Annotated in this window: 108 protein-coding genes, 3 pseudogenes and 2 riboswitches (1 of these 113 cut by a window edge); of the genes and pseudogenes, 82 read left to right on the top strand and 29 right to left on the bottom strand. The window is 66.8% G+C overall.

Going from position 1 to position 96308, the window contains the following annotated elements; all coding sequences use genetic code 11:
• The 32 genes and pseudogenes from tuf to bfr all read left to right on the top strand — a co-directional run.
• A pseudogene (gene tuf, locus ACIGKL_RS08655) lies at positions 1 to 219 on the top strand (elongation factor Tu); the annotation flags it as partial.
• A 156-nt stretch (positions 220 to 375) separates the two neighbouring features.
• Positions 376 to 687: a 30S ribosomal protein S10 gene (rpsJ, locus tag ACIGKL_RS08650; protein ID WP_003243886.1), complete on the top strand. Its 312-nt coding sequence runs from the start codon at positions 376 to 378 to the stop codon at positions 685 to 687.
• An 83-nt stretch (positions 688 to 770) separates the two neighbouring features.
• On the top strand, positions 771 to 1400 hold the full coding sequence (rplC, locus tag ACIGKL_RS08645) for a 50S ribosomal protein L3 (protein WP_013717347.1): 630 nt from the start codon (positions 771 to 773) through the stop codon (positions 1398 to 1400).
• Between the two features lie 14 nt (positions 1401 to 1414).
• On the top strand, positions 1415 to 2017 hold the full coding sequence (gene rplD, locus ACIGKL_RS08640) for a 50S ribosomal protein L4 (RefSeq protein WP_021444332.1): 603 nt from the start codon (positions 1415 to 1417) through the stop codon (positions 2015 to 2017).
• On the top strand, positions 2014 to 2313 hold the full coding sequence (rplW, locus tag ACIGKL_RS08635; RefSeq protein WP_021444331.1) for a 50S ribosomal protein L23: 300 nt from the start codon (positions 2014 to 2016) through the stop codon (positions 2311 to 2313). The genes rplD and rplW overlap by 4 nt, the downstream gene beginning before the upstream one ends.
• Positions 2314 to 2327: 14 nt before the next feature.
• Positions 2328 to 3152 carry a 50S ribosomal protein L2 gene (gene rplB, locus ACIGKL_RS08630; RefSeq protein ID WP_021444330.1) on the top strand — a complete coding sequence of 275 codons (825 nt, stop codon included), beginning with the start codon at positions 2328 to 2330 and terminating at the stop codon, positions 3150 to 3152.
• A gap of 16 nt (positions 3153 to 3168) precedes the next feature.
• Positions 3169 to 3444 carry a 30S ribosomal protein S19 gene (gene rpsS, locus ACIGKL_RS08625; RefSeq protein ID WP_031303186.1) on the top strand — a complete coding sequence of 92 codons (276 nt, stop codon included), beginning with the start codon at positions 3169 to 3171 and terminating at the stop codon, positions 3442 to 3444.
• 11 nt (positions 3445 to 3455) lie between these two features.
• Positions 3456 to 3788, top strand: coding sequence for a 50S ribosomal protein L22 (gene rplV / locus ACIGKL_RS08620; protein WP_003103908.1), 333 nt, complete (start codon positions 3456 to 3458; stop codon positions 3786 to 3788).
• 13 nt (positions 3789 to 3801) lie between these two features.
• A complete protein-coding gene (rpsC, locus tag ACIGKL_RS08615) occupies positions 3802 to 4488 on the top strand; it encodes a 30S ribosomal protein S3 (protein WP_397486221.1) in 687 nt (228 codons plus the stop codon).
• A 12-nt stretch (positions 4489 to 4500) separates the two neighbouring features.
• Positions 4501 to 4914, top strand: coding sequence for a 50S ribosomal protein L16 (gene rplP, locus ACIGKL_RS08610; RefSeq protein ID WP_003243901.1), 414 nt, complete (start codon positions 4501 to 4503; stop codon positions 4912 to 4914).
• On the top strand, positions 4914 to 5105 hold the full coding sequence (gene rpmC / locus ACIGKL_RS08605; protein ID WP_003463299.1) for a 50S ribosomal protein L29: 192 nt from the start codon (positions 4914 to 4916) through the stop codon (positions 5103 to 5105). The genes rplP and rpmC overlap by 1 nt, the downstream gene beginning before the upstream one ends.
• A 2-nt stretch (positions 5106 to 5107) precedes the next feature.
• Positions 5108 to 5374, top strand: coding sequence for a 30S ribosomal protein S17 (gene rpsQ / locus ACIGKL_RS08600; RefSeq protein ID WP_031303185.1), 267 nt, complete (start codon positions 5108 to 5110; stop codon positions 5372 to 5374).
• Between the two features lie 23 nt (positions 5375 to 5397).
• Positions 5398 to 5766 carry a 50S ribosomal protein L14 gene (rplN, locus tag ACIGKL_RS08595; protein ID WP_003243907.1) on the top strand — a complete coding sequence of 123 codons (369 nt, stop codon included), beginning with the start codon at positions 5398 to 5400 and terminating at the stop codon, positions 5764 to 5766.
• 11 nt (positions 5767 to 5777) lie between these two features.
• A complete protein-coding gene (gene rplX, locus ACIGKL_RS08590; RefSeq protein WP_003243909.1) occupies positions 5778 to 6092 on the top strand; it encodes a 50S ribosomal protein L24 in 315 nt (104 codons plus the stop codon).
• Positions 6093 to 6111: 19 nt separating this feature from the next.
• Positions 6112 to 6651, top strand: a complete 540-nt coding sequence (gene rplE / locus ACIGKL_RS08585) for a 50S ribosomal protein L5 (protein ID WP_003243911.1) — start codon at positions 6112 to 6114, stop codon at positions 6649 to 6651.
• 14 nt (positions 6652 to 6665) lie between these two features.
• Entirely contained in the window at positions 6666 to 6971 is a 306-nt protein-coding gene (gene rpsN / locus ACIGKL_RS08580) for a 30S ribosomal protein S14 (protein ID WP_003463288.1), read from the top strand.
• A gap of 185 nt (positions 6972 to 7156) precedes the next feature.
• Entirely contained in the window at positions 7157 to 7549 is a 393-nt protein-coding gene (gene rpsH, locus ACIGKL_RS08575; RefSeq protein ID WP_013789766.1) for a 30S ribosomal protein S8, read from the top strand.
• A 12-nt stretch (positions 7550 to 7561) separates the two neighbouring features.
• Positions 7562 to 8095, top strand: coding sequence for a 50S ribosomal protein L6 (gene rplF, locus ACIGKL_RS08570; RefSeq protein ID WP_197855601.1), 534 nt, complete (start codon positions 7562 to 7564; stop codon positions 8093 to 8095).
• Between the two features lie 11 nt (positions 8096 to 8106).
• Entirely contained in the window at positions 8107 to 8457 is a 351-nt protein-coding gene (gene rplR / locus ACIGKL_RS08565; RefSeq protein ID WP_003243919.1) for a 50S ribosomal protein L18, read from the top strand.
• Positions 8458 to 8460: 3 nt separating this feature from the next.
• Positions 8461 to 8961, top strand: coding sequence for a 30S ribosomal protein S5 (gene rpsE, locus ACIGKL_RS08560; RefSeq protein WP_003243920.1), 501 nt, complete (start codon positions 8461 to 8463; stop codon positions 8959 to 8961).
• A gap of 2 nt (positions 8962 to 8963) precedes the next feature.
• On the top strand, positions 8964 to 9143 hold the full coding sequence (rpmD, locus tag ACIGKL_RS08555) for a 50S ribosomal protein L30 (protein ID WP_003243922.1): 180 nt from the start codon (positions 8964 to 8966) through the stop codon (positions 9141 to 9143).
• A 2-nt stretch (positions 9144 to 9145) separates the two neighbouring features.
• Positions 9146 to 9577, top strand: coding sequence for a 50S ribosomal protein L15 (gene rplO, locus ACIGKL_RS08550; RefSeq protein WP_013717341.1), 432 nt, complete (start codon positions 9146 to 9148; stop codon positions 9575 to 9577).
• Positions 9578 to 10906: a preprotein translocase subunit SecY gene (gene secY / locus ACIGKL_RS08545; RefSeq protein WP_031303184.1), complete on the top strand. Its 1329-nt coding sequence runs from the start codon at positions 9578 to 9580 to the stop codon at positions 10904 to 10906.
• 28 nt (positions 10907 to 10934) lie between these two features.
• The gene (gene rpmJ, locus ACIGKL_RS08540) at positions 10935 to 11051 is read left to right on the top strand and encodes a 50S ribosomal protein L36 (protein ID WP_002555468.1); all 117 of its coding nucleotides are present in this window, start codon (positions 10935 to 10937) and stop codon (positions 11049 to 11051) included.
• A 133-nt stretch (positions 11052 to 11184) separates the two neighbouring features.
• Positions 11185 to 11541 (top strand): 30S ribosomal protein S13, encoded by a 357-nt coding sequence (gene rpsM / locus ACIGKL_RS08535; protein WP_003463275.1) that lies wholly within the window; start codon positions 11185 to 11187, stop codon positions 11539 to 11541.
• A 30-nt stretch (positions 11542 to 11571) separates the two neighbouring features.
• The gene (gene rpsK / locus ACIGKL_RS08530; RefSeq protein WP_003243933.1) at positions 11572 to 11961 is read left to right on the top strand and encodes a 30S ribosomal protein S11; all 390 of its coding nucleotides are present in this window, start codon (positions 11572 to 11574) and stop codon (positions 11959 to 11961) included.
• Positions 11962 to 11978: 17 nt separating this feature from the next.
• A complete protein-coding gene (gene rpsD / locus ACIGKL_RS08525; protein ID WP_021444322.1) occupies positions 11979 to 12599 on the top strand; it encodes a 30S ribosomal protein S4 in 621 nt (206 codons plus the stop codon).
• A 22-nt stretch (positions 12600 to 12621) separates the two neighbouring features.
• Positions 12622 to 13623, top strand: a complete 1002-nt coding sequence (locus ACIGKL_RS08520) for a DNA-directed RNA polymerase subunit alpha (RefSeq protein WP_021444321.1) — start codon at positions 12622 to 12624, stop codon at positions 13621 to 13623.
• 44 nt (positions 13624 to 13667) lie between these two features.
• Positions 13668 to 14054: a 50S ribosomal protein L17 gene (gene rplQ, locus ACIGKL_RS08515; RefSeq protein ID WP_003243945.1), complete on the top strand. Its 387-nt coding sequence runs from the start codon at positions 13668 to 13670 to the stop codon at positions 14052 to 14054.
• 200 nt (positions 14055 to 14254) lie between these two features.
• Positions 14255 to 15634 (top strand): Na+/H+ antiporter NhaC family protein, encoded by a 1380-nt coding sequence (locus ACIGKL_RS08510; protein ID WP_397486220.1) that lies wholly within the window; start codon positions 14255 to 14257, stop codon positions 15632 to 15634.
• Positions 15635 to 15814: 180 nt separating this feature from the next.
• The gene (gene katG, locus ACIGKL_RS08505; protein WP_397486219.1) at positions 15815 to 17965 is read left to right on the top strand and encodes a catalase/peroxidase HPI; all 2151 of its coding nucleotides are present in this window, start codon (positions 15815 to 15817) and stop codon (positions 17963 to 17965) included.
• A gap of 144 nt (positions 17966 to 18109) precedes the next feature.
• Complete coding sequence (bfr, locus tag ACIGKL_RS08500; protein ID WP_397486218.1) at positions 18110 to 18574, top strand: bacterioferritin; 465 nt, start codon at positions 18110 to 18112, stop codon at positions 18572 to 18574.
• A gap of 187 nt (positions 18575 to 18761) precedes the next feature.
• Here the strand turns inward: bfr and uvrA are convergent, their stop codons facing one another.
• Positions 18762 to 21596: an excinuclease ABC subunit UvrA gene (gene uvrA, locus ACIGKL_RS08495; RefSeq protein WP_397486217.1), complete on the bottom strand. Its 2835-nt coding sequence runs from the start codon at positions 21594 to 21596 to the stop codon at positions 18762 to 18764.
• Between the two features lie 389 nt (positions 21597 to 21985).
• On the opposite strand from uvrA, the gene ACIGKL_RS08490 reads away from it, so the two are divergent.
• From ACIGKL_RS08490 to ACIGKL_RS08475, 4 genes are read left to right on the top strand one after another with little or no spacing between them, the layout of a single operon-like run.
• Complete coding sequence (locus ACIGKL_RS08490; protein ID WP_397486216.1) at positions 21986 to 23380, top strand: MFS transporter; 1395 nt, start codon at positions 21986 to 21988, stop codon at positions 23378 to 23380.
• A gap of 9 nt (positions 23381 to 23389) precedes the next feature.
• On the top strand, positions 23390 to 23884 hold the full coding sequence (locus ACIGKL_RS08485) for a single-stranded DNA-binding protein (RefSeq protein WP_397486215.1): 495 nt from the start codon (positions 23390 to 23392) through the stop codon (positions 23882 to 23884).
• A 19-nt stretch (positions 23885 to 23903) separates the two neighbouring features.
• Positions 23904 to 24788 (top strand): sugar nucleotide-binding protein, encoded by an 885-nt coding sequence (locus ACIGKL_RS08480; protein ID WP_397486214.1) that lies wholly within the window; start codon positions 23904 to 23906, stop codon positions 24786 to 24788.
• On the top strand, positions 24781 to 25704 hold the full coding sequence (locus ACIGKL_RS08475) for an NAD-dependent epimerase/dehydratase family protein (RefSeq protein WP_397486213.1): 924 nt from the start codon (positions 24781 to 24783) through the stop codon (positions 25702 to 25704). Before ACIGKL_RS08480 ends, ACIGKL_RS08475 begins: the two co-directional genes overlap by 8 nt.
• 195 nt (positions 25705 to 25899) lie before the next feature.
• Here the strand turns inward: ACIGKL_RS08475 and ACIGKL_RS08470 are convergent, their stop codons facing one another.
• Positions 25900 to 26586, bottom strand: coding sequence for an OmpW family protein (locus tag ACIGKL_RS08470; RefSeq protein WP_397486212.1), 687 nt, complete (start codon positions 26584 to 26586; stop codon positions 25900 to 25902).
• Between the two features lie 192 nt (positions 26587 to 26778).
• Here ACIGKL_RS08470 and ACIGKL_RS08465 point away from each other — a divergent pair, with 192 nt between their 5' ends.
• The 6 genes from ACIGKL_RS08465 to ACIGKL_RS08440 are packed head-to-tail and all read left to right on the top strand — an operon-like array spanning position 26779 to position 31644.
• Positions 26779 to 27552 carry a DUF3450 domain-containing protein gene (locus ACIGKL_RS08465; RefSeq protein ID WP_397486211.1) on the top strand — a complete coding sequence of 258 codons (774 nt, stop codon included), beginning with the start codon at positions 26779 to 26781 and terminating at the stop codon, positions 27550 to 27552.
• Positions 27549 to 28898, top strand: a complete 1350-nt coding sequence (locus ACIGKL_RS08460) for a MotA/TolQ/ExbB proton channel family protein (protein WP_397486210.1) — start codon at positions 27549 to 27551, stop codon at positions 28896 to 28898. The genes ACIGKL_RS08465 and ACIGKL_RS08460 overlap by 4 nt, the downstream gene beginning before the upstream one ends.
• On the top strand, positions 28891 to 29439 hold the full coding sequence (locus ACIGKL_RS08455) for a MotA/TolQ/ExbB proton channel family protein (protein WP_397486209.1): 549 nt from the start codon (positions 28891 to 28893) through the stop codon (positions 29437 to 29439). Before ACIGKL_RS08460 ends, ACIGKL_RS08455 begins: the two co-directional genes overlap by 8 nt.
• A gap of 11 nt (positions 29440 to 29450) precedes the next feature.
• Positions 29451 to 29861, top strand: a complete 411-nt coding sequence (locus ACIGKL_RS08450) for an ExbD/TolR family protein (RefSeq protein ID WP_397486208.1) — start codon at positions 29451 to 29453, stop codon at positions 29859 to 29861.
• Complete coding sequence (locus ACIGKL_RS08445) at positions 29861 to 30544, top strand: TonB family protein (RefSeq protein ID WP_397486207.1); 684 nt, start codon at positions 29861 to 29863, stop codon at positions 30542 to 30544. The genes ACIGKL_RS08450 and ACIGKL_RS08445 overlap by 1 nt, the downstream gene beginning before the upstream one ends.
• A 2-nt stretch (positions 30545 to 30546) precedes the next feature.
• Positions 30547 to 31644 carry a tetratricopeptide repeat protein gene (locus ACIGKL_RS08440; protein ID WP_397486206.1) on the top strand — a complete coding sequence of 366 codons (1098 nt, stop codon included), beginning with the start codon at positions 30547 to 30549 and terminating at the stop codon, positions 31642 to 31644.
• A gap of 115 nt (positions 31645 to 31759) precedes the next feature.
• On the opposite strand, the gene ACIGKL_RS08435 is transcribed toward ACIGKL_RS08440, so the two are convergent.
• The 4 genes from ACIGKL_RS08435 to ACIGKL_RS08420 form a co-directional block, all read right to left on the bottom strand.
• Positions 31760 to 32281, bottom strand: coding sequence for a DUF3299 domain-containing protein (locus ACIGKL_RS08435; RefSeq protein ID WP_397486205.1), 522 nt, complete (start codon positions 32279 to 32281; stop codon positions 31760 to 31762).
• A gap of 58 nt (positions 32282 to 32339) precedes the next feature.
• Positions 32340 to 33605 carry an ABC transporter permease gene (locus tag ACIGKL_RS08430; RefSeq protein ID WP_397486204.1) on the bottom strand — a complete coding sequence of 422 codons (1266 nt, stop codon included), beginning with the start codon at positions 33603 to 33605 and terminating at the stop codon, positions 32340 to 32342.
• A 1-nt stretch (position 33606) separates the two neighbouring features.
• A complete protein-coding gene (locus ACIGKL_RS08425) occupies positions 33607 to 34311 on the bottom strand; it encodes an ABC transporter ATP-binding protein (RefSeq protein ID WP_397486203.1) in 705 nt (234 codons plus the stop codon).
• 146 nt (positions 34312 to 34457) lie between these two features.
• The gene (locus tag ACIGKL_RS08420) at positions 34458 to 35051 is read right to left on the bottom strand and encodes a DUF2796 domain-containing protein (protein ID WP_397486202.1); all 594 of its coding nucleotides are present in this window, start codon (positions 35049 to 35051) and stop codon (positions 34458 to 34460) included.
• A gap of 110 nt (positions 35052 to 35161) precedes the next feature.
• On the opposite strand from ACIGKL_RS08420, the gene ACIGKL_RS08415 reads away from it, so the two are divergent.
• A complete protein-coding gene (locus ACIGKL_RS08415; protein ID WP_397486201.1) occupies positions 35162 to 35506 on the top strand; it encodes a hypothetical protein in 345 nt (114 codons plus the stop codon).
• 134 nt (positions 35507 to 35640) lie between these two features.
• Here the strand turns inward: ACIGKL_RS08415 and trxA are convergent, their stop codons facing one another.
• The 3 genes from trxA to ACIGKL_RS08400 all read right to left on the bottom strand — a co-directional run bounded on the left by trxA (position 35641) and on the right by ACIGKL_RS08400 (position 37735).
• Positions 35641 to 36513, bottom strand: coding sequence for a thioredoxin (trxA, locus tag ACIGKL_RS08410; RefSeq protein WP_397486200.1), 873 nt, complete (start codon positions 36511 to 36513; stop codon positions 35641 to 35643).
• A gap of 128 nt (positions 36514 to 36641) precedes the next feature.
• Positions 36642 to 37298 (bottom strand): class I SAM-dependent methyltransferase, encoded by a 657-nt coding sequence (locus ACIGKL_RS08405; protein WP_397486199.1) that lies wholly within the window; start codon positions 37296 to 37298, stop codon positions 36642 to 36644.
• A complete protein-coding gene (locus tag ACIGKL_RS08400) occupies positions 37295 to 37735 on the bottom strand; it encodes a YbaY family lipoprotein (RefSeq protein ID WP_397486198.1) in 441 nt (146 codons plus the stop codon). The genes ACIGKL_RS08405 and ACIGKL_RS08400 overlap by 4 nt, the downstream gene beginning before the upstream one ends.
• A 110-nt stretch (positions 37736 to 37845) precedes the next feature.
• On the opposite strand from ACIGKL_RS08400, the gene nrdR reads away from it, so the two are divergent.
• The 13 genes from nrdR to ACIGKL_RS08335 all read left to right on the top strand — a co-directional run bounded on the left by nrdR (position 37846) and on the right by ACIGKL_RS08335 (position 47943).
• Positions 37846 to 38313 (top strand): transcriptional regulator NrdR, encoded by a 468-nt coding sequence (gene nrdR, locus ACIGKL_RS08395; RefSeq protein ID WP_397486197.1) that lies wholly within the window; start codon positions 37846 to 37848, stop codon positions 38311 to 38313.
• Positions 38310 to 39416 carry a bifunctional diaminohydroxyphosphoribosylaminopyrimidine deaminase/5-amino-6-(5-phosphoribosylamino)uracil reductase RibD gene (gene ribD / locus ACIGKL_RS08390; protein WP_397486196.1) on the top strand — a complete coding sequence of 369 codons (1107 nt, stop codon included), beginning with the start codon at positions 38310 to 38312 and terminating at the stop codon, positions 39414 to 39416. Before nrdR ends, ribD begins: the two co-directional genes overlap by 4 nt.
• A gap of 453 nt (positions 39417 to 39869) precedes the next feature.
• Positions 39870 to 40012: riboswitch (FMN riboswitch) on the top strand.
• A gap of 123 nt (positions 40013 to 40135) precedes the next feature.
• Positions 40136 to 40798, top strand: coding sequence for a riboflavin synthase (locus ACIGKL_RS08385; RefSeq protein ID WP_397486195.1), 663 nt, complete (start codon positions 40136 to 40138; stop codon positions 40796 to 40798).
• Between the two features lie 12 nt (positions 40799 to 40810).
• A complete protein-coding gene (gene ribBA, locus ACIGKL_RS08380; protein ID WP_397486194.1) occupies positions 40811 to 41890 on the top strand; it encodes a bifunctional 3,4-dihydroxy-2-butanone-4-phosphate synthase/GTP cyclohydrolase II in 1080 nt (359 codons plus the stop codon).
• 193 nt (positions 41891 to 42083) lie between these two features.
• Positions 42084 to 42560, top strand: a complete 477-nt coding sequence (gene ribE / locus ACIGKL_RS08375; RefSeq protein ID WP_397486193.1) for a 6,7-dimethyl-8-ribityllumazine synthase — start codon at positions 42084 to 42086, stop codon at positions 42558 to 42560.
• A complete protein-coding gene (gene nusB, locus ACIGKL_RS08370; protein WP_397486192.1) occupies positions 42557 to 43036 on the top strand; it encodes a transcription antitermination factor NusB in 480 nt (159 codons plus the stop codon). Before ribE ends, nusB begins: the two co-directional genes overlap by 4 nt.
• A gap of 66 nt (positions 43037 to 43102) precedes the next feature.
• A complete protein-coding gene (gene thiL, locus ACIGKL_RS08365) occupies positions 43103 to 44056 on the top strand; it encodes a thiamine-phosphate kinase (protein WP_397486191.1) in 954 nt (317 codons plus the stop codon).
• Positions 44057 to 44071: 15 nt separating this feature from the next.
• The gene (locus ACIGKL_RS08360; RefSeq protein ID WP_397486190.1) at positions 44072 to 44599 is read left to right on the top strand and encodes a phosphatidylglycerophosphatase A; all 528 of its coding nucleotides are present in this window, start codon (positions 44072 to 44074) and stop codon (positions 44597 to 44599) included.
• An 11-nt stretch (positions 44600 to 44610) separates the two neighbouring features.
• Entirely contained in the window at positions 44611 to 45345 is a 735-nt protein-coding gene (locus ACIGKL_RS08355) for a substrate-binding periplasmic protein (RefSeq protein WP_397486189.1), read from the top strand.
• Positions 45346 to 45362: 17 nt separating this feature from the next.
• Positions 45363 to 46007: a TIGR02281 family clan AA aspartic protease gene (locus ACIGKL_RS08350; RefSeq protein WP_397486188.1), complete on the top strand. Its 645-nt coding sequence runs from the start codon at positions 45363 to 45365 to the stop codon at positions 46005 to 46007.
• Positions 46008 to 46118: 111 nt separating this feature from the next.
• On the top strand, positions 46119 to 46739 hold the full coding sequence (gene ribA / locus ACIGKL_RS08345) for a GTP cyclohydrolase II (protein WP_397486187.1): 621 nt from the start codon (positions 46119 to 46121) through the stop codon (positions 46737 to 46739).
• A complete protein-coding gene (locus ACIGKL_RS08340; protein WP_397486186.1) occupies positions 46736 to 47149 on the top strand; it encodes an MFS transporter in 414 nt (137 codons plus the stop codon). The genes ribA and ACIGKL_RS08340 overlap by 4 nt, the downstream gene beginning before the upstream one ends.
• A complete protein-coding gene (locus ACIGKL_RS08335; RefSeq protein ID WP_397486185.1) occupies positions 47149 to 47943 on the top strand; it encodes a cobalamin-binding protein in 795 nt (264 codons plus the stop codon). The genes ACIGKL_RS08340 and ACIGKL_RS08335 overlap by 1 nt, the downstream gene beginning before the upstream one ends.
• Positions 47944 to 48186: 243 nt before the next feature.
• Here ACIGKL_RS08335 and ACIGKL_RS08330 read toward each other — a convergent pair whose 3' ends face one another.
• The 6 genes from ACIGKL_RS08330 to ACIGKL_RS08305 all read right to left on the bottom strand — a co-directional run bounded on the left by ACIGKL_RS08330 (position 48187) and on the right by ACIGKL_RS08305 (position 57915).
• Entirely contained in the window at positions 48187 to 50052 is a 1866-nt protein-coding gene (locus tag ACIGKL_RS08330) for a TonB-dependent receptor domain-containing protein (RefSeq protein ID WP_397486184.1), read from the bottom strand.
• Positions 50053 to 50141: 89 nt separating this feature from the next.
• Positions 50142 to 50344, bottom strand: a riboswitch (cobalamin riboswitch).
• A gap of 73 nt (positions 50345 to 50417) precedes the next feature.
• The gene (dxs, locus tag ACIGKL_RS08325) at positions 50418 to 52319 is read right to left on the bottom strand and encodes a 1-deoxy-D-xylulose-5-phosphate synthase (protein WP_397486183.1); all 1902 of its coding nucleotides are present in this window, start codon (positions 52317 to 52319) and stop codon (positions 50418 to 50420) included.
• A 104-nt stretch (positions 52320 to 52423) separates the two neighbouring features.
• A complete protein-coding gene (locus ACIGKL_RS08320) occupies positions 52424 to 55696 on the bottom strand; it encodes a carboxyl transferase domain-containing protein (RefSeq protein WP_397486182.1) in 3273 nt (1090 codons plus the stop codon).
• A gap of 149 nt (positions 55697 to 55845) precedes the next feature.
• Positions 55846 to 56733: a polyprenyl synthetase family protein gene (locus ACIGKL_RS08315; RefSeq protein WP_397486181.1), complete on the bottom strand. Its 888-nt coding sequence runs from the start codon at positions 56731 to 56733 to the stop codon at positions 55846 to 55848.
• The gene (locus ACIGKL_RS08310) at positions 56730 to 56972 is read right to left on the bottom strand and encodes an exodeoxyribonuclease VII small subunit (protein ID WP_196460623.1); all 243 of its coding nucleotides are present in this window, start codon (positions 56970 to 56972) and stop codon (positions 56730 to 56732) included. The genes ACIGKL_RS08315 and ACIGKL_RS08310 overlap by 4 nt, the downstream gene beginning before the upstream one ends.
• 175 nt (positions 56973 to 57147) lie before the next feature.
• On the bottom strand, positions 57148 to 57915 hold the full coding sequence (locus tag ACIGKL_RS08305; RefSeq protein WP_397486180.1) for a sulfite exporter TauE/SafE family protein: 768 nt from the start codon (positions 57913 to 57915) through the stop codon (positions 57148 to 57150).
• Between the two features lie 135 nt (positions 57916 to 58050).
• Here ACIGKL_RS08305 and pcaQ point away from each other — a divergent pair, with 135 nt between their 5' ends.
• The 6 genes and pseudogenes from pcaQ to ACIGKL_RS08275 all read left to right on the top strand — a co-directional run bounded on the left by pcaQ (position 58051) and on the right by ACIGKL_RS08275 (position 63646).
• The gene (gene pcaQ, locus ACIGKL_RS08300) at positions 58051 to 58983 is read left to right on the top strand and encodes a pca operon transcription factor PcaQ (protein WP_397486179.1); all 933 of its coding nucleotides are present in this window, start codon (positions 58051 to 58053) and stop codon (positions 58981 to 58983) included.
• A gap of 102 nt (positions 58984 to 59085) precedes the next feature.
• On the top strand, positions 59086 to 59805 hold the full coding sequence (gene pcaH, locus ACIGKL_RS08295) for a protocatechuate 3,4-dioxygenase subunit beta (RefSeq protein WP_397486178.1): 720 nt from the start codon (positions 59086 to 59088) through the stop codon (positions 59803 to 59805).
• A 12-nt stretch (positions 59806 to 59817) separates the two neighbouring features.
• The gene (gene pcaG / locus ACIGKL_RS08290) at positions 59818 to 60426 is read left to right on the top strand and encodes a protocatechuate 3,4-dioxygenase subunit alpha (RefSeq protein ID WP_397486177.1); all 609 of its coding nucleotides are present in this window, start codon (positions 59818 to 59820) and stop codon (positions 60424 to 60426) included.
• A complete protein-coding gene (gene zapE / locus ACIGKL_RS08285) occupies positions 60416 to 61438 on the top strand; it encodes a cell division protein ZapE (protein WP_397486176.1) in 1023 nt (340 codons plus the stop codon). The genes pcaG and zapE overlap by 11 nt, the downstream gene beginning before the upstream one ends.
• Before the next feature lie 276 nt (positions 61439 to 61714).
• Positions 61715 to 62782 (top strand): annotated as a pseudogene (locus ACIGKL_RS08280) (cache domain-containing protein); the annotation flags it as partial.
• Positions 62783 to 62908: 126 nt separating this feature from the next.
• Positions 62909 to 63646: a methyl-accepting chemotaxis protein gene (locus ACIGKL_RS08275; RefSeq protein ID WP_397486271.1), complete on the top strand. Its 738-nt coding sequence runs from the start codon at positions 62909 to 62911 to the stop codon at positions 63644 to 63646.
• Positions 63647 to 63654: 8 nt separating this feature from the next.
• Here the strand turns inward: ACIGKL_RS08275 and ACIGKL_RS08270 are convergent, their stop codons facing one another.
• Both ACIGKL_RS08270 and ACIGKL_RS08265 read right to left on the bottom strand, forming a co-directional pair.
• On the bottom strand, positions 63655 to 64971 hold the full coding sequence (locus tag ACIGKL_RS08270; RefSeq protein ID WP_397486175.1) for a bifunctional DedA family/phosphatase PAP2 family protein: 1317 nt from the start codon (positions 64969 to 64971) through the stop codon (positions 63655 to 63657).
• Entirely contained in the window at positions 64968 to 65684 is a 717-nt protein-coding gene (locus tag ACIGKL_RS08265; RefSeq protein WP_397486174.1) for a DNA-3-methyladenine glycosylase, read from the bottom strand. The genes ACIGKL_RS08270 and ACIGKL_RS08265 overlap by 4 nt, the downstream gene beginning before the upstream one ends.
• Positions 65685 to 65749: 65 nt before the next feature.
• Here ACIGKL_RS08265 and ACIGKL_RS08260 point away from each other — a divergent pair, with 65 nt between their 5' ends.
• Complete coding sequence (locus ACIGKL_RS08260; protein ID WP_397486173.1) at positions 65750 to 66604, top strand: class I SAM-dependent methyltransferase; 855 nt, start codon at positions 65750 to 65752, stop codon at positions 66602 to 66604.
• A 75-nt stretch (positions 66605 to 66679) separates the two neighbouring features.
• Here ACIGKL_RS08260 and ACIGKL_RS08255 read toward each other — a convergent pair whose 3' ends face one another.
• Positions 66680 to 67909: an alpha/beta fold hydrolase gene (locus ACIGKL_RS08255; protein WP_397486172.1), complete on the bottom strand. Its 1230-nt coding sequence runs from the start codon at positions 67907 to 67909 to the stop codon at positions 66680 to 66682.
• A gap of 428 nt (positions 67910 to 68337) precedes the next feature.
• Between ACIGKL_RS08255 and ACIGKL_RS08250 the strand changes: the two genes are divergently transcribed.
• The 11 genes from ACIGKL_RS08250 (at position 68338) to lipB (ending at position 78600) form a co-directional block, all read left to right on the top strand.
• Complete coding sequence (locus tag ACIGKL_RS08250; protein ID WP_397486171.1) at positions 68338 to 69606, top strand: glutamate-5-semialdehyde dehydrogenase; 1269 nt, start codon at positions 68338 to 68340, stop codon at positions 69604 to 69606.
• Positions 69599 to 70261 carry a nicotinate-nucleotide adenylyltransferase gene (nadD, locus tag ACIGKL_RS08245; RefSeq protein WP_397486170.1) on the top strand — a complete coding sequence of 221 codons (663 nt, stop codon included), beginning with the start codon at positions 69599 to 69601 and terminating at the stop codon, positions 70259 to 70261. The genes ACIGKL_RS08250 and nadD overlap by 8 nt, the downstream gene beginning before the upstream one ends.
• A 67-nt stretch (positions 70262 to 70328) precedes the next feature.
• Positions 70329 to 70682, top strand: coding sequence for a ribosome silencing factor (rsfS, locus tag ACIGKL_RS08240; protein WP_031302530.1), 354 nt, complete (start codon positions 70329 to 70331; stop codon positions 70680 to 70682).
• Between the two features lie 9 nt (positions 70683 to 70691).
• Complete coding sequence (gene rlmH, locus ACIGKL_RS08235; RefSeq protein ID WP_021441823.1) at positions 70692 to 71159, top strand: 23S rRNA (pseudouridine(1915)-N(3))-methyltransferase RlmH; 468 nt, start codon at positions 70692 to 70694, stop codon at positions 71157 to 71159.
• 13 nt (positions 71160 to 71172) lie between these two features.
• Positions 71173 to 73062 carry a penicillin-binding protein 2 gene (mrdA, locus tag ACIGKL_RS08230; protein WP_397486169.1) on the top strand — a complete coding sequence of 630 codons (1890 nt, stop codon included), beginning with the start codon at positions 71173 to 71175 and terminating at the stop codon, positions 73060 to 73062.
• 38 nt (positions 73063 to 73100) lie between these two features.
• A complete protein-coding gene (gene rodA, locus ACIGKL_RS08225; RefSeq protein WP_397486270.1) occupies positions 73101 to 74204 on the top strand; it encodes a rod shape-determining protein RodA in 1104 nt (367 codons plus the stop codon).
• A gap of 17 nt (positions 74205 to 74221) precedes the next feature.
• Positions 74222 to 75226: a lytic murein transglycosylase B gene (gene mltB / locus ACIGKL_RS08220; RefSeq protein WP_397486269.1), complete on the top strand. Its 1005-nt coding sequence runs from the start codon at positions 74222 to 74224 to the stop codon at positions 75224 to 75226.
• Positions 75223 to 76236: a septal ring lytic transglycosylase RlpA family protein gene (locus ACIGKL_RS08215; protein ID WP_397486168.1), complete on the top strand. Its 1014-nt coding sequence runs from the start codon at positions 75223 to 75225 to the stop codon at positions 76234 to 76236. The genes mltB and ACIGKL_RS08215 overlap by 4 nt, the downstream gene beginning before the upstream one ends.
• A 111-nt stretch (positions 76237 to 76347) precedes the next feature.
• Complete coding sequence (locus ACIGKL_RS08210) at positions 76348 to 77508, top strand: D-alanyl-D-alanine carboxypeptidase family protein (RefSeq protein ID WP_397486167.1); 1161 nt, start codon at positions 76348 to 76350, stop codon at positions 77506 to 77508.
• Positions 77509 to 77698: 190 nt separating this feature from the next.
• The gene (locus tag ACIGKL_RS08205) at positions 77699 to 77977 is read left to right on the top strand and encodes a DUF493 domain-containing protein (RefSeq protein ID WP_397486166.1); all 279 of its coding nucleotides are present in this window, start codon (positions 77699 to 77701) and stop codon (positions 77975 to 77977) included.
• Between the two features lie 5 nt (positions 77978 to 77982).
• Positions 77983 to 78600 (top strand): lipoyl(octanoyl) transferase LipB, encoded by a 618-nt coding sequence (gene lipB / locus ACIGKL_RS08200; protein ID WP_397486165.1) that lies wholly within the window; start codon positions 77983 to 77985, stop codon positions 78598 to 78600.
• Between the two features lie 141 nt (positions 78601 to 78741).
• Here lipB and lipA read toward each other — a convergent pair whose 3' ends face one another.
• The 6 genes and pseudogenes from lipA to leuS all read right to left on the bottom strand — a co-directional run bounded on the left by lipA (position 78742) and on the right by leuS (position 86072).
• Positions 78742 to 79794, bottom strand: coding sequence for a lipoyl synthase (gene lipA / locus ACIGKL_RS08195; RefSeq protein WP_397486164.1), 1053 nt, complete (start codon positions 79792 to 79794; stop codon positions 78742 to 78744).
• Positions 79795 to 79932: 138 nt separating this feature from the next.
• Entirely contained in the window at positions 79933 to 81216 is a 1284-nt protein-coding gene (locus ACIGKL_RS08190; RefSeq protein WP_397486163.1) for a lytic murein transglycosylase, read from the bottom strand.
• 80 nt (positions 81217 to 81296) lie between these two features.
• A pseudogene (gene arfA, locus ACIGKL_RS08185) lies at positions 81297 to 81446 on the bottom strand (alternative ribosome rescue factor ArfA); the annotation flags it as partial.
• 210 nt (positions 81447 to 81656) lie between these two features.
• Positions 81657 to 82685 (bottom strand): DNA polymerase III subunit delta, encoded by a 1029-nt coding sequence (gene holA, locus ACIGKL_RS08180; protein WP_397486162.1) that lies wholly within the window; start codon positions 82683 to 82685, stop codon positions 81657 to 81659.
• Positions 82686 to 82742: 57 nt separating this feature from the next.
• A complete protein-coding gene (gene lptE / locus ACIGKL_RS08175; protein WP_397486161.1) occupies positions 82743 to 83354 on the bottom strand; it encodes an LPS assembly lipoprotein LptE in 612 nt (203 codons plus the stop codon).
• A 54-nt stretch (positions 83355 to 83408) separates the two neighbouring features.
• Complete coding sequence (leuS, locus tag ACIGKL_RS08170; protein ID WP_397486160.1) at positions 83409 to 86072, bottom strand: leucine--tRNA ligase; 2664 nt, start codon at positions 86070 to 86072, stop codon at positions 83409 to 83411.
• 177 nt (positions 86073 to 86249) lie between these two features.
• Here leuS and ACIGKL_RS08165 point away from each other — a divergent pair, with 177 nt between their 5' ends.
• Together ACIGKL_RS08165 and ACIGKL_RS08160 are read left to right on the top strand one after the other, a co-directional pair.
• The gene (locus tag ACIGKL_RS08165; protein WP_397486159.1) at positions 86250 to 86678 is read left to right on the top strand and encodes a hypothetical protein; all 429 of its coding nucleotides are present in this window, start codon (positions 86250 to 86252) and stop codon (positions 86676 to 86678) included.
• Positions 86679 to 86701: 23 nt separating this feature from the next.
• The gene (locus tag ACIGKL_RS08160) at positions 86702 to 87472 is read left to right on the top strand and encodes a YdcF family protein (RefSeq protein ID WP_397486158.1); all 771 of its coding nucleotides are present in this window, start codon (positions 86702 to 86704) and stop codon (positions 87470 to 87472) included.
• An 8-nt stretch (positions 87473 to 87480) separates the two neighbouring features.
• Here the strand turns inward: ACIGKL_RS08160 and ACIGKL_RS08155 are convergent, their stop codons facing one another.
• Positions 87481 to 88605 carry a methyltransferase gene (locus ACIGKL_RS08155; protein WP_397486157.1) on the bottom strand — a complete coding sequence of 375 codons (1125 nt, stop codon included), beginning with the start codon at positions 88603 to 88605 and terminating at the stop codon, positions 87481 to 87483.
• Positions 88606 to 88674: 69 nt separating this feature from the next.
• On the opposite strand from ACIGKL_RS08155, the gene ACIGKL_RS08150 reads away from it, so the two are divergent.
• Positions 88675 to 89451, top strand: coding sequence for a ferredoxin--NADP reductase (locus ACIGKL_RS08150; protein WP_397486156.1), 777 nt, complete (start codon positions 88675 to 88677; stop codon positions 89449 to 89451).
• Position 89452: 1 nt separating this feature from the next.
• Here ACIGKL_RS08150 and ACIGKL_RS08145 read toward each other — a convergent pair whose 3' ends face one another.
• Positions 89453 to 90478, bottom strand: a complete 1026-nt coding sequence (locus tag ACIGKL_RS08145) for a CNNM domain-containing protein (RefSeq protein ID WP_397486155.1) — start codon at positions 90476 to 90478, stop codon at positions 89453 to 89455.
• Positions 90479 to 90605: 127 nt separating this feature from the next.
• Positions 90606 to 91016, bottom strand: a complete 411-nt coding sequence (gene mscL / locus ACIGKL_RS08140; protein WP_397486154.1) for a large-conductance mechanosensitive channel protein MscL — start codon at positions 91014 to 91016, stop codon at positions 90606 to 90608.
• 228 nt (positions 91017 to 91244) lie between these two features.
• Between mscL and ACIGKL_RS08135 the strand changes: the two genes are divergently transcribed.
• Positions 91245 to 91490 carry a YdcH family protein gene (locus tag ACIGKL_RS08135; protein ID WP_021445303.1) on the top strand — a complete coding sequence of 82 codons (246 nt, stop codon included), beginning with the start codon at positions 91245 to 91247 and terminating at the stop codon, positions 91488 to 91490.
• Between the two features lie 79 nt (positions 91491 to 91569).
• Positions 91570 to 91848 (top strand): YdcH family protein, encoded by a 279-nt coding sequence (locus ACIGKL_RS08130; RefSeq protein ID WP_397486153.1) that lies wholly within the window; start codon positions 91570 to 91572, stop codon positions 91846 to 91848.
• 72 nt (positions 91849 to 91920) lie between these two features.
• On the opposite strand, the gene ACIGKL_RS08125 is transcribed toward ACIGKL_RS08130, so the two are convergent.
• The gene (locus ACIGKL_RS08125; protein ID WP_397486152.1) at positions 91921 to 92415 is read right to left on the bottom strand and encodes a GNAT family N-acetyltransferase; all 495 of its coding nucleotides are present in this window, start codon (positions 92413 to 92415) and stop codon (positions 91921 to 91923) included.
• Positions 92416 to 92490: 75 nt separating this feature from the next.
• On the opposite strand from ACIGKL_RS08125, the gene ACIGKL_RS08120 reads away from it, so the two are divergent.
• Both ACIGKL_RS08120 and radA read left to right on the top strand, forming a co-directional pair.
• A complete protein-coding gene (locus ACIGKL_RS08120; RefSeq protein WP_397486151.1) occupies positions 92491 to 93981 on the top strand; it encodes a transglycosylase SLT domain-containing protein in 1491 nt (496 codons plus the stop codon).
• Between the two features lie 48 nt (positions 93982 to 94029).
• Positions 94030 to 95391, top strand: coding sequence for a DNA repair protein RadA (gene radA, locus ACIGKL_RS08115; protein ID WP_397486150.1), 1362 nt, complete (start codon positions 94030 to 94032; stop codon positions 95389 to 95391).
• Positions 95392 to 95472: 81 nt separating this feature from the next.
• Here the strand turns inward: radA and ACIGKL_RS08110 are convergent, their stop codons facing one another.
• A complete protein-coding gene (locus ACIGKL_RS08110) occupies positions 95473 to 95850 on the bottom strand; it encodes a PilZ domain-containing protein (protein ID WP_021445299.1) in 378 nt (125 codons plus the stop codon).
• A gap of 164 nt (positions 95851 to 96014) precedes the next feature.
• On the opposite strand from ACIGKL_RS08110, the gene ACIGKL_RS08105 reads away from it, so the two are divergent.
• On the top strand, positions 96015 to 96308 hold the 5' portion of the coding sequence (locus ACIGKL_RS08105) for a DUF3015 domain-containing protein (RefSeq protein WP_397486149.1). The gene runs 222 nt beyond the window's last position; 294 of the gene's 516 nt are visible here — the first part of the coding sequence; it begins with the start codon at positions 96015 to 96017; the stop codon falls past the right edge of the window.

Raw genomic sequence — 96308 nt, 5'->3', positions numbered from 1 at the left:
TTCTTCAAGGGCTACCGTCCGCAGTTCTACTTCCGTACCACCGACGTGACCGGTTCGTGCGAACTGCCGGAAGGCGTTGAGATGGTAATGCCGGGTGACAACATCAAGATGGTTGTCACCCTGATCAAGCCGATCGCCATGGAAGACGGCCTGCGCTTCGCGATCCGCGAAGGCGGTCGTACCGTAGGCGCCGGCGTGGTTGCCAAGATCGTCGAGTAATCGACCGATCCGTTAAAGAGAAAAGGGCCCTTCGGGGCCCTTTTCTTTTGAACTGGTTAAAAGTTGACACCCCCTGGGGCCATCCGTACAATTGCGCCTCCTTTCGGCGGGCGTAGTCCGTCCGCAGGGATTAGCAGCTTGGAATCTGAGGTCAAAATGCAAAACCAACAAATCCGTATTCGGTTGAAGGCTTTTGACCATCGCCTGATCGATCAATCTACCCAGGAAATCGTGGAAACCGCGAAACGTACTGGTGCTCAGGTGCGTGGTCCGATTCCTCTGCCTACTCGTAAGGAGCGGTACACCGTTCTGATTTCTCCGCACGTCAACAAAGACGCGCGCGATCAGTACGAAATCCGCACTCATAAGCGTGTTCTGGACATCGTCCAGCCGACGGACAAAACCGTCGACGCGCTGATGAAGCTCGACCTTGCGGCAGGCGTGGAAGTGCAGATCAGCCTCGGCTAAAACCTGGCGGTTTTAGTCGTGTAACGCTCTGAAATGGGCGGCCATAGCGGGTGAAAGCCCCGTACACTCATGAGGTTTACAACATGACTATTGGTGTAGTCGGTCGTAAGTGCGGCATGACCCGCATTTTCACCGAAGAAGGTGTCTCCATTCCGGTCACGGTCATCGAGATCGAGCCGAATCGCGTCACCCAGTTCAAAAACGAGGAGTCCGATGGCTACCGTGCAGTGCAGGTCACTGTCGGCGAGCGTCGCGCCTCGCGCGTCAGCAAGGCTCAGGCCGGTCACTTCGCCAAGGCGAACGTCGCGGCGGGTCGTACCGTTCTGGAATTCCGTCTTGAAGAAGGCGACTACCAGGCCGGCGACCTGATCAACGCTGAAATTTTCCAAGCTGGTCAGCTGGTGGATGTCACCGGTCAGTCCAAAGGTAAAGGCTTCGCCGGTACCATCAAGCGTTGGAACTTCCGCGGCCAGGACAACACTCACGGTAACTCCGTTTCTCACCGTGTACCGGGTTCCATCGGCCAGTGCCAGACCCCGGGTCGTGTATTCAAGGGCAAAAAGATGTCCGGTCATATGGGCGCCGAGCGCGTGACCGTGCAGTCCCTGGAAGTCGTTCGCGTAGACGCCGAGCGTAACCTGTTGCTGGTCAAGGGTGCCGTTCCGGGCGCTACTGGCGGCGACGTTATCGTTCGTCCGGCTGTCAAGGCGTAAGGGGAGAATCTGAGATGCAATTGAATGTAAATGGCGCTCAGGCGATCGAAGTGTCCGATGCGACCTTCGGTGGCGAGTTCAACGAGACCCTGGTTCACCAAGCAGTCGTGGCCTACATGGCCGGCGGCCGTCAGGGCACCAAAGGCCAGAAGTCCCGTTCCGACGTTTCCGGTGGCGGCAAGCGCCCCTGGCGTCAGAAGGGCACCGGTCGTGCCCGTGCCGGTACCACTCGTGGTCCGATCTGGCGTGGCGGTGGTGTGACCTTCGCAGCGTCCACCCGCAACCATGAACAAAAGCTGAACAAGAAGATGTACCGCGCAGCCCTGCGCTCCATCCTTGCTGAGCTGGTGCGTACCGACCGTCTGGTCGTGGTCGAAGACTTCGCCGTTGATGCGCCGAAGACCAAGACCCTGTTGGCCAAGCTGAACGGCATGGGTCTGAACGATGTTCTGATCGTGTCCGATGCTGTTGATCAGAATCTGTACCTGGCTGCCCGCAACCTGCCGCACGTCGACGTTCGCGACGTTCAGGGTTCCGATCCGGTCAGCCTGATCGCGTACGAAAAGGTGCTGGTCACCGTTTCGGCCGTGAAGAAATTCGAGGAGCTGCTGGGATGAACCAGGAACGCGTATTCAAAGTGCTGCTTGGCCCGCACATCTCCGAGAAGGCCACGGTTCTGGCTGACAAACAAGGTCAGTTCGTTTTCAAGGTCGCTACCGATGCGACCAAGCTGGAAATCAAGAAGGCCGTCGAAAGCCTGTTCAGCGTGAAGGTTGAGCGCGTGACTACCCAGAACGTTCTGGGCAAGAGCAAGCGCACCGCTCGCGGTCTGGGCAAGCGTAACGACTGGAAGAAGGCAGTTATCTCCCTTCAGCCGGGCCAAGATCTCGATTTCACCAGCAGTGCTGAGTAAGGAAGGGGTGCATCATGGCAATCGTTAAGTGCAAACCGACTTCCGCTGGCCGCCGTTTTGTGGTCAAGGTGGTCAACCAGGAGCTGCACAAAGGCGCTCCGTACGCTCCGCTGCTCGAGAAGAAGTCGAAGTCCGGCGGTCGTAACAACAACGGCCGTATCACCACGCGTCACGTTGGTGGTGGTCACAAGCAGCATTACCGTCTGGTCGACTTCCGTCGCAACGACAAGGATGGCATTCCGGCCACCGTCGAGCGCGTGGAATACGATCCGAACCGTACTGCTCACATCGCTCTGCTGAAGTACGCCGACGGCGAACGTCGCTACATCATCGCGCCGAAGGGCGTGAGCGCTGGCGACCAGCTGGTAGCCGGCAACATGGCGCCGATCAAGCCGGGCAACAGCCTGCAGCTGCGCAACATTCCGGTGGGTTCGACCGTTCACGGTATCGAGCTGAAGCCGGGTAAAGGCGCACAGATCGCGCGTTCCGCTGGCGCTTCCGCGCAGCTGATCGCCCGTGAAGGTGCCTATGTGACTCTGCGTCTGCGCTCCGGCGAGATGCGCAAAGTCCTGGCCGAGTGCCGTGCGACCCTGGGCGAAGTCTCGAACTCCGAGCACAGCCTGCGTTCGCTGGGTAAGGCCGGTGCCAAGCGCTGGCGCGGTGTTCGTCCGACCGTTCGTGGTGTTGCCATGAACCCGGTTGATCACCCGCACGGTGGTGGTGAGGGTCGTACCTCCGGTGGTCGTCATCCGGTGTCGCCATGGGGCTTCCCGACCAAGGGCGCGAAGACCCGTGCTAACAAGCGCACCGACAACATGATCGTCCGTCGTCGCAAGTAAATAGAGGGATACGACAGTGCCACGTTCTCTGAAAAAAGGTCCTTTTATCGATCTTCACCTACTGAAGAAGGTCGAAGCGGCGGTGGAAAAGAACGATCGCAAGCCGGTTAAAACCTGGTCGCGCCGTTCCATGATCCTGCCGCAGATGGTCGGTCTGACCATCGCTGTGCATAACGGTCGTCAACATGTTCCGGTCCTCGTGAACGAAGACATGGTCGGCCACAAACTGGGCGAATTTGCCGGCACCCGTACCTATCGTGGTCACGTGGCCGACAAGAAAGCCAAGCGTTAAGGGGTAAGGAAATGGAAGTAGCCGCTAAGTTGTCGGGCGCTCGCATCTCCGCCCAGAAAGCCCGCTTGGTCGCCGACCAGATCCGCGGGAAGAAGGTGGGCGAAGCGCTCAACCTCCTGGCTTTCAGCAGCAAGAAAGCCGCCGAGATCATGAAGAAAGTGCTGGAGTCGGCCGTTGCCAACGCCGAGCACAACGAAGGCGCAGACGTTGACGACCTGAAGGTCAGCACCGTTTTCGTCAACGAAGGGCGTTCGCTTAAGCGCATCATGCCGCGTGCCAAGGGCCGTGCTGATCGCATCGTCAAGCGGTCTTGCCATATCACTGTCAAGGTTGCGGACAAGTAACGGAGTCGATCAGATGGGTCAGAAAGTACATCCCGTTGGCATCCGCCTGGGAATCGTCAAGGATCACACCTCGGTCTGGTACGCAGATGGTCGCAATTACGCCGACTACCTGAACGCCGACCTGAAGGTTCGTGCATACCTGCAAGACAAACTAAAAAGCGCGTCCGTAAGCCGTATCGACATCGCTCGTCCGGCACAAACCGCACGCATCACCATCCACACCGCTCGTCCCGGCATCGTGATCGGCAAGAAAGGTGAAGATGTTGAGAAGCTGCGTCAGGACCTGACCAAGCAAATGGGTGTGCCGGTGCACATCAACATCGAAGAGATCCGCAAGCCGGAGCTCGACGGTATGCTGGTTGCGCAGAGCGTAGCTCAGCAGCTGGAGCGTCGCGTGATGTTCCGTCGCGCCATGAAGCGCGCTGTACAGAACGCCATGCGCATTGGTGCCAAGGGCATCAAGATCCAGGTGAGTGGTCGTCTCGGCGGCGCTGAAATCGCCCGTACCGAGTGGTATCGCGAAGGTCGTGTGCCGCTGCACACCCTGCGTGCCGATATCGATTACGCCACCTACGAAGCGCACACCACCTACGGTGTGATCGGTGTCAAGGTTTGGATCTTCAAAGGCGAAGTAATTGGTGGTCGCCAGGAAGAGCTGAAGCCGCAAGCACCCGCTCCTCGTAAAGCTGCTAAGAAATAAGGAGTACGCATCATGTTGCAACCAAAGCGTACGAAGTTCCGCAAGCAGATGACCGGCCACAACCGTGGTCTGGCTCAGCGCGGTAGCAAGGTCAGCTTCGGCGAGTTCGCGCTGAAGTCTGTCGCCCGCGGTCGTCTCACCGCCCGTCAGATCGAGTCCGCTCGTCGTGCTCTGACCCGTCACGTCAAGCGTGGCGGCAAGATCTGGATTCGCGTGTTCCCGGACAAGCCGGTTACCAAGAAGCCTCTCGAAGTGCGGATGGGTAAAGGTAAGGGTGGCGTCGAATACTGGGTAGCCCAGATCCAGCCAGGCAAGGTCCTGTACGAGATCGAAGGCGTATCCGAAGAGCTGGCGCGTGAGGCTTTCGCCCTGGCTGCTGCAAAGCTGCCGCTCGCCACCACCTTTGTTAAGCGGACGGTGATGTGATGAAAGCGACCGAACTTCGTGAAAAAACCGCACAGCAGCTGAACGAGCAACTGCTCGGCCTGCTGCGCGACCAGTTCAATCTGCGTATGCAGAAGGCAACTGGCCAGTTGGGGCAGTCTCACCTGCTCTCGCAAGTTAAGCGCGACATCGCTCGTGTGAAAACTGTGCTCAACCAGCAGGCAGGTAAGTGATCATGGCTGAAGCCGAAAAAACAGTCCGTACGCTGACCGGCCGTGTTGTCAGCGACAAGATGGACAAGACCATCACCGTTCTGATCGAGCGTCGCGTCAAGCACCCGATCTACGGTAAATACGTCAAGCGTTCGACCAAGCTGCACGCGCACGACGAGAACAACCAGTGCCACATCGGCGACAAGGTTTCCATCCGTGAAACCCGTCCGCTGGCCAAGACCAAGTCTTGGGCCCTGGTTGAAGTCCTCGAACGCGCAGTCGAAGTCTAAGGGCTAGGGGTCGGAGAAATTTTATGATTCAGACTCAATCCATGCTCGATGTGGCTGACAACAGCGGTGCACGTCGCGTCATGTGCATCAAGGTGCTGGGCGGCTCGCATCGTCGCTACGCCGGCATCGGCGACATCATCAAGGTCACCGTCAAGGAAGCAATTCCGCGCGGCAAAGTGAAGAAAGGTCAGGTCATGACCGCAGTGGTCGTTCGTACCCGTCACGGCGTTCGCCGTGCCGACGGTTCGATCATCCGCTTTGACGGCAACGCTGCTGTTCTGCTGAACAACAAGCAGGAGCCGATCGGTACCCGTATCTTCGGGCCCGTGACCCGTGAACTGCGTTCCGAGAAGTTCATGAAGATCGTCTCGCTCGCCCCTGAAGTGCTTTAAGGAGATCCGACATGCAAAAGATTCGTCGTGACGACGAGATCATCGTGATCGCCGGCAAAGACAAAGGTAAGCGTGGCAAGGTGCTCAAGGTTCTCGCTGACGACCGTCTGGTCGTTGGCGGCATCAACCTGGTGAAGCGCCACACGAAGCCGAACCCGATGTCGGGCGTTCAAGGCGGTATCGTCGAGAAAGAAGCGCCGCTGCACGCTTCCAACGTTGCCATCTTCAACTCTGAGACCAACAAGGCTGACCGCGTTGGCTTCAAGATCGAAGACGGCAAGAAAATTCGTGTCTTCAAGTCCACCCAGAAGCCGGTTGGCGCTTGAGAATCATAGGTAAAACACCATGGCACGACTGAAAGAGATTTACCGGAAGGAAATCGCGCCCAAGCTGAAGGAAGAACTGAAGCTGGCGAACGTGATGGAAGTTCCGCGCATCACCAAGATCACCCTGAACATGGGCCTGGGCGAAGCGATCGGTGACAAGAAAGTCATCGAGAACGCGGTTGCCGACCTCGAGAAGATCACCGGTCAGAAAGTCGTTGTGACTCATGCCCGTAAGTCGATCGCAGGTTTCAAGGTTCGTGAAGGTTGGCCGATTGGCGTCAAGGTCACTCTGCGTCGCGAGCGTATGTACGAGTTCCTGGATCGTCTGCTGTCCATCTCCCTGCCGCGCGTGCGTGACTTCCGCGGCCTGAATGCCAAGTCCTTCGACGGCCGCGGCAACTACAGCATGGGCGTGAAAGAGCAGATCATCTTCCCGGAAATCGATTACGACAAAATCGATGCGCTGCGTGGTCTGGACATCACCCTGACTACCACTGCCCGTAACGATGATGAAGGCCGCGCCCTGCTGCGTGCTTTCAACTTCCCGTTCCGCAACTGATCGGAGTCTGGAACATGGCCAAGACAAGCATGAAGAACCGCGAGCTGAAGCGTCAGCAAACGGTTGCCAAGTACGCCAAGAAGCGTGCCGAGCTGAAAGCCACCATCGCCAATCCGAACACCAGTCCGGAAGCGCGTTGGGAAGCCCAGGTCGCTCTGCAGAAGCAGCCGCGTGACGCCAGCGCCTCGCGCCTGCGTAACCGCTGCCGCATCACCGGCCGTCCGCACGGCGTTTACCGCAAGTTCGGTCTGTCGCGTAACAAGCTGCGCGAAGCCGCCATGCGCGGCGACGTACCGGGCCTGGTGAAAGCCAGCTGGTAAGTCGAAACGGAGCCGGCCTCGCGCCGGCTTTGTTTTATCCGAATCAAGCCCCTTTTGGGGCTTGATTCATTTTTGATCGGTCTCTAGAATGTCCGGCTCTCCTGAGCCTGGCATTTTGCATGCCGAGCTTTTGGATGATCCCACAGCCCTCGGGCTGTTCTTTTTGTATCAGGAGCGTCTAGCCCATGAGTATGCAGGACCCGTTAGCGGACATGCTAACTCGTATCCGTAATGCCCAGATGGCTGAAAAGTCCGTCGTAAGCATGCCGTCTTCCACGCTGAAGGTGGCTGTAGCCAAAGTTCTGAAGGACGAAGGTTATATTGCGGGTTATCAGATCAGCGGCGAAGCCAAGCCGCAGCTGTCCATCGAGCTGAAGTACTTCGAAGGCCGTCCGGTCATCGAGGAAGTCAAGCGCGTGAGCCGTCCCGGCCTTCGCCAGTACAAATCCGTCGACGATCTGCCGAAAGTTCGCGGCGGTCTCGGTGTCTCCATCGTCTCCACCAACAAGGGTGTGATGACGGATCGCGCTGCGCGCGCTGCCGGTGTCGGCGGCGAAGTGCTCTGCACCGTGTTCTAAGGGGGGATAAGCATGTCTCGCGTTGCTAAGAACCCCGTAGTGCTGCCTGCCGGTGTCGAGGTCAAACTCGCCGGTCAGCAGCTCTCGGTGAAGGGCGCCAAGGGCGCTCTGGAACTGAACGTACACTCGTCCGTGGAAGTGATCCAGGAAGGCAGCGAGCTGCGTTTCGCCGCTCGTAATGGCGATCAGCAGAACCGCGCCATGGCCGGCACCACTCGTGCTCTGGTCAACAACATGGTCATCGGCGTCAGCCAAGGCTTCGAGCGCAAGCTGCAGCTGGTCGGCGTGGGCTACAAGGCCCAGGCCAAAGGCCAGGTGCTGAACCTCGCGCTGGGCTTCTCCCACCCGATCGACTACGAACTGCCGGAAGGCGTCGTGGCCGAAACCCCCAACCAGACCGAAATCCTGATCAAGGGTATCGACAAGCAACTGGTGGGTCAGGTGGCTGCGGAGATCCGTGACTTCCGTCGTCCTGAGCCTTACAAGGGCAAAGGCGTTCGTTACGCGGATGAAGTCGTCCGTCGTAAAGAAGCCAAGAAGAAGTAAGGGGCTGAGATATGACCGACAAAAAAGTTACTCGTCTGCGTCGCGCTCGCAAAGCACGCCTGAAAATGCACGAGCTCGAAGCCGTGCGTCTGTGCGTGTACCGCTCTTCGCAGCACATCTACGCCCAGGTCATTTCGGCCGACGGCAGCAAGGTTCTGGCCAGCGCCTCGACCTTGGACAAAGCACTGCGTGATGGCGCCACTGGCAACGTCGACGCCGCCAAGAAAGTAGGTCAACTGGTTGCCGAGCGCGCGAAAGCCGCTGGCGTGACTCAGGTTGCATTCGACCGTTCTGGCTTCAAGTACCACGGTCGCGTCAAGGCGCTGGCCGATGCTGCTCGTGAAGGCGGGCTGGAGTTCTAAGTTATGGCAAATAACGACCAAAAGCGCGACGAAGGCTATATCGAGAAGCTGGTCCAGGTTAACCGCGTTGCCAAGACCGTAAAGGGTGGCCGTATCTTCACCTTCACCGCGCTGACCGTGGTGGGTGATGGCAAGGGTCGCGTCGGTTTCGGCCGTGGCAAGTCCCGCGAAGTGCCGGCTGCCATCCAGAAGGCGATGGAAGCTGCGCGTCGCAACATGATCCAGGTGGATCTGAACGGCACCACTCTGCAGTACCCGATCAAGTCCGCTCATGGCGCCTCCAAGGTGTACATGCAGCCGGCTTCGGAAGGTACCGGCATCATCGCCGGCGGCGCCATGCGTGCCGTGCTGGAAGTGGCGGGTGTGCAGAACGTTCTGGCCAAGTGCTACGGCTCGACCAACCCGGTGAACGTGGTTCACGCCACCTTCAAGGGTCTGAAGACCATGCAGTCTCCGGAATCCGTTGCAGCCAAGCGTGGCAAGAGCGTCGAGGAGATTCTCTAACCATGGCTAATACCGTCAAAGTGACTCTGATCAAGAGCACCAATGGCCGCCTGGCCAATCACAAAGCTTGCGTCAAGGGCCTCGGCCTGCGTCGCATCGGTCACACCGTAGAGGTTCTGGATACTCCGGAAAACCGCGGCATGATCAACAAGGCTTACTACCTGCTGAAGGTGGAGGGTTAATCATGCAACTGAACGATCTGCGTTCCGCGCCGGGTGCCCGTCGCGAGAAGCACCGTCCGGGCCGTGGTATCGGCAGCGGTCTGGGCAAGACCGGTGGCCGCGGCCACAAGGGTCAAACCTCCCGCTCCGGTGGCTCCATCGCTCCGGGCTTCGAGGGTGGTCAGCAGCCGCTGCACCGCCGTCTGCCGAAGTTCGGCTTCGTCTCCCTGAAGGCTATGGATCGCGCCGAAGTGCGTACCTCCGAGCTGAACAAGGTGGAAGGCGTTGTCACTCTGCAGGCGCTGAAGGATGCCAACCTGGTCGGCCAACACGTACAGCGCGTTAAAGTCATGCTGTCCGGTGAGGTCACCCGTGCGGTCACCCTGAAAGGTATCGCCGCCACCAAGGGTGCGCGCGCGGCTATCGAAGCAGCTGGCGGTAAGTTCGAGGACTAAATGGCTAAGCAAGGTGCTCTCTCAGCGCTGGCAGGTGGCGGGTTGTCCGAACTCTGGGCTCGTCTGCGTTTCCTGTTCATGGCGATCATCGTCTACCGGATAGGTGCGCACATCCCGGTTCCTGGCATCAACCCAGACCGACTGGCGGATCTGTTCCGGCAGAATGAGGGGACCATTCTTAGCTTGTTCAACATGTTTTCCGGCGGCGCGCTGGAGCGGATGAGCATCTTTGCACTGGGGATCATGCCGTACATCTCGGCCTCGATCATCATGCAGCTGATGACCGCCGTCAGCCCGCAGCTGGAGCAGTTGAAGAAGGAAGGTGAAGCTGGCCGTCGCAAGATCAGCCAGTACACCCGCTACGGCACTCTCGTCCTGGCGTTCGTCCAGGCCATCGGCATGTCCGTTGGTCTGGCCAGTCAGGGCGTGGCGTTCTCGGTCGATTTCGGCTTCCACTTCGTTGCGGTCACCACCTTCGTGGCGGGCGCGATGTTCATGATGTGGTTGGGCGAGCAGATCACCGAGCGCGGTGTCGGCAACGGTATCTCGATGCTGATTTTTGCAGGCATCGTAGCCGGTCTGCCGTCGGCAATCGGGCAGTCTTTCGAGTCTGCGCGCCAGGGCGATATCAACATCTTCGCCCTGATTGCCATCGGCCTGCTGGCAGTAGCGATCATCGGTTTCGTGGTGTTCATCGAGCGTGGTCAGCGTCGCATTGCGGTGCACTACGCCAAGCGTCAGCAGGGCCGCAAGGTCTTCGCCGCGCAGACCAGCCACCTGCCGTTGAAGGTGAACATGGCGGGGGTCATCCCGGCCATTTTCGCCAGCAGCCTTCTGCTGTTCCCGGCCTCGCTGGGTGCCTGGTTCGGTCAGTCCGAGGGTCTGGGCTGGCTGCAGGACATTTCGCAGGCGATCGCTCCTGGTCAGCCGTTGAACATTCTGCTGTTTAGTGCAGGGATCATTTTCTTCTGCTTCTTCTACACGGCGCTGATGTTCAACCCGAAAGACGTAGCGGAAAACCTGAAGAAGTCCGGTGCCTTTATTCCGGGCATCCGTCCGGGTGAGCAGTCGGCGCGCTATATCGATGGCGTTCTGACCCGCTTGACCATGTTCGGTGCTCTGTACATGACGGCCGTGTGCCTGCTGCCCCAGTTCCTGGTGGTGGCGGCCAACGTTCCGTTCTACCTTGGCGGGACCTCGTTGCTGATCGTGGTCGTGGTTGTCATGGACTTCATGTCCCAAGTGCAATCGCACCTCGTGTCTCACCAGTACGATTCCCTGATGAAGAAAGCCAACCTGAAGGGCTATGGCAGCGGCATGCTCCGCTGATCCACCCGTAAGGTTCGAGGAGTTGGTAATGAAAGTTCGTGCATCGGTGAAAAAGCTGTGCCGTAACTGCAAAATTATCCGTCGCGAAGGTGTCGTGCGGGTGATCTGCAGCGCAGAGCCGCGTCACAAGCAGCGCCAAGGCTGAGTGTGAACCACGCGTGATAAGCCCGGCAGCTAGTGCGCTGCCGGGTTGATTAATCGTTTCTACAGCGTTAATATCTCGCGCCCTATTTCTTGGCTTCCGGGGCGTAGGTAGCTGTCAATTGGAGTTCCACTGAATGGCCCGTATTGCAGGCGTTAACATTCCGGATAACAAGCACACTGTTATCTCGCTGACCTACATCTTCGGTGTCGGTCGCACCACTGCACAGAAAATCTGTGCCGCTACCGGTGTCAATCCGGCAGCAAAAATCAAGGATCTGACTGACGAGCAGATCGAGCAACTGCGTGGCGAAGTAGCCAAGGTGAATACCGAAGGCGACCTGCGTCGTGAAGTGAATATGAAAATCAAGCGCTTGATGGATCTGGGTTGCTACCGTGGCCTGCGCCACCGTAAAGGCCTGCCGGTTCGCGGTCAGCGTACCAAGACCAACGCTCGCACCCGTAAGGGCCCGCGTAAGCCGATCCGCAAGTAATCGCATTCGCGAATCGACAGGAATTTAGTCATGGCAAAACCTGCTGCTCGTACTCGTAAGAAAGTCAAAAAGACGGTGGTCGATGGCATCGCCCACATCCACGCGTCTTTCAACAACACCATCGTGACCATCACCGACCGTCAGGGCAACGCCCTGTCCTGGGCTACCTCGGGTGGTTCGGGTTTCCGCGGCTCGCGTAAGTCCACTCCGTTCGCTGCCCAGATCGCCGCCGAGCGCGCTGGTCAGGCTGCACTGGAGTACGGCCTGAAGAACCTCGACGTGAATGTCAAGGGCCCGGGTCCGGGTCGCGAATCCGCTGTGCGTGCTCTGAACGCCTGCGGCTACAAAATCGCCAGCATCACCGACGTGACGCCTATCCCGCACAACGGGTGCCGTCCGCCGAAGAAGCGTCGCGTGTAAACAGGAGACAGTGAGAAATGGCTCGTTACATTGGTCCCAAGTGCAAACTGTCTCGCCGTGAAGGCACCGATCTCTTCCTGAAGAGCGGTGTTCGCGCGCTTGAATCTAAGTGCAACATCGAAGCAGCTCCCGGTATTCACGGTCAGCGTCGCGGTCGCCAGTCCGACTACGGCACCCAGCTGCGTGAGAAGCAGAAAGTCCGTCGTATCTACGGCGTGCTGGAGCGTCAGTTCAGCGGTTACTACAAGCAAGCTGCCAGCCAGAAGGGCGCCACCGGCGAAAACCTGCTGCAGCTGCTGGAATGCCGTCTGGATAACGTGGTTTACCGTATGGGCTTTGGCGCTACCCGTGCCGAGTCCCGTCAGCTGGTTTCGCACAAAGCAATCAGCGTCAACGGTCAGACCGTAAACGTACCGTCCTATCAGGTTAAAGCTGGCGACGTCGTTGCTGTTCGCGAGAAATCGAAGAACCAGCTGCGCATCGTTCAGGCTCTTGAGCTCTGCGCCCAGCGTGGCCGCGTTGAGTGGGTCGAAGTAGACGCCGAGAAGAAGTCTGGTGTGTTCAAGAACGTACCGGCTCGTGGCGATCTGTCCGCTGACATCAACGAGAGCCTGATTGTCGAGCTCTACTCCAAGTAAGGGCTAGAAAATAGGTGCATCCATGCAGATTTCGGTAAATGAGTTCCTGACCCCCCGTCACATCGATGTGCAGGAGGTCAGTTCGACCCGCGCCAAGATCACCCTCGAGCCTCTCGAGCGTGGTTTCGGCCATACCCTGGGCAACGCGCTGCGTCGCATCCTGTTGTCCTCCATGCCTGGCTGTGCAGTAGTCGAGGCCGAGATCGACGGCGTACTCCACGAGTACTCCGCGATCGAAGGTGTGCAGGAAGATGTCATCGAGATCCTGCTCAACCTGAAAGGTCTGGCTATCAAGCTGCACGGCCGTGACGAAGTGACCCTGACTCTGGCTAAGAAGGGCCCGGGCGTCGTTACCGCTGCCGATATTCAGCTGGATCACGATGTCGAAATCGTCAATGGCGACCACGTCATCGCTAACCTGGCCGCCAATGGCGCGCTGAACATGAAGCTCACCGTGGCTCGTGGTCGCGGCTATGAGCCGGCTGACGCGCGTCAGAGCGACGAGGACGAAAGCCGCAGCATCGGTCGCTTGCAGCTGGATGCTTCGTTCAGCCCTGTGCGTCGGGTTGCTTACGTGGTGGAAAACGCCCGTGTCGAGCAGCGCACCAACCTGGACAAACTGGTCATCGACCTGGAAACCAACGGTACCCTGGACCCTGAAGAGGCTATCCGTCGTGCCGCGACCATCCTGCAGCAGCAGCTGGCCGCGTTCGTCGACCTCAAGGGCGACAGCGAGCCGGTGGTGGTCGAGCAGGAAGACGAGATCGATCCGATCCTGCTGCGTCCCGTCGACGACCTGGAACTGACCGTACGTTCGGCCAACTGCCTCAAGGCAGAGAACATCTACTACATCGGCGACCTGATTCAGCGCACCGAAGTAGAGCTGCTCAAAACCCCGAACCTGGGCAAGAAATCCCTGACCGAAATCAAGGATGTTCTGGCCTCTCGCGGTCTGTCCCTCGGTATGCGCCTCGACAACTGGCCGCCGGCAAGTCTGAAGAAAGACGATAAGGCCACTGCCTGATCGTCATCATCACCGAACGAACAAGTTTGGTAAGGAATTGAACCATGCGTCATCGTAAAAGTGGCCGTCACCTCAGCCGCACCAGCGCTCACCGCAAGGCCATGTTCCAGAACATGGCGGTCTCGCTGTTCGAGCACGAGCTGATCAAAACTACCCTGCCGAAAGCCAAGGAACTGCGCCGCGTTGCCGAGCCGCTGATCACCCTGGCCAAGGAAGACAGCGTTGCCAACCGTCGTCTGGCCTTCGACCGTACCCGTTCGAAAGCCATCGTCGGCAAGCTGTTCAACGACCTGGGCAAGCGCTACGCCACCCGTAACGGCGGCTACCTGCGCATCCTCAAGTGCGGCTTCCGCGCCGGCGACAACGCTCCGATGGCCTACGTTGAACTGGTCGACCGTCCGGTCGGCGGTTCGGTAGAAGCTGCCGAGTAAGTTGCTGGTTGTACAAGAAACCGGGCCTTGCGCCCGGTTTTTTGTTGCCCGCGATTCGTCGAGTCGGCGATGGGCGCCTTAGGTGTGTGAATATTTTTCCGCACGTCGTGTTTGATATTGTGTACGTCGTTGGGCTCGGGTAAGGTTCGGCGGTCTTCGTTTCGCCGGCTCGCCGGCCCCAATAAGAACAACTGTCGATCATGTCCGAACCTACCGCTCTGAGTCTTATCCCGCCTGCCGTCGTCCTGACCCTGGCCATCTGGCTGCGTCGCCCCATCCTCGCCCTGCTGATCGGCGCCTGCAGCGGCCTGCTGTTGCTCTCGCCGCAAGACGCCATGGGCAACTTCGCCGATATTTCGCTGAAGGTGATGCAGGACGAAACCATTGGCTGGCTGATCCTGGTCTGCGGCAGCTTCGGCGCGCTGATCGCCCTGCTGGTGCGCACCGGCGGCGCCCTGGCGTTCGGCCGCAGCGCACTGAAGCTGGCCAAGGGCCGGCGTTCCTCGCTGCTGATGACCTTCGTCCTCGGCGTGGTGATCTTCGTCGACGATTACCTCAATGCCCTGACCGTGGGCGAGACCATGAAGCGCGTCACCGACCGCTTCAAGGTTTCTCGCGAGAAGCTGGCCTACGTGGTGGACTCCACCGCCGCGCCGATCTGCGTGCTGGTGCCGCTGTCGACCTGGGCGGTGTTCTTCGGCGGCCTGTTGGAGAACAACGGCATCGCCGAGACCGGCCAGGGCATCGGCGTGTACGTCCAGGCCATTCCCTACATGCTCTACGCCTGGGCCGCGGTGCTGCTGGTGCTGCTGGTGGCCGCCGGGCTGTTCCCCGATATCGGCCCGATGCGCAGGGTCGAGCTGCAGGCGCGCCACGGTTCGGCCGGGGCCATGCACGTGGGCGAGTTGAGCGCCGAGCACAACTACGCGATACAGTCGCTGGAGGCGGAGTTCGAAGGCGCCGACAAGGAGGGCGGCAAGCTGCACAACTTCCTGGTGCCGCTGGCCATGCTGGTGGGCTTCACCGTCTACTTCGACATCGACGTGTGGATGGGCATGATCGCCACCATGCTGCTGACCCTGCCGTTCTACCTGCTGCAGCGCCTGATGCCGCTGGCCGAGATGCTCGATCAGATGGTCGACGGCTTCAAGACCATGCTGCCGGCCATCGGCATCTGCGTCGCCGCCTTCGTCTTCAAGGACGTCTGCGACCAGCTGATGCTGCCGCAGTACGTGGTCGAGAGCCTCAAGCCCTACATGACCCCGCAGATGCTGCCGGCCATGGTGTTCCTGTGCATGGCGGTGCTGAGCTTCGCCACCGGCTCGTCCTGGGGCATCTTCGCCGTGACCATCCCCATCGTCATGCCGCTGGCCTACGCGCTGGGCGCGGACATTCCGCTGGTGATCGGCGCGTTGATGTCGGCCTCGGCCTTCGGCAGTCAGGCCTGCTTCTACAGCGATTCCACGGTGCTGGCGGCGCAGGGTTCCGGCTGCGACCTGATCAGCCATGCCGTCACCCAGCTGCCCTACACCCTGATCGCGGCCGGCGTGGCCTTCGTCGGCTTTATCCTCGTGGCCTGAGCCTGCTGCAGATATGGAAGAACGGGCCCCAGCGGCCCGTTTTTTATGCGGCTCTTGAAAGAAAATAACTATCGAGTCGTTACGCTCCATGCATTGGTTCGCCTGGCGAAGCGGGTCTAGGCTTGTTCCATCGTCGGCCGCAGTCGCTGGGACCGACCCGATGAGGAAAAGGAGAGAAGCATGTCGAACCAAGGTAAATGTCCGTTCAACCACGTCGCTGGCGGCGGCACGACCAACCGGGATTGGTGGCCGAACCAGTTGCGTGTGGATCTGCTCAATCAACATTCGGAGAAGTCCAACCCGCTGGGGGCGAAGTTCAACTACGCCGAAGAATTCAAGAAGCTCGACTACAAGGCGCTGAAGGCCGACCTGGTCAAGCTGATGACCGACAGTCAGGACTGGTGGCCGGCCGACTTCGGCCACTACGGCCCGCAAATGATCCGCATGGCCTGGCACGCCACCGGCACCTATCGCATCACCGACGGCCGCGGCGGCGGCGGTCGTGGTCAGCAGCGCTTCGCCCCGCTGAACTCCTGGCCGGACAACGTCAACATCGACAAGACCCGCCGCCTGCTGTGGCCGATCAAGCAGAAGTACGGCCAGCAGATCTCCTGGGCCGACCTGCTGGTGCTCGCCGGTAACGTCGCGCTGGAGTCCATGGGCTTTCGCACCTTCGGTTTCGGCGCCGGCCGCGAGGACGTGTGGGAACCGGATCTGGACGTCAACTGGGGCGCCGAGATCGCCTGGCTGGGCGTCGACCCGGAGCGGGTCACGGACGATCGCGAACTGACGGCGCCGTTCGGCGCCACCCACATGGGCCTGATCTACGTCAACCCGGAAGGGCCTAACGCCAGCGGCGATTACATGCTGGCGGCCAAGGACATTCGCGCCACCTTCAACCGCATGGCCATGGACGACGAGGAAATCGTCGCCCTGATCGCCGGCGGCCACACCTTCGGCAAGGCCCACGGCGCCGCGCCGGAATCGCACAAGGGGCCGGAGCCGGAGGCGGCGCCGATCGAGGCGCAGGGCCTGGGCTGGATGAGCGATTTCGGTAGCGGTCACGGCAAGGACACCATCTCCAGCGGCATCGAGGTCACCTGGACCAAGACCCCGGCGCTGTGGAGCAACAACTTCTTCGAGAACCTGTTCAAGTACGAGTGGGAACTGACCAAGTCGCCGGCCGGCGCCAAGCAGTGGGTGGCCAAGGACGCCCCGGAAATCATTCCGGACGCTCATGTGCCGGGCAAATTCCACAAGCCGACCATGCTCACCACCGACCTGACCCTGCGTTTCGACCCTGAGTTCGGCAAGATTTCCCAGCGTTTCCTCAATGACCCGCAAGCCTTCGCCGAGGCCTTCGCCCGCGCCTGGTACAAGTTGACCCACCGCGACATGGGGCCGAAGGCCCGCTACCTCGGCCCGGAAGTGCCGAAAGAGGACATGATCTGGCAGGACCCGCTGCCGGCCGCCACGCACAACCCCAGCGCCGCCGACATCGCCGATCTCAAGGCGAAGATCGCCGCCTCCGGGCTGTCGGTGGGCGACCTGGTGTCGGTGGCCTGGGCCTCGGCCTCGACCTTCCGCGGCGGCGACAAGCGCGGCGGTGCCAACGGTGCGCGTCTGGCCCTGGCGCCGCAGAAGGATTGGCCGGTCAACCAGCGTGCGATCAAGGCGCTGGCCAAGCTGGTGGAGATCCAGAAAGCCTCGGGCAAGGCGTCGCTGGCCGATGTCATAGTGCTGGCCGGTAACGTCGGCGTCGAGCTGGGCGCCAAGGCGGCCGGGGTGGCGGTCGACGTGCCCTTCGCCCCCGGACGGGTCGATGCGCGCCAGGATCAGACCGACGTCGAGTCCTTCGCGGTGCTCGAGCCCGTTGCCGACGGCTTCCGCAACTACAGCCAGGGCAAGCTGGGCGTGCCGACCGAGGCCATGCTGATCGACAAGGCGCAGCTGCTGACCCTGACCGCGCCGGAGCTGACCGCGCTGGTCGGCGGCCTGCGCGTGCTCGGCGCCAACCACGACGGCGGCGCCCATGGCGTGTTCACCGACCAGGTCGGCGTGCTGTCCAACGACTTCTTCGTCAACCTGCTGGACATGGGCATCGAGTGGAAGCCGGTGGATGGCGGCGCGGAAGTGTTCGAGGGCAAGTGCAGCAAGAGCGGTCAGGTGAAATATACCGGCACCCGCAACGACCTGATCTTCGGCTCTAACTCGGTGCTGCGCGCCTACGCCGAGGTCTATGCCAGTGCCGACGGCAAGGCGAAGCTGGTCAAGGACTTCGTCGCCGCCTGGACCAAGGTGATGAACCTGGATCGTTTCGATCTGGCCTGAGCCGTTGCCGGCGGCGTGCCGCCGGCGACATCCGCACCACCCGGCGGCGCCTCCCTCGTGGGGGCGCCGTGCTTTTCGCTTGACCGCGACAGGCGGCCGGCGGAGCATTCGCCCATTTTCACGGCTGCAACAAGGATCACCGGCATGAAGGGCCATATCGAAGTCATCGACTACCTCAAGCAACTGCTCAAGGGCGAGCTGGCCGCGCGCGACCAGTACTTCATCCACTCGCGCCTGTACGAGGACTGGGGCTTCGCCAAGCTCTACGAGCGCATCAACCACGAGATGGAGGAGGAGACCCAGCACGCCGACGCGCTGCTCAAGCGCATCATCTTCCTCGAAGGCGTGCCGGACATGGTGCCGAATGCCTTCAGCTACGGGCAGACCGTGCCCGAGGCGCTGAAGCTGGACCTGGCCCTGGAGTACGAGGTGCGCGCGGCGCTGAGCAAGGGCATCGCGCTGTGCGAGAAGCACCGGGACTACCAGAGCCGCGACATCCTCCTGACCCAGCTCAAGGACACCGAGGAAGACCACGCTTACTGGCTGGAGATCCAACTGCAGTTGATCGACAAGCTGGGCCTGGAGAAGTACCTGCAGAGTCAGATGTGAGCTGCAAGCGGCAAGTAAAGGCAATAGCAAAAAGCCAGAGCGGGGGGAACCCGCTCTGGCTTTTTCTTGTGGCTTGCTACTTGAGGCTTGCGGCTGCCCTCAATGCGTAGGGTGGGCATGCCGAAGGCTTGTCCACCACGTCGCCGGCAATGCTGGACAAGGCTGGCGCCATGTCCACCCTACGGCCTCAGGCGCGTTCGCGTTCCAGCAGAGGCCCCAGGAAGTGCCCGGTGTGCGATGCCGGGTTGGCCGCCACTTCTTCCGGGGTGCCGGTGGCGATGATCATGCCGCCCTTGGAGCCGCCCTCGGGGCCAAGATCCACCAGCCAGTCGGCGGTCTTGATCACGTCCAGGTTGTGCTCGATCACCACCACGGTGTTGCCGTGGTCGCGCAGGCGGTGCAGCACGTCGAGCAGTTGCTGGATATCGGCGAAGTGCAGCCCCGTGGTCGGCTCGTCGAGGATGTACAGGGTCTTGCCGGTGTCGCGCTTGCTCAATTCGCGCGACAGCTTGACCCGCTGCGCCTCGCCGCCGGACAGGGTGGTCGCGCTCTGCCCCAGCTTGATATAGGACAGGCCGACGTCCATCAGCGTCTGCAGCTTGCGGGCGATGGCCGGCACGGCGTCGAAGAAGGCGCGCGCCTCCTCGATGGTCATGTCGAGCACCTCGGTGATGCTCTTGCCCTTGTACTTCACCTCCAGGGTTTCGCGGTTGTAGCGCTTGCCCTTGCACACGTCGCAGGGCACGTAGATGTCCGGCAAAAAGTGCATCTCCACCTTGATCACGCCGTCGCCCTGGCAGGCCTCGCAGCGCCCGCCCTTGACGTTGAAGGAGAAGCGGCCCGGGCCGTAGCCGCGCGAGCGCGATTCCGGCACGCCGGCGAACAGTTCGCGGATCGGGGTGAACAGCCCGGTGTAGGTCGCAGGATTGGAGCGCGGCGTGCGGCCGATCGGGCTCTGGTCGATGTCGACCACCTTGTCGAGGTGCTGCAGGCCGTCGAACGAGTCGTGGGCGGCGGCTTCCAGGGTGGTGGCGCCGTTCAGCGCGGTGGCGGTGAGCGGGAACAGGGTGTTGTTGATCAGCGTCGACTTGCCCGAGCCGGACACCCCGGTGACGCAGGTGAGCAGGCCGACCGGGATCTCCAGGTCGACGCCCCGCAGGTTGTTGCCGCGGGCGCCCTTGAGCTTGAGCTGCTTCTTCTTGTCGCGCGGCGTGCGCGTGGCCGGGTAGCGGATCCTCTCGCGGCCGGAGAGGTACTTGCCGGTCAGCGAGTCGGCATGCGCCATGACCTGGTCCGGGGTGCCCTCGGCGACGATGCGCCCGCCATGCACGCCGGCGCCGGGGCCGATGTCCACCACGTAGTCGGCCAGGCGGATGGCGTCTTCGTCGTGCTCGACCACTATCACCGTGTTGCCCAGGTTACGCAGGTGGGTGAGGGTGCCGAGCAGGCGCTCGTTGTCGCGCTGGTGCAGACCGATGCTGGGTTCGTCGAGGATGTACATGACGCCGACCAGACCGGCGCCGATCTGGCTGGCCAGGCGGATGCGCTGCGCCTCGCCGCCGGACAGGGTGTCGGCGCTGCGGTCCAGGGTCAGGTAGTCGAGGCCGACGTTGACCAGGAACTGCAGGCGCTCGCGGATTTCCTTGAGGATCTTCTCGGCGATCTCGCCGCGCCGGCCGGTTAGGTGCAGGCTGCCGAAGTAGTCGCAGGCGTCGCCTACCGGCAGGCCGCTGACCGCCGGCAGGGTCTTCTCGCCGACCCAGACATGCCGCGCCTCGCGGCGCAGGCGGGTGCCGCGGCAGTCCGGGCAGGGCTGGGTGCTGAGGAACTTGGCCAGCTCCTCGCGCACGCTGGCCGACTCGGTTTCGCGGTAGCGCCGCTCCAGGTTGGGGATGATGCCCTCGAACGGGTGCGAGCGTTTGACGATGTCGCCGCGGTCGTTGAGGTACTTGAAGTCGACGTTCTGCGCGGCGCTGCCGAACAGGATGACCTTCTGGTGTTCGGCGGCCAGGTCGTCGAATGGTTGCTCCAGGCTGAAGCCATAGTGCGCAGCCAGCGAGCCGAGCATCTGGAAGTAATAGACGTTGCGCCGGTCCCAGCCGCGGATCGCACCCTCGGCCAGGGTCAGTTCGCCGTTGACCAGGCGCTTGGCGTCGAAGAACTGCTTCACCCCCAGGCCGTCGCAGGTCGGGCAGGCGCCGGCCGGGTTGTTGAAGGAGAACAGCTTGGGTTCCAGCTCGCTGATCGAGTGGCCGCAGTGCGGGCAGGCGAAGCGCGCGGAGAAGATAATCTCGTCGCCTTCTTCGTCGTCCATGGGGGCGACCAGGGCGATGCCGTCGGCCAGGCCGAGGGCGGTCTCGAAGGACTCGGCCAGGCGCTGCTGCAGGTCTTCGCGCACCTTGAAGCGGTCCACCACCACGTCGATGCTGTGCTTCTTCTGCTTGTCCAGTTTGGGCAGCTCGTCCAGCTCATGCAGCTTGCCGTTGACCCGGGCGCGAACGAAGCCCTGTGCACGCAGCTCCTCGAACACCGACAGGTGTTCGCCCTTGCGCTCGCGCACCACCGGCGCCAGCAGCATCAGCTTGCGCCCTTCCGGCAGGGCCAGCACCTGGTCGACCATCTGGCTGACGGTCTGCGCCTCCAGTGGCACGTCGTGGTCCGGGCAGCGCGGGATGCCGACGCGGGCGTAGAGCAGGCGCAGGTAGTCGTAGATCTCGGTGATGGTGCCGACGGTCGAGCGCGGGTTGTGCGAAGTGGACTTCTGCTCGATGGAGATGGCCGGGGAGAGGCCCTCGATGGTGTCGACGTCGGGCTTCTCCATCATCGACAGGAACTGCCGGGCGTAGGCCGACAACGACTCCACGTAGCGGCGCTGGCCCTCGGCGTAGAGGGTGTCGAAGGCCAGCGACGACTTGCCCGAGCCGGACAGGCCGGTGATCACGATCAGCTTGTCGCGCGGCAGGGTCAGGTCGATGTTCTTCAGGTTGTGGGTGCGCGCACCACGAATCAGAATCTTGTCCACTTAGGGAACCTCTAAAAGCTGTCTGCGTTGCCATCGCTGCGTTAAAAACAGGCTCAGAAGGCTCATTTACTACTCGTAAACTGCGCTTCTTCGCCTGCTTGACTCGCTTGCGCTCGCCCTGCGGGCCGGCCTGCGGCCGTTACTCCCGTTGGTCGTTGCGCCTTGCGCTGGCTGCCTCGCCAACGCTTTTAGAGGCTCCTTACAGCGGCCTCGCGTGGCGGGCAGAAACCGGCGAGTATAGGGCCTGTTGCGGTCTGGCCGCGACCCGCATCGCCGCTCGCCGAGCGACCGGCGCGTGCAGCCGGGTGCGCCCTGCGGCAATTCGCGTGCCTGTGCCGCCTGCGCCTTCGCTGCTAGAATCGCCGGCTGATTTTCACGGGACTTTTTCCATGCACGATCCGCACAGCGAGCGCATGAGTGGCGGCGAAGCCCGCGCGGCCGGTGGCCTGGCGCTGGTGTTCGCGTTCCGCATGCTGGGCATGTTCATGGTCCTGCCGGTGCTGGCCACCTACGGCATGGACCTGGCCGGCAGCACCCCGGCGCTGATCGGCCTGGCCATCGGCGCCTACGGCCTGACCCAGGCGCTGCTGCAGATTCCCTTCGGCATGCTCAGCGACCGCATCGGCCGCCGCCCGGTGATCTATGCCGGGCTGCTGATCTTCGCCGCCGGCAGTATGCTGGCGGCTAACGCCGATTCCATCTGGGGGGTGATCGCCGGCCGCGTGCTGCAGGGCGCCGGGGCCATCTCGGCGGCGGTGATGGCGCTGCTCTCGGACCTGACCCGCGAGCAGCACCGGACCAAGGCCATGGCCATGATCGGCATGAGCATCGGCCTGTCGTTCGCCGTGGCCATGGTGCTCGGCCCGCTGCTGACCCGTGCCTTCGGCCTGGCCGGGCTGTTCTGGGCCACCGCGGCGATGGCGCTGCTGGGCATCCTGATCGTCGCCGGCCTGGTGCCGAGGAACGCCGGGCCGCTGCAGCACCGCGAATCCGGGGTGGCGACGCAGGCGCTGTGGCCGACCCTCAAGCACGCCGACCTGCTGCGCCTGGACTTCGCCATCCTGGCCCTGCACGCGGTGCTGATGGCCAGCTTCGTCGCCCTGCCGCTGGCGCTGGTGGAGCAGGGCGGGCTGGCCAAGGAAGAACACTGGTGGGTCTACCTCACCGCGCTGCTGATCGGTTTCTTCGGCATGGTGCCGTTCATCATCTACGCCGAGAAGAAGCGCCAGATGAAGCGCGTGCTGCTCGGTGCGGTGGCGGTGCTGCTGCTCTGCGAGTTGTATTTCGCCCTGCTGGGCAGCAGCCTGCGCGCGCTGGTGCTGGGCACCGTGCTGTTCTTCACCGCGTTCAACCTGCTGGAGGCCTCGCTGCCGTCGCTGGTGAGCAAGGTGGCGCCGGCCGGCGGCAAGGGCACGGCGATGGGCGTGTACTCCACCAGCCAGTTCCTCGGCGCCGCTATCGGCGGCATTCTCGGCGGCTGGCTTTACCAGCAGCATGGTCTGGAGGGCGTGTTTATCGGCTGTGCGGCGCTCTGTGCAATTTGGCTGGCCATTGCTGTTACTATGCGCGAACCGCCGTATGTGACCAGCCTGCGCCTGCCGCTCGACGCCGCGGCACTGGCCGATGTCGGACTGGTCGAACGCCTGAAGGCTACGCCGGGAGTGGCGGATGCCGTGGTGGTGGTCGACGAAGCGGCCATCTATATCAAAGTGGACACCCAACAAGTGGATCGCACGTCCCTGGAACGCCTGATTGCAGCGGCGCCAGCGGCGTGCCGAGCCTAGGAGAACGTTATGGCCCGTGGGGTTAACAAAGTCATTCTGGTCGGCACCTGCGGCCAGGACCCGGAAACGCGCTACCTGCCCAGCGGCAACGCGGTCACCAACCTGAGCCTGGCCACCAGCGAGCAGTGGACCGACAAGCAGACCGGGCAGAAGGTCGAGAAGACCGAGTGGCACCGCGTCGCCCTGTTCGGCAAGGTCGCCGAGATCGCCGGCGAGTACCTGCGCAAGGGTTCGCAGGTGTACATCGAAGGCAAGCTGCAGACCCGCGAGTGGGAAAAGGACGGCATCAAGCGCTACACCACCGAGATCATCGTCGACATGCAGGGCACCATGCAGCTGCTCGGCGGCCGCCCGAGCGGCGACGACAGCGGTGCGCCGCGCCAGTCGCGCCCGGCCCCGCAGCGCGAGCCGCAGCAGGCGCCGCGTCAGGAGCGCGCCGCGCCGCAACAGCAGGCCCAGCCAGCGCCGGACTACGACAGCTTCGACGACGACATCCCGTTCTAAGCGGAGCGGGCTCTAGCCTATGCGAATGCGCCTGATGCTGCTGGGCGGCGGTAGTGCCCTGGGGCAAGCGCTGATCCGTCTCGGCGCCGAGGAAGACATCGGCTTCCTCGCGCCCAGACCGCCCGACGCGGGCTGGGATGCAGCCAGCCTGACCCAGTTGCTCGACGACACCCGCCCGGATGCCCTGGTCAATCTGGCCTACTACTTCGACTGGTTTCAGGCCGAAGCGGTGGCCGAGGCGCGCCTGGCCACCCAGGAGCGCGCGGTCGAGCGGCTCGCCGAACTCTGCCAGCACCACGCCATCGTCCTGCTGCAACCTTCCAGCTACCGGGTGTTCGACGGCTCGCGGGCGACGGCCTACAGCGAGAAGGAGGAACCTATTCCGCTGGGGTTGCGCGGCCAGGCGCTGTGGCGGCTGGAGCAGAGCGTGCGGGCGATCTGTCCGCGGCATGTGCTGCTGCGCTTCGGCTGGCTGCTCGACGACAGCCGCGAAGGTCTGCTCGGGCGCTTTCTGCAGCGCGCCGAGCGCGACGACGCGCTGTATTTGGCCGACGACCGGCGTGGCAACCCGACGCCGGTGGACGATGCCGCACGGGTGATCCTCGCCGTGCTCAAGCAGCTCGACTGCGAATCGCCCTTGTGGGGCACCTACCACTACGGTGGTCACGAGGCGAGCACCTCGCTGAGCCTGGGCCAGGCGGTGCTGAGCGAGGCGCGCCATTACCGCGGCAACCTGGTCGAGGACATCGCCGCGCAGGCCCACGCCGCCCGCCCGGACGCCGCCGACGAGCCGCAGCACGCGGTGCTGGCCTGCAAGAAAATCCTTCACACCTTCGGCATCAAGCCGCGCGCCTGGCGTGCCGGTCTGCCGAGCCTGCTGGACCGCTATTACCGTCATGGCTGAAATTCTCGTAACCGGCGGTGCCGGCTTTATCGGCTCGCACCTGGTCGATGCGTTGCTGGCCGAAGGCCACGGCGTGCGCGTGCTGGACAACCTGTCCATGGGCAAGCGCAGCAACCTGCCGCTGGACAATCCGCGTCTGCAGTTTATCGAGGGCGACGTCGCCGATGCCGAGGTCGTTGCCCAGGCGCTGGCCGGCTGCGCGGCGGTGGCGCACCTGGCCGCGGTGGCCTCGGTGCAGGCCTCGGTGGACGACCCGGCGGCCACCCACCAGAGCAACTTCGTCGGCACCCTCAACGTCTGCGAGGCCATGCGCCGGCACGGCGTGCGCCGCGTGCTCTATGCCTCCAGCGCGGCGATCTACGGCAACAACGGCGAAGGCCAGGCCGTCGACGAGGACACCGCCAAGGCGCCGCTGACCCCCTACGCGGTGGACAAGCTGGCCAGCGAGCAGTACCTGGATTTCTACCGCCGCCAGCATGGTCTGGAACCGGCGATCTTCCGCTTCTTCAATATCTACGGCCCGCGCCAGGACCCCTCTTCGCCCTATTCCGGGGTGATCAGCATCTTCACCCAGCGCGCGCTGCAGCATCAGCCGATCAGCCTGTTCGGCGACGGCGAGCAGACCCGCGACTTCTTCTACGTCGGCGACCTGATCGCGCTGCTGGTCCAGGGCCTGACCGGCGCCCAGGTCGATGCGCAGCCGGCCAACGTCGGCTGGAACCAGGCGATCAGCCTCAACCAGTTGCTGGCGGAGATCGGCGCGCTGTGTGGCGGCCTGCCGCCGGTGAGCCATCTGCCGGCGCGCGCCGGCGATATCCGTCATTCCCGTGCCGACAACCGTCGCCTGCAGGCGCAGTACCGTCTGCCGCAGCAGACGCCGCTGAGCGAGGGGCTCAGGCGTCTGCTCGGCCTGTAAGCCCGCCGCAGCGAGAAAAGCGCCATCTACCCGTGTAGGGTGCGCTGTGCGCACCGACAGCTGCGACCTCCCAGGTGCGCACGGCGCACCCTACGCATAGCCCGGCCGCAGGCTGCGCAGCAACGACCGCTCGGGCGCTGAGTCGGGCGAAACGAAAAAGCCGGCATCTGCCGGCTTTTTCGTTGCAGGCAAGGCTTAGAACTTGTAGCCCAGGCCGACCATATAGACGAAGGGATCGACATCCACATCGACCTTGACCTTGTCGCCGGCCAGGTGGGTGGTGCCGGTGGTGTCGATGTCGATATAGCGCACCTGGGCGTTGAGCATCAGGTTGTCGCTCAGCATGTAGTCCATGCCCACCTGGCCGGCCAGGCCCCAGGAGTCTTTCATGTCCAGGCCGCTGAAGCCTTTGGCCTCGGCCTCGCTGCTCAGCTCGGTATCGAAGAACCAGGTGTAGTTGATGCCGACGCCAACGTAGGGCTGGAACGCCGAGGCCTTGTCCAGCGGGTAATAGACGGCGCTGAGGGTCGGCGGCAGGTGCTTGAGGCTGCCCAGCTTGCCGTTCAGGCCGGCGAACGGGCCGGGCATGCCCTTGACGCCGACGTCGTGGCTGAACGGGGTGGCCGCCAGCAGTTCGATGCCGAAGTGGTCGGTGAGCATATAGGCGAAGTTCAGGCCCAGCTGGGTGTCGCTGTCCAGAGTCGCCTGGGTGCCGGGCACGCTCATGCCCAGGGCGCCGACATAGATGTCGCCGCTGTCCTCTCGCGGGTCGACGGTGGCGGCGCCGGCGCGCACGATGATGTCGCCGGCCTGGTGGGCCTGCGCCAGGGGCGCGGCGATGGCCAGGGCCAGCAGGGAGGCGGTGAACAGCGACTTGTGCATAGTGAACTCCAATCGAGTCGGCGGATGTCAGGGTTGGAATAAATGCTAAGCCATGCATCGATTGGCTTTTTGATCCCGCTCAATGGATAAGCGGGCTCCGCGCGCGGCGATTTGTCCATTGCTTCGAATGCGCTTGAAGATGATAATGTTTCTCTTTTTGCAGCAAGCCCGTCTGTCGAGGACCCTCTCCGCATGAATCGCTTCCCCCTCCGCTCCCTGGCCGCCGCCCTGATGCTGGCCAGTGGTTCGCTGGCTGCCGCGCCGCTGGACGCCGCGCTGGACGAAAGCCAGCGCCTGGCCGCCGAGGCCAAGGCCTCCCAGGGCCGCGTCGAACAGCTCGACGATGCCAGCCGCGAAATGCTCACCGAGTATCGCAACGCCTTGCAGCAGGCCGAGGCATTGAAAGGTTATAACAGTCAGCTGCGTGACCTGGTCGCCGCCCAGCGCGAGGAGTTGGCCAGCTACCAGCAGCAACTGGACGGCATCGAACGCACCCAGGAGGCGGTCAGTCCGCAGATGGTCAAGATGGTCGAGGTGCTCGGCCAGTTCATCGCCGCCGACCTGCCGTTCCTCCCCGAGGAGCGTGAGGATCGCCTGGCTCAGCTGCAGGATCTGCTGCCGCGCGCCGACGTCAGCCTAGCCGACAAATACCGCCGCATCCTCGAGGCCTACCAGATAGAGAGCGACTACGGTCGTACCCTGGAAGCCTGGCGTGGCGAGCTGAACCAGGCCGATGGCGGCTCGCGTAGCGTCGAGTTCCTCCGCCTGGGGCGCAGCATGCTCTATTACCAGACCCTCGATGCCCACGAGAGCGGCTGGTGGAACCCGCAGACCCAGGCCTGGCAGGTGCTCGACGGCGGCGCGCGGCGTCCGCTGACCCAGGCCATCGCCATCGCCCGTCAGCAGCAGGCACCCGCCGTGCTGTCCCTGCCGATCAAGACCCTGGCCGAGGAGGCCGCGCAATGAGTCGTCGTGTTGTCGCCATCCTGGCGCTCGGTCTGCTGCCGGCGCTGACCGCCGTGGCCGAAACCCTCAGCCCCGATCAACTGCTGCAGCGCATCCGCAGCGAGCGCGCCGCCGAGGTCAGTGCCATGCAGGAGCGTGAGCAGGCCTTCGTCGCCAAGCGCGGCGAGCAGGCGCAGTTGCTGGCCGGCGCGCGTGCCGCCCTGAATGCCCAGAAGGCCGAGGCCGAACGGCTGAAGGCGGAGTTCGACCGTCAGGAAGCCGAACTGGCCGAGCAGGAGAAACTGCTGGCGCAGCGCGTCGGCCACCTCGGCGAGCTGTTCGGCGTGGTCCGCCAGAGCGCCAGCGACGTCGCCGGGCAGTGGCAGGACAGCCTGCTCAACGCCCAGTATCCCGAGCGCCTGAAGCGTCTCAAGGCGCTGGCCGAGAGCCGTTCGCTGCCGTCCGCCGAAGACCTCGACGGCTACTGGATGCTGCTGCTCGAAGACCTGGCCGCCAGCGGCCGCATCGAGCGCGTGCAGCTGCCGGTGGTCAGTGCCGATGGTTCGCGCCAGCAGCAGCAGGTGCTGCGCGTCGGCACTTTCGCGGTCTACGGCGAGGACGCCTTCCTGCGCTACGACGCCGATGCCGGCGAGCTGGTGGCGCCGCCGCGTCAGCCTTCGGGTTTCGCTCAGGTCGAAGACTATCTTGAGAGCCGCGACGCCCTCGCCACCCTGCCCATCGACCCCAGCCGTGGCAGCCTGCTGGCGCAGCTGCAGCAGCAGCCGACCCTGTGGGATCGCCTGCAGCAGGGCGGCCTGGTCGGTTGGGTGATCGTCGTGCTGGGTGCCTGCGGTCTACTCCTGGCGGGCTGGCGCATGGTCTACCTGGGCCGCGTCGGCAGTGGCGTCAAGGCGCAGATGCACGACCTCAGCGCGCCGCGTGACGACAACCCGCTGGGCCGGGTGATCGGTGTGCTGGGGCCGAAGCCGCAGCTGGCCGATCTGGAAACCCTGGAGCTGAAGCTCGACGAGGCGATCCTGCAGGAGACCCCGCCGCTGGAGAAGGGCCAGGGCCTGCTCAAGCTGCTCGCCGCGGTGGCGCCGCTGCTCGGCCTGCTGGGCACCGTGACCGGCATGATCGTTACCTTCCAGGCCATCACCCAGAGCGGTGGCGGCGATTCGCGGCTGATGGCCGACGGCATCTCCCAGGCGCTGGTGACCACCGTGCTCGGCCTGGTGGTGGCGATTCCGCTGCTGTTCCTGCACAGCCTGCTGGCCAGCCGCAGCAAGGGCCTGATCCAGGTGCTGGAGCAGCAGAGCGCCGGCCTGATCGCCCTGCACCTGTCGGGAGCGCCGCGCCGTGACTGATCTGTTCGCCTTCTGGCTGCACCTGGTCGACAGCGCCTATGCGCTGCTCGACTTCATGGGCGCCGGCGGCGTGGTGATGTGGGCGCTGGCCGCGCTTTGCGTGGTGTTCTGGACCCTGGTGTTCGAGCGCTTCTGGTACATGCGCCGGGTCTTTCCGCGCTGGGTGCAGGAGCGCCGCGAGGCCTGGCAGCAGGTGCTGGCCGACGACAACGGCAACTGGCAGCGCGCCGTGCGCCTGGCCTGGCTGGCGCAGGCGCGCCAGCAGCTGGCCGCGCCGCTGCGCCTGAGCAAGACCCTGGTGGCGCTGTATCCGCTGCTCGGTCTGCTCGGCACCGTCACCGGCATGATCGCGGTGTTCGACGTGCTCGCCCTCAACGGTACCGGCAACCCGCGCGGCATGGCTGCCGGCGTCTGGCAGGCGACCCTGCCGACCATGGCCGGCATGGTTCTGGCCATTCCCGGATTGTTCAGCCTGGCGCGCCTCGAGCGCGAAGCCAGCCAGGCCATCGAGCGGCTGGCCGACCAGCTGCGTCACGACTGAGATCGCCCAACATGAGAATGCGTCGTCACCACCAGCAGGACGAAGACACCGGTATCGACCTCACGCCGATGCTCGACGTGGTCTTCATCATGCTGATCTTCTTCATCGTCACCAGCTCCTTTATCCGCGAGTCCGGGGTCGAAGTGCAACGGCCGCAGGCGGAAACCGCCAGCCCGCAGGACAAGGGCAACATCCTCATCGCCGTCACCGCCGATGGGCAGATCTGGATGGACAAGCAGCCGGTGGACATCCGCAGCGTGCGCGCCCATGTCGAGCGCATGCGCGTCGATCAGCCGGAAGGCGCCGTGGTGGTGCAGGCCGACCAGGAAGCGCGCACCGGCCTGGTGGTGCAGGTCATGGACCAGGCGCGCCTGGCCGGCGTGCCGGATGTCGCCCTGGCCGCCGGTAGCGGAGTCAACTGATGCGCCTGCCGCTGTCCTTCCTCGGCGCCTGCCTGATGGCGCTGGGTCTGTTCGCCCTGATGCTGTACATGGTCGCCCCGCCCCGCGCCAAGCCGAGCCAGGAGCCGGTCAGCGTGGCCAACTTCGTGCGCATGGACGGCAACGCCAGCGAGACGTCCAGCCGCACCCGCCAGCAGGCGCCACAACCGCCGCAGCCGCAGACCCCGCAACCGCCGACACCGCCCACCCCGCAGACGGCGACGCCGAACGCCAACCTGCCGGCCCTGGATATTCAGCTGCCCAGCCTGGCCAGCGGCATCGCCGTCAACAGCGCGCCGGCGCCGAGCCTGTCCGGCCTGGCCCCGGGCGCTCCGGCGCCGACCCCGCCGAGTCCCGCGGCCGAGTCCGGCGGGCAGATGGGCGGCATGGAAAGCGAAGTGATGCCGCTCAACGACGTGCGCCCGGACTACCCGCGCTACGCCCTGCAGCGCGGCATCGAAGGCTTCGTCAAGCTGGCCTTCACCATCAACCGCAACGGCAGCGTGGAGAACATCCGCGTGATGGAGGCCAACCCGCGCAACGTGTTCGAGCGCGAGGCGCGCCGCGCCGCCGCGCGCTGGCGCTTCGCGCCGCGTACCGAAGGCGGTCTGGCGGTGGACCGCGAGGCGGTGAAAACCCTCTACTTCCGTCTGCAAAGGAGCTGACCATGTACCGTTGGTTGTTGCTCGTGATGCTCAGCGCTGCGGTCGTGCCCGGCATGGCCCAACAGACCATCGATCCGGCCGTGTTCCGCGCGCTCAACGCGGCGCAGACGGCGCAGCAGAAGGGTGATCACGCCGCCGCACGGCGGGCGCTCGATGGCATTCAGGCCAAGAGCGGCACTCTCGAGGAGGCACTGATCTGGCGTAGCAAGGCCTATGTGGCCTGGTCGGCCGGCAGCAACGGCCAGGCCATCGACTGGCTGGACAAGGCCGTACGCAGCGGCCAGTTGGACGAGCAGATGCTCGCCGGCGAGCGCCTCAACCTGGCCAAGCTCAATCTCGGCGAGCGGCGTTTCGCCAAGGTAGTGGAGCTGCTGGCGCCGGAGCAGGGCAAGGCCTCCGAAGAGGTGTTGCAGATGCTGGTGCAGGCCTATCAGGGCCTGAATCAGCCGGCCAAGGCGCTGCCGCTGGCCGAGCGCTACGTGCAGGCCAACCCCAATGCCGGGGACATCTGGCTGCAGTTTCTGGTGGGCGCCAACGCCGATCTCAAGCGCTATGCCCAGGCCGAGCGCTGGCAGCGCCAGCTGCTGGCGCGCCAGCCGAACGAAGCCAAGGGCTGGCGCCAACTGGCCGGGCTGCAGCAGATGGCCGGCAGCCACGACAAGGCGCTGGCGACCCTGCGTGCGGCGCACAGCAAGGGCCTGCGCTTCAGCGAGGCGGAGCTGGACAACCTGGTGCTGCTCGCCGGCGCTGCCGATCAACCCTGGCAGGGCGCCAAGCTGCTCGCCGGGATGCTCGACAACGGCCTGCTGGCCAACACCGCGGCGCGCCAGGAGCGTCTGGGCCTGTTCTGGTGGCAGGCGCGCGATCGCGCCGCGGCGGTACGTGTGCTGCGCCCGCTGGCCGAACGCAGCGGTAGCGGCAAGCACTGGCTGTACGTCGCCCAGTTGGAGCTGGAACAGTCGCGCTGGCAGGCCGGCCTCGAGGCGCTGGCCCGTGCCGAGCGTAGCGGCGCCGAACGCAGCAAGGTGCGCTCCTGGCGCCAGTGGGCGGAAAGCGAGCTGCGCTTCGAACGAGAGAACCGGGTCGCCAGCCGCTCGTAGGGTGCGCCGTGCGCACCATCGCCCGTCGCGATACACGGGGCTGGTCGCAGCCTATGCAAACGAAAAAGCCAGACCCTGGGGTCTGGCTTTTCTATGTGCGCATGGCGTGCCTCGCTCAGCTCTCGGGCAGCTCGTAGGCGTAGATCTTGTCCGCCGCCATCTGGTAGCCCACCTCGGCCAGCTCGCTGCTGACGTGCTCGACCTTCAACGGCCCCTCGACCCAGAACGGCTGGTACAGCGCATCGAGCAGCACGCCCAGCTCGCTGGTGACATGGACGATCTGGTTCGACGGTGGCGGCGGCACATGGATGCAGGCGCCGAAGTAGGGCACCAGGAGGAACTCCACTACCCGGCCTTCGTCGGTCACGTCCAGCGGCACTATATAGCCGGGCAGCTTGATGGCCTGCCCGTCCAACTCCTTCACCACCGGCGCAGCGGGCGATTGCTGCATGGCCGCCGGGCCGGACTCGGCCAGGGCATCGGCCAGCTGCGAGAGGTCGTGGATAGGGGCGGCGTCCATCTGCTGCGGCGGCGCATCGGCCGGCACCAGTTCGGACCAGGTGAGTTCGCGCACCTCGGCGGCGGTCAGCGGCAGGGCCAGCGAGAGCAGCAGGGTGGCGAGCAGGGGGCGGGACATGGAAAACCTCGTTGTGGGAGCGCCCGCGCAGTGTACGCCAGGCGCTGCCCACTTTGTCTCAGAGCCTGATCGACAGGCCGTCCGCCAGCGACTGCCGGTAGGCGCGCCAGGCCGGCACGCTGCCCATCAGCAGGGCGGCGCCGAGAATCCCGCCCAGCAGTTTCCATTCATAGGAACTGGGCGTGCTCAGGGCCAGATACAGGCCGTAGTTGGCCTGCACATGGCCCTGGCTGGCGGCGATGCCCAGGTACAGCAGCGCCAGGCCGAGCAGCACGCCGGCCAGGGCCAGGGCGAAGGCCTCCAGCACCAGCAAACTGGCGATATGCCAGGGTCGCGCGCCCACCGAACGGAGGATGGCCATCTCCCGTCGGCGCTCGTTGAGGCTGGTGAGGATCGCCGTGAGCATGCCGATCAGGCCGGTCAGCACGACGAACAGCGAGACCACGAACAGCGCCTGCTCGGCGGTGCCCATCAGGCTCCACAGCTCCTGTAGCGCCACCCCGGGGAGGATCGCCAGCAGCGGCTCGCCGCGGAACTCGTTGATCTCGCGCTGCAGGCTGAAGGTGGCGATCTTGCTGTTCAGGCCGAGCAGGAAGGCGGTGATCTGCTTCGGTTGCAGGTCCATGGTGCGCGCCTGCTCGGCGCTGACCTGCGCCGCACCGCGCGCCGGCATGCCGTTCTGCCAGTCGATGTGCAGCGCCTCCATGCCGGCCAGGGAGATATGCAGGGTGCGGTCCACCGGGGTGCCGGTGCGGGCGAGGATGCCGACCACGGTAAAGGGCTTGTCGTCGTGCTTGACCAGGCTGATCGTGGCCACGCCATGAGCCAGGACGATCTGCTCGCCGAGGGCGTAGCCCAGCGCCTGGGCCACTTCGGCGCCGAGCACCACCTCGAAGGGATCCTCGGCGAAGGCGCGGCCCTCGGCCAGCTGCAACGGCTGGCTGCGGGCGTAGCGGTAGTGCTCGAAGTAGGCGCCGCTGGTGCCCATCACCCGATAGCCGCGGTGCGAGTCGCCGAGCGAGATGGGAATGGCCCACTTCACCTGGCGGTGCTCGGCGAAGCGCTCGAAGCTGTCCCAGCGGATGTTGTTGGTGGCGTTGCCGATGCGGAACACCGAGTACAGCAGCAGGTTGACGCTGCCCGAGCGCGCGCCGACGATCAGGTCGGTGCCGCTGATGGTGTTGGCGAAGCTGGCGCGGGCTTCGCTGCGCACCCGTTCCACCGCCAGCAGCAGGCAGACGGACAGGGCGATGGCGAACACCGTGAGCAGGGCGGTGAAGCGGCGGTTGGCCAGGCTGGCCAGGGCGATGCGGATCAGGTGCATCTCAGGCCTCGACGAGCTGGGCGGCGCGGTTCAGTTCGGCCAGCGACAGGCTGCGGTCGAACAGCGGCGCCAGGCTCTGGTCGTGGCTGACGAACAGCAGGCTGGCGCCGGCCTCGCGGCATTCGGCGAACAGCAGCCGGAGGAAGGCCTCGCGGGCGTCCTGATCCAGCGCCGAGGTGGGTTCGTCGGCGATCACCAGCTCCGGCTGGCCGATCAGCGCGCGGGCGGCGGCGACGCGCTGCTGCTGGCCGATCGACAAGGTATCGGCGCGACGATCGAGCAGTTCGGCGCGCAGGCCGAGGTGATCGAGCAGTGCGGCGGCGGCGTCGACGCTGCCGTGGCGCTGGCGCGCGCGCTCGGCACGCAGGTGCGAGAAGCGGCAGGGCAGTTCGACGTTGTCGCGCACCGAGAGAAACGGCAGCAGGTTGAACTGCTGGAAGATGTAGCCGGTGTGATCGACGCGGAAATGGTCGCGGGCGCCGGCGGAGAGCAGGCCGAGGTCCTGGCCGAGCAGGCGGATGTGCCCGCGCTGGGCCTTCTGCACGCCGCCGAGCAGGCCGAGCAAGGTGGTCTTGCCGCTGCCGCTGGGGCCCTTGAGAAACAGGGTCTCGCCGCGCTCGAGGGTGAAGCGGGGGATGTCCAGCAAGGGCGCCTGGCCGGGCCAGGCGAAGCCGAGGTCGGCGAGGTCGATCAGGGATTGAGTCATGGTCCGGCTATCGGGTGGTTGAGGGGGCCGCGCGGGTGGATGATGCGCTAAACCAGTCGATTGAACGTAGGGAGGACAGGGCAACGCCTTGTCCACCGTTGCCTGCGAGATGGTGGACAAGCCTTCGGCATGTCCACCCTACGGCTTCAGAAATTCAGGCGCGGCTGCGCGGGGGTCAGTTCCACGCCCTGCTGGCCGCTCGGGCCGATCAGTTGTACCTGAATCTTCTCGGTGGCGGGGAAGCGTTTGAACAGCTCGGCCAGGTCCAACTGTTTCAAGTCGTTGGCGCGGGCGCAGTCGAAGCGGTAGTGGGCGTGGATCTCGCTGTGCTCGCCCTCATGCTCGTGGTGGTCGTGGTCATCGTGACCTGCGTCGCCGAACAGCGGGCTTTCCAGCTCTACCTGGGTCGCCTTGCAGTCGCCGGCGGCCAGGGCGAACAGGCTCAGCGGCTGTTCCAGTTCGGCCTTGGCGGCGGCCACCTTGGCCTGGTCGGCAGCGCTCTTGGCGGCATGCTCGAAACCCACCAGGTTCATCGCCGGGCTTTCCAGCTGCAGCTCCAGGGTCTGGCCGTCGAGCGCCACGTTGAGGCTGGCGACGCCGTGCTCGTGAGCGCCGAGGCTGTCGTGGGCATGATCGTGCTCATGCTGGTGGCCATGCTCGTGATCGTGTTGGTGTTCATGCGCCTGGGCGACGGCCAGGGGCAGCAGGGCGAAGGGCAGGGCGAGCAGCAGTCGGCGCATGGGGCGTCTCCGGTACGGGTTTTAATCGTTACGTTATAACAACTTTTGTGCCGGCCTGGCCAGCGCGCAGGCGTCATGGGAGCATGAGCACCTTGAATGGGAGAACGATCATGCTGCGCATACGCGGACGCATCGGCGACTGGCCGGTGGACCTGACGGTGGAGCTGGAGGCCGAGGATTGGGCGCGCCTGACGGCTGGCTTGAGTGTCGCGCCAGCGACCGAGGCGCCAGCGCCGGCCGTCTCGGCCGGCAACAACGACGCGCTCTGGCAGACCGCGCTGCAACTGGTGCGCGACGCCGGGCAGGTGGAGGGGCCGCAGCTGCTCGGCCAACTGGCCGCCCTGGCCGGCGGCGAGGCGGCCGGCAAGCGCCTGCTGGTGCGCCTGCGCCACTGCGCGCAGATCCGCATAGAGACTGGCGCCGATGCGCCGATCTATCGCTGGGCGACTGAGTAGGGCATACCGGGCGGCGATCCGCTTGTAGGGTGCGCCGTGCGCACCGAGCAATGCCTGTTCGACCTGGCGAGTCCCCGGTGCGCATGGCGCACCCTTCTATGGCGAGCGCGATGTGAACCCCGGGGCGGCTGCGGTCAGTAGATCGCCTGATACAGCTTGCGGCGGTAGGTGGTGACCAGCGGGTGGTCGCCGCCGAGCAGGTCGAACACCTGCAGCAGGGTCTTGTGCGGCAGGCCGTCCTGGTAGCCGCGGTTGCGCACGAACAGCCTGAGCAGGGCATCCAGCGCCGGCTCGTATTGCTGGCGGGCCAGTTGCTGCACGGCCAGTTGATAGGCCGCCTCGTCGTCGCCGGCATCCTGCGCCAGGCGGCTCTTCAGGGTGGCGACTTCCGGCAGGTCGACGGCCTGGCGCAGGAAGGTCAGCTGCGCCTTGGCGCCGGCCAGGGCCTGCTTGTGCTCGTCGCCTTTCACCGCATTCAGCACCGCCTCGGCTTCGCCCAACTCGCCGCGCTCGGCCAGGCAGCGGGCGTAGAGAATCAGCGCCGCGGCGTGCTCGTTGTTCTCCGTCAGCAGCTGCTTGAGCAGCGCTTCGGCGTCGGTGAAGCGGCCGTCGGCGAACAGCGCCTGGGCGGCCTCCAGCGGGTCGGCCGCGGCCGGCGCCGGCTCGGCGACATGGGGGGCGAGCATCTGGCGAATCGCCGCTTCCGGCTGGGCGCCGGCGAAGCCGTCCACCGGCTGGCCGTCCTTGAACAGCACCACGGTGGGCAGGCTGCGGATGCCGAAGCGCTGGACGATGTCCTGCTCGACGTCGCAGTCGACCTTGGCCAGCAGCAGTTCGCCCGAATACTCCTCGGTGATCTTCGCCAGCAGCGGCATCAGCGCCTTGCACGGCGCGCACCACTCGGCCCAGAAGTCCACCAGCACCGGCTTGTGGAAGGAGTTCTCGATCACCAGCTGTTCGAAGCTGGCGGCGCCGGATACGTCGAAGATGTAGGGGGAATCGCTCATGGTCGGTCTCGAAGGGCAGGGCAATGGTCTATTAATGCGGGCAGCGAGCTTGCGATACAAGCCCGTAGCCCGGATGCAATCCGGGAATGGTAGGCAGGTGACGTCCCGGATCGCATCCGGGCGAGGTGTCAGGGGCGCTGCGCATGATACAGGCTGACCTCGCGGAACTCGGCCGGCTCGGCCAGGTCCGGCCAGGTGCAACCGTCGAGCAGCGCCAGGCGGCGGTACAGCGGGTGGCGGAAGTCCTTGACCCGCGAGTCGGCCACCAGCGCCTGGCGACCGCGGCTGAGGAAATGATCGAGCAGCGGCAGGTTGGCGCGGTCGTAGAGCACGTCGGCCACCAGGATCAGGTCGTAGCGGTCGGCCTCGGCGAAGAAGTCCGCCGAATAACTCAGCTCGACGCCATTGAGCGCGGCGTTGGCGCGGCAGGCGGCCAGCGCCAGCGGGTCGAGGTCGCAGGCCACCACCTCGGCGGCGCCGGCCTTGGCCGCGGCGATGGCGGCCACGCCACTGCCTGCGCCGAAATCCAGCACGCGCTGGCCGCGCACCCACTCGGGGCGCGCGGCCAGCCAGCGCGCCAGCACCAGGCCGCTGGCCCAGCAGAAGCACCAGTAGGGCGGCTCCTCGAGAATGCGCCGGGTTTCCTCGGGGCTGAAGGCGCGATCCATATTGCCGGCGTCGATCAGCCACAGGGCGATATCGGTGTTCGGTAGCGTCTCGGCCACCAGGCGGGCGTCGCCGAGCAGTTCGCTCAGTGCGCCTTGCAGGGCTGCCGGGGCGTTCATGGCGCCGGCACCAGGCGCAGCGGGCCGAGGTCGCGGCTCTGCGGGGCGGCGATGGTTTGCGCCGGCAGGCGTTGCACCAGGCGTCCGGACTGGGTGACGCGGCCGCGCAGTTCGACGCGCTGGTCGCCGGGAAAACTGGCCGGCTCGAAGTGCAGGGCGAAGGGCAGCGGGTTGCCGTCGCCGCGCAGCAGCAGGTGGCCGAGCAGGGTGGCAGGGCGCCCGCGCGCGTCGACCGCCAGCAGCGCCAGATCCACCTCGGCGCCGGCGGCCACGCCGAGCAACTGACCGCGCAGGCTGGGCAGCAGGCTGCGCGGCTCGGCCACGGGCGCGGCGCTCGGCGGGCCCGGCGGCGGCGCGGGCGGGGCGGCGGGTTCGCTGGCGCAGGCGCCGAGCAGGCCGGCGAGGATCAGGGCAAGCAGCGGCAGGTATAGGTTCATGGCGTCTTCTGCGGTTCGGGCGGGCGTCTATATAGCCTAAAGCACCTGGCTTGTCTTGCCGCTTCGATGCGCTACCATGGCGCCTTTGCCGCCACCTGCCAGCGCCTGCCATGCATTGTCCGTTCTGCGCCGCCAACGACACCAAGGTCATCGATTCGCGTCTGGTCGCCGAGGGCGATCAGGTGCGCCGTCGCCGCGAATGCGTGGCCTGCGGCGAACGCTTCACCACCTTCGAGACCGCCGAACTGGTGATGCCGCGCCTGATCAAGCAGGACGGCAGCCGCCAGCCGTTCGACGAGGACAAGCTGCGTGCCGGCATGCAGCGCGCGCTGGAGAAGCGCCCGGTGAGCGTCGAGCGTCTCGAGGAAGCCATCGCCCGCATCAAGCAGCAACTGCGCGCCACCGGCGAGCGCGAGGTGAAGTCGCTGGTGCTCGGCGAACTGGTGATGAGCGAGCTGCGCAAGCTCGACGAGGTCGCCTATATCCGTTTCGCCTCGGTGTACCGGCGTTTCCAGGATCTCAACGAGTTCCGCGAGGAGATCGAACGTCTCTCTCGCGAACCGTCGAAAGCCCGATGAGCACGCACGACCACGCCTTTATGGCGCGCGCCCTGCAGCTGGCGCGCAAGGGCCTGTATTCCACCCATCCCAATCCGCGGGTCGGCTGCGTCATAGTGCGCGATGGGCGCATCGTCGGCGAAGGCTGGCATGCCCGCGCCGGCGAGCCGCACGCCGAGGTGCACGCGCTGCGCCAGGCCGGCGAGCTGGCACGCGGCGCCACCGCCTACGTCACCCTGGAGCCCTGCAGCCATTTCGGCCGCACCCCGCCCTGCGCCGACGGCCTGATCGGCGCTGGAGTGGCGCGGGTGGTGGCGGCCATGCAGGACCCCAATCCGCAGGTGGCCGGCAACGGCCTCAAGCGCCTGGCCGAGGCCGGGATCGAGGTGCGCAGCGGCGTGCTGGAAAGCGAGGCGCGAGCGCTCAATGCCGGCTTTATCAAACGCATGGAGAGCGGCCTGCCGCTGGTGCGGGTCAAGCTGGCGATGAGCCTGGACGGGCGTACCGCCATGGCCAGCGGCGAGAGCCAGTGGATCACCGGCCCGGCGGCGCGCGCCGAGGTGCAGCGCCTGCGCGCCCAGGCCAGCGTGGTGCTGAGTGGCGCCGATACCGTGCTGGCCGACGACGCGCGGCTGACCGTGCGCCCCGACGAACTAGGCCTGGGCGCCGAGCTGACCGCCCTGGCGCAGCGCCGCCCGCCGCTGCGCGTGCTGGTCGACGGCCGCCTGCGGGTGCCGTTGGACAAGGCCTTCTTCCAGGTCGGCCCGGCGCTGGTGGCGACCTGCGCCGCCGCGCTGGCGCGCGAGCGTTACCAGCAGGAGGGCCACGAGCTGCTCGCCGTGCCCGGCAGCAACGGTCACGTCAACCTGCGCAAGCTGCTCGAAGAACTGGCCGCGCGCGGTGCCAACGAGGTGCTGGTGGAGGCCGGGCCGCGCCTGGCCGGCGCCTTCGCCCGCGCCGGGCTGGTGGATGAATACCGCATCTTCATGGCGGCCAAGCTGCTTGGCTCCAGCGCCCGGCCGCTGCTTGAGCTGCCGCTCAACCGCATGGCCGAGGCGCCCGAGCTGCAGATTGTGGATATCCGCGCCATCGGCGACGACTGGCAGATCACCGCACGGCCGTAGGTTGGGCCGGGCGGCGTGCCGTTGAGCGCAGCGAAGCCCAACAGGGAGCGCGTAGCGCTCCGCCCGGCGATTCCTGCGATCCCGGCGATCCCCACGTCCCGACGATCTCCGCGCCCCTGTTGGGCTTCGTCGCCTGCTCCTCAGCCCAACCTACGACGGCAGCTTGCTCCGGCGGCCAAGCGGGTGCGTCCGAACGGCGGGGGCTGTCCACGCGTAGGTTGGCGCTGAGCGCAGCGAAGCCCAACAGGGAGCGCGTAGCGCTCCGCCCGGCTATCTCGGCATTCCCCGCGATCCCGGCGATCCCCACGTCCCGACGATCTCCGCGCCCCTGTTGGGCTTCGTCGCCGGCTCCTCAGCCCAACCTACCGATGACGGGGCGCCGCGGCGTCCCCCAGGGGTCATGCGCCGCGGTGATAAATATGGTAAAACGCCACTCGGCCGGGCGACTGGCCGCAACGTTCTCAGGGCGGGGTGTGATTCCCCACCGGCGGTAATGGCAGCTTCTGCCTAGCCCGCGAGCGCTCGCTTCGGCGAGGTCAGCAGACCCGGTGCGATTCCGGGGCCGACGGTATAGTCCGGATAAAGAGAGAGCGGGATTCCCTCCTCGGGCGCCGCGTGCGCGTCCGTGAAATCCCTATCGATCGGCATTGCCCTGTTTTTGACCAAAACAGGAGTTCATCCATGCTGTGCATCATCTTCAAGCCAGGTTCGGAGGGCGCATGTTCACCGGCATAATCGAAGCCATTGGCAGCATCCGTGCCATGACCCCCAAGGGCGGCGACGTGCGCGTCTACGTCGCCACCGGCAAGCTCGACCTGGGCGACGTCAAGCTCGGCGACAGCATCGCCGTCAGCGGCGTGTGCCTGACCGCGGTGGAACTGCCCGGCGACGGCTTCTGGGCCGACGTCAGCCGCGAGACGCTGGCGCGCACCGCCTTCGTCGACCTCAAGCCCGGCAGCGCGGTCAACCTGGAGAAAGCCCTGACCCCCACCAGTCGCCTCGGCGGGCACCTGGTCAGCGGCCACGTCGACGGCGTCGGCGAGATCGTCTCGCGGGCCGATAACGCCCGCGCCGTGCAGTTCAAGGTGCGCGCCCCGCGTGAGCTGGCCAAGTACATCGCGCATAAGGGCTCGATCACCGTCGACGGCACCAGCCTGACCGTCAACGCGGTGGATGGCGCCGAGTTCGAGCTGACCATAGTGCCGCACACCCTGGCCGAGACCATCATGGTCGACTACCAGGCCGGGCGTAAGGTCAACCTCGAGGTCGACCTGCTGGCGCGCTACCTGGAGCGCCTGCTGCTCGGCGACAAGGCCGCCGAACCCAAGGCCTCGGGCCTGACCGAAAGCTTTCTCGCCGAACACGGCTACCTGAAGAATTGAGGAGACGCCCCGATGGCGCTCAACACCGCTGAAGAACTGATCGAAGACATCCGCGCCGGCAAGATGGTCATCCTCATGGATGACGAGGACCGCGAGAACGAAGGCGATATCATCATCGCCTCCGAATGCGTGACGGCCGAACATATCAACTTTATGGCCCGCTTCGCCCGTGGCCTGATCTGCATGCCGATGACCCGCGAGCGCTGCGAGCTGCTCAAGCTGCCGCTGATGGCGCCGCGCAACGGTTCCGGCTTCGGCACCAAGTTCACCGTCTCCATCGAGGCCGCCGAGGGCGTGACCACCGGCATCTCCGCCGCCGACCGCGCGCGCACCGTGCAGGCCGCGGTGGCGAAGGGCGCGGTGGCCGAGGATATCGTCAGCCCCGGCCATATCTTCCCGCTGATGGCCCAGCCCGGCGGCGTGCTGGCGCGTGCCGGCCACACCGAGGCGGCCTGCGACCTGGCGCGCATGGGCGGTTTCGAACCGAGCGGAGTGATCTGCGAGATCATGAACGACGACGGCACCATGGCCCGTCGCCCGGAGCTGGAGGCCTTCGCCGAGCAGCACGGCCTGAAGATCGGCACCATCGCCGACCTGATCCACTACCGCCTGATCCACGAACGCACCGTCGAGCGGATCAGCGAGCAGCCGCTGGATACCGAGCTGGGCCAGTTCAACCTGGTGACCTACCGCGACGCGGTGGAAGACACCGCGCATATGGCGCTGACCCTGGGCAAGCTGTGCGCCGAGGAGCCGACCCTGGTGCGGGTGCACAACATGGACCCGCTGCGCGACCTGTTCCTGGTCAACCAGCCGGGGCGCTGGAGCCTGCGCGCGGCTATGGCCGAGGTGGCCAAGGCCGGCAGCGGCGTGGTGCTGCTGCTGGGCAACCCGCTGACCGGCCCGGAGCTGCTGGCCCACCTCGGCCGCCAGCAGCCGGCGACTCCGGCCACCTACAGCACGGTGGGCGCCGGCTCGCAGATCCTGCGCGACCTGGGTGTGCGCAAGATGCGTTTGCTGAGCTCGCCGATGAAGTTCAACGCGATATCCGGCTTCGATCTCGAGGTTGTAGAATACTTGCCGGCTGATTAACAGGCGGCCCGCAGGGCCGCATCTGATGTCCCTCTCCCATAAATGGGAGAGGGGAGCTTAAACCTGTAGCCCGGATGAAATCCGGGAGCGTCGGCACAATGGCCCCGGATTGCATCCGGGCTACGCTGACAAACGAATTTATTTTCGGGGCGAACAACCACGCCCCGGCTCTTTAACCCTAGTGAGACCCGTCATGACCCTGAAGACCATCGAAGGTACCTTTATCGCCCCGAAGGGCAAATACGCCCTGGTGGTAGGCCGTTTCAACAGCTTCGTCGTCGAGAGCCTGGTCAGCGGCGCCATCGACGCCCTGGTTCGCCACGGCGTGAGCGAGAGCGACATCTGCATCATCCGCGCGCCGGGCGCCTTCGAGATTCCGCTGGTCACCCAGAAGGTCGCCCAGCGCGGCGAGTACGCGGCGATCATCGCCCTCGGCGCGGTCATCCGTGGCGGCACTCCGCACTTCGAATACGTCGCCGGCGAGTGCACCAAGGGCCTGGCTCAGGTGTCCATGGAGTACGGCGTACCGGTGTCCTTCGGCGTGCTGACCGTCGATTCCATCGAACAAGCCATCGAACGTTCCGGCACCAAGGCGGGTAACAAGGGTGCCGAAGCTGCGCTGTCTGCCCTGGAAATGGTCAGCCTGCTGGCGCAGTTGGAGGCCAAGTGAGCAACTCCGCTAACGGCCAGCCGGCCAAGAAGGGCCCCAGCGGCAAGATTCTCGCCCGCCGCGAGGCCCGTACCCTGGCCATGCAGGCCCTGTACTCCTGGCATATCGCCGGGCAGCCGCTGAACGAGATCGAAGCGCAGTTCCGCGTCGACAACGATTTCAGCAAGGTCGACGGCGCCTACTTCCACGAGATCCTGCACGGCGTACCGCGGCAGAAGACCGAACTGGACGAGGCTTTCACGCCGCTGCTCGATCGCCCGCTGGAAGAGATCGATCCGGTCGAGCTGGCCATCCTGCGCCTGTCCACCTACGAGCTGAAGAACCGCGTCGATGTGCCCTACAAGGTGGTGATCAACGAGGGCATCGAGCTGGCCAAGGTGTTCGGCGCCACCGACGGGCACAAGTTCGTCAACGGCATCCTCGACAAGCTGGCGCCCAAGCTGCGTGCGGCCGAAGTGGGCGCCAACAAACGTTGAGCATGGATCGCTTTGTCTGTGCACCCTCACCCCCAACCCCTCTCCCAAAGGGAGAGGGGAGGCTCCATGGGTGAGTTCGAGCTGATCCGCCACTACTTCGCCGCCGCCCCCTGCGCGCAGGGCGGCGACGGCGTGGTTCGCGGCATCGGCGACGACTGCGCGCTGCTGGCGCTACCCGCCGGCGAGCAGCTGGCAGTGTCCACCGATACCCTGGTCGCCGGGGTGCATTTCCCCGATTCCTGCGATGCCTTCCTGCTCGGCCAGCGCGCGCTGGCGGTGTCCGCCAGCGACCTGGCCGCCATGGGCGCCACGCCGCTGGCCTTTACCCTGGCCCTGACCCTGCCCGCCGCCGAAGAAGCCTGGCTGGCCGAGTTCGCTCGTGGCCTGCAGCTGATGGCGCAGCACTGCTCGCTGGCGCTGGTCGGCGGCGACACCACGCGCGGCCCGCTGAGTCTGACCCTGAGCGTGTTCGGCCGGGTGCCGGCTGGCCAGGCGCTGACTCGCTGCGGCGCGCAAGTGGGCGATCTGCTTTGCGTCGGCGGCAGTCTCGGCGACGGCGCCGGCGCCTTGCCGCTGGTGCTGGGGCAGCAGACGGCCGCGGCCGAACTCGCCGAGCCCCTGCTGGCGCGCTACTGGTCGCCGCAGCCGCAGCTGGCCCTGGGCCAGGCCCTGCGCGGGCGGGCCACGGCGGCGCTGGATATCTCCGACGGCCTGCTCGCCGACTGCGGGCATATCGCCAAGGCCTCGGGCGTCGCCCTGCAGGTCGAACAGGCGCGGCTGCCGCTATCGCCGGCATTGCTGGCGTTCGCCGGCGAGCGTCAGGCGCTGGCCTGTGCGCTAAGCGGTGGCGACGACTACCGACTGGCCTTTACCCTACCGCCCGCCTGGCTCGCCGACCTGCAGACCGAGTGGCCCGAGGTGCGCGCCATCGGCCGGGTGCTGGCCGGCAGCGGCGTGCAGCTGCTGGATGGCGCGGGGCGACTGGTCGCGCCGCCGCGCAGCGGTTACCAACATTTCTGACAGGATGAATGCCGCGTGACCGATCACCCCAACCAGGTTCCCGCCGAGTACGTCCCGCCTTCGGTGTGGCGCAATCCCTGGCACTTCATCGCCTTCGGCTTCGGCTCCGGCACCCTGCCCAAGGCGCCGGGCACCTGGGGCTCGCTGGTGGCGCTGCCGTTCGTGCCGCTGTGGCAGATGCTGCCGGACTGGGGCTACTGGCTGATGCTGGGGGTGACCATGCTGTTCGGCTTCTGGCTGTGCGGCAAGGTCGCCGATGACCTCAAGGTGCACGACCACGAAGGCATCGTCTGGGACGAGATGGTCGGCATGTGGATCACCCTGTGGCTGGTGCCCGAGGGCTGGGGCTGGCTGCTGCTAGGCTTTCTCATGTTCCGCCTGTTCGACATCGTCAAGCCCTGGCCGATCCGCTGGATCGACCGCCATGTGCACGGCGGCGTCGGCATCATGCTCGACGACGTGATCGCCGGGGTGTTCGCCTGGCTGGCCATGCAGGGCCTGGTCTGGGGCTGGGACAACTACGCGGCATCGTTGGGCTTCTAGAGGGCAAGGGCATGGCGCTGACGGGCTGGCTGCTGGCCGGCGTGTTGCTGCTGATCGGGGCGAGCGGGGCGCAGGCGCAGGACGCCCCGCCCGGCGAGATCCGCCTGGCCAGCGAGGTGTGGAACGGGCACACCCATGCCGATGGCACCGGGCTGGCCTGGGACGTGCTGCGCCGGGTGTTCGAGCCGGCCGGCGTGGCCTTGCGCATTCACAGCGTGCCCTATACCCGTTCCATCGGCCTGGTGCAGCGCGGCGAGGCCGATGCCTGGGTCGGCTCCTACCGCGACGAGGTCGGCGAGGGGGTGTTCTACCCGCGCTGGCACTACGACGCCGACCAGATCGCCGCGCTCGGCCTACGCGACAAGCCGCAACTGACCCTGGACAAGCTCGCCGACTACCGCCTGGCCTGGATGCGTGGCTACGGCTACCAGGCCTATCTGCCGAATGTGCGCGACTACCGGGAAATTCACCGGCGTAGCGGTATCCTCGGCATGCTCGAGCTGGGCCACGCGGATTTCTATATCGACGCCCGCACCGAGGTCGACGACGTGCTGAGCGAGGCGCCGGACGCCGGGCGCTACCGCATCAGCGAACTGACCCGCCTGCCGCTGTACCTCGGCTTCGCCGACACCCCGCGTGGCCGCCGCCTGGCCGAGGTCTACGACCGGCGCCTGGGCGAGCTGATGGCCAGCGGCGAGTTGCGCCCGCTGTTCGAGCGCTGGCAGCAACCCTATCCCTTCGACTGAGCCGGGAGGCCGTCCCCATGCAATTGCGCCACTGCCTCGTTGTTCTCGGCCTGCTGTTCGGCCCGCTGTGCTGGGCCGCCTCGCAGGTGCAGGTGGTCGGCCTGTTCCCCGGCGCGGCGGTGCTCAACGTCGACGGCCAGCGCAAGCTGGTGCGGGTCGGCCAGAGCGGGCCGGGCGGGGTGCAGGTGGTCAGCGTCGACAAGCAGGGCGCGGTGCTGCGGGTCGACGGCGTCGAGCGCAGCTATCCGCTGAGCCGCGAATACAGCGCCGGCTTCGCCGAGCCGGCGAAGAAACGTCTGAGCATCGCCAAGGGCATCGGCGGCCACTACTGGGTGGCCGGCTCGGTCAACGGTCAGACCGTGCAGTTCCTGGTGGACACCGGCGCCACCTCGGTGGCGCTCAATGACGCCCATGCCAAACGCTTGGGCATCGATTACCGGGTCAGCGGCCGGCCGCTGCAGGTCAACACCGCCAGCGGCGTCACCCGTGGCTGGCGGGTGATGCTTGACCGGGTGAAGATCGGCGACCTGGAGGTGCTCGGCGTCGAGGCCGTGGTGCTGGAGGGTGGCGCGCCGCACGAGGCGCTGCTGGGCATGAGTTTTCTCGGCCGGGTCGGCTGGCGCGAGGAACAGGGCATGCTGGTGCTCGAATCCAAGCTCTGAGACCGGCATTGAGCGTTTCGATACTGATGATCGGCAATTCAGGCTGACCCGGCGGCGGGGCCTGCTGATACAATGCCGCCCCTGTTTCGTACTCATTGCTAGGAGTATCCGGTGTCCGTCGTGTTCGTCGCCGCCTCCCAACTGCCCACGCCCTTCGGTGTGTTCACCATGCACGGTTTCCTCGACCAGGCCACCGGCAAGGAACACGTCGCCCTGACCTTCGGTAACGTGGCCGACGGTGCGCCGGTGCTGGGCCGTCTGCACTCCGAGTGCCTGACCGGCGACGCCCTGTTCAGCCTGCGCTGCGACTGCGGCGCGCAGCTGCAGGCGGCGCTGCAGGCGATCGCCCAGGAAGGCCGCGGCGTGCTGCTGTACCTGCGTCAGGAAGGTCGTGGCATCGGCCTGCTGAACAAGATCCGCGCCTACGAGCTGCAGGACGGCGGCGCCGACACAGTCGAGGCCAACGAGCGCCTGGGCTTCGGCGCCGACCAGCGCGACTACGCGATCTGCCAGCCGATGCTCGCCCACCTGGGCATCCAGAGCCTCAAGCTGATGACCAACAACCCGCGCAAGGTCAAGGCGCTGGGCGACATGGGCATCAATGTGGATCACCGCGTGCCGCTGCAGATCGAGCACAACCCCTACAACAAGCGCTACCTCGCGACCAAGGCCGGCAAGCTCGGTCATATGCTGGGCAACCAGCACCAGGGCGAGGCCGAGGACAGCCTGTGACCCGCGGCCAGGTCAAGCGGCGCCTGGCACTGGCCTGGTGGCGCCAGCTGGGCGTGGCCCTGGCGCCGTTGTTCGTCTTCAACCTGCTGTTCGGCGGCGGCGGCGCCCAGGTGCTGAGCCTGCCGCTGTTCGTCGCCGGCCTGGCCTCGATGTTCGTCAGTCTGCCGCTGTTCGCCGCCTACAAGCGTGCGCTGATCGCCACCGACCAGGCCCTGGACAGCGACTCCGAGCCGGCCGCCTGGCTGGAGCTGGATCGTGTGCGTTTGCGCGCCCTGCTCGGTGCGGCGCTGCCGGCCTGGATCGCCGCCCTGGCGGTGCTGGCCGGGCTGGAGGCGATACCGCTGATGCTGCTGGCGCTGTCGAGCATCGTCCTGCACTGCCTCTACCGCATTCCCCGCCAACTCGGCTGATGCGCGCGCTGCTGCTCGCCCTGTGGCTGCTGGCCCTGCCGCTGGCGGCCGCGCCGCGGGTGGTCAGCCTGGCGCCGTCGCTCAGCGAGATCATGCTCGAGCTGGATGCCGCCGACCTGCTGGTCGGCGTGCTCGCAGGCGACGAGCAGCCCGCCGCGCTGGCCCAGCTGCCCACCGTCGGCCGCTACGGCCAGCTGGAGTTCGAGCGCCTGCTGCAGCTGGCGCCCGACTTGATCCTGATCGCCCCGGGCAGCGTGCCGGCGGCGCAGCAGGCGCAGTTGCAGCGTTTCGGCATTGCCCAGCTGGTGGTCGAGCCGGCGCGCCTCGAGCAGTTGGCCGAGGCCTTTATCCTCGTCGCCGAGCGTATCGGTCGCGCCGAACGGGGCGAGCGGCTGGCGGCGGAGTTTCGCGACGAGCTGGCCGGGTTGCGCCAGCGTTACCGGCGCGAGCGGCCACTGGCGGTGTTCTATCAGGTCTGGCATCAGCCGCTCTATACCATCGGCGGCGAGCAGCTGATCGGCGATGCGCTGGCGGTGTGTGGTGCGCGCAACCTGTTCGCCGACCTGAGCCAGCCGGCGCCGCAGGTCGGCATCGAGGCGGTGCTGGCGCGCGACCCCGAGGTGATTCTCGGCGGCAGCAACGCCGAACTGGCGAACTGGCAGGCCTGGCCGCAGCTGCGCGCGGTGCGCCGCGGCCAGGTCTGGGCGGTGCCGGACAGGGGCCTGGAACGGCCCAGTCGGCAGATGCTCGGGGCCCTGGAACAACTCTGTGAGTTGTTGGCTGGGGCGCGGTGAGGGGCGGATTTACCCACGAGTCGTTGGATGCTTCGCGTAGGGTGGACATGGCGTCAGCCTTGTCCACCGTTGTCGGCCGGGCGGTGGACAAGCCTTCGGCATGTCCACCCTACGCGCTTGATGCGGCGTAACCCACCATGGGCGCAACGCGATCCATCGCCCGGTGGGTTACGCGGCGCGCCATAACCGCTGGCGTCCAGGCGTCAGTGTCCGGCGCCGCTAACCCACCCTACGAGTTGGTCGTCAGAGTTGCGGCGTCCAGGTGAGCGCGAACAGCGCGGTGCGGCCGGCGTTGTTGTAGCCGAAGCGGCTATTGGGCGTGCTGTAGGTGGCTTCGGCGTAATCCTTGTCCAGCAGGTTATCCAGTTTCAGGCTGAGCCCCACCTCCTGTGTGGCCTGCCAGGCAGCGCGCAGGCTGAGCAGACCGTAGCCGCCCAGTTCGATGTCGTTGTCGGCATCGTCGTAGCGACCGCTGACCGCGCGCCAGCCGGCGCCGAGCGAGACATCACCGAAGCGGCGGTCGAGATCCAGGCTCAGCGTGCGTTTGGCGCGGCGTTGCAAGGTATGGCCGCTGTCGCGGTCGCGCGGGTCGATCAAGGCCAGGGCCAGGTTGCCTTGCCAGCCGAACAGCTCCTGCTGCACGGCGACTTCGAAGCCATTGACCCGTGCAGTCTGGACGTTCTGCGGGATGAAGTTCTCGTCGAGGACGATGGCGTCCTCGATCTCGGTACGGTACAGCGACGCCTGCAGCGAGCCGCTGTCGCTGTAGTGGCTGCGCCACTGCAGTTCGTAGCTCTTGGAGCGTTCCGGATCGAGATCGGGGTTGGCGCTGGGGAAGCACAGGCCGCCGAAGCAGAAGTCGGGGAAGTACAGGTCGTTGAAGGTCGGTGCGCGGAAGCCTTCGCTGTAGGACAGGATCAGCTCGTTGGCCGCGTTCAGCGGCAGGGTCAGCGCCGCATTCCAGGTGTTCTCGCTGCCGAACTGCTGGTTGTCGTCGTGGCGCAGGCCCAGTTCGGTGGAGAAGGCCTCGCCGCTGTAGCGGTGCTGGATGAAGGCCGCGCGGTTCCAGCGCGAATCCTCGACGAAATCGGTGCTGCCCTGGGCGCGATCCTCGTACCAGTCGAGCCCCAGCAGCACTTGCTGGCTGTCGTTCAGGGTCAGGCGGTTGAGCCAGTTGGCCGAGTCGCGGTAGGTATTGAACTGGCTGAGCGAGCCGCCGGGTTGGTCGTTGCCGCTGTCGCGCTTGTCTTCGCTGTGGCCGATCTCCAGGCGACTGCTCCAGGTGTCGTTGATACGGCCGTCGAGGAAGGCCGAGACGCTGCTGAGGAGGAAGTCGGTGGTCGGCAGCGAACCGGTGAAGGTGTCGTCGTACTCCACCTGGCCGCGCTGGTCGAGGACGCTGAAGCCGGCCTGCAGGTCGTCGCTGAAACGGTGCGCCAGGTTCAGGCTGAGCGAGCGGTTGCGGTAGGCGTCGTCGTCGCCGTTGGCGCCGAAGCCGTCGCGGGTGGCGTCGATGCCGGCGGTCTCGTCCAGCGCTGCGCCGAGGTGAAAGCGCGTGCGCTCATCGCCACCGGACAGGCCGAGGCTGCGCTGGTAAGTGCTGTCGCTGCCGGCGGCCAGCCGTGCATGGGGCTTGAGGCCCTGGCCGTCACCCTGGCGAGTGAAGATCTGGATCACCCCGCCGATGGCGTCGGAGCCATACAGGGCCGAGCGCGGGCCGCGCACCACCTCGATCCGCTCGATCTGCTCGGGGGCGAGAAACTCCAGGCTGCTGGTGCCGCTGCTGGCCGAGGCGATGCGCTGGCCGTCCACCAGCACCAGGGTCTGCGCGCTGCTGGTGCCGCGCAGAAATATGCCGGTCTGGCTACCTGCGCCACCGGTGCGCACGACGCTGAGACCGGGGACGCGCTCGAGCAGTTCGGCAACGCTGCCGGCCTGCAGGCGCTCGATATCCGCCCGCTCGAACACCGTGGTGGCGGCGGTGGCCTGGGCTTGCGGTTCGGCCAGGCGCCCGGAGGTGATCACCAGCGGTTCGGCGGCGTAGGGTTCGGCGGCCAGGCTGAGGCCGGGCAGCACGGCGATGGCCAGGGCCAGGTGGGACAGTTTCATGATGGTTATTCCTCAAAGGTCGGCAGACGTTCGAGGAGGGCAGGGGCAAGCGCGCGCAGGGCGGCGCTTGACGGTGCGGCCCTCCGCAACACCAGTCGCACCGCCGGGGCCGGTCTCCGGGCTCACGACCCCGGTCCGCCTTCCCGGGAACACCCAGTGGCCTTGGACAAGGTGCAGGTTTGCGGCCTGCCGTCGATTACCGTTGCGGGGGCAGCGTCGGGATTGCCTGGATGGCGCACCGACTTCCCGTTTCACGCCGTGTTAGCGGCGCACCCTGGCGGAACATGCAATGCCGCGCACCCTAGTGCGCGGCGGGATGAATGACAAGCAAGGCCCGCTCATTCGGCGATGAGCGAGCCTCATGTTCAGAGCAGGGCCAGGCGCGCGCGCACCGCCGCTTCGATGCCGGCCTGGTCGAGGCCGCATTCTTTGAGCATCTGCGCCGGCTTGGCGTGTTCCACGTAGTAGTCGGGCAGGCCCAGCTGCAGCAGCGGCTTGACGATGTTCTCGGCGGCGAGGAACTCGCCGACCGCGCTGCCGGCGCCGCCCATCAGCGCGTTTTCCTCGATGCTCACCAGCAGCTCATGGCTGGCCGCCAGCTCGCGCAGCAGGGCGGTGTCCAGCGGTTTGACGAAGCGCATGTCGACCACCGTGGCGTCCAGCGTCTCGCCGACCTGCAGCGCCTCGGCCAGTTGCACGCCGAAGGCCAGCAGGGCGACGCGGCGCCCCTGGCGACGGACCAGGCCCTTGCCGATCTGCAGCGGCGCCAGGCCCGGCTCGATGACGGCGTTGGGGCCGCTGCCGCGCGGGTAGCGTACCGCCGCCGGGCCGTCGAACAGGTAGCCGGTGGTGAGCATGCGACGCAGCTCGTTCTCGTCGCTGGGGGTCATCACCAGCATGCCGGGGATGCAGCGCAGGTAGGAGATGTCGAAGCTGCCGGCGTGGGTCGGGCCGTCCTCGCCGACCAGGCCGGCGCGGTCGATGGCGAACAGCACGTCGAGGTTCTGCACCGCGACGTCGTGGATCAGCTGGTCGTAGCCGCGCTGGAGGAAGGTGGAGTAGATCGCCACCACCGGCTTGACCCCGTCGCAGGCCATGCCGGCGGCCAGGGTCACGGCGTGCTGCTCGGCGATGGCGACGTCGAAGTAGCGCGCCGGGAAGCGCTCGGCGAAGGCCACCAGGTCCGAGCCTTCCTTCATCGCCGGGGTGATGCCGACCAGGCGGTTGTCCTGCTCGGCCATGTCGCACAGCCACTGGCCGAATACGTTGGAGTATTTCGGGCCGGACGGCCGTTTCTGGCTGGAGAGCGGCGCGGCATCGGGTTTGACCGGCTCCAGTTTGGTGATGGCGTGGTAGCCGATCGGGTCGGCCTCGGCCGGGGCGAAACCCTTGCCCTTCTTGGTCACCACATGGAGGAACTGCGGGCCCTCCAGGTCGCGCATATTGCGCAGGGTGGCGAGCAGGGTGGGCAGGTCGTGGCCGTCGATGGGGCCGATATAGTTCCAGCCCAGTTCCTCGAACAGGGTGCCGGGCACCAGCATGCCCTTGGCGTGTTCCTCGGTCTTGCGTGCGATCTCCCAGGCGCCGGGCAGGCGCGAGAGGATCTTCTTGCTGCCCTCGCGCATGCTGGCGTAGGTGCGGCTGGAGAGGATCTTGGCCAGGTAGTTGGACAGCCCGCCGACATTCTTGGAGATCGACATGTCGTTGTCGTTGAGCACCACCAGCATGTTGGCGCCGACCTCGCTGGCGTGGTTGAGCGCCTCGAAGGCCATGCCGGCGGTCAGTGCGCCGTCGCCGATCACCGCCACGCTCTTGCGCTTCTCGCCCTGCAGGCGGGCGGCGATGGCCATGCCCAGTGCGGCGCTGACGCTGGTGCTGGAGTGGCCGACGCCGAAGGTGTCGTACTCGCTCTCGCTGCGGCGCGGGAAGGCGGCCAGGCCGTCCTTCTGGCGCAGCGTGGCCATGCGCTCGCGACGGCCGGTGAGGATCTTGTGCGGGTAGGCCTGGTGGCCGACGTCCCACACCAGGCGGTCGTCGGGGGTGTCGAAGACGTAGTGCAGGGCGATGGTCAGCTCGATCACGCCGAGGCCGGCGCCGAAATGGCCACCGCTCTGGCCGACGCTGTAGAGCAGGTACTGGCGCAGTTCGTCGGCGAGGGTTTCCAGGTCCGCTTCGGCCAGCCGGCGCAGCTCGTCCGGCGTGTTGGCGCGGTCCAGCAGGGGCGTCAGCGGGCGCTCGCGGGGGATCTCGTGGAAAGTGGTCGGCATCAGGCGAATCGTTATAGGGGTAAAAAGATGCGGCAGTTTACCCGAAAACCACCGCCGCAAGCTTCAAGCCCTGCGCGACAGGCCGGCGCGCCTGTGCCAGGCCTCTACCAGGTATCGACGAACGGCCGTTTCTTGCCCTCGCGCGCGGCGGCTTTGGGCGCGGCGGCCAGCCCGCGCAGCAGCCAGGCGCGGCTGTCGGCCGGGTCGATCACCGCGTCGATTTCCAGGTAGCTGGCCATGTTCAGCGCCTTACCGTTTTCGTAGGCCTTGGCCACCAGCTTGTCGAACAGCGCCTGGCGCGCGGCGTCGTCCGCCTGGGCCGCCAGCTCCTTGGCGAAACCCAGGCGCACCGCGCCCTCCAGGCCCATGGCGCCGAACTCGGCGCTGGGCCAGGCGGCGGTGAACAAGGGCGCGTGGAAGCTGCCGGCGGCCATGGCCTGGGCGCCGAGGCCGTAGCCCTTGCGCAGCACCAGGGTGAAGAAGGGCACCGTGAGGCTGGCAGCGGTGACGAACAGGCGCGACACGTGGCGCACCGTGGCCTGCTTCTCCGCCTCCGGCCCGACCATAAAGCCTGGGGTATCGCACAGCGAGACGATGGGCAGGTCGTGCGCCTCGCACAGTTGCAGGAAGCGCGCTGCCTTGTCGCCGGCCGCGGCGTCGATGGCGCCGCCCAGGTGCGCGGGGTTGTTGGCGAGCAAGCCGAACGGCCTGCCCTCGATGCGGATCAGCGCGGTGATCAGGCCGGGGGCGAACGCGCGACGCAGCTCCAGCACGCTGCCCTCGTCGGCCAGCAGTTCGATGACCTTGCGCATGTCGTAGACGCGCAGGCGGTTTTCCGGGATCACCTGGCGCAGCTCGCGGGGATCGCTGCATAGCCAGTCGCTCACCGGGCCCTGGAAATAGCCCAGGTACTGCTTGGCCACGACGACCGCCTCGGCCTCGTCGGCCACCAGCACATCGATCACCCCGTTGGGACCCTGCACGCTGGTCGGGCCGACCTGCTCGGGGGTGAAACTGCCGAGGCCGCCGCCCTCGATCATCGCCGGGCCGGCCATGCCGATGGTCGCATTCTGCGTGGCGATGATCAGGTCGCAGCAGCCGAGCAGGGCGGCGTTGCCGGCGAAGCAGCGGCCGGAGACCACGCCCACGGTCGGCACCAGGCCGGAGAGCCTGGCCATGGCGGCGAAGGTGTGGCAGTCCAGCCCGGCCACGCCGACGAAATCGCTGTCGCCGGGGCGGCCGCCGCCGCCCTCGGCGAACAGCACCACGGGCAGGCGCCACTGCGCCGCGAGGCCGAGCAGGCGGTCGGTCTTCTTGTGGTTCATCACCCCCTGGGTGCCGGCGAACACCGTGTAGTCGTAGGCGATGGCCAGGCAGCGCGCCGCCTCGGCGCCGAAGCGCTCGGCATTCACCGTGCCGGTGCCGCCGATCAGGCCGTCGGCCGGGCTCAGCACCAGCAGTTCCTCGGCCGAACGCCGGCGGCGCTGGGCGGCCAGGGCCAGGGCGCCGTATTCGTTGAAACTGCCGGCGTCGAGCAGGTCGGCGAGGTTTTCCCGCGCGGTGCGCTGGCCGCTCTTGCGCCGCTTGGCCACGGCTTCGGGGCGGCGCGCATCGGTGAGGCGGGCATGGCGTTCGAGCACTTCGGCCAGGTCGGCGCGGATATGCGCCAGGTCGACCGCCTGCTCGCCGTGCTCGGCGAGGCCATCCACCTCGGCCGGCTGCAGGAACGCCATCGCCTGGCCCTCACCGATGGCGTCACCGGGGGCCACGGCCAGCGCGCGGACGATACCGCTGTGCTCGGCCTTGACCTCGAACTCCATCTTCATCGCCTCCAGCACGGCGATGCGCTGGCCCGCGGCCACGGCGTCGCCTTCGGCCACCGCCAGGCTGACCAGCACGCCGGCGCTGGGCGCGCTCAGTGCCAGGGTGCCGGGCGGGGCGTCGAGGCTGGATCTGGCGCCTTGCGCAGATGCGTCGCCGGCAAAGTAGCGGTGCGGATGCGCCTGTTCGCGGGCGGCCAGCAGCTCGCTCAGGTGACGCTCGACGTAGGTGGTATCGACCCGGTTGGCCAGCACCTCGTCGCGCTGCAGCAGGTTCTGCAGCAGATGCAGGTTGCTCGCTACGCCTTCGAGGCGGAACTCGCACAGCCCGCGGTAGGCGCGGCGCAGGGCGCCGGGGTAGTCGCTGGCGATGGCGATCAGTTTGGCGATCAGCGAATCGTAGGCCGGGCTGACGGCGTAGCCGGCATAGCCGCAGCCATCCACGCGCAGGCCGGGGCCGCAGGGCGGCTGGTAGGCGCCCAGCACGCCGCTGGCCGGGCGCGCCGTACCGTCGGCGTGCAGGGTTTCCAGGTTCAGGCGCAGCTGTACGGCATAGCCTTTCGCTGGCGGCGGAGTGAGCAGGCCCAGCTCGGCCAGGCTGCTGCCGGCGGCCAGGTGCAGTTGCGTATGCAGCAGATCGACGCCGGTGACCTGCTCGGTGACGGTGTGCTCCACCTGCACGCGCGGGTTGGCTTCCATGAAGTAGAAGCGCCCGGGCTGGTCGAGGTCGAGCAGGAATTCGAAGGTGCCGATGCCGCGATACCGCACCTCGGCGGCCAGGCGCAGGGCGCTGGCGATGATGGCCTCGCGGGTGGCGGCGTCCAGATCGGGGCTGGGGGCGATTTCCACCAGTTTCTGGTGACGGCGCTGCAGGCTGCAGTCGCGCTCCCACAGGTGGCTGACTGCGCCGCTGCCATCGCCGAGCACCTGCACTTCGATATGCCGGGCGCGGCGCACGCGCTTCTCCACGTACAGCGCGCCGCTGCCGAAGGCGCCCTGGGCCTCGGAGGTGCAGCGGGCGAAAGCCTCGGCCAGCTGCGCGGCATCCTCCACCGCGCGCATGCCGCGCCCGCCGCCGCCGGCCAGGGCCTTGAGCATCACGCTGCCGTGTTCGGCGAGAAAGTCCGCGGCCTGCTCCGGCGTCACCGCCTGGTTGATCCCCGGTACCAGCGGTACGTCGCAGCGTTCGGCCAGGGCGCGGGCGGCGGCCTTGTCGCCGAACAGTTGCAGGGTTTCCGGCGTAGGGCCGACGAAGCACAGCCCGGCCTCCTGGCAGCGGCGGGCGAACTCGGCGTTCTCGGCGAGAAAGCCGTAGCCGGGATGGATGGCGCTGCAACCCTGCTCGCGGGCGATGGCGATCAGCTGATCCATATCCAGATAGGCCGTCGGGCCGCGCCCGACCAGCGCCACGGCGAGGTCGGCCTTGCGTATGTGCAGACAGCTGCCGTCGTCCTCGGCATACACCGCCACGCTGCGGATACCGAGGTCGGCGCAGGCCTGGGCGATGCGGATGGCGATCTCGCCGCGGTTGGCGATCAGCAGGGCGGAAAAGGGCATGGCGGCTCCGGACGTCTTGTCGTTATGGAGCCATCTTAGGAGGCTGGTCGCGGGGGTAAAGCAAGCCTTATGTGGCGATCATGCCAACATAGATGCAAATGATGATGGCGCGCGGCTTTCGCGGCTTAAGCCGCTCCCACGAGAGCGGCCTAGCTGCGCCGCTCGACTATATAACGCGCCAGCTCGCGCAGCGGCTCGGCCTGGCTGCCGAAGGGGCGCAGCAGGTGCAGGGCCTGGTCGCGCAGTTCCAGGGCGTAGGCCTTGGCGGCGTCGAGGCCGAGCAGGGCGGGGTAGGTGGGCTTGTGGTTGGCCTCATCCTTGCCTTGGGTCTTGCCCAGGGTGGCGGTGTCGCTCTCCACGTCGAGGATGTCGTCCTGCACCTGGAAGGCCAGGCCGATGGCGCGGGCGTACTGCTGCAGCGCCTTGAGACCGAGCTCGTCGGCGTTGCCGCTGGCCAGGGCGCCGAGCTGCACGCTGGCCTCGATCAGCGCGCCGGTCTTGTGCCGGTGCATGGTTTCCAGGGCGCTCTGGTCGAGCGGCAGGCCCACCGCGCCGAGGTCGATGGCCTGGCCGCCGACCATGCCGGCCGGCCCGGCGGCGGCACTCAGGGCCGCGATCATCTGCAGGCGGGTCTCGGCGTCCTGCGGGTTGCGCCGGCGGTCGGCGAGCACCTCGAAGGCCAGGCTCTGCAGGCCATCGCCGGCGAGGATGGCGCAGGCTTCGTCGAAGGCCTTGTGGGTGGTGGGCTGGCCGCGGCGCAGGTCGTCGTCGTCCATCGCCGGCAGGTCGTCGTGCACCAGCGAGTAGGCGTGGATCAGCTCCACCGCGCAGGCGGCGCCATCGGCGCGGTCCAGCTTGCCGCCCAATGCCTCGCAGGCGGCGTAGACCAGCAGCGGGCGCACGCGCTTGCCGCCGTTCATCACGCTGTAGCGCATGGCCTGGTAGAGGCGTTCGAGCTCCGCGCGCGGGGCCTGGAACAGCGGCTCGAGGGCGGCGTCGACGCGGGCCTGGCAGCTCGTCTGGTAGGCCTTGATCATGCCGCCGGGTCCGCGTCGAACGGCGCCGGCTCCAACTCGCCGTCGCGTTCCAGCAGAATTTGCACCTTCTGCTCGGCCTGGGCCAGGGCGGCCTGGCATTCGCGGGTCAGGCCGATGCCCTGCTCGAAGGCGGTCAGCGAGTCTTCCAGCGACAGCTCGCCGCTCTCCAGGCGCTCGACCAGCGCCTGCAGCTCGGCGAGGGAATGTTCGAAGTCGGGGGCGGCTTTCTTGCGGGCCATGGCGGCGGGTCTCGGGCAGCGTAGAAACGGGCGCGACACTAGCAGAGCCGCGCCCCTCGGGCAAATCAGCGGGCAGCGGGTGGGTTAGCCGAGGGCGTAGCCCGCGATTGGGCCGCGCGTAGGGTGCGCTGTGCGCACCAACGAGGCCGCGGTGTACCGGTGCGCACGGCGCACCCTACGCCAGATAGGTGACCCAGAAGTAATACAGCGTCATCCCGCTACCCACCAGAATGACCAAGGCGCGCAGCAGCGCCGGCGGCAGCTTCTCGCCCAGTGCGCCGCCGGCGTAGCCGCCAAGGGTGGCGCCGGTGAGCAGGATGGCCAGCTCGTACCAGCTGACCCGCCCGGCGATGACGAAGGTGAGGGTGGCGATGCTGTAGATCACCGCCGAGATCAGGTTCTTCAGCGCGTTGGCGCGGGCCAGGGCGTGGCCCTCGATGGAGAAGGCGGCCAGCTGCAGGATGCCCATGCCGGCGCCGAAGTAGCCGCCGTAGATCGACACGCCGATATGCGCACCGAGCGACAGCGGCGTGTGTGGCGGATGCTCGGCGGGCTTGCGCCGCGCCGCCAGCCAGCGACCCAGCCAGGGACTGGCGGCGAACAGCGCGGTAGCCGCCAGCAGCAGCCAGGGGATCAGCACGCGGAACACCTCGTCGCCGCCGCCCAGCAGCAACAGGCCGCCGAGCAGACCGCCGGCCAGCCCGGCCAGCAGCAGCGGCAGCAGATAGCGACCCAGCGGCCGCAGCGAGGCGCGCGCGGCCCAGGCACCGGCCAGGCTGGCCGGCCACAGCGCCACGGCGTTGGTGGCACCCGCCGTCACCGGCGGCAGGCCGGCGGCGAGCAGGGCCGGGAAGGAGAAGAAGGTGCCGCCGCCGGCCAGGGCATTCATGCCGCCGGCGGCGAAACCGGCGAGGACCAACAGCAGCAGATCGGGCAGGGACATGGCGCAGGCTCGCACAAAAAGAGGGCAGCATAGAGCTGACGCATCGGTCAGCCAAGTGCGACCAAGGTGCAGTGGGCCGCTGGGCTGGCCCGGCGCTTTGCGGCATGATCGACGCGTCCTTCTCCGGTGCCCGCGATGAACATCGACACCCGAATCAAATTCCGCCACCTGCTGTGCTTTCTCGAGATCGCCCGTCAGCGCAGCTTCGCCAAGGCCGCCGATGCCCTGGCGGTGAGCCAGCCGGCGATCTCCAAGACGCTCAAGGAGCTGGAGGAAATCCTCGCCGCCAGCCTGTTCGAACGCGGCAAGAGCGGCGTGACCCTGACTCCGGCCGGGGTGGCTTTCATGCGCTACGCCGGGCCTTGCGTGCAGGCGCTGCGCGACGGGGTCAACAGCCTGCGCGGCGGCGAGCACGAGGCCGGGCAGGTGCGCGTCGGCGTGCTGTCCACCGTCGAGAGCCTGCTGATTCCCGAGGTGGTGCGGCGCCTGCACCAGCGCCATGCGGCGCTGGTGGTCAGCGTCGCCACCGGGCCGGGCGCCTACCTGCTCGGTCAGTTGCGGGTCGGCGAGCTGGACCTGGTGGTCGGGCGCATGACCGACAGCCCGGACATCCAGGGCCTGACCTTCGAGCACCTGTACAGCGAATCGATGAGCCTGGTGGTGCGCCCCGGTCACCCGCTGCTGGCCGCAGGCGCCGCGGCCCTGGGGCGGCTTGGCGATTACCCGTTGGTGCTGCCGACGGCCGGCACCACCATCCGCAAGCACGCCGACAGCCTGTTCGTGCAGTGCGGGGTGACGCCCTCGCGGCAGCGCCTGGAGACCCTGTCGCCGGCGCTCAGTCGGCGCTACGTGCTGTCCGGCGATGCGCTGTGGGTGGCGCCGCAGGATGCGGTGTGCCTGGACGTGCAGCGCGGCGAGCTGGTCGAGCTGCAGCTGGGCGTGCAGGAGCCGGGCGGCTCGGTGGGCATCTGCCGCAACGGCGCGCTGGCCCTGCCGCTGGCCGCCGAGCAGTTCTGCGCGGCGCTGCGCGAGGTGGCCGAGGCCTACCGCGAGGGGCTGTTTTCATAACCATTCGGTTATGGATTGGCGGCGTCTTTTCAATATGCCCCGCGCGCGCTTTGCCGGACACTGTGGCCACTGACTCCACGATAGCCACAACAGGAGCGCACCATGCCTGCCGAGGACAATCGCCGTTTCGTCATCCGCGACCGCAACTGGCACCCGAAAGCCTTCACCCCCGACTACAAGACCTCCATCGCCCGCTCGCCGCGCCAGGCGCTGGTGAGCATTCCGCAGTCGATCTCGGAGACCAGCGGGCCGGACTTCTCGCACCTGAAGATGGGCGAGCAGGACAACGACCTGCTGCTCAACTTCAACCAAGGTGGCCTGCCCATCGGCGAGCGCATCATCGTTTCCGGCCGGGTGATGGATCAGTACGGCAAGCCGATCCCGCACACCCTGGTGGAAATGTGGCAGGCCAACGCCGGTGGCCGCTACCGGCACAAGAACGATCGCTACCTGGCGCCGCTCGACCCCAACTTTGGCGGCGTCGGCCGCGCGCTGACCGACAGCGAAGGGCGCTACATCTTCCGCACCATCAAGCCCGGCCCCTACCCGTGGCGCAATGGCCCCAACGACTGGCGCCCGGCGCATATCCATTTCTCGCTCAATGGCCCGTCGATTTCCACGCGGCTGATCACCCAACTGTATTTCGAGGGCGACCCGCTGATCCCGCTGTGCCCGATCGTCAAGTCCATCGCCAACCCCGACGCGGTGCAGACGCTGATCGCCAAGCTCGACATGAGCACGGCCAACCCCATGGATTGCCTGGCCTACCGCTTCGATATCGTGCTGCGCGGGCAGCGCAAGACCCATTTCGAGAATCGTTAAGGAGGGATGACCATGCCTGTTGAATTGCTGCCGGAAACCCCCTCGCAGACCGCCGGCCCCTACGTGCATATCGGCCTGGCCCTGGCCGCGGCCGGCAACCCGACCCGCGAGCAGGAAATCTGGAACCAGATGGCGGGGCCCGACGCGCCGGGCGAACACATCCTGCTGCTTGGCCATGTCTACGACGGCAACGGCCACCTGGTGCGCGACGCCTTCCTCGAACTGTGGCAGGCCGACCACCAGGGCCGCTACGACGAGGCTTACGACCAGTCCAAAGCGTTCAACGGTTTCGGCCGCACCGCCACCACCTTCGATGCCGGCAGCGAGTGGACCGCCTACACAATCAAGCCCGGCGTGGTGCACAACGCCGCCGGCGTGCCGATGGCGCCGCACGTCAACGTCGCGCTGTTCGCCCGCGGCATCAATATCCACCTCAACACCCGGCTGTATTTCGAGGACGAGGCCGAGGCCAACGCCAAGGACCCGGTGCTCAACCTGATCGAGCAGCCGCAGCGCCGCGAGACGCTGATCGCCAAGCGCTGCGAGGTGGACGGCAAGCCGGCCTACCGCTTCGACATCCGTATCCAGGGGGACGGCGAGACCGTGTTCTTTGACTTCTGAGTTGGCCGCGCAGGCCGTTCGCCTGATCGAGGCGCGCGGCCTGCAACCGGATGAGGCCCAGGCGCGCATGCTGGCGCGCCTGGGCGACTGGCTGCAGGCGCGCCTGCGGCCGTCTGCCTGGCGGCGCCGGCCCGCCGCCGGCGCCTACCTGTGGGGCGGCGTCGGCCGCGGCAAGAGCCTGCTGCTCGACGCCCTGTTTCAGGCCGCGCCGCTCGCAGCCAAGCGTCGCATGCATGTGCATGCGTTGCTGCAGGAGCTGCAGCGGCGTGCGCTGACCCACGGCGGCCAGGCCGATCCGCTGGTGCGGGTGGCCGAGGCGCTGGCGAGCGAGACGCAGCTGTTCTACCTCGACGAGTTCCACGTGCACGACATCGGCGATGCGATCCTGCTCGGGCGCCTGCTCCAGCACCTGCTGAGCCTGGATTGCATCCTGCTGCTGAGTTCCAACTACGCGCCCGCCGGGCTCTGCCCCAATCCGCTCTACCACGGCCGTTTCCAGCCCTTCGCCGAGCTGCTGCAGCGCCGTTGCCTGGTGCTGCGCCTGGACGACGGCGCCGACTACCGGGCGCTGAGCACGCGGCATTGGGGGCGTTACCTGCAGGGGCCGGCCGGCCTGCTCGGCGAGCACCTGGGCGCCCGCGCGGGGCCGCAGCAGGTGGCGCTGGGGCGGCGTAGCCTGACGGCCTGGGCGGCGCACGAGCGCGGCCTGTGGCTGGACTTCGCCGCGCTGTGCCGCCAGCCGCTGGCCAGCGCCGACTACCTGGAGCTGTGCCGGCGTTTCGCCCGTATCGCCGTCGGCCAATTGCCGCCGCTCGGGCGCTGCTCGGCGGACGAGCAGCAGCGCCTGGTCAACTTCGTCGATATCGCCTACGACGCCGGCGTCGAGCTCTGGCTGCAGGGCGAGGCCGGCCTGGAGGCGCTGTGTGCCGGCGTCGGCATCCTCGACTTCGCCCGCACCCGTTCACGCCTGGCGCAGTTGCGAGTGGACAGCCCGCAGCGCCTGGCGTGCTGACGCTGCTGGCCTTCTTCAGCAGCAGCGCTCTACTGGCGCTGCTGCGCTGGAAGGGCCTGCTGGCCACCTAGCGCGCCTTTGCCGCCGCTCTCCGCGGCGCCTGCTCGAATCCATTGCCCCCGCCAAGGCTGGCTCTGCCGAGGATGGCCGCCAAGCGGCGATCAAGCTTGGCGCGACGCCGCCGATAGACCGGTCAGCGGTCATGGATTTACAAATTGTGAACAATTCTGTATCCAGTCGCTCGTCCTGATTCCAACAATAAGCGGGAGACTCCCCATGCGCCTCTGGCAACGCAGCATTCAGTGGCAGTTGATCCTCAGCATGGGCGCCGCCCTGCTGGCCAGCATCCTCATCGTGGTCGGCATCTACTCGGCGGTGGTCGATCGCCTGACCGAACGCTACCTGGTGGAGGAGGCCTTGCCGGCGCGGGTGCTGGCGATCCGCAACGATCTGGAGCGGGTGCTCACCGCGCCGATCACCGCCAACGCCTCGATCGCCGAGAACAGTCTGGTGCAGGACTGGCTGGCGGCCGGCGAGGACGAGGCGCGGCGCGACGAGTTCGCCCGCTACCTGGAGGGCGTGCGCGCCCAGCAGAACGCCATGACCACCTCCATCGTCGGCCTGGCCAGCGGCAACTACACCACCGGCGAGGGGCTGATGCGCACCCTCGACCGCAGCCAGGCGGAGAACCAGTGGTTCTATCGCCTGGTCGACGGCGATCGCGACCGGGTGCTGGAAATCGACATCGACAAGGGTACGCGTCAGCCGACCCTGTTCATCAACCAGCGCATCAAGCAGGGCGGCAAGACCCTCGGCGTGTCCGGCCTGGGCTACGACCTGGCGGACATGTCGAAGATGATCAGCGAGTTCCGCTTCGGGCAGCAGGGCCAGGTGTTCCTGGTCGACGGCCAGGGCGGGGTCAAGGTGCATCCGCGCTCCGAGCTCAGCGGCAGCGGCCAGCTGGAGCAGCTGTTCGGTGCCGAGGCGGCGCGCCAGGTGCTGCTCGGCGACGGCCGCGCGGTGCGTTTCGAGCGCGACGGCGAGGCCTTCCTGGCGGTAGCGCAGAAGTTCGCCAGCCTCGACTGGCTGCTGGTCAGCGAGGTGCCGGAGGCGGAAATCTATGCCGAGGCGCGCCAGGCGCTGCTGCTGACCAGCCTGATCGGCGTCGCCGTGGCGCTGCTGTTCCTCGGCCTGGTGGTGCTGCTGGCGCGCGGCCTGGTGCGGCCGATCCGCCAGGTGACCCAGGCGCTGGTGGAAATCGGTGGCGGCGGCGGCGACCTGACCCGCCGTCTCGACGAGTCGCGTGGCGACGAGCTGGGCGACCTGGCGCGTGGCTTCAACCGCTTCCTGGCCAGCCAGCGCGAGCTGATCGGCGAGGTGCTGGCCACCAGCGAGCGCCTGCGCGGCGCGGTCGGCCAGGTCGCCCAGGTGGTGGAGAACACCGCCGGGCGCGCCGGCCAGCAGCAGGAAATGACCGACATGGTGGCCACCGCGGTGCACGAGATGGGCCTGACCGTGCAGGAGATCGCGCGCAACGCCAGCAGCGCCGCGCAGTCCTCGCACAGCGCCCGCGACGAGGCGCAGCAGGCGCGCCAGGTGGTGCGCCAATCCATCGGCCATATCGAGCAGATGTCCGCCGATATCGGCACCGCCGCCGGCGCGGTGGCCGAGCTGGCCGAGCAGGTGGCCTCGATCGACCAGGTGTTGGCGGTGATCCGCGGCATCTCCGAGCAGACCAACCTGCTGGCGCTCAACGCCGCCATCGAGGCGGCGCGCGCCGGCGAGATGGGCCGCGGCTTCGCCGTGGTGGCCGACGAGGTGCGCACCCTGGCCAGCCGCACCCAGGCCTCCACCGACGAGATCCAGCAGATGATCCAGCGCCTCAAGCACGGCGCCGAGGCCGCGGTCAGCTCGATGCACGCCGGCCAGGCGGCCACCGGCACCGGCGTCGAGGCCAGCCAGCGCACCGGTCAGTCGCTCGGCGCCATCACCGCGCAGGTGGAGGCGATCAGCGACATGAACACCCAGGTGGCGGCGGCCACCGAGGAGCAGAGCTCGGTGACCGAGGAGATCAACCGCAACGTGCAGGGCATCGCCGACCTGGCCCACGCCACCGCCGGCGAGGTGCGCGCCTGCCGCGAGGACTGCCAGACCCTCAGTCGCCTGGCCGACGACCTGGCCGGGCAGATGGGCAAGTTCCGCCTGTAGCGGCGTCTCTAGTAGCTGTAGCGCAGCACGGCGGCGGACAGGTGCCAGGTTGCCATGCCGCCGAGCAGCGCCAGGCAGGCCGGCAGCAGCAGCCACCAGAGCCGTGCCGGTAGCGCCGTCAGCGTCTGCCGGCGCTGGCTGGCGGCCAGGCTCAGGCCGCACACGGCGCAGGCCAGCAGGGCGCCGGCGATGATGTCGCTGGGCCAGTGCACGCCGAGGTAGACCCGCGACAGGGCGATGGCCAGCGCCGGCAGGCTGGCCAGCAGCAGCCAGGCCAGGCGCAGCCGCGCGCCCTGGCCGCGGCCGGCCAACACGCCGAGCACCAGGAAGAAGGCGAAGGCCGCCGAGCTGTGCCCGCTGGGGAAGCTGAAGCTGGTCAGCGGTTCGCTGAGGATGTCCGGGCGGACGCGGGCGAAGCCGTTCTTCAGCGCGCCGTTGGCCAGTGCGGTGCATAGCAGGGTGGTGCCGGCGAACAGCGCCGGCCGCCACTGCCGGGCGAGCAGCAGCAGGCCGCACAGCAGAATGGCGGCGGCCAGCTGGGTACGCAGGTCGCCGAGCCGGGTGAGCAGCACCATGGGCGCGTCCAGATGGGCCTGGCGCTGCTCCTGCACCAGGGTCATCAGGCCCTGGTCGAGGGCGTCCAGGTGCGGCCAGCCGAGCATCAGGGCCAGCAGCAACAGCAGGCTCAGGCCGCCGCCGAGCAGGCAGGCGTAGCGCTTCTCGGCCAGGCTGGCCTGCACCGTCAGCAGCAGGATCAGGCCGATGCCGGCCAGCAGAATCGCCGCCTCGCCCCAGAAACCCTCGGCCATCGGCAGGCGCAGCGCAGCGCCGGTGGCCCAGCCGGGCAGCAGGTAGGCCACCGCCCAGCCGGCGGCGGCCAGCAGGCTGATGGCGATAAAGCGCGGCAGCGGCATGCCGAGCATGCCGGCGGCCAGCGGCAGCATCGGCCGCAACGGGCCGATAAAACGCCCCACCAGCAGGCTGGCCATGCCGTAGCGCTGGAAATACAGCTCGGCGCGCAGCACCCATTCGGGGTGGCGGCGCAGCAGCGGCAGGCGCGGGATGTCCTGCTTGAAGCGGCGGCCGAGGCCGTACGACAGCAGGTCGCCGCACAGGCCGCCGGCATAGGCCAGCAGCAGGGTCTGCCACAGCGTCAGCACGCCGCTGCCGGCCAGCAGGGCGACGCTGAACAGCAGCAGCACGCCGGGCAGGAGGATGCCGACCAGGGCCAGGCACTCGAACAGGGCGATGAGGAAGATGGCCAGTCCCAGCCACTCGGGGTTGCCGCCGAGCCAGTCGGTGAGGTGTTCCAGCCAGGCGCTCATGGCGCGTCTCCTGCGCTTGGCAACAGGCGGTAATCCTGGCCTTCGACCTGGCCGCGGCGCAGCGGGTTGCGCGTGCAGTGGCGGGCGAAGGCGGCATCGACGAAGCGGTAGGGCAGGTGTTCGTCGCGGCCCTTGGGGATGCCCAGGCGCGCGCACTGCACGATGTGCTGCGGGCGTTCCTCGACATCCTCGACGAACAGGCGCTGTGGATCGAAGCGGCGCGCGTCCCAGTCCGCCACCTTGAGGCCCAGTGCCTTGCACAGCAGGGTCTGGCCGGCGCACAGGCGCTGCGGCGGGCGCGGCGAACCGTCGCTGGCCGGGTTGTTGCGCTGCATCGCCGCCAGCGCCGCCGCGTCGCTGACGGCATCCAGCCAGGGGTGGGCGGATTTGATCAGCACGGCGTTGCCCGGGCCATGGGCGCTGAAGTTCAGCGAGTCGCCGCCACGCGCGTAATACATGTAGATGTGCCCGCCATCTGCGAACAGCGCCTTGCGCTTCTCGGTGTAGCCGAGCGAGGCATGGCTGCCCTTGTCGACCAGGTAATAGGCCTCGGTCTCGATGATCCGTGCGCTGAGCCAGAGTGCGCCGACGCGGTGGCGGATCACCTTGCCGAGCAGCTCGCGCGCCACCAGCTGGGCATCGCGGTCGAAGAAGGCGTCGGCCAGCGGGCGGGCCTGCGGCCAGGGCAAACTAAGGGTGGGTTCGGCGGGCATGGGCTGTCGTAGGGGCTCGCGGCGGCTTAGGCTGGGCCGCGAGCATAACAATAAGAGCCTTAAAAATGCCTGAACGCAGCCGTGCCAGCAGCGCCCATATCAGCCCGTCCGCGCACTACACCGGTTACGTCTGGTACCGCCACCGTCTGGCCGAGCCGGCCTTCGTCACCGCCTTCGGCCGTTTCGTGCACAAGCTGCTGTGGCCCGTCACCTGGGGCGCGCGGGTCGGCTTCGGCCTGGATATCGAGGCCTTCCTGCTGCAGCGCCACCTGCAGATCGATGCGCAGCTGACCGCCGCCATCGAGCAGGGCGGCGTGCGCCAGGTGGTGGAAATCGCCTGCGGCCTGTCGCCGCGCGGCCGGCGCTTCTGCGCGCGTTACCCGCAGTTGCGCTATGTCGAGGCGGACCTGCCGGCCATGGCCGCGCGCAAGCGCCTGCTGCTGCACGGCGAGGGCTGGCTGGGCGGCGAGCACCAGGTGCGCGCGGTGGATATCCTCGCCGAGCAGGGCCGTCACAGCCTGGCCGCGCTGTTCGCCGAGCTGGATCGCCGGCAGCCGGTGCTGGTGATCACCGAGGGGCTGGTCAACTACTTCCCGCTGGCGCTGATCGAGGGCTTCTGGAGCCGCCTGGCCATCGAGCTGCGCGGCTTCGCCGGCGGCACCTACCTGACCGAGCTGTATCCGGATTTGCGCGAGCATCCGCGCTACCGCCAGCTGCGCTGGGGCGTCGAGCTGATCGGCCGGCTGACCCGCGGCAGCTATCCGCTGCATTACCGCGATCACGGCGAGATAGTGGCGGGCTTCCAGCGTTGCGGGTTCGCCAGGGTGCAGGTCTTCGACCCCAGCGCCGATGCGCCCGGCCTCGGCCTGCCGCCGGCGCGGCTGCCGGGGCTGGTGCGGGTGATTGAGGCGCAGGTGTAGGGCAGCCCGACGGTCTTATGTAGCCCGGATGAAATCCGGGGGCTCTTTGCACTCATGTCCCGGATTGCATCCGGGCTACGCGCAGGCCGCTGCCGGCAGCGGTGCCGGGTGGATCAGCGCGGCCAGCGCCTGGCTGGCGGCGACGTCGGTGTGCGGGAAGACGAAGGCCAGGCCCTGGGCGTCGCGGCGCAGCGGCAACAGCGGCTGCGCCGGCAGTTCGCCGGCCAGCAGCTGCCAGCCGCGGCCGGGCAGTTCGCTCGGCAGGTCGGCCTGCAGCAGGCCGCCGAAGAAGCCCAGCTCGTTGAGCTCCACCGGCCAGTGCTGGCCGTCGGCATGGCGCAGTACGGCCTGGCGCTGGCGCGGCGCCCGGCGCGGTTCGCAGCGCTTGTCCAGGCTCAGCAGTCGCTCGCGCGGCAACCGTGTGCTGCCCGGGCCGCGGGCCGGCAGCGGGCGTTCGCCGAGGAAGGGGCGATAGAGCGCGGCGCAGGCCTCGCGCCGCTCGAACTGGGCGAGGTGGTCGGCCTGGTGCACCAGGGCGCATTCGCCCTCGACGCAGGCCGCGGCGAAGTGGGCGTGCTCCCAGGGTTGGGTGAAATGGTCGTGTTCGCCGGCCAGTACCAGGGTCGGGCACTGCGGGTGGCGGGCAAAGCCCGAGAAGGCCAGCAGGCGCCGGCTGTTCTGCCGGTAGCGCTCGACCTCGGCCGGGCTCAGGCGCTGGATCTGCCGCAGCAGGGCCTTGCGAAATACCGGCGCGATGCCGGTGTCGTCCAGGTGCAGCGGGTTGAGCAGGCCGGTCAGCGCGCCCTGGGCGAATTCGCCGGTGCGGCCCTCGTCGAGCAGGGCCAGGCCCTCTTCCAGCAGCAGCCGTGCGCCGGGCCGGCCGAAGGCGGTGATGCCGGCCAGCAGCAGGCGCGCGCAGCGCTGCGGATGGCGCGCGGCGAACAGTGCGGCCAGCGCCGAGCCGTAGGACAGGCCGATGGGCATCAGCGGCGGCAGCTGCAGCTGTTCGGCGAAGGCGGCGATCAGGTCGGCCAGTTGCTCCAGGCCCAGTTCCGGCGCCAGCTGCAGGTTGCCGCCCTGGCTGGGCAGGTCGAGCAGGATCACCGGGTGGGCGGCGAGCAGCTCGTCGACCTCGGCGGCGAAGGAGCGAAAACTCTGGAAGGCGCCGCCGAGCAGCAGCACCGGTGCGCGTCCGTCTTGCTCGCGGCTCGAATAGGCCTGGTAGTGCAGGCGCCAGTCGCCGATGGCCAGGATCGCGGGCGGGCTGGCGAGCAGGGCGGCGCTGTAGTCGGTGCGGTAACGCATGCTATGCACTCCGGCGTTGTTGTTCTTATGAGTGGGGCGGCACACTGCGCCGGCGCGATCTTGTCGGACAAAAGCTGAGCTTGAAGGTAAACATTGCGCCGGTTTTTGTTTACCCAACCTTCGGGCGGCCTGCGCCGGCGGGTGTCACCGTCGCAGCGCCAGGCCCGCTGTGATGGGCCTGGCGGCGTTACCGACGAGCGCTGGCGAACGCGCCGTCTACCGCCGCTGCAGGCCTCGCGGACGTCAGACGGCCACTTGTGGGAGGCGCTTTAGCGGCGACCCGCGGTAGCGAGGCGGCATGGGGCTGGCGTCGCGGCTAAAGCCCCTCCCGCGACCATGACCCCGACCGCTTACCGGACGCCGCTGGGCGCGGCCTCGCGAGCCCGCTATAATCAGCCCCTTTTTTCAATTGCCAGACCTCCGCCGCCATGACCGAGTCCGTGCACGCTTACATGACCCGCCTGGGCCAGGCCGCCCGCCAGGCTTCGCGGGTGCTCGCCCGGGCCAGCACCGCGCAGAAGAACCGCGCCCTGCAGGCCGCCGCCGCCGCCCTCGACGCCGCCCGCGCCGAGCTTTCCGCCGCCAACGAACTGGACCTGGCCGCCGGCCGCGCCAATGGCCTGGAACCGGCCCTGCTCGACCGCCTGGCGCTGACCCCGGCACGCATCGACGGGATGATCGAGGGCCTGCGCCAGGTCGCCAGCCTGCCCGACCCGGTCGGCGCCATCCGCGACATGAGCTACCGTCCGTCCGGTATCCAGGTCGGCAAGATGCGCGTGCCGCTGGGGGTGATCGGCATCATCTACGAGTCGCGGCCCAACGTGACCATCGATGCCGCCAGCCTGTGCCTGAAGTCGGGCAACGCCACCATCCTGCGCGGCGGCTCGGAGGCGATCCACTCCAACCGCGCCATCGCCGCCTGCATCCAGCAGGGCCTGGCCGAGTCCGGTCTGCCGGCCGCCTGCGTGCAGGTGGTGGCAACCACCGACCGCGCCGCGGTGGGCGAGCTGATCGCCATGCCGGAGTTCGTCGACGTGATCGTGCCGCGCGGCGGCAAGGGCCTGATCGAGCGCATCAGCAAGGATGCGCGGGTGCCGGTGATCAAGCACCTGGACGGCATCTGCCACGTCTATGTCGATGCCCAGGCCGACCTGGCCAAGGCCGGCGACATCGCCTTCAACGCCAAGACCTATCGCTACGGCATCTGCGGCGCCATGGAGACGCTGCTGGTGGATCAGGCGGTGGCCGCCGCGTTTCTGCCGGGCATGGCCGAGCGTTTCCGCGCCAAGGGCGTCGAGCTGCGCGGCTGCGAGCGCACGCGCGCGCTGATCGCGGCGCTGCCGGCCACGGAAGAAGACTGGGGCACCGAGTACCTGGCGGCGATCCTGTCGATCCGCGTGGTCGACGGCCTGGATGCGGCGATCGAGCACATCAATCAGTACGGTTCGCAGCATACCGACGCCATCGTCACCGAACACCAGGGCCATGCCCGACGCTTTCTCGCCGAGGTGGACTCCGCCTCGGTGATGCTCAATGCGCCGACCTGCTTCGCCGACGGTTTCGAGTACGGCCTGGGCGCGGAGATCGGCATTTCCACCGACAAGCTGCACGCCCGCGGCCCGGTCGGCCTGGAGGGGCTGACCTGCGAGAAGTACGTGGTCATCGGCGATGGCCAGTTGCGCGGGCAGAATGGCTAAACCCAGCGCTCCCCGACGCATCGGCCTGCTCGGCGGCACCTTCAATCCGGTGCATATCGGCCACCTGCGCGCGGCGCTGGAGGTGACCGAGTTCATGGCCCTGGACGAGTTGCGCCTGGTGCCCAGCGCGCGCCCGCCGCATCGCCAGGCGCCGCAGGTGAGCGCCGAGCAGCGTCTGGCCATGGTCGAGCTGGCGGTGGTCGGCGAGCCGCGGCTCAAGGTCGACGACCGCGAGCTGAAGCGCGACAAGCCGTCGTACACGCTGGACACCCTGGAGTCGCTGCGTGGCGAGCTGGCGGCGCACGACCAGCTGTTTCTCCTGCTCGGCTGGGACGCCTTCTGCGGCCTGCCGAGCTGGCACCGTTGGCAGGAGTTGCTCGAGCACTGCCACCTGCTGGTGCTGCAGCGGCCGGATGCCGACAGCGAGGCGCCGGAGGCGCTGCGCGACCTGCTGGCGGCACGCAGCGTCAGCGACCCGCTGAGCCTGCAGGGGCCGGGCGGGCAGATCAGTTTCATCTGGCAGACCCCGCTGGCGGTGTCGGCCACACAGATTCGCCAGTTGCTGGCGGCCGGCCAATCGGCGCGTTTTCTGCTGCCGGATGCGGTACTGGCCTATATCCAGGCGCAGGGTTTGTATTCTGCGCCGCATGCTTGAAGCGTCGCGCATGTGCGCAGGCGTCCCATTACACGAGGCAAACGAGTCATTTATGAAGAAGCACAGCATGCCCAGCGACGAGCTGGTCAAGATCGCCGTCGCGGCGCTGGAAGAGATCAAGGCGAGCGACATCACCGTGATCGACGTCAAGGACAAGACCAGCATCACCGATTTCATGGTGATCGCCAGCGGTAGCTCCAGCCGTCAGGTCAAGGCGCTGGTGGACAACGTCCTGGAGAAGGTCAAGGAGCGCGGCGTGCGCCCGATCGGCAGCGAAGGCCTGGACAGCGGCGAATGGGCCCTGCTCGACCTGGGCGACATCGTCGTCCACGTGATGCTGCCCACCGCGCGCCAGTTCTACGACCTCGAGCGCCTGTGGCAGGGCGCCGAGCAGAGCCGCGCCCAGCACTCGGCCGAGTAAGCGCGAACCGTGCGGATCAAGCTGATCGCCGTCGGCTCGCGCATGCCGCGCTGGGTCGAGGAGGGCTGGCAGGAGTACGTCAAGCGCCTGCCGGCCGAGTTGCCGCTGGAGCTGGTGGAAATCCCGCTGAACACGCGCGGCAAGAACGCCGACGTCGCCCGCCTGATCCGTCAGGAGGGCGAGGCGATGCTGAGCAAGGTGCAGCCGGGCGAACGCATCGTCACCCTCGAGGTCCATGGCAAGCCGTGGAGCACCGAGCAGTTGGCCGCCGAGCTGGACCGCTGGCGTCTGGATGCGCGCACCGTCAACCTCATGGTCGGCGGCCCGGAAGGGCTGGCGCCTGAGGTCTGCGCGCGCAGCGAGCAGCGCTGGTCGTTGTCGCCGCTGACCCTGCCGCACCCGCTGGTGAGAATCCTGCTCGGCGAACAGATCTACCGGGCCTGGACCGTCTTGTCCGGCCATCCCTATCACAAATAGTCAGCAGTAGCCGATGCCGCAGCCGATTCGCCTCAAGGATCACGAAAAGGACGCCCGCCAGGTGCGCCGGCGCGTGCTGGTCGGCGGCGTCGCGATCCTGCTGCTGAGCGCCGTGCTGGTGGCGCGCATGTACTACCTGCAGGTGGTGCAGTACGAGCATCACACCACCCTGGCGGAGAACAACCGCATCCACGTGCAGCCGATTCCGCCGACCCGCGGGCTGATCTTCGACCGCAACGGCGTGATCATCGCCGATAACCGCCCCAGCTTCAGCCTCACCGTGACCCGCGAGCGCGCCGGCGACTGGCAGCAGGTGCTGGACGTGGTGGTCGAGGTGCTGGAGCTGTCGGCGGACGAACGCGCCCTCTTCGACAAGCGCGTGCGCCAGGGGTGGCGGCCGTTCGAGCCGGTGCCGATCCTGTTCGAGCTGTCCGAGGAGCAGATCGCCCGCATCGCGGTCAACCAGTTCCGCCTGCCCGGCGTCGAGGTGGCGGCGCAGCTGGTGCGCCACTACCCGCAGCGCGAGCATTTCGCCCATTCGGTGGGCTATGTCGGGCGGATCAACGAGCAGGAGCTCAAGCGCCTCGACCCCACCGACTATGCCGGCACCCACCATATCGGCAAGACCGGCATCGAACGCTTCTACGAGGACGAGCTGCACGGCGAGGTGGGTTACGAGGAAGTCGAGACCAACGCCCGCGGGCGGGTGCTGCGGGTGCTCAACCGCATCGACCCGAAGCCGGGCAAGGACATTGTGCTGAGCCTCGACGTGCGCCTGCAGGAGGCGGCCGAGCAGGCCCTGGGCGGGCGCCGCGGCGCGGTGGTGGCGATCCAGCCGCAGACCGGCGAGGTGCTGGCGATGGTCAGCCAGCCCAGCTTCGACCCCAACCCCTTCGTCACCGGCATCAGCTTCAAGGCCTATGGCGAGCTGCGCGACTCCATCGACCAGCCGCTGTACAACCGCGTGCTGCGCGGCCTCTACCCGCCGGGCTCGACCATCAAGCCGATGGTGGCGGTGGCCGGCCTCGATGCCGGGGTGGTCACGCCCACCTCGCGGGTGTTCGACCCGGGCTTCTACCAGTTGCCCAATCACAGCCACAAGTACCGCAACTGGAACCGCAGCGGCGACGGCTGGGTCGACCTGGAACTGGCCATCGCCCGCTCCAACGACACCTACTTCTACGACCTGGCGCACAAGATGGGCGTCGACCGCATGCACGCCTATATGAGCCGCTTCGGCCTGGGCCAGCGCGTGGCGCTGGACATGTTCGAGGAGACCGCCGGGCTGATGCCGTCGCGCGACTGGAAGCGCGCGCGCTACCGCCAGCCCTGGTACCCGGGCGAGACGCTGATCCTCGGCATCGGTCAGGGCTACATGCAGACCACGCCGCTGCAGCTGGCCCAGGCCACCGCGCTGATGGCCACCCGCGGCAAGTGGATTCGCCCGCACCTGGCCAAGAGCATCGACGGCGCGCTGCCGGTCGATTCCAACCCGCTGCCGGACATCGTCCTGCGCGATGCGAAGTTCTGGGACTATGGCATCCGCGGCATGGAGCAGGTGCTGCACGGCGCCCGCGGCACCGCGCGCAAGGTCGGCGACAGCTCGGTCTACCGCATCGCCGGCAAGAGTGGCACGGCCCAGGTGGTGGCGATCAAGCAGGGCGAGAAGTACGACCGCGAGAAACTCCAGGAACGTCACCGCGACCACGCCCTGTTCGTCGCCTTCGCCCCGGCGCAGAACCCGCAGATCGCCGTGGCGGTGATGGTGGAGAACGGCGAGTCCGGTTCCGGCGTGGCCGCGCCGGTGGTCAAGCAGGTGATGGACGCCTGGCTGCTGGACGACGGCGGCCAGCTCAAGGCCGAATACGCACCGGCGCAGAGCGCCGAGGTCAGTCAACGATGATGAGCAATTTCGACCGTACCCTGTCCGACGAGGACGTGCTGCGCCGCCGTGCCGGCCTGTTGCAGCGTCTGCATATCGACGGCTGGCTGCTGCTGCTGTTGCTGATCCTCGGCGCCGGCAGCCTGTTCATCCTCTATTCGGCCAGCGGCAAGAACCTCGACCTGCTGCTCAAGCAGGCCACCTCGTTCGGCATCGGCCTGACCGGCATGCTGGTGATCGCCCAGTTCGATCCGCGCTTCATGGCGCGCTGGGTGCCGCTGGCCTACCTGGGCGGCGTCGGCCTGCTGCTGGTGGTCGAGGTGATGGGCCACACCGCCATGGGCGCCACGCGCTGGATCAACATTCCCGGGGTGATCCGCTTCCAGCCCTCGGAAATCCTCAAGATCATCATGCCCATGACGGTCGCCTGGTACCTGGCCAAGCGCAGCCTGCCGCCGCGACCCAAGCACGTGCTCGTCTGCCTGGCGATGATCGGCGTGCCCTTCGTGCTGATCCTCAAGCAGCCGGACCTGGGCACCTCGCTGCTGATCCTCGCCTCGGGCGCCTTCGTGGTGTTCATGGCCGGCCTGCAGTGGCGCTGGATCGTCGGCGCGGTGGCGGCGGTGGTGCCGATCGCGGTGGGCATGTGGTACTTCGTCATGCATGACTACCAGAAGCGCCGCGTGCTGACCTTCCTCAACCCGGAGAGCGATCCGCTCGGCTCGGGCTGGAACATCATCCAGTCCAAGGCGGCCATCGGTTCCGGCGGCGTGCTGGGCAAGGGCTGGCTGCTGGGCACCCAGTCGCACCTGGATTTTTTGCCGGAAAGCCATACGGACTTTATCATTGCCGTGCTCGCCGAAGAGTTCGGCCTGGTCGGCGTCTGCCTGCTGCTGCTGCTGTACCTGCTGCTGATCGCGCGCGGCCTGGTGATCACCGCCCAGGCGCAGACGCTGTTCGGCAAGCTGCTGGCGGGCGCGCTGACCATGACCTTCTTCGTCTATGTGTTCGTCAACATCGGCATGGTCAGCGGCCTGTTGCCGGTGGTGGGGGTGCCGCTGCCGTTCATTAGTTACGGCGGAACCCATCTGGTGACGCTACTGTCAGGTTTTGGGGTCTTGATGGCGATCCACACCCATAGAAAGTGGATCGCACAGGTTTGATTGGGGTAATGAATTCAATGCATCTACTGCGCGGCTGGGCAGCTCGAACGCTTTTGGGGATCGGCCTGGCGGGGGTATCCGCCGCCCAGGCACTGGCCGCCGACTACGACGGCTCGCCGCAGGTGGCCGAGTTCGTCGAGGAAATGACCCGCGACTACGGCTTCGCCAGCGAGCAGCTGCTCGGCCTGTTCGCCGAGGTGGAGCGCAAGCAGGCGATTCTCGACGCCATCTCGCGCCCGGCGGAGAAGGTCAAGCCGTGGAAGGACTACCGGCCGATCTTCATCACCGATGCGCGCATCGCCCGCGGCGTCGACTTCTGGCGCCAGCACCAGGCCGCGCTGGACAAGGCCGAGGCCGAGTACGGCGTGCCGGCGCAGTTCATCGTCGCCATCATCGGTGTGGAGACCTTCTACGGTGGCAACACCGGCAGCTGGCGGGTGATGGACGCGCTGTCTACCCTGGCCTTCGACTATCCGCCGCGCGCGCCCTTCTTCCGCAAGGAGCTGCGCGAGTTCCTCATGCTGACTCGCGAGGAGCAGGTCGACCCGATCAGCCTCAAGGGCTCCTACGCCGGCGCCATGGGCCTGCCGCAGTTCATGCCGAGCAGCTTCCGCGCCTACGCGGTGGATTTCGACGGCGACGGCCATATCAATATCTGGAACAACCCGACCGATGCCATCGGCAGCGTCGCCAGCTACTTCAAGCGCCACGGCTGGCAGGCCGGTGGCCAGGTGGCCAGTCGCGTCCAGGCCGGCGGCGCGCGTATCGACGAGGGCCTGACCCAGGGCCTCGACCCGGTGAAGACGGTCGCCGAGCTGCGCGAGCTGGGCTGGCAGGCTGAGGACGCGCTGGCCGACGAGCTGCCGGTGACCGCCTTTCGCCTGGAAGGCGCCGAGGGCGACGAATATTGGTTCGGCCTGCCCAACTTCTACACCATTACCCGCTACAACCGCAGCGTGATGTACGCCATGGCGGTCAACCAGCTTGCCGAACTGTTGGTCGACGCGCGGGGGCAACGATGAACGCCGCCAAACTGCTGCCGCTGGCCGTCTGCGTCGCCGCCGCCCTGGCACTGGCGAGCTGCTCGTCGAAGCGGGCACCGCAAAGCGTGGCGACGCCCAGCGCGCCGGCGGGGATTTCCGGGCCGAGCGACTTCAACCGCCCGCACAAGGACGGCGCGCCCTGGTGGGACGTCGACGTATCGCGGATTCCCGATGCCATCCCCATGCCCCATTACGGGCCGGTCAAGGCCAGCCCCTATGTGGTGTTCGGCAAACAGTACTACCCGATTCAGGACGCCCGTCGCTACCAGGCGGTCGGTCCGGCTTCCTGGTATGGCACCAAGTTTCATGGTCAGGCCACTGCCAACGGCGAGACCTACGACCTGTACGGCATGACCGCAGCACACAAGACGCTGCCGCTGCCCAGTTACGTGCGGGTGACCAACCTGGAGAACGGCAAGGTGGTGATCCTGCGGGTCAACGACCGTGGGCCGTTCTACTCCGACCGCATCATCGACCTGTCCTTCGCTGCGGCGAAGAAGCTCGGCTATGCCGAGAAAGGTACCGCACGGGTCAAGGTCGAAGGTATCGATCCGCATGAGTGGTGGGCGCAGCAGGGCCGTCCGGTGCCGCTGGTGCTGGCCAACAATCAGCCGGCCAAGGCTGCCGTTGCCCAGCCCGTCGCGCAGCCTGTGTCGCAGCCTGTCGAGCACTATTCGCCGCCGCCGACGCAGCACGCCGCTGCGGTGGTGCCGGTGCAGATCGACGCAAAAAAAAACGATTCACTCGGAGCCTCTGGCCTGTATCTCCAGGTGGGAGCCTTCGCCAATCCGGACGCTGCGGAGCTGCTCAAGTCCAAGCTGAGCCAGACCAGCAGTGTGCCGGTGTTCATCAGCTCAGTGGTGCGCGACCAGCAGATTCTGCATCGGGTGCGCATGGGGCCGATCAGCAACCAGGGCGAGGCTGAGCAACTGCAGAGCAGCGTGCGCCTGGCCAATCTGGGGCAGCCCACGCTGGTACGTGCCGACTGATGGCAACTTAACCGGCGTTTGCCGGACTAAATCCGAGGCTCGCCTTTCGCGGCGAGCTGTCCGATGACCCACCTGGGTCGCTAAACCCAAGCAAGAAATCTCGAGAGACGGATGAACATCACCAGCTTCGCGCAACGTGCCTTCCTTTTCCTGGGCCTGCTGAGCGCTCCGCTCGCCTGGTCCAGCCAGCAAGTGGTCCCCGCGCCCCCGCAATTGGCGGCGACTTCCTATGTCCTGATGGATGCCGCCAGCGGCCAGGTCCTGGTGGAGAGCAACGGCGATCAGCGTCTGCCGCCGGCCAGCCTGACCAAGCTGATGACCGCCTATATCGCGACTCTGGAGATCAACCGGGGCCAGATCAAGGAAAGCGACATGGTCCGCGTCAGCGAAAAGGCCTGGCGCAAGGGCGGCTCGAAGATGTTCATCGAGGTGGGCAAGGAAGTCTCGGTGGATGACCTGCTGCACGGCATCATCATTCAGTCCGGCAACGATGCCAGTATTGCCATCGCCGAGCACATCGCCGGTAGTGAAGATGCCTTCGCCGACATGATGAACACCCATGCCCAGCGTCTTGGCATGAGCAATTCGCACTTCATGAACTCCACCGGCTGGCCGGACCCGGAGCACTACTCCTCGGCCCATGACATGGCCAAACTGGCCCGCGCGATCATCTACGAAGATCAGGCCCACTACGATATCTACAAGCAGAAGGAATTCTTCTGGAACGGCATCAAGCAGCCCAACCGCAATCTGCTGTTGTGGCGCGACAATACGGTCGATGGCCTGAAAACCGGTCACACCGAGGAAGCGGGCTACTGCCTGGTGGCTTCCGCCGTGCGTGACGGCCAGCGTCTGATTGCGGCGGTGTTCGGTACCGTCAGTGAACAGGCCCGTGCTGCCGAAGTGCAGAAGCTGCTGACCTATGGTTTCCGTTTCTTCGAAAGCCGCACCTTCTATCAGAAAGGCGCCGAGCTGGCTCAGGCCACCGTCTGGAAAGGCACTGCGCATCAGGTCAAGGCCGGCCTGGCCGAAGACCTGACCCTGACCATGCCCAAGGGCCAACTGGAAAAACTGCAGGCCAGCATGACCCTCGACCCGCAGCTGATCGCACCGATCCAGCAGGGCGATGTGATCGGCAAGGTCGAAGTCAAATTGGGTGACGAGGTGGTGCGCAGCACTGACCTGGTAGCGCTGGAATCGGTTGAAGAGGGCGGCTTGCTGCGTCGTCTGTGGGATAGCATTCGGATGTTCTTCTTCGGCCTGTTCAACTGACAGCCGCCTCTGAGAGCGACCGGCGTTGTCGTCATGGCGTTGAAACAGGCTGCAGCAATGCCCATTTACATGCTGTAAGCCGCGCTTCTTCGCCTGACTGCTCCGTCTGTGCTTTAGAGGCTCACCGATTTAGCCAGCCGCTCCAACCCGGGGCGGCCCTTTCTGGACGGGCCACAAGCCCGCTGATGCCATGACCGATAGCGACGTTCAACCGCCAAAAATCGAATTCCCCTGCGAGCGTTACCCGATCAAGGTGATCGGCACCGCTGGTGAGGGTTTCTCCGACCTGGTGATCGAAGTGATCCAGCGCCACGCGCCGAATCTGGATACCTCCACGCTGGTGATGCGTGACAGTCGCAACGGTAACTTTCTTTCCGTTCAGGTGCTGATCACTGCCACTGGTGTCGAGCAATTGCAGGCGATTCACGTCGACCTGCGTGCCACCGGTCGCGTGCATATGGTGCTGTGATAGCCATGCCCGAGCTTGTCGTCCGTCATCTCGGGCTGGTCGACTACCAGCCTACGCTGGAGGCCATGCGCGAGTTGACCCGTGAGCGCGATGCGCAGACCCCGGACGAAATCTGGTTGCTGCAGCATCCCAAGGTGTTCACTCAGGGCCAGGCTGGCAAGGCCGAGCATGTGCTCGCTGCCGGCGATATTCCGGTGATTCAGGTCGAGCGCGGCGGGCAGGTGACCTATCACGGCCCCGGTCAGCTGGTGGCCTATCTGATGCTCGATCTGCGTCGCCTTGACCTTGGTGTGCGTGAACTGGTCACCGCCATGGAGCAAAGCCTGGTGGAGCTGTTGGCCAGCTATGGCATCGAGGCTGCGCCCAAGGCGGATGCGCCCGGTGTATACGTGGCAGGTGACAAGATCGCCTCGCTGGGGCTGCGCGTCAGCCGTGGCTGCTCCTTCCATGGCCTGGCGCTGAACGTCGATATGGACATGTCGCCTTTCCTGCGCATCAACCCATGTGGCTACGCGGGGCTGAAGATGGTGCAGATGCGTGACCTGCTCGCCGCGCCGCCTGCGCTCGACGAGGTGGCGCAGCGCCTGGAGCAGGCGCTGCGTAACAGGTTGGGTTACCCGTAGGGTGCGCTGTGCGCACCAACAACGCCGCGGTGCTTCGGTGCGCACGGCGCACCCTACGGGACGGTCGTGCGGCGATCCCTCTACGCCTGCAACGAAAAAGGGACGCCTTGGCGTCCCTTTCGTTTGTCGTGAAGATCCGGCTCAGTTCAGATTCAGCGCCGGAATCAGGCTGGCGTCGACTTCCTGGCCGGGCACCGGTACCGGCGCGGCCAGGCCCAGGTTGTTCTTCTCGAACACCCGGTCGGCGCGGTAGCTGGAGCGCACCAGCGGGCCGGCGGCGACTTCCATGAAGCCTTTCGCCAGGCCGATATCGCGGAACCGATTGAACTCTTCCGGGCTGACCCAGCGCTGCACCTTCAGGTGGTTGCGCGTCGGCTGCAGGTACTGGCCGAGGGTGAGGATGTCCACGCCGATGGCGCGCAGGTCGTCCATGGTCTGGATGACTTCTTCGTCGCTCTCGCCCAGGCCGAGCATCAGGCTGGTCTTGGTCAGCACGTCCGGGCGGTGGCGCTTGGCGTGGGCCAGCACGCCCAGGGTCTTCTCGTAGCCGGCGCGCGGGTCGCGCACCACGTGGGTCAGGCGCTTGACCGTCTCGACGTTCTGCGCGAAGACCTCGAGGCCGGAGTCCACCACCTTCTCGATGGCCGACAGGTCGCCGTCGAAATCGGGGGTCAGGGCTTCCACCACCACCTGCGGGGTGTTGTCCTTGATCGCCCGCACGCAGGCGGCGTAGTGGCTGGCGCCGCCGTCGTCGAGGTCGTCGCGGTCCACCGAGGTGAGCACGATATAGCGCAGCGCCATCAGCTCCACCGACTTGGCGGTGTTCTGCGGCTCTTCCAGGTCCAGCCAGCCGTTCGGGTTGCCGGTGTCCACCGCGCAGAAGCGGCAGGCGCGGGTGCATACCGAGCCCATCAGCATGATGGTGGCGGTACCGTTGGACCAGCACTCGCCCATGTTCGGGCAGTGCGATTCCTGGCACACGGTGCTCAGGCGATGTTCGCCGACGTTGCGCTTGACCGCCTCGAAGCGGCTGCCGCCGGGCGCCTTGACCCGCAGCCACTTGGGCTTGGGCTCGAACACCTGGGGCTCGGCCGAGGCGCGGCGCTTCTGGCCATCCTTGATCGCGGTGATGCCCTGAGCGGTGCGGAATTTGTCGCCGCTGGCAACGGTTTTGGGCGAGGATGTGTCTGACATCGGAAATCTGGACTCCGGTAGAGGCTCCGTAGGCGGGGGCTTGTGGCCGCCGCGCAGTCTACCACAGATGGCCCTGGTCAAACCCTGACCGGCGATCCGCGGATCGCCTGGGGGTGTGCGCCTGGCGCGAATCTCGGCTTAGCGGCCGCGCAACTGCTTGAGCAGTTCCTCGTTGGGGTAGCCGTCGGCCGGCCAGTTCAGCTGCAGCTGCAGGGCGCGGATCGCCTTGCGCGTATTGGCGCCGATGATGCCGTCGGCCGGGCCCGGGTCGAAACCGTTCATCGCCAGCAGCTCCTGCAGCTCGATGCGCTCGCTGCGGCCGAGCTGGCGTTCGCCGCGCGGCCAATTGCCCTGGACTTCGGTGGGGCGCAGCAGGTTGTCGGCGAGCAGGCCGATGGCCAGGGCGTAGGAGGTGGAATTGTTGTACTTGAGGATGCTGCGGAAGTTGTCCAGCAGCAGGAAGGCCGGGCCGCGATGGCCGGCGGGTAGCAGCAGGTTGGCGCGGGCGCTGGCGGCGGCGCCGGTCGGGGCGATCGGGCGGACGCCGAGTTCGGCCCATTCGGCCAGGCTGCGGCGCTGCTCCGGGTCGGCCAGGGCGTAGTCGAAGCCGGCCGGCAGGCGCACCTCGAAGCCCCAGGGCTGACCGCGCTGCCAGCCCGAGGTCTGCAGGTAGTGGGCGGCGGAGGCCAGGGCGTCGCTCGAGGAATTCCACAGGTCGCGCTTGCCGTCGCCGTCGAAGTCCACCGCGTGCTGGTTGTAGGTGGTGGGCATGAACTGGGTCTGGCCCATGGCGCCGGCCCAGGAGCCGATCATGCGCTCGCTGGCGATGTCGCCGTGCTGCAGGATCTGCAGGGCGGCCAGCAGCTGGCTGCGCCAGAAGCCCTGGCGGCGCCCCTCGAAGGCCAGGGTGGCGAGGGAGCGGATCACGCTGTGGCTGCCGATATTGCTGCCGAAGTTGCTCTCCAGGCCCCAGATCGCCACCAGCACCTGGGCTTCGACGCCGTACTGCCGCTCGATGCGTTGCAGCACGGCGTTGTGCTGGGCCAGCAGCACGCGGCCGCGGCCGATGCGGCTGGCGGACACCGCGCCGTCGAGGTACTCCCACACCGGGCGGGTGAACTCCGGCTGGCTGCTGTCGGCCTTGAGCACGGCCGGGTCGGGGCTGATGGCGGCGAATAGGCTATCGAACAGGGCGGCGTCGATGCCGGCGGCCAGCGCTTCGTCGCGCAGGGCCTGGCGCCATTCGGCGAAGCTCGGCGCGGGCTGTGCGATCGGCTCGGCCAGGACCGGGGCGAGCATGGCGCTGGCGTTGCTCGCGGTGGGCAGGTTCTCGGCCGGTGCCTGGGCGCAGGCGGTCAGCAGGAGCAGGGGCAGCAGGTGCAGGGCCGTGGTCAGAGTACGGCGCGGGAAATGGGACGACATGTCTATCTCGAAGCGTTTTGCAGGCGGCTACCTTAGCATGCCGACGCCGCGAACAGGGCCACCGACGCATTTTCCCGGCCCATAAAGCAAGGAGCCTCCCAGTTGTGCTGGGAGGCTTCGCGGCGGTAGCTGCCTTTGCCTTTCTGCGGTCGTTCCTGGCGGGAACGGAACAGGGGCTGGGCGACGGTGGATTTGGCCTGGTTGGGCCGCTTTGCGGCTTTCTTGCTCATGCGGGTTCCTCTGCAGACCTGCGTGGATGCAGGCGGGGCGGACTATGCGCCGCTGTACGGAAAATGTCCAGGCAGGGTGCTAGTCGAGGCGCAGGCGCTGGCCGGCCAGTTGCAGCTCGTAGGGTGGGCTTTAGCCCACCAACGCTGGTCGACGTGGGCTGAAGCGGATCGCCGCCCGGCCCACCCTACAAGGAAGCAGACCAGCAGGAATTACAGGCGCAGGCGCTGGCCGGCCAGTTGCAGGGTCAGCAGCGCCAGGTTGCTCCACGGATCGCCGGCGGCCTGGCCCTTGATCTGTGCATCGATCTGCTGGGCTTGCTGCAGCAACTGGCCCCAGCGTTTGCTGCTGTGTCGCTGCAGCGCCTTGGAAACCAGCGGGCGGCGCTTGTCCCACACCGGCGGGCGGGCGCTGGCGAAGGCTTTGTCGAGCGGGATGCCCTGGCTCTGCTGGTGGGCGATGCCGGCCAGCAGGCGGATTTCGCGGGCCAGCGCCCAGAGGATCACCGGGGTTTCCACGCCTTCGCCGCGCAGCCCTTCGAGCATGCGCAGGGCGTGCGCGGCATCGCCAGCCAGGGCGCAGTCGATCAGGCCGAAGACGTCGAAGCGGGCGCTATCGGCCACCGCCGCCTGCACGGTCTCGGCGTCGACCTGATTGCCTTCGGCGAGCAGCTTGAGTTTTTCCACTTCCTGGGCGGCGGCCAGCAGGTTGCCTTCCACCCGGGCGGCGATCATCTCCACCGCATCGGCGCTGGCGCTGAGGCCGGCCTGGGCCAGGCGCTGGCGAATCCATTGCGGCAGCTGGTTGGCGTCCACCGGCCAGATCTGCACGAACTGGCTCGCCTGGCCGTCGATCAGCGCCTTGGCCCACTTGGATTTCTGCGTGCTGCCGTCGAGCTTGGGCAGGGTCAGCAGCAGCACGGTGTCTTCCGGCGGCCGGGCGAGGTATTCGAGCAGGGCGCTGGCGCCCTTGTCGCCAGGCTTGCCGGACGGCAGGCGCAGTTCCAGCAGGCGCTTTTCGGCGAACAGCGACAGGCTGGCGCCGGCCTGCAGCAGGTTGCCCCAGTCGAAGTTGGCTTCGGCGTTGAACACCTGGCGTTCGGCGAAGCCCTGCTGGCGGCAGGCGTTGCGGATGGCGTCGGCGGCTTCCTGGCACAGCAGCGGCTCGTCGCCGCTGACCGCGTAGACGGGCGCGAGCGAACCTTGCAGGTGTTTGCCGAGTTGCGCGGGGGCAAGCTTCATCGCGGTGCTGTCATCGGAGGCGGGAGGGCGTCGGGCCGCGGCGGCGGCCCGGGGGCCTTACTGGATCGGCAGTTCGATCGGCGACTGCTGCGGGGCGACCTCGGCCTCGCGGGCCTGGCGCGCGGCTTCCAGCGCTTCGGCCTCGGCCTTGGCGCGCGCCTCGGCGGTCTGCTGCAGCTGATCGAGCTGGGCCGGGGTGATCTGCTGCAGGTTCTGCGCCAGTTGCTCGATCAGCTCGCGGCGCAACTCGTTGCGCAGCTGGGCGGCTTCCTGGTCCGAACCGGTCAGGTTGTTGTCGTCCTGCTGGTAGTAGTTCTGCACCTCGACGCGGTTGCTGGTCAGCAGCAGGTTCTGCGCGCCGCGGATCTGGTATTCCAGGCCCATGACCAGCTCGTACTCGGCGGTGCGGGCGCCGCTGTTGTAGCTGGCGCTGCGGCGGTTCTCGCTCTCGTTGCTCAGCACCAGGGTGTAGGGCGCACCGGCGTAGACCTTGACGTCGTTGCTCTCGAGTACGTCGCGCAGTTGCTGCACGGTTTCGCCGTAGGCGTTGCGCGCGGTGACGTTGAGCTCCTTGAGGGCGAACTGTACGTCGCCGGTGCCACGCAGCTGGAAGCCGCACGCGCTGAGCAGGGCGGCCAGGCCGACGATCAGCAGATTCCGTTTCTTCATTATCAAATCCCCTTGGCGGTTCCCGGCGCCGTGCCGCAATGGCGCCGAGCTTAATCAGTTGGCGACTATGTTGACCAGCTTGCCCGGCACGACTATGACCTTGCGAATCGCCAGGCCTTCGGTGAAGCGCAGCACGTTGTCGTTGCCACGGGCGGCGGCCTCGACTTCCTCGCGGGAGGCCGAGGCCGGCACTTCGATCTGGCCGCGCAGCTTGCCGTTGACCTGCACCACCAGGGTCAGGCTGTCCTGCACCAGGGCGGACTCATCGACCTGCGGCCACTGCGCGTCGATCACCGCATCGGCGTGGCCCAGGCGCTGCCACAGCTCGTGGCTGATATGCGGGGTGATCGGTGCCAGCAGCAGGACGACGGTCTGCAGGCCTTCGTGCAGCAGCGCGCGATCCTGTTCGCTCGCCGTGGCGGCTTTTTCCAGCACGTTCATCAGGGTCATCACCTGGGCGACGGCGGTGTTGAACTTGTGGTGCTGGCCGATATCGTTGCTGGCCTGCTTGATCGCCAGGTGGATGGCGCGGCGCACGGCCTTCTGCTCGTCGCTCAGGCTGGCGACATCTGCTATGCCCGGCAGGCCGGCGCTGACGTGGCTGTGGGCCAGGCGCCAGACGCGGCGCAGGAAGCGGTTGGCGCCTTCGATGCCGGCGTCCGACCATTCGCAGCTCATGTCGGGCGGCGAGGCGAACATCATAAACAGGCGGCAGGTATCGGCGCCGTACTGGTCGATCATGGCCTGCGGGTCGACGCCGTTGTTCTTCGACTTGGACATCTTCTCGGTGCCGCCGATTTCCACCGGCAGGCCGTCGGACTTGAGGCGCGCACCGATGACCTTGGCCTTGGCGTCGCGCTCGACTTCGACGTCGGCCGGGTTGAACCAGTCCTTGCCGCCGTTTTCCAGGGTGCGGTAGTAGGTCTCGGCGACCACCATGCCCTGGGTCAGCAGGTTCTTGAATGGCTCGTTGGACGATACCAGGCCCTCGTCGCGCATCAGCTTGTGGAAGAAGCGCGCGTACAAGAGGTGCAGGATGGCGTGCTCGATGCCGCCGATGTACTGATCGACCGGCAGCCAGTGGTTGGCCGCGGCCGGGTCGACCATGCCCTGGGTGTAGCTCGGCGAGGCGTAGCGGGCGTAGTACCAGGAGCTTTCCACGAAGGTGTCCATGGTGTCGGTTTCGCGCTTGGCCGGCGCGCCACATTTCGGGCAGCTGCACTGGTAGAACTCGGGCATCTTGGCCAGCGGAGAGCCGGCGCCGTCCGGCACCACGTCCTCGGGCAGCACCACCGGCAGTTGGTCTTCCGGCACCGGTACGTCGCCGCAGGCGTCGCAGTGGATGATCGGGATCGGGCAGCCCCAGTAGCGCTGGCGGCTGATGCCCCAGTCGCGCAGGCGGAACTGGGTCTTGCGTGCGCCGTGGCCGGTCGCTTCGAGGTCGGCGACTATGGCGTCGAAGGCTTCTTCGAATGTTTTTTCATCATAAGCGCCAGAGTTTACTGTCAGTCCGGAGTCTTTAGCTCCGTACCATTCCTTCCACTCTTTGTCGTCGAAATACTCGTACTCGTAAGTCTCTCGCGGGAAGTCCTTACGAAGCTCTTCGGTATAAACGCGCTTGTGCTGGTAAACCTGTTTAATCGGCAGGTTGTATTTATTGGCGAACTCGAAGTCGCGCTCGTCATGCGCCGGCACCGCCATCACGGCGCCTTCGCCGTAGCCCCAGAGCACGTAGTTGGCGACGAACACCGGCAGCTTGTCGCCGGTCAACGGATGGATGACGAACTGGCCGGTGGCCAGGCCTTTCTTCTCCATGGTGGCCATATCGGCTTCCGCAACCGACCCTGCCTTGCATTCGGCGATAAAGGCGGCGATCTGCGCATTGCCTTCGGCGGCGCGCTGGGCCAGCGGATGCTCGGCGGCCACGGCGACGTAGGTGGCGCCCATCAGGGTGTCGGGGCGAGTGGAATAGACCTTCAGTTGGCCGGAGGTACCCACGCTGGCGACGTCGTAGTCGAACTGGATGTCGGCACCGAAGCTCTTGCCGATCCAGTTGCGTTGCATGGTCTTGACCTGCTCGGGCCAGCCATCCAGCTCGTCCAGGCTGCTCAGCAGCTCTTCGGCGTAGGCGGTGATCTTGAAGTAGTACATCGGGATTTCGCGCTTCTCGATCAGCGCGCCCGAGCGCCAGCCGCGGCCGTCGATGACCTGCTCGTTGGCCAGCACGGTCTGGTCCACCGGGTCCCAGTTGACGGTGCCGTTCTTGCGGTAGATCACGCCCTTCTCGAACAGGCGGGTGAACAGCCACTGCTCCCAGCGGTAGTAGTCCGGCTTGCAGGTGGTGACTTCGCGGGTCCAGTCGATGGCCAGGCCCAGCGATTTGAGCTGGGACTTCATGTAGGCGATGTTCTCGTAGGTCCACTTCGCCGGCGCCACCTGGTTCTTCATCGCCGCGTTCTCCGCCGGCATGCCGAAGGCGTCCCAGCCCATCGGCTGCAGCACGTTCTTGCCCTGCATGCGCTGGTAGCGCGCGATCACGTCGCCGATGGTGTAGTTGCGCACGTGGCCCATGTGCAGCTTGCCGCTCGGGTAGGGGAACATCGACAGGCAGTAGAAGGTGTCCTTGCCCGGCTGTTCGCTCACGACAAAGGATTTCTGCGCGTCCCAGTGGGACTGCGCGGCGGCTTCGATTTCACGGGGCGAGTACTGTTCGTGCATGGCTCTGGCGCTGGCAAAGGGGGCTTGCGGAAAACGCCGTAGCATACATGAGCGCCGTCTGCCGAGGGAAACCCAGATTGTTCGGCGCGCGCCGTTTGTCGCGGCGTCCGGCTGCTTGCGGGGCCTTCGCTAAGCTTTGCTTATGGGCCGCGGGTGTCGGGCCTCGCGAGGTGTTGGATGGGTGAACTGCGGCAAGTGGAGCGGGGCGGCGGCCTGTACGAGCGGCTATTGCAACGCCTCGCCCTGGCGCTCGAAGAAGCCGAGACCGCCAGCCGTCTGCACGCCGAGCCGCTGCGCGAGCTGGAGCTGGACGGCCTGAGCCCTGCCGAGCTGGAACTGATCCGCGCCTACCTCAATCGCGACCTGCACTGGCTGCGCGGCTGGCATGCCGCCGCCGAGGAGCTGGCGCTGATCCAGCGTCAGCCGCTGCGGGTCGGCAAGGCCGCCGGCGCCCGTCCGGCGGCCAAGGCCAAGCCGCTGCTCAAGCGGCGTCAGGCGCTGTGTTGTGCGCTGTGCGGCACGCCGGTGAGCTGGCAGCGCGGTCAGGATGCCCAGGCCTGTCAGTCCTGTGGCTCTAAGCTGTTTCGCAGCGGCAATCCTCGCTAGGCTTGGGCACCCTGGAGGTGCCCATGCCGATTCGCTACATCCTCAAACAACTGCTGATGCCGCCCGGCGTGCTCCTGCTGCTTATCGTGCTCGCCTGGTGGTGGCGCCGGCGCTTTCCGCGGTTGGCCGGCGCCTGCTTCGTCCTCGGCTGCGGCGGCCTGTGGCTGATGAGCCTGCCGCTCGTGGTGGAGTGGAGCGCGCGCCAGCTGGAGCGCGAACCGGCGCTGAGCGCGGCGCAGTGGCCGGCACTGGCGCAGCGCGCCGATGCCATCGTGATTCTCGGCGCCGGGCGCGAGCAGAACGATCCGGCCTGGGGCGGCGGCGACCAGCCCGGCACTCTGGCGCTCGAGCGGTTGCGCTACGCCGCGCGCCTGGCGCGGGCCTCGGGCTTGCCGCTGGCGACCAGCGGCGGCCTGCACTATGGCCAGCCGCCCAGCGAGGCGGCGCTGATGGCCGCGGCCCTGGCCAGCGACTATGGCCAGCCGGTGCGCTGGCTGGAGCAGCGCAGCCGCACCACCTGGGAGAACGCCCGCTTCAGCGCCGAGTTGCTGCAGCCGCAGGGCGTGCGCCGCGTGGTGCTGGTGACCCAGGCCTGGCACATGCCGCGGGCGCGCTGGTGCTTCGAGCAGGCCGGCTTCGAGGTGATCGCCGCGCCCATGGGTTTTCTCGGCGGCGGCAGCGCCAGGCCGCTGGGCGGCTGGCTGCCGGAGGCCAAGGCGGTGTGGCAGAGCGGCCAGTTGCTCAACGAGGCGCTGGGTTTGCTGCTCTATCCGCTGGCCTATGGCGGCTCCTGAGCGCGCGCTTACTTCACCGCCTTGAGCACCACGAACTTGGGCGTCGCCGCCACCTGCTCGACGCCGCGGAACAAGCGTTTGAGCTTGGCGTGATAGCCCAGGTGGCGGTTGCCGACTATCCACAGCTCGCCGCCGGTGACCAGCGCGGCGCGGGCCTGCTGGAACATGCGCCAGGCGAGAAAATCGCCGACCACCTGCTGCTGGTGGAAGGGCGGGTTGCACAGCACCAGATCCAGCGAATCGGCCGGCTGCTCGGCCAGGCCGTCGCCGGCGCGGATCTCAACCGGCCGCTCGCCGAGAGCCGCCCGCCAGTTGTCCCGCGCCGATTGCACGGCCATATAGGACTCGTCCACCAGGCACAGCTGCGCCTGCGGGCTGCCGAGCGCATAGGCGATGGCGAGTACGCCGTTGCCGCAGCCCAGATCCGCCACGCGCAGGCGTCCGAGGTGGCGCGGCAGGTGCGGCAGGAAGGCGCGGGTGCCGATGTCCAGGCCCTCGCGGCAGAACAGGTTGGCGTGGTTGAGCAACTCGATGGCCGGGTTGTCCAGCCGGTAGCGGGTCGGATAGGGCGAGGCGGGCGTCGCCTTGGTCACGGGTGTGGCCAGCAGCAGACGCGCCTTCTTCACTGCCAGCGAGGCCTGTACCGGGCCGATGTACTGCTGCAGCAGATCGCCGGCGGCGCGCGGCAGGTGCTTGAGCATGGCGCCGGCCACCACCCGTGCGCCGGGGGCGAGCTGGCCGTGCAGACGGATCAGTTGTTCCTCCAGCAGGGCCAGGGTCTTGGGCACGCGGATCAGCACCCAGTCGAATGGCCCCTGCGGCGTCTCGCTGGCCGGCACGAAGGCCAGGGCGTCAGACGCCAGGCCGTTGCGCGCCAGGTTGTTGTGCAGGGCGATCCGGCCCAGGTGCGAGTCGCCGCTGCTGGTCAGCCGGCAATGCCCGGCCAGCGAGCAGGCCAGGGCGCCGAAACCGTCGTTGAGCAGCAGCACCCGGCTGTGCGCGTCCAGGCCCTGCTCATGAAGATGCTTGAGCAGGTACTCGTCGGCGGCGTCGAAGGCCTGCAGCGGTTCGTTCGGCTGGTGCGGCTGGCGCTGCAGCTCGAGCTGGGCGAAGGGGGTGTCGAGAATAGGCATGGAAACCGTCGGTGTTTGTCGCGCCCGCTTTGCGCGAGACTGCAGGGGGAGTTGAGCGAAGGGGGAAGTATGACCGTCAGCGAAGAGAAGTTCACCCGCCAGGTCCTGACCGAGGTGCGTGTCTGGTCGCCCAGCCTGTTCAGCCTGCGCTGTAGCCGCGACGCGGGGTTCCGCTTCCGTGCCGGGCAGTTCGTCCGCCTCGGCGTGCGCAAGGCCAGCGGCTGCATCGTCTGGCGCGCCTATTCGTTGGTGTCGGCGCCGCACGACGACTATCTGGAGTTCTTCTCCATCGTCGTCCCCGGCGGCGAGTTCACCAGCGAGCTGAGCGGTCTTGCGCCCGGCGACGAGCTGCTGGTGGAGAAGCAGGCGACCGGCTTTCTCACCCTCGACCGCTTCGCCGATGGTCGCGACCTCTGGCTGATCGGCACCGGCACCGGGCTGGCACCGTTCCTGTCGATCCTGCAGGACCTCGAGGCCTGGCAGCGCTTCGAGCGCATCGTCCTGGTGTACAGCGCCCGCGACCGCGGTGAGCTGGCCTATCAGGAGCTGATCGCCGACCTGCCGCGGCGCGAGTGGCTGGAGGGGGCGGGACACAAGCTGCAGTACCTGCCGGTGGTCACCCGCGAGCAGGTGCCCGGCGCGCTCCATGCGCGGGTCACCACGCTGATCGAGACCGGCGAGCTGGAGCGCGCCGCCGGCCTGAAGCTTGCGCCCGAGCACTCGCGCATCATGCTCTGCGGCAACCCGCAGATGATCGAGGACACCCGCGCCGTGCTCAGGGCGCGCAACCTGAACCTGGCGCTGACCCGTCGCCCCGGCCAGGTGGCGGTTGAAAACTACTGGTGACTCACTCTTCGCGGATCGCCTTGATGCGGTGCTCCCAGCGGCGCTTGGCGAAGCGGCGCATATTGGGGATGTCGTCGGTCTCGTCGAGGATCGGCTTGCCGATGATGGTTTCCATGATGTCTTCCAGGGTCACCAGGCCGCGCCAACTGCCGAACTCGTCGTACACCAGGCACATGTGCTGGCGCTCCTGCATCAGCTGGGTCATCAGGTTTTCCACGTTCATGCTTTCCGGCACCACCTTGAGCGGCTTCATGATGCCGCTCACCGGCGCGGCGTCGTCCTCGGCGGCCAGGGCGTCGTAGCGGAACACCACGCCCAGCGGCGCTTCGTCCGCGCCAATCACCGGGTAGCGGGAGAACTGGCTCTGCTTGACCCGCGCCTTGAACGCGCCGATCGACTCATCCGGCGCGGCCGACTCGCAGACGATGCGCGGGGTCATGATGTCGCGCAGCTTGATCTCGTGCAGGTCGAGGATATTGCTGATCACCCGCTGCTCGTCTTCGTCGAGCTTGCCCACCTCGCGGCCGAGCAGGGTCAGCGCCTTGATCTCCTGGCGAATGTCGTGCTCCGGCTCCTTGCCGCCGAACAGGCGCATGATCAGGTCGGACATCAGGATGAACGGTTTGAGCATCAGGATCATGCCGTTCAGCAGGCTCGGCAGGAAGGGCGCCAAGGCGCGCCAGTAGCGGGCGCCGATGGTCTTCGGCAGGATCTCCGAGAGCACCAGGATCAGCAGGGTCATGATCGCCGAGGCGGCGCCGAGGTAGCCGTCGCCGAAGACGAGGGTTACCTGCGCGCCGACGCCGGTGGCGCCCACGGTATGGGCCACGGTGTTCAGCGTGAGGATGGCGGCCAGGGGCTGGTCGATCTTGTCCTTGAGCTCTTTCAGGCGCTCGTACAGCTTGGGCCGATCGACCTTCTGCTGGGCGATGTAACTGGGCGTCAGGGAGAGCAGGGCGGCTTCGAGGATGGAACAGATGAACGAAACCAGGATGGAGAGGACAGCGAACGCTATCAGGAGTGTCATGTAGGGGGAAAGGTGACCAAGGGCCATCTAATCTAGCGGAAATTGCCGGCCAACGGCCGGCAAAGCTGCAACATTTCGTGTCCAATCGCACGCGAGGCGTGCCGGGCACGCCTAGACCAGCGCTTCACTACTTGCCTTGCTGTGCCTTGAGCAGGTCGCGGATCTCGCTCAGCAGTTCCTGCTCCTTGGTCGGCGCCGGTGGCGCGGCGGGGGCGGCCTCCTCCTCACGCTTGAGCTTGTTGATGGCCTTGACGCCGATGAAGATGGCGAAGGCGACGATGGTGAAGTCGATGACGGTCTGGATGAACTTGCCGTAGCCCAGGGTCACCGCGGGGATGTCGCCTTCGGCGGCCTTGAGCACGATGGCCAGGTCGGAGAAATCCACCCCGCCGATCAGGATGCCCAGCGGCGGCATGACCACGTCGCCGACGAAGGACGAGACGATCTTGCCGAACGCCGCGCCGATGATGATGCCGACCGCCATGTCGACCACATTGCCCTTGACCGCGAAAGCCTTGAATTCGCTGAGGATGCTCATGCCTTACTCCCTTTGCCGATGCCGTTGCCAACTGTGTTTATAGCCTGCGATTGGGCCGCAGTCAGGTTGCAAAGGCAATATCAAAATAAGCGCGCCGCGCCGATGGGTCTCGCGCGAGGCTTCGGCAGCAAGGCCGCTCGTCTCGTCGAGGGGGAAATTCACGCTGGGCCGAGCCGTCGTGCCGCGGCTCGACTAGGCTAATAAGGCTATCTCCTGGGAGGGATTTCCATGCCGCTCGAACATCATCCGCTGACTCGCGAATTTCCCCAACACAACGGCGCCCTGCGCCAGCTGATGCAGCACGATGCGCGCTTCGCCCGCATGGCCGAAGAATACGAAGAGCTGGACAAGCGCATCTACGAAATCGAGGACGGCCGCGTCGCCGTCGACGACCTGACCCTGCAGGGGCTCAAGCTGCAGCGGGTCGGCCTGAAGGACGAGATCGCCAGCCTGCTGCGCGCCGCCGCCACCTAGGCGGCGCTTGACCCGGATCAATGGCTGGCACCCGAGGTCGGTCTAGGCTGCGCGTAACACTCTGCCAAGGAGCTTGCGCATGCACGTCGACCATCACCCGCTGATCCACGACTTCCCCGAACACCGCGACGAGCTGCAGCGCCTGCGCCGGCAGGACGCTCAGTTCGCGCGTCAGGCCGACGACTACGAGGCGCTGGACAAACGTATCTGCCGCATCGAGGACGGCCTCGAGCTGCTTGATGACGTCTCTCTGCAAGGACTCAAACTGAGTCGCGTGGCGCTCAAGGACGAGCTGGCGCGCCAGCTCAAGCGCGCCGTCGGGCAGTGCTGCGGCTGCGGCAACGGCTGCCGCGGCTGAAGCCGAAGTCGGGCGGCGCCGTGCGCGCGGCGCATCCTACGTCAGGTAGCGTGGCGCACCTGCCGGCATAGTTCAGTGCGTGGGCGGGTTGATCAGGTAGCTGAGCAGGCCGTCCGCTTCGTCCTCGCTCCAGACCTGCCGCGGCGGTCGCGGCAGTTCCGTGAGGAACTGCTGGCAGAAGGCGCAGGCCAGTTCGTCCTGGCGATAGAAACGCAGCAGCCAGGGGCTGCCGTCGCCCATCAGTTGGTGCACCAGGGCGCGGCCGATACCCTGGCGGCGGTACTTCTTGAGGATAAACAGGTCGGCGAGCTCCGTTGCATGTATTCCTGGCAGCTCGCTGCGTTCGATCAGCAGGAAGCCGGCGATAAAACCGTCGGCCAGAATCAGCTGCGCGCTCCACCCCGGCTCCTGCCAATAGCGCGCCAGGTGCGGCTCATGGATATAGAAACGGCCGTCGTTCTCGACCTCTTCCTGTTCCCAGTCCGAGCTCTCGTAGGCGTAGAACTGGTAGAGGTTGCGGATCAACGGAAGCTGGTCGACGCTGGTGGGTAGGAGTTCGATCTGCATCGGGGCGGCTCGCCGGGAGGGGCCGCCATTATCGCCGCCGGTGTCGCATCTGGCAGCTGCGTAGGAGGTTTCGTCATGAAAATCTTCTGGGTCGCACTGTTGCTGCTGGTGCTGCCGCTTTCCGCGGTCCGTGCCGAGGTGCCCGCGGGCGAGAGCCTGCCGCCGGCGCAGTTGAGTGCGGCGGAGAAGTCCGAGGTGGATGCCATGGTGCTGCCGGTGCCGCCGGCCTGGATCGGCGATCTGGACGGCATGCGCGCCAGCGGCACGGTGCGTATCCTGGTGCCCTACAGCAAGACCTTCTACCTGGTGGATCGCGGCCATCAGGAGGGCGTGGTCTTCGAGTACGGCAAGGCCTTCGAGAAATGGCTCAACCAGCACCGCACGCTGGGCAAGAAATCCCGGCGCTGGCAGGTGATGTTCATTCCCACGGCGCGCAATGAGCTGCTGCCCAAGCTGCTGTCCGGCCACGGCGATATCGCCGCCGGCGGCCTGACCCAGACCGAGGTGCGGCTGCAGGCGGTGGACTTCAGCGATCCGGCCTATGGCGACGTGCACGAGGTTTTCGTCAGCGGGCCTGGCGCGCCCAGGCTCGGGCGTCTCGAAGACCTGGCCGGCCAGGAGGTCTACGCGCGGCCGTCGAGTAGCTACTTCGAGCATCTGCTCGAGCTCAATCGGCGCTTCCGCGAGCAGGGCCTGGAGCCGATCAAGCTGATGCCGGCCAACGAGAACCTGGAAACCGAGGATCTGCTGCAGATGGTCAACGCCGGGCTGTTCGGCATCACCGTGGCGGATCGCTATATCGCCCAGCTATGGCAGCCGCTGTACAGCGACCTGCAGATTCACCAGGGCTTCTACCTGCATACCGGCGGCAAGCTGGGCTGGGCGCTGCGCAAGAACAGCCCGCAGCTGAGGGAGGCGCTGAACGCCTTCAACAAGGAGCACAAGATCGGCAGCGAGTTCGGCAACATCATGCTGCGGCGCTATTTCAAGAACAGCAAGCGGGTGCTCAATGCCACGTCCGAAAGCGAGATGCGCAAGTTCAACGCGCTGGTGGGCCTGTTCGAGAAGCATGCCGACAGCTACGACTTCGATCACCTGCTGCTGATGGCCCAGGGCTTCCAGGAGTCGCGGCTGGATCAGGGCGCGCGCAGCCGGGCGGGGGCGGTGGGGGTGATGCAGTTGCTACCGAGCACCGCCAGGGACATCGGCGTGAGCGGTGTCGAGAGCAGCGCCGACCGCAATATCGAGGCCGGCAGCAAGTACCTGCGGCTGATCTCCGACACCTACCTGGACGACCCCGAGATCACCCCGGTCAATCGCCTGCTGCTCAGTTTCGCCGCCTACAACGCCGGCCCCGGCAACCTGATGAAGTTCCGCCGCCTGGCGGAGAAGTCCGGGCTCGATCCGAATGTCTGGTTCGGTAACGTCGAGCAGGCCGCCGCGCGCATCATCGGTCGCGAGACGGTGGATTACGTGGGCAATATCTACAAGTACTACGTGGTCTACAAGCTGGCCGCGCAGAAGCAGCGCGAGCGCCAGGCCGCTAGCCAGAGCAAGGACTCCTGAGCCCCCGGCGCGTTATGATCGGCGCTTTTCCTGCGGGCGGAGATTTCCATGGCCAAGGCCAAGCGCATGTACGGCTGCACCGAGTGCGGCGCCACCTTCCCCAAATGGGCCGGTCAGTGCGGCGAGTGCGGGGCCTGGAATACCCTGGTGGAAACCGTGCTGGAGGGCGTCTCGGCGCCGAGCGGGCGCACCGGCTGGGCCGGCCAGCAGGCGCAGATCAAGACCCTGGCCGAGGTCAGCGTCGAGGAGGTGCCGCGCTTTTCCACCGCCTCCGGCGAGCTGGATCGGGTGCTCGGCGGCGGCCTGGTGGACGGTTCGGTGGTGCTGATCGGCGGCGACCCGGGCATAGGCAAGTCGACCATCCTGCTGCAGACCCTGTGCAATATCGCCACGCGCTTTCCCGCGCTGTACGTCACCGGCGAGGAATCGCAGCAGCAGGTGGCCATGCGCGCCCGCCGTCTCGGCCTGCCCGAGGACCAGCTGAAGGTGATGACCGAGACCTGCATCGAGACCATCATCGCCACCGCGCGGGCGGAAAAACCCAAGGTGATGGTCATCGATTCGATCCAGACCATCTTTACCGAGCAGCTGCAGTCGGCCCCCGGCGGCGTCGCCCAGGTGCGCGAGAGCGCCGCGCTGCTGGTGCGCTATGCCAAGCAGAGCGGCACGGCGATCTTCCTGGTCGGCCACGTGACCAAGGAGGGCGCCCTGGCCGGGCCGCGCGTGCTCGAGCATATGGTCGACACCGTGCTGTACTTCGAGGGCGAGTCCGATGGCCGCCTGCGCCTGCTGCGCGCGGTGAAGAACCGCTTCGGCGCGATCAACGAGCTGGGCGTGTTCGGCATGACCGACAAGGGCCTCAAGGAGGTCACCAACCCCTCGGCGATCTTCCTCACCCGCGCCCAGGAGGAGGTCCCCGGCAGCGTGGTGATGGCCACCTGGGAAGGCACCCGGCCGATGCTGGTGGAGGTGCAGGCGCTGGTCGACACCAGCCATATGGCCAACCCGCGCCGCGTCACCCTGGGCCTGGACCAGAACCGCCTGGCCATGCTGCTGGCGGTGCTGCACCGCCACGGCGGCATCCCCACCTACGACCAGGACGTGTTTCTCAACGTGGTCGGCGGGGTCAAGGTGCTGGAAACCGCCTCCGACCTGGCGCTGATGGCGGCGGTGATCTCCAGTCTGCGCAATCGCCCGCTGCCGCACGATCTGCTGGTGTTCGGCGAGGTCGGCCTGTCCGGTGAGATCCGCCCGGTGCCGAGCGGCCAGGAACGGCTCAAGGAGGCGGCCAAGCACGGTTTCAAGCGCGCCATCGTGCCCAAGGGCAATGCGCCCAAGGAGGCGCCGGCGGGATTGCAGATCCTGGCTGTGACCCGCCTGGAGCAGGCGCTGGATGCACTGTTCGAGTAGCTGAGGCCGGGCCTCGGGCGCAGCGGTCAGACGAAAAAGGGCGCCAGTCGGCGCCCGTTCCTTATGTCGCTGGCAGCTTGGCTATGGCGTCTCGTCCTCGCCCAGCGCCGCCAGCTCGCGCTCCAGCAGGCTCTCGTCGCCCAGGTTCAGCTCCACCAGGCGGCGCAGGTGGCTGATGGAGTCCAGGTCGATATGCCGGCAGACGAAGCCGAGGTGATCCTGCTGGGTACGGGTCAGCACCACTTCCATCTTCACCTGGGCCTCGCCGCCCAGGTCGATCTGCGCCTCGAACGGCTGGTCCGGATCGCCGTTCCAGTCGCGCGGTTTCTTGATCATCAGGCCCTTGAGCGAGAGGTCGTGCAGAGCCGCCGTCCAGCGCCGTTCGCCCTGGGCGATTGCGGTGGGCGCGTCGAAGGCGATGCGCTGGAAGCGCCGACGCTCGTTGGCTGATTCGCTCATGCCGGTACTCCTGGAGGATTTCCATCACTATAGCCAAGGCTGCTGGCGGCGTGCTGCCGTTTGCCGCGTGGCCCACGATTTGCGGGGGCGAGTTTGACAGCCTGGCAAGTGTCGCCAAAGCTCCTAGTGCGGTTTTTATTACCAGAGATTGCGGAGCGACTGATATGGACAAGCGATTGCTGAGCAAGGGTTTGATTTTCGGGGTGCTGGGCGTTGCCAGTCTGGCCTCTCAGTCCGCCTTGGCCGATCAGGCCGGCGGGGGCGGCTGCGGCTGGGGCAACATGGTGTTCGAAGGGCAGCGCGGCCTGGTGCCCCACCTGCTGGCCACCACCACCAACGGCACCTCGGGTAACGCCACCTTCGGCCTGACTTCCGGGACCAATGGTTGCGATTCCAGCGTCACGCTGGGTTATGGCGGCCGTTCGTGGCTGGCGATGAACGGCATGCTCGACTCCATC

It is taken from the genome of Pseudomonas sp. NPDC077186, from assembly GCF_044543505.1.
Taxonomy (GTDB): Bacteria; Pseudomonadota; Gammaproteobacteria; order Pseudomonadales; family Pseudomonadaceae; genus Aquipseudomonas.
The sequence above is the reverse complement of the archived record's forward strand: the minus strand, read 5'-3'. Positions and strand labels throughout refer to the sequence as shown.

What these genes read in the sequence shown, in the direction of transcription:
- rpmD (WP_003243922.1), top strand. Translation starts at nt 8,964, where the DNA reads ATGGCTAATACCGTCAAAGTGACTCTGATCAAGAGCACCAATGGCCGC.
- radA (WP_397486150.1), top strand. Translation starts at nt 94,030, where the DNA reads ATGGCCAAGGCCAAGCGCATGTACGGCTGCACCGAGTGCGGCGCCACC.
- nrdR (WP_397486197.1), top strand. Translation starts at nt 37,846, where the DNA reads ATGCATTGTCCGTTCTGCGCCGCCAACGACACCAAGGTCATCGATTCG.
- ACIGKL_RS08415 (WP_397486201.1), top strand. Translation starts at nt 35,162, where the DNA reads ATGCTGCGCATACGCGGACGCATCGGCGACTGGCCGGTGGACCTGACG.
- ACIGKL_RS08420 (WP_397486202.1), bottom strand. Translation starts at nt 35,051, where the DNA reads ATGCGCCGACTGCTGCTCGCCCTGCCCTTCGCCCTGCTGCCCCTGGCC.
- ACIGKL_RS08435 (WP_397486205.1), bottom strand. Translation starts at nt 32,281, where the DNA reads ATGTCCCGCCCCCTGCTCGCCACCCTGCTGCTCTCGCTGGCCCTGCCG.
- rsfS (WP_031302530.1), top strand. Translation starts at nt 70,329, where the DNA reads ATGCCCAGCGACGAGCTGGTCAAGATCGCCGTCGCGGCGCTGGAAGAG.
- rpsH (WP_013789766.1), top strand. Translation starts at nt 7,157, where the DNA reads ATGAGTATGCAGGACCCGTTAGCGGACATGCTAACTCGTATCCGTAAT.
- rplC (WP_013717347.1), top strand. Translation starts at nt 771, where the DNA reads ATGACTATTGGTGTAGTCGGTCGTAAGTGCGGCATGACCCGCATTTTC.
- rplF (WP_197855601.1), top strand. Translation starts at nt 7,562, where the DNA reads ATGTCTCGCGTTGCTAAGAACCCCGTAGTGCTGCCTGCCGGTGTCGAG.
- rplV (WP_003103908.1), top strand. Translation starts at nt 3,456, where the DNA reads ATGGAAGTAGCCGCTAAGTTGTCGGGCGCTCGCATCTCCGCCCAGAAA.
- ACIGKL_RS08520 (WP_021444321.1), top strand. Translation starts at nt 12,622, where the DNA reads ATGCAGATTTCGGTAAATGAGTTCCTGACCCCCCGTCACATCGATGTG.
- ACIGKL_RS08470 (WP_397486212.1), bottom strand. Translation starts at nt 26,586, where the DNA reads ATGCACAAGTCGCTGTTCACCGCCTCCCTGCTGGCCCTGGCCATCGCC.
- rplP (WP_003243901.1), top strand. Translation starts at nt 4,501, where the DNA reads ATGTTGCAACCAAAGCGTACGAAGTTCCGCAAGCAGATGACCGGCCAC.
- ACIGKL_RS08255 (WP_397486172.1), bottom strand. Translation starts at nt 67,909, where the DNA reads ATGCGTTACCGCACCGACTACAGCGCCGCCCTGCTCGCCAGCCCGCCC.
- katG (WP_397486219.1), top strand. Translation starts at nt 15,815, where the DNA reads ATGTCGAACCAAGGTAAATGTCCGTTCAACCACGTCGCTGGCGGCGGC.
- rpsN (WP_003463288.1), top strand. Translation starts at nt 6,666, where the DNA reads ATGGCCAAGACAAGCATGAAGAACCGCGAGCTGAAGCGTCAGCAAACG.
- rpsD (WP_021444322.1), top strand. Translation starts at nt 11,979, where the DNA reads ATGGCTCGTTACATTGGTCCCAAGTGCAAACTGTCTCGCCGTGAAGGC.
- ACIGKL_RS08445 (WP_397486207.1), top strand. Translation starts at nt 29,861, where the DNA reads ATGCGCCTGCCGCTGTCCTTCCTCGGCGCCTGCCTGATGGCGCTGGGT.
- ACIGKL_RS08350 (WP_397486188.1), top strand. Translation starts at nt 45,363, where the DNA reads ATGCAATTGCGCCACTGCCTCGTTGTTCTCGGCCTGCTGTTCGGCCCG.
- ACIGKL_RS08190 (WP_397486163.1), bottom strand. Translation starts at nt 81,216, where the DNA reads ATGTCGTCCCATTTCCCGCGCCGTACTCTGACCACGGCCCTGCACCTG.
- ACIGKL_RS08315 (WP_397486181.1), bottom strand. Translation starts at nt 56,733, where the DNA reads ATGATCAAGGCCTACCAGACGAGCTGCCAGGCCCGCGTCGACGCCGCC.
- mscL (WP_397486154.1), bottom strand. Translation starts at nt 91,016, where the DNA reads ATGAGCATCCTCAGCGAATTCAAGGCTTTCGCGGTCAAGGGCAATGTG.
- ACIGKL_RS08250 (WP_397486171.1), top strand. Translation starts at nt 68,338, where the DNA reads ATGACCGAGTCCGTGCACGCTTACATGACCCGCCTGGGCCAGGCCGCC.
- rpsQ (WP_031303185.1), top strand. Translation starts at nt 5,108, where the DNA reads ATGGCTGAAGCCGAAAAAACAGTCCGTACGCTGACCGGCCGTGTTGTC.
- rplB (WP_021444330.1), top strand. Translation starts at nt 2,328, where the DNA reads ATGGCAATCGTTAAGTGCAAACCGACTTCCGCTGGCCGCCGTTTTGTG.
- lipA (WP_397486164.1), bottom strand. Translation starts at nt 79,794, where the DNA reads ATGTCAGACACATCCTCGCCCAAAACCGTTGCCAGCGGCGACAAATTC.
- ACIGKL_RS08440 (WP_397486206.1), top strand. Translation starts at nt 30,547, where the DNA reads ATGTACCGTTGGTTGTTGCTCGTGATGCTCAGCGCTGCGGTCGTGCCC.
- ACIGKL_RS08405 (WP_397486199.1), bottom strand. Translation starts at nt 37,298, where the DNA reads ATGAACGCCCCGGCAGCCCTGCAAGGCGCACTGAGCGAACTGCTCGGC.
- ACIGKL_RS08145 (WP_397486155.1), bottom strand. Translation starts at nt 90,478, where the DNA reads ATGACACTCCTGATAGCGTTCGCTGTCCTCTCCATCCTGGTTTCGTTC.
- ACIGKL_RS08465 (WP_397486211.1), top strand. Translation starts at nt 26,779, where the DNA reads ATGAATCGCTTCCCCCTCCGCTCCCTGGCCGCCGCCCTGATGCTGGCC.
- ACIGKL_RS08260 (WP_397486173.1), top strand. Translation starts at nt 65,750, where the DNA reads ATGCCTGAACGCAGCCGTGCCAGCAGCGCCCATATCAGCCCGTCCGCG.
- lptE (WP_397486161.1), bottom strand. Translation starts at nt 83,354, where the DNA reads ATGAAGAAACGGAATCTGCTGATCGTCGGCCTGGCCGCCCTGCTCAGC.
- ACIGKL_RS08335 (WP_397486185.1), top strand. Translation starts at nt 47,149, where the DNA reads ATGCGCGCGCTGCTGCTCGCCCTGTGGCTGCTGGCCCTGCCGCTGGCG.
- ACIGKL_RS08265 (WP_397486174.1), bottom strand. Translation starts at nt 65,684, where the DNA reads ATGCCCGCCGAACCCACCCTTAGTTTGCCCTGGCCGCAGGCCCGCCCG.
- ACIGKL_RS08275 (WP_397486271.1), top strand. Translation starts at nt 62,909, where the DNA reads ATGACCGACATGGTGGCCACCGCGGTGCACGAGATGGGCCTGACCGTG.
- rpsE (WP_003243920.1), top strand. Translation starts at nt 8,461, where the DNA reads ATGGCAAATAACGACCAAAAGCGCGACGAAGGCTATATCGAGAAGCTG.
- ACIGKL_RS08160 (WP_397486158.1), top strand. Translation starts at nt 86,702, where the DNA reads ATGCCGATTCGCTACATCCTCAAACAACTGCTGATGCCGCCCGGCGTG.
- ACIGKL_RS08490 (WP_397486216.1), top strand. Translation starts at nt 21,986, where the DNA reads ATGCACGATCCGCACAGCGAGCGCATGAGTGGCGGCGAAGCCCGCGCG.
- rplX (WP_003243909.1), top strand. Translation starts at nt 5,778, where the DNA reads ATGCAAAAGATTCGTCGTGACGACGAGATCATCGTGATCGCCGGCAAA.
- rpmC (WP_003463299.1), top strand. Translation starts at nt 4,914, where the DNA reads ATGAAAGCGACCGAACTTCGTGAAAAAACCGCACAGCAGCTGAACGAG.
- ACIGKL_RS08135 (WP_021445303.1), top strand. Translation starts at nt 91,245, where the DNA reads ATGCCGCTCGAACATCATCCGCTGACTCGCGAATTTCCCCAACACAAC.
- ACIGKL_RS08330 (WP_397486184.1), bottom strand. Translation starts at nt 50,052, where the DNA reads ATGAAACTGTCCCACCTGGCCCTGGCCATCGCCGTGCTGCCCGGCCTC.
- ACIGKL_RS08125 (WP_397486152.1), bottom strand. Translation starts at nt 92,415, where the DNA reads ATGCAGATCGAACTCCTACCCACCAGCGTCGACCAGCTTCCGTTGATC.
- ACIGKL_RS08385 (WP_397486195.1), top strand. Translation starts at nt 40,136, where the DNA reads ATGTTCACCGGCATAATCGAAGCCATTGGCAGCATCCGTGCCATGACC.
- pcaH (WP_397486178.1), top strand. Translation starts at nt 59,086, where the DNA reads ATGCCTGCCGAGGACAATCGCCGTTTCGTCATCCGCGACCGCAACTGG.
- rplW (WP_021444331.1), top strand. Translation starts at nt 2,014, where the DNA reads ATGAACCAGGAACGCGTATTCAAAGTGCTGCTTGGCCCGCACATCTCC.
- mrdA (WP_397486169.1), top strand. Translation starts at nt 71,173, where the DNA reads ATGCCGCAGCCGATTCGCCTCAAGGATCACGAAAAGGACGCCCGCCAG.
- rplE (WP_003243911.1), top strand. Translation starts at nt 6,112, where the DNA reads ATGGCACGACTGAAAGAGATTTACCGGAAGGAAATCGCGCCCAAGCTG.
- trxA (WP_397486200.1), bottom strand. Translation starts at nt 36,513, where the DNA reads ATGAGCGATTCCCCCTACATCTTCGACGTATCCGGCGCCGCCAGCTTC.
- pcaQ (WP_397486179.1), top strand. Translation starts at nt 58,051, where the DNA reads ATGAACATCGACACCCGAATCAAATTCCGCCACCTGCTGTGCTTTCTC.
- ACIGKL_RS08510 (WP_397486220.1), top strand. Translation starts at nt 14,255, where the DNA reads ATGTCCGAACCTACCGCTCTGAGTCTTATCCCGCCTGCCGTCGTCCTG.
- rpsC (WP_397486221.1), top strand. Translation starts at nt 3,802, where the DNA reads ATGGGTCAGAAAGTACATCCCGTTGGCATCCGCCTGGGAATCGTCAAG.
- secY (WP_031303184.1), top strand. Translation starts at nt 9,578, where the DNA reads ATGGCTAAGCAAGGTGCTCTCTCAGCGCTGGCAGGTGGCGGGTTGTCC.
- mltB (WP_397486269.1), top strand. Translation starts at nt 74,222, where the DNA reads ATGCATCTACTGCGCGGCTGGGCAGCTCGAACGCTTTTGGGGATCGGC.
- ACIGKL_RS08270 (WP_397486175.1), bottom strand. Translation starts at nt 64,971, where the DNA reads ATGAGCGCCTGGCTGGAACACCTCACCGACTGGCTCGGCGGCAACCCC.
- rplR (WP_003243919.1), top strand. Translation starts at nt 8,107, where the DNA reads ATGACCGACAAAAAAGTTACTCGTCTGCGTCGCGCTCGCAAAGCACGC.
- rpsK (WP_003243933.1), top strand. Translation starts at nt 11,572, where the DNA reads ATGGCAAAACCTGCTGCTCGTACTCGTAAGAAAGTCAAAAAGACGGTG.
- ACIGKL_RS08130 (WP_397486153.1), top strand. Translation starts at nt 91,570, where the DNA reads ATGCACGTCGACCATCACCCGCTGATCCACGACTTCCCCGAACACCGC.
- pcaG (WP_397486177.1), top strand. Translation starts at nt 59,818, where the DNA reads ATGCCTGTTGAATTGCTGCCGGAAACCCCCTCGCAGACCGCCGGCCCC.
- bfr (WP_397486218.1), top strand. Translation starts at nt 18,110, where the DNA reads ATGAAGGGCCATATCGAAGTCATCGACTACCTCAAGCAACTGCTCAAG.
- rpsJ (WP_003243886.1), top strand. Translation starts at nt 376, where the DNA reads ATGCAAAACCAACAAATCCGTATTCGGTTGAAGGCTTTTGACCATCGC.
- ACIGKL_RS08320 (WP_397486182.1), bottom strand. Translation starts at nt 55,696, where the DNA reads ATGCCCTTTTCCGCCCTGCTGATCGCCAACCGCGGCGAGATCGCCATC.
- ACIGKL_RS08155 (WP_397486157.1), bottom strand. Translation starts at nt 88,605, where the DNA reads ATGCCTATTCTCGACACCCCCTTCGCCCAGCTCGAGCTGCAGCGCCAG.
- ACIGKL_RS08165 (WP_397486159.1), top strand. Translation starts at nt 86,250, where the DNA reads ATGGGTGAACTGCGGCAAGTGGAGCGGGGCGGCGGCCTGTACGAGCGG.
- holA (WP_397486162.1), bottom strand. Translation starts at nt 82,685, where the DNA reads ATGAAGCTTGCCCCCGCGCAACTCGGCAAACACCTGCAAGGTTCGCTC.
- ACIGKL_RS08355 (WP_397486189.1), top strand. Translation starts at nt 44,611, where the DNA reads ATGGCGCTGACGGGCTGGCTGCTGGCCGGCGTGTTGCTGCTGATCGGG.
- ACIGKL_RS08460 (WP_397486210.1), top strand. Translation starts at nt 27,549, where the DNA reads ATGAGTCGTCGTGTTGTCGCCATCCTGGCGCTCGGTCTGCTGCCGGCG.
- rplO (WP_013717341.1), top strand. Translation starts at nt 9,146, where the DNA reads ATGCAACTGAACGATCTGCGTTCCGCGCCGGGTGCCCGTCGCGAGAAG.
- dxs (WP_397486183.1), bottom strand. Translation starts at nt 52,319, where the DNA reads ATGCCGACCACTTTCCACGAGATCCCCCGCGAGCGCCCGCTGACGCCC.
- ACIGKL_RS08150 (WP_397486156.1), top strand. Translation starts at nt 88,675, where the DNA reads ATGACCGTCAGCGAAGAGAAGTTCACCCGCCAGGTCCTGACCGAGGTG.
- rpmJ (WP_002555468.1), top strand. Translation starts at nt 10,935, where the DNA reads ATGAAAGTTCGTGCATCGGTGAAAAAGCTGTGCCGTAACTGCAAAATT.
- ribD (WP_397486196.1), top strand. Translation starts at nt 38,310, where the DNA reads ATGAGCACGCACGACCACGCCTTTATGGCGCGCGCCCTGCAGCTGGCG.
- ACIGKL_RS08485 (WP_397486215.1), top strand. Translation starts at nt 23,390, where the DNA reads ATGGCCCGTGGGGTTAACAAAGTCATTCTGGTCGGCACCTGCGGCCAG.
- ACIGKL_RS08110 (WP_021445299.1), bottom strand. Translation starts at nt 95,850, where the DNA reads ATGAGCGAATCAGCCAACGAGCGTCGGCGCTTCCAGCGCATCGCCTTC.
- ribE (WP_397486193.1), top strand. Translation starts at nt 42,084, where the DNA reads ATGACCCTGAAGACCATCGAAGGTACCTTTATCGCCCCGAAGGGCAAA.
- ACIGKL_RS08400 (WP_397486198.1), bottom strand. Translation starts at nt 37,735, where the DNA reads ATGAACCTATACCTGCCGCTGCTTGCCCTGATCCTCGCCGGCCTGCTC.
- ACIGKL_RS08205 (WP_397486166.1), top strand. Translation starts at nt 77,699, where the DNA reads ATGACCGATAGCGACGTTCAACCGCCAAAAATCGAATTCCCCTGCGAG.
- ribBA (WP_397486194.1), top strand. Translation starts at nt 40,811, where the DNA reads ATGGCGCTCAACACCGCTGAAGAACTGATCGAAGACATCCGCGCCGGC.
- thiL (WP_397486191.1), top strand. Translation starts at nt 43,103, where the DNA reads ATGGGTGAGTTCGAGCTGATCCGCCACTACTTCGCCGCCGCCCCCTGC.
- ACIGKL_RS08425 (WP_397486203.1), bottom strand. Translation starts at nt 34,311, where the DNA reads ATGACTCAATCCCTGATCGACCTCGCCGACCTCGGCTTCGCCTGGCCC.
- ACIGKL_RS08480 (WP_397486214.1), top strand. Translation starts at nt 23,904, where the DNA reads ATGCGAATGCGCCTGATGCTGCTGGGCGGCGGTAGTGCCCTGGGGCAA.
- ACIGKL_RS08120 (WP_397486151.1), top strand. Translation starts at nt 92,491, where the DNA reads ATGAAAATCTTCTGGGTCGCACTGTTGCTGCTGGTGCTGCCGCTTTCC.
- lipB (WP_397486165.1), top strand. Translation starts at nt 77,983, where the DNA reads ATGCCCGAGCTTGTCGTCCGTCATCTCGGGCTGGTCGACTACCAGCCT.
- rplN (WP_003243907.1), top strand. Translation starts at nt 5,398, where the DNA reads ATGATTCAGACTCAATCCATGCTCGATGTGGCTGACAACAGCGGTGCA.
- rplD (WP_021444332.1), top strand. Translation starts at nt 1,415, where the DNA reads ATGCAATTGAATGTAAATGGCGCTCAGGCGATCGAAGTGTCCGATGCG.
- nadD (WP_397486170.1), top strand. Translation starts at nt 69,599, where the DNA reads ATGGCTAAACCCAGCGCTCCCCGACGCATCGGCCTGCTCGGCGGCACC.
- rplQ (WP_003243945.1), top strand. Translation starts at nt 13,668, where the DNA reads ATGCGTCATCGTAAAAGTGGCCGTCACCTCAGCCGCACCAGCGCTCAC.
- ACIGKL_RS08450 (WP_397486208.1), top strand. Translation starts at nt 29,451, where the DNA reads ATGAGAATGCGTCGTCACCACCAGCAGGACGAAGACACCGGTATCGAC.
- ACIGKL_RS08305 (WP_397486180.1), bottom strand. Translation starts at nt 57,915, where the DNA reads ATGTCCCTGCCCGATCTGCTGCTGTTGGTCCTCGCCGGTTTCGCCGCC.
- leuS (WP_397486160.1), bottom strand. Translation starts at nt 86,072, where the DNA reads ATGCACGAACAGTACTCGCCCCGTGAAATCGAAGCCGCCGCGCAGTCC.
- ACIGKL_RS08210 (WP_397486167.1), top strand. Translation starts at nt 76,348, where the DNA reads ATGAACATCACCAGCTTCGCGCAACGTGCCTTCCTTTTCCTGGGCCTG.
- ACIGKL_RS08215 (WP_397486168.1), top strand. Translation starts at nt 75,223, where the DNA reads ATGAACGCCGCCAAACTGCTGCCGCTGGCCGTCTGCGTCGCCGCCGCC.
- ACIGKL_RS08475 (WP_397486213.1), top strand. Translation starts at nt 24,781, where the DNA reads ATGGCTGAAATTCTCGTAACCGGCGGTGCCGGCTTTATCGGCTCGCAC.
- ACIGKL_RS08430 (WP_397486204.1), bottom strand. Translation starts at nt 33,605, where the DNA reads ATGCACCTGATCCGCATCGCCCTGGCCAGCCTGGCCAACCGCCGCTTC.
- ACIGKL_RS08310 (WP_196460623.1), bottom strand. Translation starts at nt 56,972, where the DNA reads ATGGCCCGCAAGAAAGCCGCCCCCGACTTCGAACATTCCCTCGCCGAG.
- rpsM (WP_003463275.1), top strand. Translation starts at nt 11,185, where the DNA reads ATGGCCCGTATTGCAGGCGTTAACATTCCGGATAACAAGCACACTGTT.